The sequence below is a fragment of the Paractinoplanes rishiriensis genome (assembly GCF_016862375.1).
Lineage (GTDB): Bacteria > Actinomycetota > Actinomycetes > Mycobacteriales > Micromonosporaceae > Actinoplanes > Actinoplanes rishiriensis.
In genome coordinates this window covers 224763-337667 of sequence record NZ_BOMV01000007.1, presented here as the reverse complement: position 1 = coordinate 337667, position 112905 = coordinate 224763, and the positions used below count along the sequence as shown (strand labels likewise).

Sequence of the window (112905 nt, the reverse complement as noted above, 5' to 3'; positions counted from 1 at the left end):
GGATTCCTTGACGTGGGGGATTCCTTGCCGCGGATGGGTCCCCCGCCGCGGGAGGATCCCTTGCCGTGATCGCTCGATCCTCGTGCTGGGTGGCCGTTCCTTCCCCGCCTGGATCTTGTGGATCTGCTTCGGCTGGGGCGCCGGAATTCGACAAGTCTGCTCGGTCTGTCACGGATCTTGTCGATCTGCTGCAACGGGTGAACCGTAAGTCGACAGGTCCGGCGGGCTGGGGAATGCGGCTCCGAATTGGCCCGGCGGCGAGAGAGCCGGCGGCGAGAGAGCCGGCGGCGAGAGAGGAGGCCGCGGGAGAGGAGGCCGCGGGAGAGGAAGCCGCCTCGCCCGGCTGCCAATGGGACTGGCGCCAGGGCTGGGTAACCGACGCCCGCACCTCCGCCTGGGCTGTGTGGCGAGCCGGTGGGGTCGGTGGGCTTGTCGGATCTTGCCGATGTGCTGCGGCTCCTGCGCCGGAACTCTACGAAAACTGCGCGGCGATTTTCGGCGGCTGGGAGCGGCAGGGTGGGCGGCAAGGTATGTAGCTGCCAAGGAACGAAGTGGGAAGCGGAGCGGAGGAGGCTCCGGGGCGTTCCTGGGGGACGGCGCTGGAGGTTTGAGTCAGAAACTGTTGGCCCAGGAGAGGAAGCGTTTGTACATCTCCAGCGGGGTGGGCATGCCGTAAGAGGTCAGGTCGCCCATGGCGTCATACATCTGGGTCGAGAGGTAGATGGTCAGCACCGACGGGAAGTCGTGGAACTCTTCCAGGAGGACCGCCTTCGCTTCGGCGCACGGCCAGGGCTGCTTGCATATTCGGCAATCCCAGCGGGGGCGTTCGTGCAGGTGCTCGGCCGTCGTGGTGGTTATGGTCATCGGTTCCCAATCGGCCGTCGGCGGGGAGTCGGCGGCATCGTCGGTTGAGCACAGTCGCCGGGGACCTGGGCTGCGTCACCAGCGGCTGAGATGGAGATTTCGATAGGCCATCCCGGGCCACCTGGTGGAGTGAACGGTCTGGCCGGTGGGGCCGGCCCCGGCGCTAAGGCCGGGGCCGGCATGAGAGCCGGGGGACGGTCCGGGGCTGGGCCGGTCGGGAGTATCGGCCGTGGCTGCGGAACGGGCCGGCTCGGTGGTGAGACGGGATGACTGTTGGGGTGGCAGCAAGTGAGCCCAGCCGGGAGTGGCGCGCAGCGTGGCGAAACCGCAGTAGAGCGGGAACGCGACCGCCGCTGCCACCACATGGTCGGGGGTGGGCTCGATCTGGCGTGATGGCCTCCTGTCCGCTGTGGAGAGTGCCGATGGTGCGGGTGGGAAAGGGCTTGCTGGCGGGAAGGGGCTTGCTGGCGGGAAGGGGCGTGGGGACGGGGGGACCAGGAGGTCGACGCACGGGGCGGTCAGGCCGCAGGTGCAGCGCTGCCACAACGTGCGCCAATCACGGCGATGCGACGGGCCGGTCGGGACCATCGGGGTGGCCTGGCGACGACTGGTCATGGGGCCAGCATAGATGACTAATGACTAGATGTCTCCTATCAACTTGATGATTGACTAATAGTCTCACGCCTACGGTCGATCATGTGGCAGTGAAACCGATCCGGCTCATGGGCGCGCACGAGATCCGCATCCGACTGGGTGGGGTCAGCCGGCAGCGTGCGTACCAGATCACCAGTCGGGCTGACTTCCCCAAACCGCTCGCCGATCTGGCGCAGGGCAAGGTGTGGCTGGCCGACGACGTCGAGGCGTGGATGAAGGTCCACCGCCGCGACCTGGACGACTCCGAGGACTGACGCGAGCGGGTGGGCCCGGGCCAGGGAGACGCCCGGGTTCACCGGCCCGCACCCGGACGCCGGGACAGCGCGACGCCGCCGTCCCGCCGCTCGACCAGACCGGCCAGTTCCAGCAGGGACAGCCGGCGTAGCACCGTGCGCAGCGGCAGCCGGGACCGCAGCGCCAGCTCGTCGGGGCTGGCCGTGCCGCGCCCCGGCACCGCCTCGAGCACCAGCGCCGACTCCTGGTCCAGCTCGTCGCGCGGATGCGAGTGGCCGCGGGGCGGGTCGGACGCGTACTCGCCGATCCGGCCGACCGCCTCGAGCACCTGCCCCAGGCCGGTGACCAGGATGGCGTCCGGGTGGCTGCGCAGCAGTTCGTGGCAGCCCACCGACATCGCCGACGTCACCGGGCCGGGCACCACCATGGCGACCCGGCGCAGCGCCAGCACCCGGCTCATGGTCTGCGCCGCACCACTGCGTGCCGCCGCCTCCACCACCACCGTGCCGACCGTGGCCGCGGCGATCACCCGGTTGCGGATCAGGAACCGGTGCCGCAGCGGCTCCGACCCGGGCGGCCACTCGCTGATCAGCAGGCCGGCCTCGGCGATCCGTTCGAACATCGCGGAATTGCCGGCCGGATAGGGCCGGTCCACCCCACAGGCAAGGACGGCGATGGTACGCCCGCCGGCCGCGACCGTGGCCCGATGCGCGGCCGCGTCGATCCCGAACGCGCCGCCCGACACCACGGTCCAGTCGTGCTCGGCAAGCCCGTACGCGATATCGCTTGTCACCTGCGTCCCGTACCCGGTGGCCGCCCGCGCCCCGACCACCGCGACCGACCGCGCCAGCGTGTCGGCCAGTGCCCAGGGCCCGCGCGCCCATAGGCAGAGCGGTGGCCGCACGTCCCGGTTGACCTGCCCGGGCGGTTCCGGGTCGAGCAGCGCGAGCGAATCCACCTGCCCGGGCCACTCGTCGTCGGCCGGCACCACGATCCGCGCACCGAGCCGCTCGGCCTTGCGCAGCGCCGCGTCGGCCAGCCGCTGCGGGTCGTGCCCGGCGAGTTTGGCGAGTACGGCGGCCCGCAGCGAAGCATCCGGGATCTCCCCGGCGGCCATCAACTCGACCGCGGCCGGCGCGCCGTGCTCCTGGACGAGGGCCCAGACGGTGCGGTTGCCCGGCTCGGCCAGCCAGGTGAGCACCACCCGGGCCGCGCGATCCTCCGGACTGCCCGGCGAGCCGCTAGCCGGCGTATTCACGGCGGTCTCCCATCCGTAGCTGGAGGGCCTCGTCGACCTCGGCCCGGCCCGGCCGGTCCTTTCCGTCCAGATCGGAGATCGTCCACGCCAGGCGCAGCACGCGATCGAATCCCCGTGCCGACAGCAAGGCGCGGTCCAGGGCCGCGCGCAGGCTCACCGTGTCGGGCGTCGGCAGCCGCCACGGGTAGCGGCGCAGCTGGGAGCCCGGCACCTCGGCGTTGACCGGCCAGCCGTCCGCCGCCCAGCGCGCGGCCGCGGCCGCACGTGCGCCCGCCACCCGGGTCGCCACCTCGGCGGACGGTGTGGCCGGCTCGGACGCGGTCAGCAGTTGGGCCGCGCGTACCGGATGCAGGCTCAGGCGGATGTCGATGCGGTCCAGCAGCGGACCGGAAAGCTTGGCCAGATACCGCCGCCGCACCGCGGGCGGACAGGTGCACGCCTGATCGCCCGCGGGACTCGCGCACGGGCACGGGTTCGCGGCGATGACCAACTGGACCCGGGCCGGATATTCGGTGGTGCCGCGCGCTCGCGCCAGCACCACCCGTCCGGTCTCCAGCGGCTGCCGCAGCGCCTGCAGGGCCGTGCCGGACAACTCCGGTGCCTCGTCCAGGAAGAGCACGCCGCGATGGGCCAGCGACAACGCCCCGGGCCGGGCCAGGCCGCTCCCGCCGCCCACCAGCGCGGCCATGCTGGCGCTGTGGTGCGGGGCCTGGAACGGTGGCCGGCGGACCAGGTGGCCGTCCGGCGGGAGGACGCCGGCGATCGACTGGAGCGCGGTCACCTCGAGGGCCGCGTCGTCGTCGAGTTCCGGCAGGATCGACGGCAGGCGTTCGGCCAGCATCGTCTTGCCGGCGCCGGGTGAGCCGAACATCGCCAGGTGATGGCCGCCGGCCGCGGCCACCTCCAGGCCGTACCGGCCCATCTCCTGGCCGGCCACGTCGGACAGGTCGGGCCCGCCGGCGGGTGGCGGCGGCTCGGCCGGCGGCGGGTCGAGCAGCGGGCCGGCGCCGCGCACGAAGTCGACCAGCCGGCGCAGCGAGTCGACCGCGCGAACCGAGATCCCGGGCACCACGGTGGCCTCCCGGGCGTTGCCGAGCGGCACGATCACGTGGCGCATGCCGGCCCGGGCCGCGGCAGCGACCATCGGCAGCACACCCCGCACCGGGCGCACGGTGCCGTCCAGGCCCAGTTCGCCGAGGACCACCACGCCGTCCAGGGCGGCGCATGGCAGCTCGCCGGAGCCGGCCAGCATCGCGGTGGCGATGGCCAAATCGAAACCGCTGCCCTGTTTCGGCAGCGCGGCGGGCAGCAGGTTGACCGTGATTCGCCGGTTGGGCCAGGGCTGGCCGGAGTTCACGACCGCGGCCCGGACCCGGTCGCGGGCCTCGTGCAGGGCGGTGTCCGGCAGGCCGGTGAGCACCACGGCGGGCAGCCCGGCCGACAGATCTGCCTCCACCTCGACCAGGTGACCGGCCAGCCCGACCAGGCCGACGCAGTGGATGCGGGCGTACCCCATGATTAAAACGCCGCTCGGATGTGGGTGACCAGCGGGGCGCCGCTGCGCTGCGGGAGCACCTCGACCACGTCGAAGCGGAGCTCCCGGGCCCGCAGACCCGAGCCGGCGAGCCAGCGGTTGGCCAATTGCCGGAGTTTGCGGACCTTGCGGGGCCCGATCGACTCGGCGGGCGTGCCGAATCCGGTGCCGCGTCGCGTCTTCACCTCGCAGAACACGATGGCGTCGCCGTCCCGCAGCACGAGGTCCAGCTCGCCGTCGGGGCAGCGCCAGTTCCGGTCGAGGACCACCAGTCCCAGGTCTTGCAGATGCTCGGCGGCGACCCGTTCGCCGTACGCGCCGACCGCGCGTCGTTCCGTCGTCATGCGCCCAACCTGGCCCAGCGGGCGAACGAACGCATCCGCCGGTGTGAACGGAACGCAACTGTGGATATCCGCTTGGTAGCCGATCTGATGTGTTATCGGGCCAGCTGTGGCATTGGCGTCCGTGGTCACCTACCGTGCGAGATCGTGGAAGGACACCGCTACGCCGACGACGAGCCGAGCTGGTACCCGGGCAAGAGCCAGTACGCCCGGTCCACCGATCCGGACACCTCCGGTTCCCACTCCCTCGGCAACCCGTACGACTCGGGCATCCACGAGCGTCCCAGCGGTGCGTTCCGGCTCCCCGAGCAGCGCCCGGGGGCGGCCAACCCCTACGCGCTCACCGATCCGCTGAACACCGGCAGCCCGGATTACGAGGCCAGAATTCCGGTCCGGGGTACGGAGTATCCGACCGTTCCGCCGTCGGCGGCGCCGCAGATCCCGCCCGCCGCCGCGATCGCGGAGTCGCCGGTGTCCGCCCCGACCAGCATGGTGCCGCCGATCTCGGCCGGCCGCCCCACCCCGGAGAGCGTCTACCAGTCCCGGCGCCCGGTTACGTCGTTCGTGGTGGCGATCGTCATGGTCATCCTGATGATCCCGGTTGTCCGGTTGCTGCTCACCGAGACCTTCACCGGTGACCCCTCGCCCCGCGGCATCGTCCCGGCGGTCCTGCTCACGCTCGGCTTCACGCTGACCGGTATCGGCCTGTTCGCGGTGGCCCGGGGTGGACCGCTGAGCCTGCAGAGCTGGTTGCGCCCGCCGGTCGCGTACCTCCCTGCGGGTTTGCTCCTGCTTTTTGCCGCCGGCCTCGCGGTGGCCTGAAAAAGGCCGCCGTACGGGTTGGCGTATGCTGGTCGACGGCGACCGCCTCGTGCGGTCGACCTCGCGTGCCCTCTGCCGGTCCTACTTTCTGCGAGACCGGCAGCGACGGCCCTCCCTGGTCTCGATCTCCATCGGGTCCGACTGTGGCTGGCGACCGGGCACCAGGACGCCCACCGCCGGTGAGCGTGACAACCAGGGAAACATAGGGAGCCATCCACCATGGCCGTCGTGACCATGCGTCAGCTGCTGGAGAGCGGTGTCCACTTCGGGCACCAGACCCGGCGCTGGAACCCGAAGATGAAGCGCTTCATCTTCACCGAGCGTAACGGCATCTACATCATCGACCTGCGCCAGACTCTCGACTACATCGAGAAGGCGTACAGCTTCGTGCGGGACACCGTCGCCGAGGGTGGCCACATCCTCTTCGTCGGCACCAAGAAGCAGGCGCAGGAGGCGATCGCCGAGCAGGCCACCCGGGTCGGCCAGCCGTACGTGAACCACCGCTGGCTGGGCGGCATGCTCACCAACTTCCAGACCGTGTACAAGCGGCTGCAGCGGATGAAGGAGCTCGAGGCCCTGGGTGACCTGAGCGGCACCGCCGCCGGGCACACCAAGAAGGAGACCCTGCAGCTCTTCCGCGAGAAGACCAAGCTCAGCAAGACCCTCGGCGGTCTCCGGGACATGACCAAGACGCCGTCGGCGATCTGGGTCGTGGACACCAAGAAGGAGCACATCGCCGTCGACGAGGCCCGCAAGCTGGGCATCCCGGTCATCGCGGTGCTCGACACCAACTGCGACCCGGACGAGGTCGACTTCCCGATCCCGGGCAACGACGACGCGATCCGGTCCGCCGAACTGCTGACCAAGGTCATCGCGGCGGCCGTTGCGGACGGCCTGATCGCCCGCTCCGGCCGCGGCCGTGGCGGTGCCGACGAGAAGCCGGAGCCGGGCGCCGTCGCCGCCGGCGAGCCGCTGCCCGAGTGGGAGCGCGACCTGTACGAGGGCGCCGAGAAGAAGGCTGCCGAGCCGGAGGCCGCCCCCGCACCGGAGGCTGCCGCCGCGCCGGAGGCCACCCCCGCGCCGGAGACCACCCCCGCGCCGGAGGCTGCCGCCACGCCGGAGCCCGTCGCCGCGAGCAACGCCGCCGAGTAAGTACGCCGCGCAAACAGACATCGAGAGAGAGTCATGGCTAACTACACCGCCGCGGACGTCAAGAAGCTCCGCGATCTGACCGGTGCCGGCATGATGGACTGCAAGAAGGCGCTCGACGAGGCGGAGGGCGACTTCGACAAGGCCGTCGAGTTCCTGCGCATCAAGGGCGCCAAGGACGTCGGCAAGCGGGCCGGCCGCACCGCCGCCAACGGCATCGTGGCGCACTCCGGCACGGCGCTGCTCGAGCTCAACTGCGAGACCGACTTCGTCGCCAAGACCCCGGACTTCGTCGCGCTGGGTCAGCAACTGGTCGAGTACGGCGAGCAGCACAAGGTCGCCGACGCGGCCGCGCTGACGGTTGCGGTGCTGCCCGACGGCAAGTCCGTCGCGGACACCATCCAGGAGTACTCCGCCAAGATCGGCGAGAAGATCGTCCTGAACCGCTTCGCGGTCCTGGACGGCACCGTCGCGGTCTACCTGCACCGTAAGGCGCAGGACCTGCCGCCGCAGGTGGGCGTTCTGGTGCAGTACACCGGCAAGGACGACGAGACCGGCGACTCGGACGCGCGCGCCATCGGCATGCAGATCGCCGCCATGCGCCCGCGGTACCTGACCCGCGAGGACGTGCCGGCCGAGGTGGTCGAGTCGGAGCGGCGCATCGCCGAGGAGACGGCCAAGGAGGAGGGCAAGCCCGCGCAGGCGCTGCCCAAGATCGTTGAGGGCCGGGTGAACTCCTTCTTCAAGGACTTCGTCCTGCTCGAGCAGGCCTCCGTGGTCGACAACAAGAAGACCGTGAAGGCGATCGCGGACGAGGCCGGGCTGACCATCACCAGGTTCGTCCGGTTCGAGGTCGGCCAGGAGTAAGGCAACGCACGAGGTCCAGGAGGTCGGGAACGCGATTCTGCGCCCGGCCTCCTGGTCACATAAGGTCTCTGCTGAGCGTGCGCATGGAGGGGAAAGGCGGGTCTCATGACGTTGGTGACCGAGCAGGCAGTTCCGGTTGACGATCCGACTTCGCCGGCCTTGCGGCCCCGCCGGGTCGTGCTCAAGCTCTCCGGTGAGGTGTTCGGCGGTGGTGCGGTCGGTGTCGACCCCGACGTCGTGCAGTCCATCGCACGGCAGATCGCCACGGTCATCCGCCGTGGGATCCAGGTCGCCGTGGTGGTCGGCGGCGGCAACTTCTTCCGCGGCGCGGAACTCCAGAAGCGCGGCATGGACCGCAACCGCGCCGACTACATGGGCATGCTCGGCACCGTCATGAACTGCCTGGCCCTGCAGGACTTCCTGGAGAAGGAGGGCATCGAGACGCGGGTGCAGACCGCGATCACGATGGCCCAGGTCGCCGAGCCGTACATCCCTTTGCGCGCCATTCGTCACCTGGAGAAGGGACGCGCCGTCATCTTCGGCGCCGGCGCGGGCATGCCGTACTTCTCCACCGACACGGTGACCGCCCAGCGTGCCCTGGAGATCCACGCCGACATCGTGCTGATGAGCAAGAACGGGGTGGACGGCGTCTATACCGCCGACCCGCGGATCGACCCGGCCGCCGTGAAGCTCGACACCATCACCTTCCAGGAGCTGCTCCAGCGCGGGCTCAAGGTGGCCGACCAGGCCGCGTTCAGCCTCTGCCAGGAGAACAACCTGCCGATGCTGGTCTTCGGCGCCGAGGGGGACGACACCATCGTGCGCGCGGTGAGCGGCGACAAGATCGGCACCCTGATCACCTCCTGACTCGAACCCGTCCAGCACCACCTAATACAGCAAGGAGGCGAGAAGAGCAGGTGATCGACGAAACCCTCTTCGAGGCCGAAGAAAAGATGGAGAGCGCGGTCGAGCACGCCAAGGAGGAGTTCGCCGCGATCCGTACGGGTCGGGCGACACCGGCCATGTTCTCCAAGATCCTGGTGGACTACTACGGCGCGCCCACGCCGGTGACGCAGATGGCCTCGGTCGGCGTCCCGGAGCCGCGCATGGTCATCGTCAAGCCCTACGACGCGAGTCAGCTCGGTCCGATCGAGCGCGCTATCCGCGACTCGGACCTCGGCGTCAACCCCAACAACGAGGGCACCCAGCTGCGTATCCACCTGCCGCAGATGACCGAGGAGCGGCGCCGCGAGATGATCAAGGTGGCCCGCAGCAAGGCGGAGGAGGGCCGGGTCGCGATCCGGAACGTCCGCCGCAAGGCCAAGGAGCAGCTCGACAAGATCGTCAAGGACGGCGAGGCGGGCGAGGACGACGGCCGCCGTGCCGAGAAGGAGCTCGACGACGTGACGCACCGCTACGTCGCGATCGTCGACGAGCTTCTCAAGCACAAGGAAGCCGAGTTGCTCGAGGTCTGATGTCCTACCTCGATCCGCGTGCCGGGCAGACCTCCGGCGACGACACGAGCGTGCCGGCGCCGTACATCCACGGCGCCTGGCAGCCGGACGAGCGACCCGAACACCTCGGGGAGACAACGCCGCCGCCGGCCCGCGGTCCCGGCCGGCGGCGCGCCCCAGAGGAGCCGCCGAAGAGCCGGGCCGGCCGCAACCTGCCGGCCGCCATCGCGGTCGGCCTCGGTCTGGTGCTGGTGGTGCTCGGGTCGTTGGTGATCTGGCCGGAGGCGTTTCTCGGCGTGATCGCGCTGGCCGCCGGCATCGGGGTCTGGGAGATGGCCCGGGCGGTCGGCGCCGCCGGCGCCCGCCCGCCGCTGATCCCGCTGGTCGCCGGCGCCCTGCTGATGACCGGGCTGGCCTGGCGTGGCGGGGTCGACTCGTTGCTGCTCGGCCTGCTGGCCACCGTGCTGGCCGCGGCCATCTGGCGGCTGGCCGACGGCGTCGCAGCGGTCCGCCGCGACCTCACCCCGAGCCTGCTCATCGCGGTGTACGTGCCGTTTCTGCTCAGCTTCGCGGTGCTGCTCCAGCAGCCCGACCCGGCCGAGGACGGCCAGTGGCGGGTGCTGTGCACCATGCTGGCCGTGGCGCTCTCCGACACCGGCGGCTACGCGGTCGGCGTCTTCCTGGGCAAGCACAAGATGGCCCCGAAGATCAGCCCGGGCAAGACCTGGGAGGGCTTCCTGGGCTCGATCGGCGCGGCCGCGATCGGCAGCGCCCTGCTGCTCTACTTCCTGCTCGACGTCCCGGCGCCCTGGGGCCTGCTGTTCGGCGCGGCCATCTCGGTGGTCGCGGTGGTCGGCGACCTGGCCGAGTCGATGTTCAAGCGCGACCTCCGGGTCAAGGACATGAGCAACCTGCTGCCCGGGCACGGCGGCCTGATGGACCGGCTCGATTCGATCCTGTTCGCGGTGCCCACCGCCTACCTCCTGTTCGCCCTCATCGCGGCGAACACGCAGTGAGCGAGGCGTGGGAGACTGGATACGCTATGACGACTCTTCCGGTCATCCCGACCAGCCCCGACCAGCCCGACGCGGTACCCACCCGGCGCCGTCCGGCGATGCCCCCGCGGCATCTCGCCGACCTCGACCTCGCCGGCCGTCAGGCGGCCGTCACCACGCTCGGTGAGCCGGCGTTCCGCGCCAAGCAGCTCTCCACGCACTACTTCGGGCGCCTGGTCCGCGACGTCGACCTGATGACCGACCTGCCCGCGGCGTCCCGCGAGCGGCTCTCCGGCGACCTGCTGCCCACCCTGCTCACCGGAGTCCGCGAGCTGGCCTGCGACGACGGTGCGACCCGCAAGACGCTGTGGCGGCTGCACGACGGCGCCCTGGTCGAGAGCGTGCTGATGGGCTACCCCGATCGGGTGACGGCCTGCATCTCCAGCCAGGCCGGCTGCGGCATGGCCTGCCCGTTCTGCGCCACCGGCCAGCAGGGCCTGACCCGCAATCTCTCGGTCGCCGAGATCGTCGACCAGGCGGTCTATCTGGCTGGCGTGGCCGCCTCGGGCGCGGTCACCGGATCACCCCCGCGGCTGTCCCGGGTGGTATTCATGGGTATGGGTGAGCCCCTGGCCAACTACCCGCGCGTGATCGATGCGGTGCGGCGGCTCACCGCGCCCGCGCCGGAGGGTCTGGGGCTTTCGCAACGGCACATAACCGTCTCCACCGTGGGTCTCGTGCCCGCCATGCGAAGGTTGACCGCGGAAGAGCTGTCTGTGACCCTTGCGCTGTCCCTGCACGCCCCCGATGATGATCTGCGCGATGAGCTAGTGCCCGTCAACCAGCGCTGGAAGGTGGCCGAGGTGCTCGATGCCGCGTTCCACTACGCGGCGCAGACCGGACGCCGGATTTCGATCGAGTACGCCCTGATCAGGGACGTCAACGATCAACCCTGGCGTGCCGACCTGCTGGGCAGGCTGCTGCACGGCAAGCTGGCGCACGTGAATCTCATCCCGCTGAACCCCACCCCGGGCAGCAAGTGGGATGCGAGTCCGAAACCGGTCGAGCGCGAGTTCGTCCGCCGGCTGCGAGACGCCGGCGTGGCGACGACGGTCCGCGACACCCGGGGACGGGAGATCGACGGTGCGTGCGGCCAGCTGGCCGCGGGAGAGCTCACGGAGGCGAGCGCAGGGGGCGCCGCCGGCGCGGAGGTGGCACAGTGACTGGGCGCAGGTCCCAGCGAGCGGAGTGGGAGACGTTGTGACGAGTCAGGGGCAGCGTTTCCGGCGGCGTGCGTTGCGGCGCGGCTACAAGGTCGACGAGGTCGACAGCTTCCTGGACCGTGTCGAGGCCACCCTGGCCGGTGAGCCGGTCGGTCCGCCGGTCGGCGCGCAGGAGGTGCACGACGTCGTCTTCCGGGTCCGCTTCGGTGGATACGACGAGTGGCAGGTCGACCTTCACCTCGACCGGGTCGAGCGGCAGCTGGCCGAGCTCGAGGACCGGGGCGGCCGCCCGCCGGCACCCGATCCGATGCGCGACTCGATGCGCGGCGGCCTCAGCGCCGGTGGCCAGCAGCGCGGCATGAGCGGCATGGGCGCTTCCCCGGCCGGTCGGATGGCGCCGCCCACCGAGCGGCTGCCGGCCCCGATGCGCGAGGAGCGGATGCAGCCGCAGCAGATGCCGCCGCGCGGCATGTCGGCCAACGACCCCTACGGCCGGTACGACGAGCCTTCGCCGTACGGGCAACAGCAGCCCCAGCAGCAACTCCCGCAGCGTCCCGGACCGCCGCCCGGATACGACACCGGTGGGTACGACCCCAGCGGGTTCGACGGTTTCGAAGCGGGCCGGCACGGCAAGACCGACATGACCGCCGAGATCCGCATGCCGCAGCGCGACCCCGACCCCCGCGGCGGCTACGGCGCGCCGATGAGCGCGCCGCCGATGCCGGGCGCGCCGATGAGCGCCCCGCCGATGGGCTACGGCCAGCAGCAGCCCCAGCTGCCGCCGCCGATGGGCGAGCCGGGCGGCGAGCTCTACCGGGTCGACCAGCTGCGCCGCACGTTCCAGCCCCGGCGGTTCGGCAGCGGCTACGACCCCATGCAGGTCGACCGCCTGTTCGAGAGCATCCTCCAGGCGATGACCGGGCGCGGGCCGATGCCCGTACCGGAAAATGAGCTGGACATGTTGCAGTTCGGTCTGGTGCCCGGTGGTTATTTCGAGGCCGAGGTGGACGCCGCCCTGCGCGAGGTGAAAGACATCCTGCTGCGTCGCCGCTGACCCTGCAGAAACGCAAAAGGCCCGCGAAAGCGGGCCTTTCTGCTTGCCGGCCTTACTGGTCGTTGGGCTTGAGCCCGTTACGCCGCAGCACCGCGTCGCCGACCACGACGGCGATCAGGCCGAGCGCGCACACCACGAGCCACACGTTTTCGGTGTTGCCCTGGTGGTTGCCCCAGAAGAACGACAGCATCACGATGGCCGAGCCGAGCGCCCCCCGGCGGGCCCACTTCCGGTTGCCCGGCTTGAGCTGGTCCGGAGCGTAGACCGGATCTTGTTCCGCAGACACGCCGAAGTCCTCCCTCGAAGGCGATCTCAGTCCCGTCAAGTCTCGCACGGCGGCTCCGCACGCAAGCCACCAACCCGCACCCGGTACCTTCGATACGGCTTGGCACACGCCTGAGGGAGGAACAACGGTGCGGATCACGGGCACGGGGCACGCGAGCATGCGGATCGACACGGCCGCCGGCAGCATTCTGTGCGACCCGTGGGTCAACCCGGCCTATTTCGCCTCGTGGTTCCCGTTCCCCGACAACTCGCAGCTCGACTGGGAGACCCTCGGCAACGTCGATTACCTGTACGTCTCGCACCTGCACCGCGACCACTTCGACGCCGAGCACCTCAAGCGCTTCATCAGCAAGAAGGCCACCGTCCTGCTGCCCGAGTACCCGACCAGCCAGCTCGAGGACGAGCTGCGCGAACTGGGCTTCACCAGCTTCCTCAAGACCAGGTCGAACGAGGTGCACGAGCTCGACGGCGGCCTCAAGGTGATGATCCAGGCGCTGATCAGCCCCACCGACGGCCCGATCGGCGACTCGTCGCTCTGGGTGGAGTACGACGGCATCCGGGTGCTCAACCAGAACGACGCCCGCCCCACCGACCTGAGCACGTTCGCGGAGCTGGGCCACGTGCACGCGCACATGCTCCAGTTCTCCGGCGCGATCTGGTACCCGATGGTCTACGAGCTGCCGGACGCGGCCAAGACGGCGTTCGGCAAGCAGAAACGGGACCGCCAGTTCGACCGCACCTGGCGCTACATCGACGACCTCAGGGCCGACCACGTCTTCCCGATCGCCGGGCCGCCCTGCTTCCTCGACGACGAGCTGTGGCAGTTCAACGACATCTTCGGCGACGAGGGCAACATCTTCCCGGACCAGTCGGTTTTCATGGCCGAGTACGCGAAGGCCGGCGGCACCAACGGCATCGTGCTGCTCCCCGGCTCGGCGACCACGCTGACGGCCGCCGGCGAGGCGACGACCACGCACCCCGTACCCGTTGATGATTTTTTTGCCAACAAGCAGGCCCACCTCGAGGAGATGCGCGCCCGCAAGGCCCCGATCATCGCGGCCGAGAAGGCCTCCTGGCGGCACCCCGAGATCGACGTGCTGGGCGAGCTCAAGAAGCGCATCGAGCCGCTGCTCGAGGAGTCCATCTACATGGCCGAGGGCATCGGCGGCCCGGTCCGCTTCGACCTCACGGACACCGACGGCCCGCACGGCGAGATCGTCGAGTCGATCGTGGTCGACTTCCCCGGCAAACAGGTGCGCCCGTACGCCGACGAAAAGGTCCGCTACCGCTTCAAGACCGGCCGCGCCCTGATCGAACACCTGATCCATATCGACGAGGGTGACTGGGTCAACTCGCTGTTCCTGTCCTGCCGCTTCTCCGCGGCCAGGATCGGCCAATACAACGAGTTCGTGTACGCGTTCTTCAAGTGCCTGTCCGAGGAGCGCCTGCAGTACGCCGAGGGCTGGTACGACGAACACGAGAAGGCCGAGGAGTCCGAGGACACCCAGTTCGGCGGCTGGACGGTGCAGCGCCGCTGCCCCCACCTGAAGGCCGACCTGAGCCGCTTCGGCATCGTCGACGGCAACGTCCTGACCTGCCAGCTGCACGGCTGGAAGTTCGACCTGCCAAGCGGCCGCTGCCTGACCAGCGTGGGCCACAAGATCCGAGCCTCGAAAACCCCCGAGCAGTAGCCCCGCCCTGTTCGGGCAGCACCACCCCACCGCGATCTTGTCGAAGCCTCGCCCGCGACCAGCCTGATCTCCCTCAGCGCCCCATGTCCGCCAGGATCCGCCGCGCCACGTTGTGCCCGGCCGCCCCGATCACGCTTCCCGCCGGGTGCGTTCCCGCCGAGCCCGCGTACAGCCCGTCCACCCCCGTGAAGTAGGGCATCCGCTCGTTGAAGGCCACCGTGTTGTCGACGTGGTGGATGTGGCCGCCGGTGATGCCGAAGTGCTCTTCGATGCCCGGGGGCGTCAGCGGCATGGCGTCCGCGACGAGCGAGGACGTGCCCGGAGCGTAGCGGTCGCAGATCTCCAGCAGCCGGTCGACGTAGCCCGGCAGGGCCGCCTCCCACGTGGTCCCCGCGGGCGCGTACGGCACTGACTGCACGAACAGCGCCGACGAGTGGTGTCCTTCGGCATCCTGCAGCGACGGGTCGACGGTGGTGTGCAGGTACCACTCGATGGTCGGCTCCGACGGGAGCAAGCCCGCCTGCACCTCGGCCCACATCGCGCGCAGCGCCGCCATCGGGGAATCGCCGCCGGTTCCGGCCAGCGCCGACGAACCCGGCAGCAGGTGGATGGTGGAGCCGAACGGTGCGGCCGTGCCGGGCGGCAGGCACGAGAAGCGCGGCAGGTCGCGCAGGGCCAGGTTGACCTTCATGGTCGTGCCGGTGCGCTTCACGGCCGACATCCGTGACGTCAGTGCGGGCGGCAGGGCGACCAATTCCATGAGGCGGTACGGGTCACAGCTGCCCAGCACGACCCGGGCCCGCACCGCCCGGCCGTCCGCGAGTTCGACCCCGCTCGCCGCCCCGCCGTCCAGCGTGACCGAAGCCACCTCGGCGTCGGTGAACAGCTGGGCGCCGGCGCGACGGGCCGCGTCCGCGAAAGTCCGCGACACCGTGCCCATCCCGCCCTCGGCGATCATCCAGGTGCCGTCGGCGTCCGGCAGGCGGCACATGTTGTGCACCAGGAAGTTGTGGCCCGTGCCGGGGTCGTCGGGGCCGGCGTTCAGACCGGAGAGGCCGTCGGTGACGGCGTACATGCTCATCAGCAGTTCGCTCTTGAAGCCGAACCGGGCCAGATAGTCGGCGACGGAGCCGCGTACCAGGTCAATGAATGTGCTTTGCAGTTGCGGCCGGATGTGGCGTTCGGCGATGTCCTCGACGCTGCCCGGTTCCTCCAGCCAGGCCGGCGCCAGGTCGGAGCGGAGCGCGCCGATCTCGACCGCCAGTTGCTCCTCGGCGGCTAGGTCGCGGGGCGAGAAGAACTGCGCGAACTGGGCGCGGGTGGCCTCGCGGTCGCGGCCGAAGAGCAGGTACGGCGAGCCGGCCGGACCCGGCGTGGGCAGGAAGTAGTGCGGGTCGCGGCGCAGCACCGGAATGTCCACGTCAAGCGTCCGCAGCAGCTCCGGGGGCATCAGGCCGAGCAGGTACGAGCCGGTGGACTGGCCCAGCCCGGGGACCTTAGCGAACGGCCGCTCGGTGCGGGTGGCGCCGCCCAGCACACCGGCGGCCTCGAGCACGACCACGTCGAGACCGGCGCGGGCCAGCAGAATCGCGGAGACGAGCCCGTTGTGTCCGGCTCCGATGATCACTACGTCGGTCTGGGCGGGGATGGTGGTCATGACGAGCGAGCGTAGCGCTCAGGACCGGCTGGTAGAACTCGTGGCCGCGTACCCGGCCAGAAGGATGACGTGGAACAGGTAGAGCCACAGCCCGACCGCAACCATGCCGCCGATTGCGGTGAAGCCGCCGAACGGCAGGCCCAAATCCAGCGGCAGCGAGCAGAACAGCACGAAGCCGTGCAGGAAGCCGGACAGGTTCGCGGCGGTGAACGAGCCGATCAGGGCGGTCGGGATCCAGTCCGGGCGGCCCGGTGCGACGTACCGGAAAACCCAGATCACCACCGGCGTGAGCACCAGCCAGGCGGCCAGGAAGCTGAGCACCACGCCGAACACCGAGTACCAGCCGCCGCGTAGCCACAGACCGCTGGTGGAGGGCAGCGCCAGCAACATCGCCAGCAGCAGCGCCGGCGCGGCCGCGAGCAGCGGCAGCCAGAGCAGCCGGCCCTTCCAGCCGACCGCGGTGTCCCCGCCGGCGGGTTCGTGCAGCGACAGGAACGCGCGGCGCAGCCCCTCGCCGTAGAAGGTGGCCGGGAGCAGGCTGGCCAGTGCGAGCGCGGGCGTGAGCTGAAGACCGGCCTCGATCAGCGCGGACAGCGCGCGCGGTGCCCCGATGGCGTCCGGCAGGGCCGCGATGGCGTTCCCGGTGAGCCGGCGCACCCGATCGGCTCCGGCCAGCCAGCCGGTGGCCCAGACGGACAGCAGCGCGATCGGCACCACGGCGATCCCGGCATAGAACGTGACCGCGGCGGCCCGCAGCGCCACGTCCCGCCCGCGCAGCGGCCGGAACGCCGCGGCCACCATCCGGCGCAAAGATCGCAACATGGTTTGTGGATACCCATTTATCCACAGGCCGAGCCGATTGGCGCTCGGCAGTACGGCAAGGTCGGCGGCCGGCGTGCCTTTTTCCTGCGCGTCGAATTCCGTAATCGGGTACCGGCGATGGTGCTCCACGAACTGGTGGACAGCGAATATCAGCCGGTGGTTGCCGCCGCGGCAGGTGGGATGTTCCGGATGACCCAGCCCTTCGCCTTCGAGATTGATCCGGCCGGCCCGCTGGACGACGAGGACTGAGCGCGGCCCGCTGGTCCGCGTCCGGGAAGATGGCGGCATGCGCGACCTCGTTCTGCTCGGCTCGACGGGCTCCATCGGCACCCAGGCCATCGACATCGTGCGCCGCAACCCCGACCGGTTCCGGGTGGTGGCGCTCGGTGCCGGCGGCGGCAACGTCGAACTGCTCGCCGCGCAGGCGCTGGCCCTCGAGGTGGACGTGGTCGGGGTGGCCCGGGCCACCGCCGTGCAGGACCTGCAGCTCGCCTTCTACGCCGAGGCGCAGCAGCGCGGGTACGCCACCGGCGACTTCAAGATCCCCAAGATCGTGGCCGGCCCGGACGCCATGACCGAGCTGGCCCGCTGGCCGGCCGACGTGGTGCTCAACGGGGTGGTGGGCAGTCTCGGGCTGGCGCCCACGCTGGCCGCGCTGGAGGCGGGGCGGGTGCTGGCGCTGGCCAACAAGGAGTCGCTGGTGGCCGGCGGGCCGCTGGTGCGCCGGCTGGCCAAACCGGGGCAGATCGTGCCGGTCGACTCGGAGCACTCGGCGCTGGCCCAGTGCCTGCGCGGCGGCTCGGCGGGCGAGGTGACGAAACTCATCCTCACCGCGAGCGGGGGTGCCTTCCGCGGCCGGCGGCGCGAGGAACTGGCCGGGGTCACCCCGGAGGAGGCGCTCAAGCATCCCACCTGGGACATGGGGCCGGTGGTCACGATCAACTCGGCCACCATGGTCAACAAGGCGCTCGAGGTGATCGAGGCGCACGAGCTTTTCGGGATCGCGTACGACGACATCGAGGTGATGGTGCACCCGCAGTCGGTGCTGCACTCGATGGTGGAGTTCGCCGACGGGTCGACGCTGGCGCAGGCCAGCCCGCCGGACATGCGGCTGCCGATCGCGCTGGCGCTGGCCTGGCCGGAGCGGGTGCCTGGTGCGGCCGCCGCGGTGAACTGGCGGGAGGCGCACAACTGGGAACTGCGGCCGCTCGACGAGGAGGCCTTCCCGGCGGTCCAGCTGGCCAAGGAGGCGGGCCGGGCCGGGCACTGCCGGCCGGCCATCTTCAACGCCGCGAACGAGGAGTGTGTGGCCGCCTTCGTGTCCGGTCGGCTACCTTTTCTGGGCATCGTCGACACGCTGGCACGCGTGCTGGCCGCGGCACCGGACTTTCCCGAGCCGAGTACCGTCGAGGAAGTGCTTGCCGCCGAGGCGTGGGCGCGCGCCCAAGCACAGCGGATGATCTCAACTGAGGGCGAAGGAGCCTGATGCTGTACTGGGTGGGAGTGGCGGCGTTCGCGCTGTGCATCCTGATCTCGGTGAGCCTGCACGAGCTGGGCCACATGATCACCGCGAAGCGTTTCGGGATGAAGGTCACCCGGTACTTCGTCGGCTTCGGTCCGACGATCTTCTCGTTCCAGCGCGGCGAGACCGAGTACGGCCTCAAGGCGATCCCGCTCGGCGGCTTTTGCAAGATCGTCGGGATGACCCCGCAGGACGACGACGTCCGCCCGGAGGACCAGCACCGCGCCATGTGGCGGTTCCCGGTCTGGAAGCGGACCGTGGTGATGTCCGCGGGCTCGATCACGCACTTCATGCTGGCGCTGGCCGCCGCCTGGGTGGCGGCGATGACCATCGGCCTGCCGAACACCAACTACCCGACGACCGACGAGGCCGTGCTGCGGGAGCGGGCGCACGTCTCGGCGTCCGAGTGCACCTGGATCACGATCCCGGCCGACGGCCACGCCTGCCAGCCCGGCGAGGCCGGCTCGGTGCCCGGTCCGGCGTACGCGGCAGGCCTGCGCGACGGTGACCTGATCACCAAGATCGCCGGCGCCCCGGTCGGCACCTACGGCCAGCTCACCGACACGATCCGGGCGCGACAGCCCGGCCCGGTCGACATCGAGTATGTGCGGGACGGCGTCACCACCACCGCCCAGGTCGACCTGATCGCCGCGAACCGCAAGCCGATCACCGACGAGAACGGCGCCACGGCTCAGGTCGCGGTGCTCGGCGTCGGCTGGGACGTGACCAGCGTGCCGGGCAACCTGAAATACAACGTGCTCGAGGCGTTCCCGGCCACCGCCGACTACGGCTGGTTCCTGGTGGAAAACACGTTCAAGGCGCTCGGCCGCATCCCGGAGAAGGTGCCGGCCCTGTGGAACTCGCTGACCGGCGCCGAGCGTGACCCGGACACCCCGATCAGCGTGGTGGGTGCCAGCCGGCTCGGTGGCGAGGCTCTCGAGCACGGCGTACCCGAACTGTTCCTCAACATCTTCATCTCGCTGAACGTGTTCATCGGCATCTTCAACCTGCTGCCGCTGCTGCCGGTCGACGGCGGGCACATCGCGATCGCCTGGTTCGAACGGGTGAGATCGTGGCTCTACGCGTGGTTGAAGAAGCCCGATCCGGGCCGCGTCGACTACTACAAGCTGATGCCGGTCACGTACGCGGTCATCCTGATTGGTGGCGCGTTCACCCTGCTGACCGTCACCGCCGACATCATCAACCCGATCACGATCTTCAGCAGGTGAGGCGAAAGTGACCGCTGTCAGTCTCGGTATGCCGGCCGTACCCCCGCCGCCGCTGGCCCCCCGCCGGCAGAGCCGGCAGATCATGGTGGGTTCGGTGCCGGTCGGTGGCGGCGCGCCGGTCAGCGTGCAGTCGATGACCACCACGCTGACCGCCGACGTGAACGCCACGCTCCAGCAGATCGCCGAGCTCACCGCGTCCGGCTGCCAGATCGTCCGGGTCGCGGTCCCGTCACAGGACGACGTCGAGGCGCTGCCGGCCATCGCCAAGAAGTCGCAGATTCCGGTGATCGCCGACATCCACTTCCAGCCCAGGTACGTGTTCGCGGCGATCGACGCGGGCTGCGCGGCGGTCCGGGTCAACCCGGGCAACATCCGCCAGTTCGACGACAAGGTCAAGGAGATCGCCCGGGCCGCGAGCGACGCCGGCGTGCCGATCCGGATCGGGGTCAACGCCGGCAGCCTCGACAAGCGCCTGCTGGAGAAGTACGGCAAGGCCACCGCCGAGGCGCTGGTCGAGTCGGCGCTGTGGGAGTGCTCGCTGTTCGAGGAGCACGGCTTCCGGGACATCAAGATCTCGGTGAAGCACAACGACCCGGTCGTGATGATCCGCGCCTACCGCCAGCTGGCCGCCCAGTGCGACTACCCGCTGCACCTGGGCGTCACCGAGGCCGGCCCGGCGTTCCAGGGCACGATCAAGAGCGCGGTGGCGTTCGGCGCGCTGCTGGCCGAGGGCGTCGGTGACACCATCCGGGTGTCGCTGTCCGCTCCGCCGGTCGAGGAGATCAAGGTCGGCCAGGCCATCCTGGAGTCGCTCGGCCTGCGCGAGCGCGGCCTGGAGATCGTCTCCTGCCCGTCCTGCGGCCGCGCCCAGGTCGACGTCTACACGCTGGCCGAGCAGGTCACGGCGGCGCTCGAGGGCTTCCCGGTGCCGCTGCGAGTGGCGGTGATGGGCTGCGTGGTGAACGGTCCGGGCGAGGCCCGCGAGGCCGACCTGGGTGTCGCCTCCGGCAACGGCAAGGGCCAGATCTTCGTGAAGGGCAAGGTCATCAAGACGGTGCCCGAGTCGATCATCGTGGAGACCCTGGTCGAGGAGGCGCTACGCCTCGCCGACGAGATGGGCGCCGACCTGCCCGACGAGCTCCGCGAGCTGCTGCCCGGCCCGCAGGTGACGGTGCACTAGAACAGCACCGTCGCGAAGGAACCCGCCGACACGAAACCGCACCGTGCGTACACGTGCCGGGCCGCCAGGTTGTAGTCGTTCACATAGAGCGACACGGACGGCGACACCCGGCGTAGCGCATCGTGCACCACCGCGGCCATGGCCGGCGCCGCCAGACCTTGGCCGCGGTATTCCGGGTCGACCCACACGCCCTGCACCTGCGCGGTCCGCCGGGTGACGATCGCCAGTTCGGCCTTGAAGATCACCCGGTCACCGGCGAAGCGGGCGTACGCGCGCTTGCCCTTGACCAGCTCGGCGATGCGCCGGCGGTAGCCCCGCCCGCCGTCGTCAAGAAGCGGCGAGACGCCGACCTCCTCGGTGTACATCGACACCGCGGCCGGAAAGAGCTTATCGACCTCGCTGGGCCGCACCAGGCGCACGGCTGGGTCGGGCGCCACCGCCGGGTCGCGGTCGGCGATCAGCAGCGGCTGGTTGGGCCGGACGTCGCGGGCGCGTCCCCAGTAGCCGCCGAGGCGGTCCCAGAGGTCGAGCACCGCCTCCGAGCGGCCGATGATCGACGAGCAGATGCGCGCCTCGGCGCCGAGCATGTCGGCGAACGCCGCGGTGGCCGCCTGCGTGGCGCAGACCGGCACCAGATGCGCGCCGGACCAGATGATCGACTCGACCCGCCGACCGGGACCGTAACCGAAGATCCGCCCGTCGGACCGCCACCAGTTCAGCCCGTGCGCGGCCACACGCTCGGCGATCTGTGCGCCCGCATAGGGGTCGCGGTCGAGAACCTTCTCGACCGCGGCGCGCTCGGACTCACCGAGCTGCCGAATGGGCACCGTCAGCACAGGTATCACATTGCCAGATCCGGTGCCTTCAACACGTGTCGCAACCCTCTCTCACTAAGAAACCTTGTCGGCGACACGTCGCCGATATATCGTCGTACTATCGACGACAGTTTGGAGATAGTCATGAGGTTCCACTCGGAAGCACATCGTGGACACGGCCACCGCATGCGTGGCTTCGGGTTCGGCGGCGGATTCCCGTTCGACTTCGGCCCCGGCGGTCCATTCGGCCCCGGCGGCCCCCGAGGGCAACGCCGCGGCGGACGCGGCCGTCTTAACGTCCGCCCCGCGGTTCTGGCGCTGCTGCTCGAGCGCCCCATGCACGGCTACGAGATCATCCAGGAGCTCGACTCCCGCACCAACGGCATCTGGCGCCCCAGCCCCGGCTCGGTCTATCCCACCCTCCAGATGCTCGAGGACGAGGGCCTGATCGAGGCCGAGGCCGACGGTGGCCGCAAGCGTTACCACCTCACCTCGGACGGCCGCCCCGAGGCCGAGTCCGCCGCGGAGAACCCGCCGTGGTCCCGCATCGGCGACGACACCATGAACCAGGTGCAGGACTTCCGCGACGCCGCGGTCGGCATCATGGCCGCGCTCAAGCAGGTCGGCTTCTCGGGCACCGACGAACAGCGCCAGAAGGCACTTGAGGTGCTCAACGAGACAAAACGGAAGCTTTACGCGATCCTCGCCGACGGCGAGTAGCCGATCTCACCGGCTGTGGGAGGCGCACTCTGCGAGGGGCGCCTTCCGCTTTTTTGGGAGGTACGCGTCGGGGCCGCGCACCTACCGGCAGCGGCCGTCCCGCCTCGGCGGCCACGCCGCCTGCAACACCGGGCCGTTCCCGGCTTCCGGCCCGGCGGCCCGGCGGCCCAGCGGCCCGGCGCTCAACGGCCCGGCGGGTCAGCGGCCCGGCGGCCCAGCGCTCATCGGCCCGGCGGGTCAGCGGCCCGGCGGCCCGGCTCAACGGCCCGGCGGCCCGGCGCTCATCGGCCCGGCGGGTCAGCGGCCCAGCGCCCGGACCGTCTCCAGCAACGCGGCGGGACCGCCCCCGGTGAGGGCCGGCGTCGGCAGCAGGGCCATGACCGGCACGGTGATGCCGGCCGCCGCGTACGACTCGACCCGCGTCCGACAGTCTGCCGCCGAGCCGTGCACGATCAGGTCGTCGACAACCTCGTCCGGGATGGCGGTCAGCGCCGCTTTACGGTCGCCGGAGGACCAGGCCTCCCACATCGGGGACAACACATCCGTGCGGCCCAGCCAGCGGTGGAAGGCCGCGTAGGCCGGCACCGTCAGGTACGCGGCGATCAGGCGGCGACCCACGTTGCGGGCGTAATCCCGGTCGTCGGTGGGGCAGACGAAGATCCGGGCGGCCACCTCGAAGTCGGGGCCGGCCGCCTTGGTCTCGGCCAGGGCGGTGCCCACGTCGGTGGGGGAGAGCCAGTTCAGGATCACGCCGTCGGCCTCGGCGGCGGCCAGGTGCAGCATGCCGGGGCGCAGGGCGGCCAGCAGGATCTGGGGCGGGGTGGCCGGCGGGCGCTCCAGGCGGAAGCGGCGCAGGGCGAACGTCTCGTACTCGTGGTCGACCAGGTCGCCGGCCAGCGCGCTCTTCAGGAATCGCAGGGTGTCGCGGCTGCGGGCGTACGGCTCCTCGAAAGGCACCGCGTTCCAGTCGCCGACGACCACCGGTGACGACGCGCCGATGCCCAGCTGGAAGCGGCCCGGTGCGGTCTCGGCCAGCGCCGCGGCGGTCATCGCCAGCAGGCCCGGACCGCGGGTGAAGACCGGGGCGATGGCCGTGCCCAGGCGCAACCGGGGCTGCCAGGCCGCGGCCAGCGCCAGCGGCGTGAACGCGTCGGCGCCGTTCACCTCGGAGGACCACACGTCGGTGAAGCCGGCGTCGGCCAGCGCGGCATAGACCGCGGCGTGGTCGGCCAGCGGGACGCCGGCCAGTGGAACGGTCATGCCCCATCGCATCGACATGGCCTCGATCCTGCCTGCCGGAGGGTGAGCCGCACCACGACCTGTGGGATTGTCCATCACCGGTCAGGCGACCGGTGAGCTTTGCCGGGGTGCGGTGCCGGTGGGGCGGTCGGCGTCGTCGTCGGGCGTGAGGGTGCCGCCCAGCTCGACGATCCGCCGGTGCGCCACGGCCAGGCGATCCTCCAGCGTGACGATGCGGCAGGCGGCGTTGAGCAGGATGCCCTCGTCCAGCAACTGCCGCACGCGCACCGCCAGTTGCAGCTGGTGGCGCGAGTAACGGCGGTGTCCGCCGTCCGAGCGCTCCGGCTCGATCAGGCCCGCGGAGCCCAGGCTCCGCAGGAAGGCCGGCGTCACTCCGATCATCTCGGCGGCACGGCCCATCGTGTACGCCGGGTAGTCGGCGTCGTCGAACGTCGTGCTCATCAAACCTTCCGGGGGTCAGCGCGGGGGTGTGCGCCTGAAGGACAGTCCAAGGCCCCGGCGGGTAACCGGGGCCCTGGCTTTTCAATTCTTGAGTGCCGACCGTCGTCGGCTCAGTCGGACGTCCGGCTGCGTGCCGCTAGCGGACGACCTGAGTGATGGGCATCGGCTGCGATCACCTCTTGTCGGGTCGGGGACGTTGTGATTACGCGTTGCTGCGGTATCTCGTCCTCCTTAGCCAACTCGGGGTTGTGCCAGTTGCTAGTCGGCTGTGCGTGGCCGACGAAGAAATGTTATGCCGGTCACGGCGCGATTTCTAGTACCGCCGCAGGAGATTTTTCGGGCAAATCGTAGAGTGCGGCGGTGCGGGGCGGGCGCGGGCGCGGCGATGCCGCGTGAGAGAGAGGTGACCGCGCCCCGCACCGCCGCGGGGACCGGGGGCGGGATGACAGCCCCCTGGTGCGCGAAGCCTGCCGAGGGCTCGCGTGCTGATCCGGGGTTTCCGGTTGCCCCGTTGTGTCTATGAGTGTGCGGGTACTGCCGAGGTCCGGGCAACGCAATTAACGCTGGTCATTGACGCGCGTAACAAGTCGGCGCGATCATCACGGCACGCGGTGGCCCAGGTCACAGCAACCCCTCGGTCAAGGGAGTCGCAGATGAGCGTCAACCCAGCACCCAGCACCGACGAAGAACGCCTCGCCCAGCTCGGCTACCAGCAGGAACTGCATCGCCGGCTCTCTGGCTTCTCGAACTTCGCGGTCTCCTTCTCGATCATCTCCATCCTCGCCGGCGCGATCACCTCGTACGGCATCGCGATGGCCGCCGGTGGCCCGATGGTCATCACCCTCGGCTGGCTGTTCGTCGGCATCATGGTCACCGTGGTGGCCCTGGCCATGGCCGAGGTGTGCTCGGCCTATCCGACCGCCGGCGCCCTCTACTGGTGGGCCGCGGCGCTCGCCAAACGCAACAAGGCCGCCTGGGCCTGGTTCGTGGGCTGGTTCAACTTCCTCGGCGAGGTCGCGGTCACGGCAGCCATCGACTTCGGCGCGGCGATCACCACGTCGGCGTTCCTGAGCCTGGCCTTCGACATGGAGGTCACGGCCGGCCGGACGTTCCTGATCTTCCTGGTCATCATCGTGGTGCACGGCCTGCTGAACACGTTCGGCGTGAACCTGGTGCGGGTGCTCTCGGACGTGAGCGCTTGGTGGCACCTGATCGGCGTCGCGGTCATCGTGGTGCTGCTCGCCGTGCTGCCCGACCAGCACAAGCCGATCTCCGAGGTCTTCACCGAAGTGCACAACGCGACCGGGTTCACGTTCGCCGGCGCGGGCGTCTACGCGGTGCTCATCGGTCTGCTGATGGCGCAGTACACGTACACCGGGTACGACGCCTCGGCGCACGTGGCCGAGGAGACCCACGACGCCGCCCGGGCCGCACCGCGCGGCATCGTGATGTCCGTGGTGGTGTCGGTGATCGCCGGCTTCGTGCTGCTGTTCGCGATCACCTGGTCGATCCAGGACTACGACGCGCAGCGCACCACCGCACTGGGACTGCCGCCCGCACAGATCTTCATCGACGCGGTGGGCCACAACACCGGCACGTTCCTGCTGTTCATCTGCATGGTGGCGCAGTGGTTCTGCGGCATGGCCTCGGTCACGGCAAATTCCAGGATGTCGTACGCGTTCGCGCGGGACGGCGCGCTGCCGGGCTCGCGGCTGTGGAAGCAGGTCAACCCGCGCACCGGCACGCCGACGAACTCGATCTGGCTGTGCGTCTCGCTGTCCACGCTGCTGGTGCTGCCCTCGCTGTGGAACACCACCGCCTACCTGGCGGCCACCTCGATCGCGGTGATCGGCCTCTACATCGCGTACGTGGCTCCGGTGTTCCTGCGTCGGCGCAACGCGGAGTTCGAGGACGGGCCGTGGACGCTCGGCAAGTGGAGCGCGCCGATCGGCTGGATCGCGATCGTCTGGGTCGGGATCATCTGCGTGCTCTTCGTGCTGCCGACCGCCGGGCCGATCACGGCGAGCAACTTCAACTACACGATCGTCGCCGTGGCGGTCGTGGTCGGCATCGCGACGGTCTGGTGGTTCGCGGGTGCCCGCAAGTGGTTCACCGGCCCGCGGCAGAACGTCATCGAAAAAGCCGCGCACGGCGAGCAGACCATGCCCAACCAGTGATCCACTGAACGGACGAGGGCCGGGCTTTCGGGTCCGGCCCTCATTTCTGTCGGACCCCTGCGATAGGACTTCTGCCATGGACCTCGAGGAGCTCGACGTCGCCGTCGACAACGGCAGCATCGACACCGTGCTGCTGGCCCTGACCGACATGCAGGGCCGGTTGCAGGGCAAACGCCTGCACGGCCGCTACTTCATGAACGAGGTGGTGGACGGCGGCAGCGAGGGGTGCAACTACCTGCTCGCGGTCGACGTCGACATGAACACCGTGGACGGCTACGAGATGTCCTCCTGGTCCTCGGGCTACGGCGACTTCGTGATGAAGCCCGATTTCCGCACCCTGCGGCGGGTGCCGTGGCAGCCGGCCACGGCCATGGTCCTGGCTGACCTCGAGACGACCGATGGCGAGCCGGTGCCGGCCTCACCCCGGCAGATCCTGCAGCGTCAGCTGGCCCGGCTGGCCGAGCACGGCCTCACCGCGTACGCCGGCACCGAATTGGAATTTGTGCTCTATCGGGACAGCTACGAGGAGGCCTTCGACAAGGGCTACCGCGACCTCATCCCGGCAAACCAATACAACGTGGACTATTCGCTGCTCGGCACCGCCCGGGTCGAGCCGCTGCTGCGCCGCATCCGCAACGACATGTACGGCGCCGGCCTGCTGCCGGAGAGCGCCAAGGGCGAGTGCAACTTCGGCCAGCACGAGATCGCCTTCCGCTACGCCGACGCGCTGACCTCGGCCGACCAGCACGTGATCTACAAGAACGGCGCCAAGGAGATCGCTGCCCAGGAGGGCATGGCGCTCACCTTCATGGCCAAGCCGAACGCGCGCGAGGGCAACTCGTGCCACATCCACTTCTCGCTGCGCAACGCCGACGACCGCTCGGCCATGCTCGGCGACGGCCCCGGCCACCTCAGCGTCACCGGCCAGCGCGCGGTAGCCGGCCTGCTGGCCACCATGCGCGAGTTCAGTCTCCTGTTCGCCCCCAACATCAACTCCTACAAGCGCTACCAGCCGGGTTCGTTCGCACCCACCGCCCTCCGCTGGGGCGTCGACAACCGCACCTGCGCCCTCCGCATGGCCGGCCACGGCCAGGGCATGCGGGTCGAAAACCGGGTCCCCGGCGGCGACGTGAACCCCTACCTGGCCATCGCCGCGCTGGTGGCCGGCGCGGTGCACGGCATCGAGCAGCAGCTCGACCTCGAGCCGGAGGTCACCGGCAACGCCTACGACGACGCGACCGCCGGCCGGGTGCCCAGCACGCTCCGCGAGGCGCACGACCTGTGGGCCGCCAGCGCGGTGGCCGAGCAGGCGTTCGGCGCCGGCGTGGTGGCCCACTACGCCAACATGGCCGCGGTCGAGCTGGCCGCGTTCGACGCGGCCGTCACCGACTGGGAGCTGCGCCGCGGATTCGAGCGCATGTGATCCTCGCCCCGGGCATGCCGCGGCGGGGCCCGGCCAAAGAGGGGACTGCGGGCCGCTGCTCGTGTCACGATCGCGACCGGGAGGGAAAGTGGGCACAACTGAAGTGATCAATCCGGCTACCGGGCGGGTGCTGACTACGGTGCCTTCGCTGGGGGTGGCGGAGACCGACGCGGCCATCGAACGGGCGCAGCGGGCGTTCGTGGAGTGGCGGCGGGTGGCGCCGGGAGACCGGGCCCGGCTGTTGCGGCAGTTCGCGGCGACGGTGGACGAGCACCTGGAGGAGCTGGCCGCGCTCGAGGTCAGCAACGCCGGGCATACCTCGGGGAACGCCCGGTGGGAGGCGGGCAACGTCCGGGACGTGCTCGACTACTACGCGGGGGCGCCGGAGCGGTTGTCGGGGCGGCAGATACCGGTGCCGGGTGGGTTGGACGTGACGTTTCACGAGCCGCTCGGGGTGGTCGGGATCATCGTGCCGTGGAACTTTCCGATGCCGATCGCCGGGTGGGGGTTCGCGCCCGCGCTGGCGGCCGGTAACACGGTGGTGCTCAAGCCGGCCGAGCTGACGCCGCTCACCGCGATCCGGCTCGGGGAACTGGCGCTCGAGGCCGGGCTGCCGGCGGACGTGTTCCAGGTCGTGCCGGGCAAGGGGTCGGTGGTCGGGCAGCGGTTCGTCACGCATCCGGCGGTGCGCAAGGTCTGTTTCACCGGGTCCACCGACGTGGGTAAGGCGATCATGGCGGGGTGCGCCGACCAGGTGAAGCGGGTGACCCTCGAGCTGGGCGGCAAGAGCGCCAACATCGTCTTCGCGGACGCCGATCTGGAGAAGGCCGCGGCCGCCGCGCCCTCCTCGGTCTTCGACAACGCCGGGCAGGACTGCTGCGCGCGGTCCCGGCTGCTGGTCGAGCAGTCCGTGTTCGACAAGTTCCTCGCGCTGCTGGAGCCCGCGGTCAAGGCGTTCCGGGTGTCCGACCCGGCGCTGGACACCGCCGAGATGGGACCGCTGATCTCGGCGGGACACCGGGCGACCGTGGCGTCCTACCTGGACGGCGCCGACGTGGCGTTCACCGGCAGCGCGCCGGACGGCGACGGCTGGTGGTTCCCGCCGACCGTGCTGCTGGCCCGCTCGACCGGTGACCGGCACTGGCGCGAGGAGGTCTTCGGGCCGGTGCTGTCGGTGCTGCCGTTCCGCGACGAGGAGGAAGCCGTCCGGCTGGCCAACGACACCGCATACGGGTTGTCCGGCTCGCTCTGGACCCGTGACCTGGGCCGGGCGCTGCGGGTGTCGCGGGCCGTGGAGACCGGGGCGCTCAGCGTCAACAGCCACTCCTCGGTGCGCTACTGGACCCCGTTCGGCGGTATGAAGCAGTCCGGGCTCGGTCGTGAGCTGGGGCCGGATGCGCTGCTGTCGTTCACCGACGTCAAGAACGTCTTCCTCGCCGATTCCTGAAAGGCTTCACATGGAACGTTTGCACGACCGGGTCGCGGTGATCACCGGGGCCGGCAGCGGGATCGGGCTGGCCACCGCGCGGCGGTTCGCGGCCGAGGGGGCCCGGGTGATCGCGGTGGACGTCTCGCCCGAGGCCGGGCAGAAGGCGGCCGACGAGGTGGGCGGCGAGTTCGTGGCCTGCGACGTCAGCGACGAGGAGCAGGTGCGGCAGCTGTTCGACGGGGTGGCCGAGCGGCACGGGCGGGTGGACATCGCGTTCAACAACGCCGGCATCTCGCCGCCCGACGACGACTCCATCCTGGTCACCGGCCTGGACGCGTGGGAGCGGGTGCTCAAGGTCAACACCACCTCGGTGTTCTTCTGCTGCAAGTACGCGATCCCGCACATGCAGCGGCAGCGCAAGGGCTCGATCATCAACACCGCGTCCTTCGTGGCCCTGCTCGGCGCCGCCACCTCGCAGATCGCCTACACCGCGAGCAAGGGCGGGGTGCTCGCGATGACCCGGGAGCTGGGCGTGCAGTTCGCCCGCGAGGGCATCCGGATCAACGCGCTGTGCCCGGGCCCGGTGGCGACACCGCTGCTGATGGAGTTGTTCGCCAAGGATCCGGAGCGGGCCGCGCGCCGGTTGGTGCACGTGCCGATGGGCCGGTTCGCCGAGCCCGCGGAGATCGCCGCCGCGGTCGCGTTCCTGGCCAGTGACGACGCGTCGTTCATGACCGCATCACAGTTCGTGGTCGACGGTGGCATCACCGGGGCGTACGTGACTCCACTGTGAGTGGTTTAGACCTGCGACAGCTGGGGAAGCTGTGACATACGTCCAGCTCAACGGGCGTAGGGGTCGAATCCCCGCTGGCACAGGTTCAGGTCCCTGTGTAGGTGGGACAGATGGGCCCGGGCGCGGCGCCGCCTACGGTAGGTGACGCCGCGCACCCAACCTTCCCAGCTTCCCCGATCGCGGGTGACAGTTCGGCCGTCCGGTCGACTTGATCCGGAACACGACGTGATTACGGTGGAGCGATGCGTCCGATCATCGGCATAACCGGCTATGTCATGCCTGCTACCTGGGGTGTCTGGCACGACCTGCCGACGGCGCTGATCCCGCACGACTACCCGGCCGCCGTGCAGTCGGCCGGTGGGCGGGCGGTCGTCCTGCCGCCCGACGACGAGGACACCGACGTGCTGCGCGTCCTGGACGGACTGGTGCTGGCCGGCGGCCCCGACCTCGACCCGGCGCTGTACGGCGCCGAACCCGAGCCGCTCACCGAGAGCCAGCCCGAGCGGGACCGCGCCGAGATCGCCCTGGTCCGCCGGGCCCTCGAGCTCGACCTTCCGGTGCTCGGCGTGTGCCGCGGCATGCAACTGCTCACCGTCGCCGCCGGCGGCCGGCTGCACCAGCATCTGCCGGACGTGCTGGGTCACGAGAAGCACCGGCCCGCACCGGGCGTGTACGGCGAGCACGAGGCCCGGTTCACCCCGGGCAGCCGGATCGCCGCGCTGATGGGCGACGACCTGGGCATTCACTGCTACCACCACCAGGGAGTGGCCGACGCCGGCTCGCTCACCGTCACCGGCCGGGCCGAAGACGGTCTGGCCGAGACGGTGGAGGACCCGGACCGCCGGTTCGTGCTGGGCGTCCAGTGGCACCCGGAATACCTGCGGGACCGCCGGCTGTTCGGGGCGTTGGTGGCGGCGTCGACCGGCTAAGTGCCGGCGGCGGTCCGCCGAAGATCACAGAGTGAGCGACGAAGGAGGAACGCACGGCATGCGCAGGCCCCTGATCGGCTTGACCGCGTACGCCCAGCAGGTGCAGTACGGCAACAACGATCTCCTGGCGGGGATGCTCCCCATGACGTACGTGAAGGCCGTGCACGCGACCGGTGGCCGGGCCGTACTGATCACGCCGGACGACCCGGGTACCGACGTCCTCGACTCGCTGGACGGCATCGTCTTCAGCGGCGGCGGTGACATCGACCCGGCGCTGTGGGGGGCCGAGCCGCATCCGGAGACCGACGTCGACCCGGTGCGGGACGCGTCCGAGCTGCTGCTGATGCGCGCCGCGCTCGACCTCGACCTGCCGATCCTCGGGGTGTGCCGGGGCCTGCAGGTGATGGCGGTGGCGAGCGGCGGCTCACTGCACCAGCACCTGCCCGACGTGATCGGCCACGACCGGCACCGGGCGTCGTCCGGCACCGACCCGCTGGCCGCGGACGCCTCCGCGTACGGCCGGCATGACGTCGTGGTGCGGCCGGGCTCGCGGGCGCACGCGCTGCTCGGCGGGTCGATGACCGTCAACTCGTTCCACCACCAGGCGATCGACGACCCGGGCACGTTCACGCCGGTGGGCTGGTGCCCCGACGACCGGGTGATCGAGATTGTGGAGGACCCGGAGCGCTCGTTCGCGCTGGGCGTCCAATGGCATCCGGAGCGCACCGCTGACCTGCGGGTCTTCGCCGCGCTGGCGCAGGCCGCCGCGGTCCGGGCGGGGCTGTCCCACGTGTCGGTCGCGGCGTGACCCGGCGCTGACCCGGCGGCCCGGTGCGGCCGGATGGGCCACCCGGCCGGCCGCTGCGGCGGGTGCTGCCGTTGCCGGTGGTCGACGGTGTGGTCGCGTACCGGCAAAGGGGTTTCTTGCGGTGTTACCGTGCAGAACCACAAGCGGTGAACCGGTTTCGAAGATGTGCGGGAGGGCCGATGGGCGCTGCGAACGGGAGCGCCCGGAACGGCAGCAACGAAATCGACGTGCTGCCCCGGCGGTTGCGGACGGCGCTCGAACGCGGTGGCGAGATGGGCCGCCGGATCCTGGAGCTGGACTGGTCGGACAGCCCGCTCGGACCGCCGCACGAGTGGCCCGACGAGCTCGCTCACGCGGTCGCCACCATGCTCGCCTCCCGGGCTCAGATCATCATCTTCTTCGGGCCGGAGTACTGCGTGCTCTACAACGACGGGTACATCCCGGTCGTGGGCGGCAAGCACCCGGACTACCTGGGCCGGCCCGGTCGGCAGTTGTGGGCCGAGGCCTGGTCGGTGCTGCAGGAGCTGTTCGACGGGGTGCGCACGAGCGACACCGCGTTCTTCGCCGGCGACCACCCCTTTCTGCTGGAGCGGCACGGGTTCCTGGAGGAGACCTACTTCGACATCTCCTACGACCCGATCCGGAACGCGACCGACGAGGTCACCGGGGTGTTCTGCATCGTCAACGAGACCACGGTGCGGGTGCTCGGCGAGCGGCGGGTGGGCACGCTGAGCGCGCTGGGGTCGCGGCTGGCCGACTCGCCGGACGAGGCCGCCCTGGTCGCCGAGGCGGCCGCGGTGTTCGCCGAGAACCACGCCGACGTCCCGTATGCGCGGCTGCTGCTCGACCCGGCCGGCATGACCGAGCAGGTGCGCGCCGTGGTGAGCGGCGGGCGGTCCGGCACGGCGCGGCTGCGCGGGATCACCGACGACCCGCCGCCGACGGCCGCGGACGAGGCGCTGGTGCTGCCGGTCGGCACCGGAGTCACGGTGGACGGTGCGCTGGTGGTGGGGGTGAGCCGGTTCCTGGCCCTGGACCAGGGTTACCGCGATTTTCTCCAGCTGGCGGTGGCGCAGATCTCCCGGGCGGTGACCAACCTGCGGGCGTACGAGCAGGAGCGGGCCCGGGCCGCGGCGCTCGCCGCGCTGGACCAGGCCAAGACCAACTTCTTCTCGAACGTGAGCCACGAGTTCCGCACTCCGCTCACCCTGATCCTGGGCCCGATCGACGACCTGCTCGACGACCCGGCCCTGGCGCCCGCGCACCGGGAGCGGCTGCTGCCCATGCAGCGCAACGGGCTGCGTCTGCTCAAGCTGGTCAACACGGTGCTGGACTTCTCGCGGCTGGAGTCGGGCCGGCTGCGCGCGGCGTACCGGCCGACCGACCTGGCCGCCTACACCGTGCGGCTGGCCAGCACGTTCCGCTCGGCCGCCGAACGCGCCGGGCTGGAGCTCGAGGTCGACCCGACGCCGCTGCCCGAGCCGGTCGTGATCGACCGGGACATGTGGGAGAAGATCGTCCTCAACCTGCTCTCCAACGCGGTCAAGTTCACCCCGGCCGGCCGGATCACGGTGCGGCTCACCGCCGAGGACGGTGACGCGGTGCTGTCCGTGCGGGACACCGGCGTGGGCGTGCCGGCCGCCGAGCAGGAGCGGCTGTTCGACCGCTTCCACCGGGTGACCGGCGCCTGGTCCCGCAGCCACGAGGGCACCGGGATCGGGCTCGCGCTGGTGCGCGAGCTGGCCGAGCTGCACGGCGGGTCGGTGGGCGCGGCCAGCGAGATAGGGCAGGGCAGCCTTTTCACCGTACGCATTCCGTTCGGCACCCGGCACCTGCCGCCGGACCGGATCGGCGAGGACGAGGCGCTGGTCGTCTCGGACGAGGCGTCCCGGCCGTTCCTGGCCGAGGCGTCGTCCTGGCTGCGCGACGAGGTCGTGCCGGAGCCGGTCGCCGAGACCCGGCCGGGCCGGATTCTGCTGGTCGACGACAACGCCGACCTGCGCGACCACGTCGCCCGGCTGCTGCGCCCGCACTGGGAGGTGAGCACCGCCGAGGACGGCCGGGCCGCGCTGGAACTGGCCGGCCGGCAGTCCTTCGACCTGGTGCTCACCGACATGATGATGCCCCGGCTGGACGGCTTCGGGCTGATCGCGGCGCTGCGGGCCGACGAGCGCACCCGGCAGGTGCCGATCGTGGTGCTCTCGGCCCGGGCCGGCGAGGAGGCCTCCGGCGAGGGTCTGGCCGCCGGCGCCGACGACTACCTGGTCAAGCCGTTCTCGGCCCGCGACCTGACCGCCCGGGTACGGGCCAACCTCGACCTCGGCCAGGCCCGCCGGCAGGTGATCAGCCGGCTGCGCGGCCTGGTCGACGCGGCCGCCGCGGTCAGCACCGTGCGTACCACGGCCGAGGTGCTCGACGTGGCGGCCCGGCACGTGCTGGCGATGACCGGGGCCGGCCGGGTGGTGGTCACCGCGCCCGGCGGCCGGGCCGAGGTGGACGGCGGCGCCGAACCGGCCGCGCCCGCCGACGTGCTGCTGGCCCTGCCGGACACGTCCGGCGCGACGGTGGGCGAGCTGCGGGTCTGGTCCGGATCGGAGGGTCCGCCGGAGCCGGCCGTGCTCACCCAGCTGGCCCGGCTCATCGGGCTGCGGCTGGAGAACGCCCGGCTCTACGAGGCCGAACACCGGATCGCCACCACGCTGCAGCACAGCATGCTGCCGCAGTCGCTGCCCCGGGTGCCGGGCGCCCAGGTGGCCAGCCGGTACCTGCCGGGCAGCAGCGAGGCCGAGGTCGGCGGTGACTGGTACGACGTGATCGTCGCCGCCAATTCTCCCGGGTCTTCCGCGCCGGGAGGCGCTGGTAGCGACACAGCCGGGTTGTTCCTGGTGATCGGTGACGTGGTGGGCAAGGGGGTGCAGGCGGCGGCCGGGATGGGGCAGCTGCGCAACGCCCTGCGCGCGTACATCCTCGAGGGTTTCGACTGCGGCGAGGCGCTGACCCGGCTGAACCGGCTGGTCGACAACCTGGGCCGGCGGCAGTTCGCCACCGTGGTGTGCGCCCGCTTCGACCCGGTGAGCCGCCGGCTGCACTACTCGTCGGCCGGGCACCCGCCGCCGGTGCTGGTGCGGCCCGGGTCGGCCGGGGAGTTCCTCTACCACACCGCGCTGGGCCCGCCGATCGGCGCGCTCGGCGATGTCAGCTACCCGACGTTCGCGACCGAACTCGAACCGGGCAGCCGGCTGCTGCTCTACACCGACGGCCTGGTCGAGGACCGCCGCACCGGCATCGACGCCGGTCTCGCCGAGCTGGTCGAGGACACCGCCAAGCCGGCCGACCACGTCGAGGACCTGCTCGAGACGCTGCTGGCCAAGGCGGCCCGGCGCACCCGGCGGGACGACATCGCGCTGATCGCGCTGCAGTCCACCGAGGCCCGCGAGTTCGTCCTGCGGCTGCCGTCGGACGCGACCAAGCTGAGCGTGCTGCGCCGCCGGCTGGAGGATTTCCTGGTCGGGCACGGTGTGCCCGAGGAGGACATCTTCGACCTGACGGTGGCGGTCTCGGAGGCCGCGGCCAACGCCATCGAGCACCCGATCGACCCGGCCGAGCCGATGATCACGGTGGAGGCGGCGATCGAGGACGACGACGCCGCCGTCGTGGTGATCGTGCGGGACACCGGGCACTGGCGGACCGCATCGTCGGGCGGGTTCCGCGGGCGGGGGCTGGCGCTGATCGGGGCGCTGACCGAGCTGGCGGTGTCGCGGGCGGACGGCGGGACGTCGGTGACCCTGCGGCGGCCCTTTACTCGCTGAGCAGCCAGGGCTGAGTCGACAGGCCGGAGATTTCCAGTACGCGGCGGACCTGGGCGGACGGGTGCACCCGCAGCCCGGCGCCGTAGCGTTCGGCCAGCCGGAGCAGGGCGTGGATGGCGGCCGAGTCGAAGAAGGTGACGGCGCGCAGGTCGAGCGTGGCCTGTGCGGTGGCCGGGTCGTCGGTGGCGGCGCGGAACATGGCGTCGGCGGTCGACATGTCGACCTCGCCGGTCACGGTCACCACGACCTGGTCGCCGGTCACCGCCGCGGTCGCGGTGAAGTCGGGGTCCACCCCCTCTTGATCCACGAAGACACGATTTCACAGGGGTCGGGGGCCAGCAAGAACCGGGCCAATAAGGTCAACCGACCTGTTACCGTGCCGCGGCCGCCCGGCTCCTCGCCGACGGCCCCGGCGATAGGCTGGGGCTATGACCGTTCGCGCTCCACTGGTGCCGGGAAAGCAGTCGCCCTGGCGGGCGGTCCCGGCCCCGATCGTCCGACCCGAGTACGTGGGCAAGAAGCGCCCGAAAGAGTGGCGCGGCTCGCACGTGCAGACACCCGAGACCATCGACCGGATGCGGGTCGCGGGACGGATCGCGGCGCAGGCGACGCAGCTCGCCGGCGAACACTGCAAGCCGGGCGTCACCACCGACGAGATCGACCGGGTGGTGCACGAGTTCATCCTCGACCACGGTGCCTACCCGTCCACCCTGGGCTACAAGGGCTTCCCGAAATCGTGCTGCACGTCGCTCAATGAGGTGATCTGCCACGGCATCCCGGACTCGACGGTGCTCGAGGACGGCGACATCATCAACGTCGACGTGACCGCGTACCTCGACGGCGTGCACGGCGACACCGACGCGACGTTTCTGGTCGGCGACGTGAGCGAGGAGGCGCGCCTGCTGGTCGAGCGCACCCACGAGGCGATGATGCGCGGCATCCGCGCGGTCGCCCCGGGCCGCCCGATCAACGCGATCGGCCGCGTCATCGAGGCGTACGCGCGCCGCTTCGGCTACGGGGTGGTCCGCGACTTCACCGGCCACGGCATCGGCGAGACGTTCCACTCCGGCCTCTACATCCCGCACTACGACAACCCGCGCCTCGACACGGTCATGGAACCCGGGATGACCTTCACCATCGAGCCGATGATCACGCTGGGCACCCACGAGTACGAGATATGGTCCGACGGCTGGACGGTCGTCACCAAGGACCGCAGGTGGACCGCGCAGTTCGAGCACACCCTGGTGGTCACCGAGGACGGCTACGAGATCCTCACCCTGCCGTGACCGCGGTCGCCGACCATCACCACGCCGACGTCTCCGGCGGCTGGCTGCGCGCCGCCACCTTCGGCGCGATGGACGGCCTGGTCACCAACATCGCCCTGATCGCCGGGGTGGGCGGCGGCGGGGCGGGCCACCGCACGCTGGTCCTCACCGGGGTGGCGGGCCTGGTGGCGGGCGCGATCTCGATGGGCATCGGCGAATACACCAGCGTCCGTACGCAGAACGAGCAGGTCGCCGCCGAACTCGCCAAGGAACGGCACGAACTCGCGGTCAACCCGGACGGCGAGGCGGACGAGCTGGTCGCGATGTGGACGGCGCGCGGCCTGCCGGCGGAGCTGGCCCGGCAGGTGGCCGAGACCCTGAAGGCCGATCCGGAGCAGGCGCTGCGGGTGCACGCCCAGGAGGAGTTGGGCGTGGTGCCGGACGAACTGCCCAGCCCGTGGGTGGCGGCGGTGTCCTCGTTCGGGTGTTTCTCGGTGGGTGCGCTGGTGCCGTTGCTGCCGTACCTGGTGGGAGTGGACCGGCTCTGGGTGGCGCTGGCGGCCGGGGGAGCGGGGCTGTTCGCGGCGGGCGTGGTGGTGGCGCGATTCACGGCGCGGCCGTGGTGGCGGAGCGGGTTGCGGCAGTTGGTGCTGGGCGCGCTGGCGGCGGCGGTGACGTACGGGATCGGCGCCTGGATCGGTGTGGGGGTCGCCTGAGGCTCCGCGGGGTCAGGCGAACAGGTCGGCCAGCGGGCCGTCGACCGGGCGGCCCCGGGCGGTCAGCTCCTCGGACTGCTCCTTCAGGACCGCGCTCAGCTGCTGCATGTCGGCGCCGGCCACCCCGGTGCGCTTGACCGCGTCGGCGGCGTTCCGGAAATACGTGCGGGTCAGCAGGCCGGTGACCAGGGCCGCGTGCAGCCGGGCCTCGGCGATCATCACGAGCGCGGCGTCCGTCTCGTACCACTCGGCGAGGCGCACGGCACGGGTGTGTGCGGCCGAGGCCAGGGCCCAGTTGTGCCGGGCCAGCGAGGTGAACTCGGCCGGGCGGGTTTCGGCGAGCCGGGCCAGGTGGGCATCGCGCAGCTTGCCGAACCAGCCGCGCGGGTCGTGCAGCGCGCGGGTGGTCACGTAGCGGTCGGCGTCCAGCGGCCAGCGGGAGGTCAGCTCGCGGGCCCGGCGCAGGCCCTCGTCGCCGGCGACCACCTCCAGGTCGACCAGGGTGCCGTCCACCTTGCGCAGTGCGGGCCGCGGGCCGGCCCCGGGGCGGTAGGTGACCACCAGCAGGTTGACGTCGCTGCCGTCGTGGTCGTCGCCGTGCGCCAGCGAACCGTGCACACCGATCGCCTGCACCTCCGCCGACCAGCGCCGTTCGATCACGTCCCGCAGGCGCGTGGCCAGCATCCCGCGGGGCGAGGTTGGGTCGATCTCGTCGAGCACGCCGTCATTCTCGGTCATCCATGTTTCTACGGAAGGTAGTCAACACCGAGCGGGAAAACGGACAGTTCTCCTCAGCCGGGCCGGCCGGGGAATGCCAGCGTCACGGGGCTCACCTCGGCCAGCCGGCGCCACTTGGTGGCGCGGATCGCCGCGTCGGTGAGAGCGGCCAGCGCGGTGCTCCGGTCGGCCGCCGTGGTGACCGGCAGCACCGGCCGCCAAGCCTGGCACACACCGTCCTCGACCTGGATCGCGAGCTTCAGCGCGGCGGCCCGGTCGGTCACCGGGAACGGCAGTTCGTAGCCGGCCGGCGAGGGTGCCGCGCTGGCCTTCAGCTGGTCGAGCCGGCCGACCAGGTAGTCCCGCCGCGAGCGGTGCGCCTGCTCGGCCGCGCGCGCCGCCGACTCCTCGCCCTCCTCGGCCAGCCGCACGCCGACCACGCCGTACGCGTAGATCGCCGCCTCCTCGGCCGCCAGCGCCGCGGCCAGTTGCGGGCTCATCGCAGCGCCTCGGCGTGGGTCGCCCGGCAGGCCGCTATCGAGCCGACCAGGGCGGCCCGATCGGCGGGCGCGGTCCGGCAGGCGGTCACCGCGTTCCTCTGCGCGGCCTGCTCGAGGGCCCGCAGGTCGGCGATGAGGTCCGCGGCGCCGGCGCTGGGCACCGGTCCGGCGGCCGACGGTGCCGGGGTGTCGATGATCCGGGCCAGTTCGGCGGCGTGTGCGCGGTGGTCCTCGGCGAGCGGGGTGAGGCGGCCGGCCAGGCCGGGCTGGGCCACGACCGCGCGGTCGTACGCGGCCGCCAGGGCGAGCGCCTCGGTCAGCACCGGCAGTAGCGGGTCGGGCGGCGGGGGCGGGGCCTCCTCCTGGTCGCAGCCGGCCAGGGAAGTGAGGCCGAGGGCCGTCGCTGTCAGCACCGTCCGTCGCGTGGGTCCCGTCCTGCTCATCCGCACCGGGTAAGTGAACACCACGGGGCACGGGCGGTGAGCTGCGGATGGCGCGGAATCGGAGCGGCGGCGAACCGGGCTGTTGCCGTGCGCGTTACGCTCTGCGTCAGCCGCGGGGCTTTGCGCCCGGCGGCATAAGGTGCTTTCCTTCTACAAATCAGCGAAAGGTCGAGCCGATGACGCAGCGTGGTCGCGCCGGCGCCCGGCCTGGCAGCCGTCCCGGGGCCCGGCGGTCGCGGGACGAGGCGGAGCAGCGGGTTCCCGCGGCTCCGCGCATCGACCTGGTGGCCGCCAAGGCCCGGGTCCGGCAGGTGATCGAGCCCGTGCTGACCGCGGCCGGTTACGACCTCGAGGATCTGGTGATCAGCCGGGCCGGCCGGCGGCATCTGGTGCGGGTCCTGGTGGACACCGACGGGGGAATCAATCTGGACGACGTCGCGGTGGTCTCGCGGGAGATCTCGGCGGCCCTGGACGAGGCCGAGGAACGTGGCGGTGAGGTGCTGGCCGGCGAGTATCAGCTCGAGGTCGGCTCGCCGGGCGTGGACCGGCCGCTCACCCTGCCACGGCACTGGCGGCGCAACCGCGGCCGGCTGGTCGCGGTCAACGGCCTCACCGGCCGGGTGGTCGACACCGACGACGCGGGCATCGTGCTCGACGTCGACGGGGTCCCGCGTTCTCTCACCTTTGCCGAACTTGGCCCGGGCCGGGTACAGATCGAGTTCAAGCGCCTGGACGAGGCCGACTTCGGCGACGCAGACGATGACGACGACATTGACGAAGACGACGAGGGGGAGGGCGAGGAGTGAACATCGACCTCGCGGCGCTGCGCGCACTGGAGCGCGAGCGGGAGATCCCGTTCGACACGATCCTCGCGGCCATCGAGACCGCGCTGCTGACCGCGTACCGGCACACCGAGGGTGCGCAGAGCCACGCCCGGGTGGAGATCGACCGCAAGTCCGGGGTCGCCACGGTGCTCGCCCAGGAGACCGACGCGGACGGCACGGTGGTGCGCGAGTGGGACGACACCCCGCACGACTTCGGCCGGATCGCCGCCATGACCGCCAAGCAGGTGATCCTCCAGCGGCTCCGGGAGGCCACCGACGAGCAGCACTTCGGTGAGTACGCGGGCCGCGACGGCGACCTGATCACCGGGATCGTGCAGGCCGACGCGGCACGGGCCGAGAAGGGCATCGTGACCGTCGACCTGGGCAAGATCGAGGCGGTCCTGCCGCAGTCCGAGCAGGTGCCCGGCGAGACGTACGAGCACGGGTCCCGGATCCGGGCCATCGTGGTGCACGTCGCCAAGGGCTTCCGCGGCCCGCAGGTCACCCTGTCCCGGTCGCACCCCGCGCTGGTCAAGAAGCTGTTCGCGCTCGAGGTGCCGGAGATCGCCGACGGCACCGTGGAGATCTCCGCGATCGCCCGTGAGGCAGGTCACCGTACCAAGATCGCGGTGCATTCGACGGTGTCCGGCGTCAATGCCAAGGGCGCCTGCATCGGCCCGATGGGCCAGCGGGTCCGGGCCGTGATGAGCGAGCTGCACGGTGAGAAGATCGACATCATCGACTGGTCGGAGGATCCGGCCCAGTTCGTCGGCAATGCCCTCTCGCCGGCGAAAGCCCTGCGTGTCGAGGTGGTGGACGCCGCCAGCCGGACCGCCCGGGTGACCGTTCCGGACTTCCAGCTGTCGCTCGCGATCGGCCGGGAGGGACAGAACGCCAGGCTGGCCGCGCGCCTGACCGGATGGCGGATCGACATCCGGCCGGACAACGAGCCAGCCCCGCCACCAGACCGGCCGGCACCGACGGATCGTGATGCGGCCGAGGCGGGAAGCTGACCGCATACGCGCCCGGGACGCGCGAGAGGTAGACTTTGCAATGGTCGGCCCGATACGCACCTGTGTCGGTTGCCGCGAACGCGCGCCGACCTTCGAGTTGATTCGGTTCGTCGCGGCCGGTAACGGGGTTGACCTCCGTCTCCAGCCCGATCCGAGCCGCCGACTGCCGGGCCGGGGAGCGCATCTGCATCCTGATCCGGCCTGCTTCGCGCTGGCAGAGCGGCGTCGCGCCTTCGGGCGAGCGCTGCGGCTCACCGGTGTTGCTGACACCGGGTTGCTGGCCGAGCACATCCGTACGGTCTCCATGCCGTATGGAACGACCGATGATCCGGCCCCGGTGGCCGGGTCACGACCCAGCAAGGTAGGACGACCCAGATGAGCACACGATGAAGTCCCTGAAATGAACAGGCTTCTAGTGCACGAGTGAGGTCGCTGCGGGTGCGCTCGCACGACCTCGAAGTGAGGAGTGCAGTGCCAGGCAAGGCCCGCGTACACGAGCTCGCGAAGGAGCTCGGGGTCGACAGCAAGACCGTTCTCGCCAAGCTCAAAGAGATGGGCGAGTTCGTCAAATCCGCGTCCAGCACGGTCGAGGCCCCGGTGGCCCGGCGGTTGCGTGGTGCCCTCGAGGAAGGCTCCGCTCCGGCGGCCTCCCCCTCGGCGGCATCCAGCGCCCCCGCTCCCGCCGCCGCTCGTCCGGCACCGCCCAGCGCGCGGCCGCAGCCGCCGCGCCGGCCCGCCGCCCCGGCCGGGGGTGCGCCCAGCGCGCCCACGTCCCCGGCGCCGGCACCCGGCCCGTTCGCGCGCCCCAAGCCGCCCGCCGGCCGGCCAGGTCCCACGCCGGGACCGGTCGCCAAGCCGGCGAGCGCGCACGACATCGAGGTCGCGGCCGCCGAGGCGCGTGCCTCGGCGCTCAAGGCCGAGCAGGAGGCCGCCGTCAAGGCTGCCCAGGCTGCTCAGGCCGCCCGCACGCGCGACGCCGAGCGTCGCGCCCAGCAGCCGCCGTCCGAGGGTGGCTCACGTCCGCGTCCGGGTCCCGGCGCGGTCCCACCGCGGCCCGGTTCCCCGGCCGCCGGTCGTCCGGGTGCGCCCGGCGCCCCCGGTGGTCCGCGGCCCGGTCCGGCCGGTGGCGCACCGCGTCCCCCGGCTCGCGGTCCCGGTAACAACCCGTTCGGCGTCTCCGGTGGGGCCTCGCGGCCCTCGCCCTCGGCGATGCCGCGTCCCAACCAGGCGGGCATGCCGCCGCGGCCCAGCCCGGCGTCGATGCCGCCGCGGCCGAGCCCCGCGTCCATGCCCTCGCAGCGTCCCGGCCGTCCCGCCGGTCCCGGTGGCGGTGGCGCCGGTCGTCCCGGCGGTCCCGGTGGCGGTCGTGGCGGTCCCGGTGGCGGTGGCGGCGGCGGCGGTTTCCGTCCCGGTGGCGGCGGTGGCGGCGGCGGTGGCGGTGGCTTCCGCGGCGGTCCCGGCGGCGGTGGCGGCGGCGGCGGCGGTGGCGGTTTCCGTCCCGGCGGCGGTGGCGGCGGTGGCGGTGGCTTCCGCGGCGGTCCCGGCGGTGGCGGTGGCGGTGCTCCGGCTGGTGCCGGCGCTCCGGGCCGTCCCGGTGGCGGCGGTCGTGGTCGCGGCGGCGGTGCGGCGGGTGCCTTCGGGCGTCCCGGCGGCCGGCCGACCCGTGGCCGCAAGTCCAAGAAGCAGCGGCGTCAAGAGTTCGACAACCTGTCGGCGCCGCAGATGAGCTCGGGCGCGCCCCGGGGTAACGGCCAGGAGATCCGGCTGTCCCGCGGTGCGTCGCTCTCGGACTTCGCCGACAAGATCAACGCGAACCCCGGTTCGCTGGTCCAGGAGATGTTCAACCTGGGCGAGATGGTGACGGCGACCCAGTCGTGTTCCGACGACACGCTGCTGCTGCTCGGCGAGCACCTGGGCTTCGACGTGCAGATCGTCAGCCCCGAGGACGAGGACCGCGCGCTGCTGGCGCAGTTCAACATCGACCTCGACGCCGCGGTGGACGAGGACCGGCTGGTCACCCGGCCGCCGGTGGTGACCGTCATGGGTCACGTCGACCACGGTAAGACGAAGCTGCTCGACGCGATCCGCAAGACCAACGTGGTCGCCGGCGAGGCGGGTGGCATCACCCAGCACATCGGCGCCTACCAGGTCCACTACGAGCACGCCGGGGTCGACCGGGCGATCACGTTCCTGGACACCCCGGGTCACGAGGCGTTCACCGCCATGCGTGCCCGTGGTGCCCAGGTGACCGACATCGTCATTCTGGTGGTCGCGGCGGACGACGGCGTGATGCCGCAGACGGTCGAGGCGTTGAACCACGCCAAGGCCGCCGAGGTGCCGATCGTCGTGGCGGTCAACAAGGTCGACAAGCCGGACGCCAACCCGGACAAGGTGCGTCAGCAGCTGACCGACTACGGCCTGCTCGCCGAGGAATACGGCGGCGAGACCATGTTCGTCAACGTGGCGGCCAAGCCCGGCATCGGCATCGACGAACTGCTCGAGGCCGTCCTGCTGACCGCCGACGCGTCGCTGGAGCTGACCGCTCCGACCGACGGGCCGGCGCAGGGTGTCGTGGTCGAGTCGCACCTGGACAAGGGCCGCGGTGCGGTCGCCACCGTCCTGGTGCAGAAGGGCACGCTGCGGGCCGGCGACTCGATCGTGGCGGGCGGCGCGCACGGCCGCGTCCGCGCCATGCTCGACGAGAACGGCAAGTCCGTGGCCGCGGCCGAGCCGGCGCGTCCGGTCCTGGTGCTGGGTCTCACCTCGGTGCCGGGTGCGGGCGACACGTTCCTCGCGGCCGAGGACGACCGAACCGTGCGGCAGATCGCCGAGCAGCGGCAGGCTCGCCGCCGCGCGGCGAGCTTCGCCAACTCGCGGACCCGGGCGACCCTCGAGACGCTCATGGAGCAGCTCAAGGAGGGCGAGAAGACCTCGCTCACCCTGGTCATCAAGGGCGACTCGTCCGGTTCGGTCGAGGCCCTCGAGGATGCGCTGTTCAAGATCGAGATTCCGGACGAGATCCAGCTCAAGGTCATCCACCGCGGTGTCGGTGCGATCACCGAGAGCGATGTGAACCTGGCGAGCGCGTCCTCGGACTCGACCGCCACGATCATCGGTTTCAACGTCCGGGCCTCGAACAAGGTCAAGGACATGGCCGACCGGGCGAACGTGGAGATCCGCTACTACAGCGTGATCTACCAGGCCATCGAGGAGATCGAGGCCGCGCTCAAGGGCCTGCTCAAGCCGGAGTACGAGGAGGTCGAGCTGGGCACCGCGGAGATCCGCGAGGTCTTCCGCTCGTCCAAGATCGGTCTCATCGCCGGCTGTATGGTCCGCACCGGTCTGCTCCGCCGCAACGCCAAGGCTCGCGTCCTGCGGGACGGCGTCGTGGTGGGCGAGAACGTCACGATCAGCTCGCTGCGCCGGTTCAAGGACGACGCCACCGAGGTCCGTGAGGGCTTCGAGTGTGGTCTGACGCTGAGCGGGTTCGGCACGCCGCAGATCGGCGACGTGATCGAGACCTTCGAGATGCGCGAGAAGCCGCGGGCGTAACCGCTCACGGCGAGGCCCCCGGCACCTTGGTGCCGGGGGCCTTCTCGCAAAATGGCACCCATGTCCCGGTACGCTCTGCTGCTAGCTCCCTCCGCCAACCGCGTCTACGCCGACCAGGCCGCGCGCCTGGCCATCGCCGAGGTGGCCGCCTTCGCCGCCACCGGCCGTCCCGACATCTCGGAAATATCCGTGGATATCATCGGCGGCGTCGAGTATCTCGTCTTCACCGGCGATCTCAGCGAGCGCGACATTTCGTACCTGTCTAATTTGTCGTCGGGGTTTGCGCTCTTCGAACGGGTGGATGACCTCCTCCGGCCGCTCGTCCTCGACCCGCTGGCCCGCTACGACAGCGACCTGATCACCATCCCGAAGTACGCCGGCAAGACCAACGAGCAGTTCACCAAGCTCGTGCTCAACCTGACCCTGCTGGCCTCGGCGGCACGCGACCGGATGCTCGACGGCCCGGTCACCGTCCTCGACCCGCTGTGCGGCCGCGGCACCACCCTCAACCAGGCATTGATGTACGGATACGACGCGGTGGGCGTGGAGATCGACGGGAAGGACGTCGAGGCGTACAAGCTCTTTCTCCAGACCTGGCTCAAACGCAAGCGGCTCAAGCACACCGCCGACCTGGTCCCGGTACGCCGGCAGGGCCGTCGCGCCGCCCGCCGGCTCGAGGTGACGATGGCGGCCAGCAAGGACGACCACCGGGCCGGCGCGGTGCAGAAGGTGACCGTGCTGCACGCCGACACCACCCAGCTGGACGGGCTGCTGCGCGGCGGGGTGGCGGACGTGCTGGTCACCGATCTGCCGTACGGGGTGGCGCACGGCAGTTACGACGACGGGGGCGGTCTGTCCCGCAGCCCGCTCGACCTGCTGGAGCGGGCCGTGCCGCAGTGGCTGCCGTTGCTGCGTCCCGGTGCGGCCCTCGGGCTGTCCTGGAACCTCAAGGTGGCCAAGCGCGAACTGGCCGAGGACATCCTGCGGGCGAACGGGTTGGCGATCGTCGAGCAGCAGCCGCTGGCCCACCGGGTCGACCAGGGCATCGAGCGCGACGTGCTGGTAGCTCGGAAACCCGGCTGAAACTCCCGGCCGACGGCGATACCCTGCTGGCTGATGTTTACCGAAACCGCAGTGTTCGACCTCCTCCTGCCCGGCGACTCCCGGTCGCTCAAGCAGAAGCGTTCCTACCTCCGTCCCATCGTGGCCATGCTGAAGAAGTACGACGTCAGCGTCGCCGAGGTGGGCCTGCACGAGTTGCACGGCCGGGCCCAGATCGGGGTGGCCGTGGTGGCCGGCGAGCTGGCCCAGGCCCGTGCCGTGATCGACACCTGCGAAAACCAGGTGGCCGGCCGCCCCGAGATCGAACTGTTGTCGGTGCGCCGGCGGGTCCACGGCGACGACGACTGACCGGGCCTGCGGGACGTTCAGTCGCAGCATGTCGTGGGTAGGCTTCAGCAGTTGGGCGGGGTTGTCGACCCGCGGGTATCACAGTCGGAGGTGGGCGATATGTCAGACCCGGCCAAGACGCGCCGTCATGCGGAGCGCGTCAGGGAACTGGTGGCGTCGCTGGTACGTGAGATCAAGGACCCCCGGCTCGGCATGGTGACGATCACGGACGCCCGGATCACCGGCGATCTGCGCGAGGCGACCGTCTACTACACGGTTCTGGGTGACGTCACCGAGCAGGCAGCGACCCAGGCCGCCCTGGAGAGCGCCAAGGGCATGCTGCGCAGCCGCGTCGGCCACGCCCTCGGCCTGCGGCACTCGCCCAGCCTGGCCTTCGTGCTGGACAACGTGCTGGACCAGGCCAAGGAGATCGACGATCTGCTGGCCGAGGCCCGCCTGCGCGACCAGGAGGTTCAGCGGCTGGCCGCCGGCAAGCAGTACGCGGGCGACCCCGACCCGTACAAGTCCGAGGACGAGGACGAGGACGACGAGGACGCCGAACGGGTCGGCGCACGCGAGGACCTCGGGTGACGGCTTCCTCGGGCACGCCCGGGGCAGTCACCGCAGCGGAGTGGTCCGCGGCCGTCTCGGCGGTCCGCGGGCTTGCTCCCGGTGACGACGTCCAGCTCATCTGCCACGTGAACCCGGACGGGGACGCGCTCGGCAGCATGCTGGGCTTCGGCTTGGCGCTGCGCAGGCTCGGCGTGACCCGCCTGCGCGCGACGTTTCCGGGCGAGTTCGAGGTGCCCACCCCGTACCAGGCCCTCCCCGGTTTTGATCTTTTGACCCCGGAGAGCGGCGCCTTCGGAGCGCCGGCGCTGGTGATGACCTTCGACGTGGCGGCGGAGTCCCGCCTCGGTGACCTCGAGGCCCTGGTGACGGCCGCGCCCTGCTCGATCGTGGTCGACCACCACGCGTCGAACACCGGCTTCGGCCGGATCAACCTGGTGGACCCGCGCGCGGCCGCGACGTCGGTGGTGGTCGACGGCCTGATCGAGCGCCTGGCCGTGCCGCTCGACCGGGACATCGCGGAAAACCTGTACGTGGCGCTGGCCACCGACACCGGCTCGTTCAAGTTCGACATGACGACGCCCGAGGTGCATCGGCTGGCGGCCCGCCTGATCGCGACCGGCATCAGCCCCGGCGAGATCTCCCGCCGCACGTTCGACAACCGCCCGTTCGGCGCCATGAAGATCGCCGGCGAGGTGCTGGGCCGGGCCACGCTCGAGCCGTCGGCCGCGGGCGGTCTCGGCATGGTGTGGACGTGGGCGACCCAGGAGGATCTGGCGAGGTACGCGCAGCGCCCGTACGTCCTGGACACCCTGATCGACCCGATCCGGAGCGTCGCCGAGGCGGACGTGGCCGTGGTGGTCAAGGAGATCACGGCGGCCGCGTGGGCGGTGTCGCTGCGCAGCAAGGGCGCGGTCGACGTGGGCCGGGTGGCGGTGGCGCTCGGCGGCGGCGGGCATCGGCTGGCGGCCGGATTCACCGGGCGGGGCACGCCGGAGGACGTGGTGGCCGCGGTCCGCTCCGAACTGGACAACCACCTGCTCTGAGGCTCCGCTCACCGCCGGCGGGGCCACGCGGTGTCCCGGCGCTCCGTCGTAACCGGCTTTGGCTGCCGTTCGCCTCGCCCGGCCTGTGCTGCCGCCCGCCACGGATCTTGGAGCTGCACACGCTCGGCCGTCGCGATGTTCACTTCTGCGCGGTTGAGCTGATGACGAAAGCTTGCGAGCGTGACCGCCTGGCGTTCGTCGCTCGGGTCACAATCTTGAGGACAACTGACGCGGCGTTATGGCCGCAACGCGGCTTTTGGTCCGGCCGAACAGGCCGGCACGTGGACTGATCGTCCACTTCGCAGGATGGCGGCCGCCATGCGGGATCGGGTCTCGGCCCTGCGGGCGCAGTGTCCATTCGTTGGAAGCGCAGCGCGGGTCGGGGATCACCATGCCCGCTCTCGCCGAGGTGGCGCTGACGCCGCTCTCGCCGGCACCGGGACGGACGCGTCGGGCGGGTGTCGCCTCGGGTGCAAACTGGCAAATCAGTCAAATCATCAACGCGGTAGTTGGGCGGTGGTGCGGCGGGTGGTTGGCGGGGACGCGGGACGCGGTTGTGCGGCGGGGTTGGCGGTTGTGCGGCGGGGTTGGCGGTTGTGGGGCGGGGTTGGCGGTTGTGCGGCGGGGTTGGCGGTTGTGCGGCGGGTTGGCGGTTGTCCGGCAGGGTGGTCGGCGGCCTGGTGTGAGGGCTTCGGGTGGGTGGAATCCGGGGCATGGGTGGTCGGAGGGTTGATTTTGGGACGGCGCGGTGGAGTGGCGGTGCGTTTTTGCAGTTGGTGAAGGGATTGGAGGGGCGGCGGGGTATTTCTGGGGGCCGCTCGTTCGTCTCGATGGGTGGGAACTACCGGAACAGGGGCGGAACTGAACGATAGTTTGGTCCTTAACGGTGATTTGGTTTTGCGTGGCGGGACCACCGCTCGTCGTGAGACCTCGAGCCACCCGGGTTTACCGACTCGGGCTGCGTCACTTTCGCCAAGCGTCCGGCGATCCCGGACCGGCACCGTGACGCCCCGCTCGACCATTGCTTCGGGCCGTGCCGCTGTGCCGCGCCCGCCCACCGTGGAAGGACCACGACCATGGCTGCCAAGCCCAAGCCGCAGAACACCGACGAAGCCCGCGAGCAGGCGCGCCGCGCCCTGCAGACCTCGCTGGACACCCGCCAGTAGTTGGCCGGCACCGCATTTGGTAAGCACCTAGCTCGATTGCACTCCTTACGGCCGGGCGGGCATCATGGATACCCATGAGCCCGTCTGCCCGGCCATCCCGCACAACGCCGCCGGTTTCTGACGCCGGGGCGCGGCGAATCGCGCAACTTGCGCTGCCGGCCCTGGTCGTGCTGGCGGCCGAACCTCTCTACGTCCTGGTCGACACCGCCGTCGTGGGGCACCTCGGTCCCGTTCCGCTGGCCGCGGTCGCGGTGGGTGGGACCGTCATGTCGCTGGCGGTCTGGATCGGGACGCTCATGGCGTACGGGACCACCGGCCGGGCGGCACGCCGGTTCGGGGCCGGGGACCGGGCCGCGGCGGTGGCCGAAGGGGTCCAGGCGTCGTGGCTCGCGCTCGGGGCGGGCGTACTCATGGCACTCGGCGCCCAGGCCGGCGCCGGACCGCTCGCGCACCTGCTCGCCGGGGATCCGATTGCGGCCGAAGCGGCGGCGGGCTGGCTGCGGATCGCCGCTCTCGGCGCGCCCGGGCTGCTGCTGGCCGCGGCCGGCAACGGGTGGATGCGCGGCGTCCAGGAGGTCCGGCGGCCGCTGCTCATCGTGCTCGGGGCGAACGTGCTGTCCGCGATCCTGTGTCCGGTCCTGGTCTATCCGCTCGGCTGGGGACTGACCGGCTCGGCGGTGGCCAACGTGGTGGCGCAGACCGTCGCCGGTGGATTCTTCCTGCTGGCCCTGGTGCGGGCGGCGCGGGCGCTGCGACCCCGGCCGCAGATCATGGTGCAGCAGTTGACCGTGGGGCGGGACCTGCTGATCCGGGGGGCCGCCTTCCAGGCGTGCTTCCTGTCGGCCACCGCGGTGGCGGCCCGGTTCGGGGTGGCCGCGGTCGGTGCCCATCAGATCGCGCTGCAACTCTGGTTCTTCTGCGCGCTCGCCCTGGACGCGGTGGCGATCGCGGCGCAGTCCCTGGTCGGGGCGGCGCTCGGTGCGGGGGACGCGGACGCGGCCCGGGACGTGGCCCGCCGGGTGACCGTGGCCGGTGGGGTGGCGGGCGCCGGGTTCGCGGTGCTCGCGGCCGCCGGGGCGGAGGTGGTGCCGGGCTGGTTCACCTCGGACGCCGGGGTGCACGCCCAAGCCGCCATCGTGTGGCCCTGGTTCGTGGGGCTGCTGCCGTTCGCCGGTGTCGTCTACGCCCTGGACGGGGTGCTGATCGGGGCCGGCGACGTCGGCTACCTGCGCAACGTCACGCTCGCCTCGGCGCTGCTCGGGTTCCTGCCGGCGATCTGGCTGGCGCACGCGTTCGGCTGGGGGCTGGGCGGCGTGTGGGCGGGGCTCGGGCTGTTCACGTTCGTGCGGTTCGGCGCCATGGTCTGGCGGTGGCGATCGGCCCGCTGGGCGGTGGTGGGCGTGGGCCGATGAGGGCGGCGTCGCGGGCGCGGTGCGGGGTGGGCCGCTGAGCTCGGGCGGGCGCACCTAAGGTGGGCGGGTGAGTGTGGACGGGCTGATCGTGGTGGACAAGCCGGCGGGGATGACCTCGCACGACGTGGTGGCGCGCATCCGGCGGCTGGCGAAGACGCGGCGGGTGGGGCACGGCGGCACGCTCGACCCGATGGCGACCGGGGTGTTGATCGTCGGGGTAAACCGGGCGACCCGGCTGCTCACGTACGTGATCGGTTCTGAGAAAAGCTATGCGGCGACCATCCGCCTCGGGCAGGCGACGGTCACCGACGACGCCGAGGGGGACGTGACCTCGACCGTCTCGGCCGCCCACGTCACCGACGCGGACGTGCACCAGGGACTGGCCGCGCAGCGCGGCGAGATCGACCAGGTGCCGAGCGCGGTGAGCGCCATCAAGATCAACGGCGAGCGGGCCTACAAGCGGGTGCGTGACGGTGAAACCGTCGAGTTGGCGGCCCGCCGGGTCACCGTCTCGCGGCTCGACGTGCTCGCGATCCGGCGCGGACCGGACACCGTGGACGTGGACGTCGAGGTGGACTGCTCGTCGGGCACCTACATCCGGGCCATCGCGCGAGACCTGGGTGCAGCACTCCGGGTGGGTGGGCATTTAACGGCATTGCGCCGTACGGCGGTGGGCGCGATCACGCTGGCCGAAGCCGTCACGCTCGAACAGTTGGAGGAACGGGCGCCGGACGTGGTCGGGCTGCCGCTCAGTGAGGCGGCCCGGCAGGCCTTCCCGCAGCGCACGGCCAGCGCCGACGAGGCCCGGGTGCTCAGCCACGGCGGGCCGCTCGAGCCGGTGGGCATCGAGGGGCCGTACGCCGTCTTCGGGCCGACCGGCGACGTGCTGGCGATCGTCTCCGAGCGGGCCGGCCGGGCGCGGGCCGAGATCGTGCTGGCGCCCGCCTAGGCCCGGCTCGCTAGGACAGGTGGCGCGCGACCGTCTCGACCAGGTCGGCGGCCGCGTACGGCTTGTCCAGGAAACCGTCGCACCCCGCCTCGATCGCGGCCGCCCGGTCCTGTGGCAGCACGCTGGCGGTCACCGCCACCACCACCGGCTTGCTCCGGCCGGCCGGCATGCCCTGGGTGGCCAGTTCGCGGGCCAGGGTCAGGCCGTTGCCGTCGGGCAGGTTCATGTCCAGCAGGATCAGGTCGACGTCCTCCTGGCCGAGCCGCTCCCGGGCGGCCGCCAGGCTGGTCGCGTCGAGCACCTCGGCGTCGCGCACCGCGGCCACCTCGGCCCGGGCCAGCACGGCCCGGACCAGGGTGCGGTTCAGTTCCTCGTCTTCGACCAGCAGGATGCGGCTCACGGTTCGTCCTTCTCGGTTGGCGGTGCCTCGGCGGTGGGCCGGGTGGACAGCAGCGGCGCCAGGTTTTCCCAGCCGGGGCCGCCGGACATGGCTTCGGCCACCACGCCGCCGGCCATCGCGGTGGCCACCAGCGGGGCGGGGTCGCCGTCGGCGAGGGCCGCGGCGCTCAGGCCCAGCACCGGGGTCTGCCGGGTGGTCGGGTCCTGTTCCAGGGCGGCCAGCAGGCTGAACCCGTCCACCTCGGGGGACTGCATGTCGCAGACGATCAGGTCGAACTCGCCGGAGCGGCTCAGCGCCAGGCCCTCCCGGCCGTCGGCGCAGGCCACCACGTCCGCGCCGCCGGCCCGCAGGCCTTCCTCGATGGCCTGGCGCACCGCGTCGTCATGGTCGACCACCAGCACCCGCGGTGCCGGGCGGGCGGCGATGGCGTTGGTCAGCGCGCTCAGCAGCCGGGGCTGGTCGACCGGTTTCACGAAGTAGTCGTTGGCGCCCAGGGCCAGCCCGGCCTGCGGGTCGTCGACGATGGTGGCGAAGAACACCGGGATGCCGGCCAGCCGGGCGTCCGCCTTGATCCGGCGGATCACCTCCCAGCCGTCGATGTCCGGCAGGAACACGTCCAGGACGATCGCGTCGGGCGGGGACGTCGCGGCGAACGCCAGCCCGGTCTCGCCGTCGCCGGCGACGTCCACCCGGTAGCCGGCGTTGCCCAGCTGGGTGCGCATCAGCTCGGCCGAGTGCGGGTCGTCCTCGATGAGCAGCACGTGCGGGCGGTTCCCCTCGGTGGGCTCGGCCCGGGACACCGGCGCGGCCGGCAGGCGTACGGTGAACTCGGAACCCGCGCCCAGCTCCGAGCGCAAGGTGATCTCCCCACCGTGCGCCTCGGTCAGCCGCTTGGTCAGCGCCAGCCCCAGGCCGGTGCCGGCCCGCTGCCGGTCCGGGTCACCGACCTGCTGGAACTCCTCGAAGACCCGGTCCAAGTCGTCCGGCGCGATGCCCACGCCGGTGTCCGCCACCGACACGAATGCGTGGTCGCCGTCGGCCCGGACGGTGACCGTGACCGAGCCGTCCTCCTCGGTGAACTTGATCGCGTTGGACAGCAGGTTCTCCGCGATCTGCCGGAACCGCACCCGGTCGGCCAGCGCGGTGACCGGCGGCAACGTGGTGTGCACCGTGAGCCGCTTGGTGCCGAACAGCGGGGCCAGGCCGGTGAGCAGCTCGGACACCGCGGTGTCCACCCGCAGCGGGGCGACCCGCAGGTCGAGCCGGCCGGCCTCGACCTTGGCCAGGTCGAGGATGTCGTTGATCAGGCCGAGGAGATGCCGGCCGCTGGTGTGGATGTGCTCGACCCACTCGGCCGGCACCCGGCGGCGGTCGCCGTCCGGCTCCTCCATCCGCATCAGGTCGCTGAACCCGATGATCGCGTTGAGCGGGGTGCGCAGCTCGTGGCTCATGTTGGCGAGGAACGCGCTCTTGGCCCGGTTGGCCTGGGTGAGCGCGTCGACCGAGGCGCTCAGCTCGTCGGCCAGCCGGCGCTGTGCCGCGGCCACCGCCTGACGCTCGGCCAGGATGCCGGCCTGGCCGCCGAGCGCCGCGAACAGTCGCAGATCGTCGTCCCGGAACAGGGTGCGGTGCCGGTTGAACAGCAGCACGGCGCCCTCGACGTCCGGCGGGACCGGCATGCTCAGCACCGTGACGAAGTCGTCGCGCAGGTCGTCGCCGTAGTGCGCGACCAGCGCGGGCGCGCCCTCGCGCAGCCGGGCCGGGCGGCCGGCCCGGATCAGCGCGGTGAGGTCGGCGGCACCCAGTTCGGCCGGGGTGGGCAGGTGCGGACCGGCGAACGCGGCCGGCGCGAGCTGGCCGTCGGCCCGCGGCATCAGCACCGACACCGCGTCCGCGCCGGTCTCCTCCCGCATGATGTCGGCGTAGATCTGCCAGGTCTCCTCCGGCGACTCGGCCGGTGCGCGCAGCAGCCGCTCGGTGATCCGCTGCGCCGCGGTGGCCGAGAACATCCGCCGCAGCCAGCGCGGCGGCAGGAAGGCGACCAGGTACGCGAGGCCGCTGGCCAGGGCGAGCACCCGGCTGGTGGCGGTGAGGACCGGGTTGGCGTTGATCGCGCCGAAGCCGATGAACACGATCATGCCGGCGAACGCGAGGGTGGCGCCGACCGCGGTCATCAGCCGGGCCCGGTTGGCGCCGGTGCGGGTGCGGGCCTTGCCGTACAGCAGGGCCGCGGCGACCACCTCGCTGAGCGCGAAGCCGAGCATCAGCGCGGTCAGCGCGTGCTCGCTCAGCGGGCGCGGGGCCAGCAGGATCGGGATGGCCAGGCCCAGGTAACCGCCCAGCATGATCCGGTCGAGCCAGCGCGGCACCGAGCGCAGCCGGGCGGCCAGCCGGACGGTGAGATACGGCTGCGCCAGCAGCACGGTGGTGGCCGCGATGCCGACCCAGGTGGGCAGGCCGCCGCTGGCCCGGCGGGCGATGTCGACGCCGAACAGCACCGCGCACGGCAGGAAGACCAGGGTGACGCTGCCCTGGAGCGAGTCGCGGCGGATCAGGTAGCCGATGAGGGCGCGCAGGAACAACACGGCGAAGGTGAACTCCGCCGCGAGCAGGACGAGAGCACTCCACTCCCTGTGCATATCGGTGCTAATCGTAGCGTTTCGGGCGCTTGGTAAGACCGATACGCTGTGCCCCGACGGCCGGAACGCGGAGGGGCGCGAGATGCAGCGGTGGCGGGGGTACGAATCGGTGCCCGGCGGGTGGGGCCGGTCGGTGGTCACGATCGGCGTCTTCGACGGCGTGCACCGGGGCCACCAGGCGATCATCGGGCACGCCGTGAAACGCGCCCGCGACCTGGGCATGCAGTCGGTGGTGATGACCTTCGACCCGCATCCGGCCGAGGTGGTGCGGCCCGGTTCGCACCCCGCGGTGCTGACCGAGCCGGTGCGCAAGGCCGAACTGATCGAGCAACTCGGCGTGGACGCGCTCTGCGTGGTGCCGTTCACCCCGGGGTTCTCCCAGCTCACGCCCGAGGCGTTCGTGCACGACGTGCTGGTCGAGGCGCTGCACGCGGCGAACGTGGTGGTCGGCGACAACTTCCGGTTCGGGCATCGCGCGGCCGGGGACGTGGCGCTGCTGGAGCGGCTGGGCCGGCAGTTCGGCTTCACCGTCGAGGAGGCGCCGCTCGTCTCGGAGAACGGTCTGGTCTTCTCCTCCACGTACATCCGCAGTTGCGTGGACGCCGGGGATGTCCGGGCCGCCGCCGCGGCACTCGGCCGGCCGCACCGCCTGGCCGGCGTCGTGGTACGCGGTGACCAGCGCGGCCGCGAGATCGGCTTCCCGACCGCCAACCTCATGACGCACCGGTACGCAGCGGTACCGGCCGACGGCGTGTACGCGGCCTGGCTGATCCGCGGCGGCGAGCACGCCGGACGGCTGCCGGCCAGCGTGTCGATCGGCACCAATCCCACCTTCTCCGGCCGGGAGCGCCGGGTCGAGGCGTACGTGCTCGACTTCGCGGGCGATCTCTACGGCGAGAAACTGAGCCTCGATTTCGTCGCTCACCTGCGCGAACAGCGGGTGTACGAGGGCATCGAGCCGCTCGTGGCGCAGATCCGCGAGGACGTCGAAGAGACCCGCGCGTTGCTGCACTGACCCCCTGATAAGGTGGTAATTACCGTTGGCTGACCAACGAGTGGTCCCGCGTGCCTGCCCGACGCCGCGGGTGCGGGATTGATCACACGGCAACACAGAATTTCGGAGAACATGGCGCTCGATCAAGAGACCAAGCACAAGATCATCGACGAGTACAAGGCGCAGGACGGCGACACCGGTTCGCCCGAGGTCCAGGTCGCGATGCTCACCAAGCGGATCGCCGACCTGACCGAGCATCTCAAGGTGCACAAGCACGACCACCACAGCCGGCGTGGCCTGCTGCTGCTGGTCGGCCGCCGGCGCCGGCTGCTCAACTACGTGCAGAAGAAGGACATCCAGCGTTACCGGTCGCTCATCGAGCGGCTCGGCCTGCGCCGATGACCTGACGGGGGAGTGGCCCGCCCGGGCCGCTCCCCCGCGCTTTACCAGCCCCACGGACCCGCGCGGCTCACGCCGTCAGCACCGGTCCTCGGTAGTGGTTCCCGAGGCCTAGATCTCGGGCACTTCGATCGAAGACCGGCTCACCTGAACCGCGCTGCAGACCGCCGGGTCCTCGACGAAGGAGTACCGCAACAAATGACAGAGCAGACTGCTCTCGGCACTGACTCCCGTACCGCGATCATCGACAACGGATCGTTCGGCACCCGGGAAATCACCTTCTCTGCCGGTCGGCTCGCCCAGCAGGCCGCCGGCTCGGTTGTCGTCCGGCTCGGCGACACCGTCGTCCTCTCCGCCACCACGGCCAGCAAGCAGCCGAAGGAGCACTTCGACTTCTTCCCGCTGACCGTCGACGTCGAGGAGCGGATGTACGCGGCCGGCCGGATCCCCGGCTCGTTCTTCCGCCGCGAGGGCCGCCCCAGCGAGGACGCCATCCTCACCTGCCGCCTGATCGACCGGCCGCTGCGCCCGTCGTTCACCAAGGGCCTGCGCAACGAGGTCCAGGTCGTCGAGACCGTGCTGGCCCTCGACCCGGCCCACCCGTACGACGTGGTCGCCATGAACGCGGCCTCGATGTCGACCAAGCTGTCCGGCCTGCCGTTCTCCGGCCCGATCGGGTCGACCCGAGTGGCCCGGATCGACGACCAGTGGGTCGCCTTCCCGACGCTCGAGGAGCTGGAGCGGGCCACCTTCGACATGGTGGTGGCCGGCCGAGTCGTCGGAGACGGCCCCAGCGCCGATGTGGCCATCATGATGGTCGAGGCCGAGGCCACCCCGAACGCGATCAAGCTGATCGCCGGCGGCGCGACCGCGCCCACCGAGGAGATCGTGGCCGGCGGCCTGGAGGCCGCCAAGCCCGCGATCCGTGAGCTGTGCCGGGCGCAGAGCGAGCTGGCCGCGATCGCCGCGAAGCCGGCCGTCGAGTTCCCGGTCTTCCTCGACTACCAGGACGACGTCTACTCCGCGGTCGCCGAGTCGGTCCGGGAGGAGGTCGCCGAGGCTCTCAAGATCGCTGCCAAGCAGGAGCGCGAGGAGGCCCTCGACCTGGTCAAGGCCAAGGCGCACGAGCAGCTCGACGAGCGCTTCGAGGGCCGGGAGAAGGAGATCTCCGCGGCCTTCCGGTCGGTCACCAAGAACGAGGTGCGCCAGCGGGTGCTGCGCGAGCAGGTCCGCATCGACGGCCGCGGCCCGCGCGACATCCGGCCGCTGAGCGCCCAGGTGGGCATCCTGCCGCGGGTGCACGGCTCGGCGCTGTTCGAGCGCGGCGAGACCCAGATCATGGGCGTGAGCACGCTCAACATGCTGCGCATGGAGCAGGCGCTGGACACCCTGGCGCCGGAGAAGTCCAAGCGCTACATGCACAACTACAACTTCCCGCCGTACTCGACCGGTGAGACCGGCCGGGTGGGCTCGCCGAAGCGCCGCGAGATCGGTCACGGCGCGCTGGCCGAGCGGGCGCTGGTGCCGGTGCTGCCGGCGCGCGAGGAGTTCCCGTACGCGATCCGCCAGGTCTCCGAGGCGCTGAGCTCGAACGGCTCCACCTCGATGGGCTCGGTCTGCGCCTCGACGCTGTCGCTGCTCGCGGCCGGTGTGCCGCTGAAGGCGCCGGTGGCCGGCATCGCGATGGGCCTGATCTCGGACGAGGTCGACGGCAAGACGCAGTACGTGGCGCTGACCGACATCCTCGGCGCCGAGGACGCGTTCGGCGACATGGACTTCAAGGTCGCCGGTACCAGCGAGTTCGTGACCGCGCTGCAGCTCGACACCAAGCTCGACGGCATCCCGTCGGACGTGCTGGCCGCCGCGCTGCAGCAGGCGCACGACGCCCGCGCGACCATCCTCGGCGTGATGGAGGCGGCGATCAACGCGCCGGCCGAGATGAGCGACCACGCCCCGCGGGTCACCACCGTCAAGATCCCGGTCGACAAGATCGGCATGGTGATCGGCCCCAAGGGCCAGACGATCAACGCGATCCAGGACGAGACCGGCGCCGACATCTCCATCGAGGACGACGGCACGATCTACGTCGGCGCGACCAACGGCCCGTCGGCCGAGGCCGCGGTCGAGCGGATCAACGCGATCGCCAACCCGACGCTGCCCAAGGTCGGCGACAAGTTCCTCGGCACGGTGGTCAAGACGGCCGCGTTCGGCGCGTTCATCTCGCTGCTGCCCGGCCGCGACGGCCTGCTGCACATCTCCAAGGTGGGCGACGGCAAGCGGGTGGACAAGGTCGAGGACTTCCTGAACGTCGGCGACAAGGTCGAGGTGTCCATTGCGGACATCGACGCCCGCGGCAAGATCTACCTCGACAAGGTCCGCCCCGAGGGCGAGGAGGCCCCGGCCGCGGCGGCCGGCGGCGAGGGACGCGAGTCCCGCCCGCCCCGCGAGGACCGTGGCCCGCGCGGTGGTGGCGGCGGCGACGCTGACGGCCCGCGCCGGCGCCGGAGCCGTTCCGGTGGCGACCGCGGTGGCGACCGCGGCGCGCCTCGCGAGTAATCACAGGTGACAACCAGTTCGCGCGGGCCGGCCGGAAGGCCGGCCCGCGCGCTCTCCAAATCCCTCGGCGACGGCGCCCGGCGCACCACCCTGCCCAGCGGCCTGCGTATCGTCACCGAGTCGATCCCCAGTACCCGCAGCGCCTCACTCGGCATCTGGGTGGGTATCGGCTCCCGGGACGAGACGTCGGCCATGTCCGGTGCCTCGCATTTCCTCGAGCACCTGCTGTTCAAGGGCACCCACAAGCGGACCGCGCTGCAGATCTCGGCCGAGATCGAGGCGGTCGGCGGCGAGACCAACGCCTTCACCACGAAGGAATACACCTGCTACTACGCGCGGGTGCTGGACGCCGACCTGCCGCTCGCGGTGGACGTGCTGGTGGACGCGGTGGCCGACTCGATCATCGACCCGGCCGACGTGGAGACCGAGCGCGGCGTCATCCTCGAAGAGATCGCCATGCACGAGGACGAGCCGGGCGACGAGGTGCACGACGTCTTCACCGAGGCGATCTTCGGGGACCACCCGCTCGGGCGGCTCATCTCGGGCACCGAGGAGTCGGTCACCCCGATGACCCGCGGCCAGATCCACGGCTTCTACCGGCGCCGCTACACCGCTCCGGTGATCGTGATCGCGGCGGCCGGCAACCTGGAGCACGCCACCGTGGTCCGGCTGGTGCGCAAGGCGCTGGCCGGCACCGCGCTCGACTCCGGGCCGGCCGAGCCGGCCGCTCCGCGTACCGGGAACAAGCGGGTCCGCACCCAGAAACCGCACACCGTGGTGCGCAACCGGGACACCGAGCAGGCGCACGTGGTGCTCGGCGGGGTCGGCATCGGCCGCCTCGACGACCGCAGGTTCGCCCTCGGCGTGCTCAACAACGTGCTCGGCGGCGGCATGTCGAGCCGGCTGTTCCAGGAGATCCGGGAGAAGCGCGGCCTGGCCTACTCGGTCTACTCGTACGCGTCGCAGTACGCCGACGCCGGCCTGTTCGGCGTCTACGCCGGCTGCGCGCCCGGCAAGGTGGACGAGGTGCTCGACCTGACCCGCGCCGAACTCGCCCGGGTGGCGGCCGCCGGGGTGACCGACGAGGAGATCTCCCGCGGCAAGGGCATGGTGAAGGGCTCGTACGTGCTCGGCCTCGAGGACACCGGCTCGCGGATGAGCCGGCTGGCCAAGTCCGAGTTGCTGTACGGCGAACTGATGGCGGTCGACGAGTTGCTCGGCCGGGTCGACGCGGTGACCGCCGACGAGGTCAACGCGATCGCCGCCGACCTGCTCGCCCAGCCGATGTCGCTGGCCGTGGTCGGACCGTTCGACGAGGCCGCCTTCGCGGGCCGATAGTGCCGCCCGGTTAACCTAGGACCCCGTGACGACGCTGGACACCCCACCCGAGACCCCGGCCACACCGGCCACCCCGGACAGGCGGCGACGCCGGATCGCCGGCATGGCGATCTGGACCGCCGCCTTCGCCGTCTTCATCGTGTTCGTCGGGGTGCCCACCAGCGACCCGCTGATCGCGTTCGGCTGGCTGTGGCTGGCCACCATCGCCTGGCGCAACTACGCGCCGTGGCGCACCCACCTGGTGTTCCTGCGCGACTGGCTGCCGCTCGCCCTGCTGCTGGTCATCTACAACGTCTCGCGCGGCGCCGCCGACCGGTTCTTCGACCCGCACGTCACCGAGCTGATCGACGCGGACGTCTGGATGTTCGGCTGGCTCACCGGTGACCAGATCCCCACGGTCTGGCTGCAGCAGCATCTCTACGAGCGGGGGGTGGTGCACTGGTGGGAGATCGCGGTGGCGCTCGTGTACACCTCGCACTTTCTCACCGTGCCCGCGGTCGGCGCCGTGCTCTGGATGCGCAACCGCGGGCTGTCGTACCGCTACATGCGCCGCTGGATCGCCCTGAGCCTGGCCGGCCTGGTCACCTATTTCCTCTATCCGGCCGCTCCGCCGTGGTGGGCGTGGCGAGAGGGCTACCTGCCCGAGGAGGTCGTGCGGATCTCCTCGAACGGGTTCGACGCGATCGGCCTGCACGGCGCCGGCAACATGCTCAACGCGCTGCAGGTGCACCAGTCCAACCCGGTGGCCGCGATGCCGTCGCTGCACACCGCGTACGCGATGATGGCGGTCGCGTTCTTCCTGCCGCTGGTCCGCCGGCGCTGGTGGCCGCTGCTGCTGGCGTACCCGCTGGCGATGACGTTCACCCTGGTCTACACCGGTGAGCACTACGTGATCGACGTGCTGGTCGGGTGGCTGTACGTGGGCGCCACGTTCCTGTTCGTGGGGCTGGCCGAGCGCTGGTGGACCGGCCGGCGGGGTGCGTTAGGTTATCCCGGTGACAGACCAGCCTGAACCCGTACGTGTCGGCGTCCTCGGAGCCCGGGGCCGGATGGGCCTCGAGGTCTGCAAGGCGGTCGACGCCGCCGACGACCTGGAACTCGTCGCCATGATCGATCAGGGTGACTGGCTCAACGGCGCGGCCGACGCCGGTGCTCAGGTGCTGGTCGACTTCACCACCCCCGACGTGGTCATGGACAACCTGCAGTGGGCCGTCGACCAGGGCATCAGCGTGGTGGTCGGCACCTCCGGGTTCAGCGAGCAGCGGCTCGAGCGGGTGCGCGGCTGGCTCGCCCACAAGCCCGGGGTGGGCGTGCTGATCGCGCCGAACTTCGGGCTCGGCGCCGTGCTGATGATGCAGTTCGCGGCCCGCGCCGCCCGCTACTTCGAATCCGTCGAGATCATCGAGCAGCACCACCCGCGCAAGCTGGACGCACCGAGCGGCACGGCGGCACACACCGCCCGGCTGATCGCGGCGGCGCGGGCCGAGGCGGGGTGCGAGCCGATGCCCGACGCGACCAAGGAGGAGCAGGCCGGAGCGCGGGGCGCCGACGTCGAGGGCGTACGCGTGCACTCGGTCCGCGCCTCCGGGCTGGTGGCCCACCAGGAGGTGCTGTTCGGCAGCGCCGGCGAGACGCTGACCATCCGGCACGATTCCCTCGACCGGGTGTCGTTCATGCCCGGGGTGCTGCTCGCGGTCCGCAACGTCCGCAGCCGTCCGGGCCTGACCATCGGGCTCGACTCACTGCTCGACTGAGAGGCCGGCCGGTAGACCGGTCAGGGCGGTGCCGTCGAAACTCACCGGGTGGCCGGCGATCCGCAGGCCGGTCACCGCCGGGGCGCCGGGCAGCGGCCGCAGGCGCACCACGCCGGCCGGCACGTCGGGTTCCAGGCCCAGCCAGGCCCGTACGATCAGCACGGCCGCGGCGGCCGACCAGGCCTGCGGCTCACAGGCTCCGGGGTAGGGGATCGGCCGGGTCAGGGCGTACCCGGCGTACAGCTCAGGAAGCCGGAAGCCGAACGCCTGGCCGGCACCCAGCAGGCCCTCGATCAGCGTCAGCGCCTCGGCGGCAAAGCCGCCTCGCGCCAGCCCGGCGGCCACGATGGCGGTGTCGTGCGGCCAGATCGAGCCGCAGTGGTACGAGAGCGGGTCGTAGGCGGGGTCGGCGGCCGACAGCGTGCGCAGGCCGGGACCGCCGGACATGCCGTCGCCGGCCAGCGCGGCGGCGACCCGGGACTCCTCGGCCCGGGTCAGCAGACCGGTGCCCAGCAGGTGACCGATGTTGCTGGTCAGGGCGTCGACCGGGCGGCCGTGACGGTCGAGGGCCAGGGCCGGATGGGCGCCGGCCCAGAATCGCTCGCGGAACCGGCCGGCCAGGGCGTCCGCGTACCCGCGCCAGTGGTCTCCGCCCGGGCGGCCGAACGCGTCCAGCAGGGCGGCGGCGTCGCGGGCCGCGCGGTAGGCGTAGCCCTGCACCTCGGCCAGGGCGATCGGCGGCTCGGCCATCCGGACCGCCTCGGCGGAGTCCTTCCAGCCCTGGTTGGACAGGCCACGGCCGGAGGCGTCGTGGTAGGTCAGGAAGCCGTCGTGGCCGGCCAGCCAGCCGAGCGCGGCCTCGAGGCGGGGCAGCAGGGCGGCTATCTCGGCAGGGTCGTGTCCCCAGCGCCAGGCGTCGTGCAGCAGGCTGATCCAGAGCGGGGTGGCGTCGATGGTGCCGTAGTACACCGGGGGCAGGCGCAGGTCGTCGATAGCGGGATCGGGGCGGCGCAACTCGTGCATGATCTTGCCGGGCGCCTCGCCGGTGACCGGGTCGTCGCGGGTGCCCTGGCGGCGGGCGAGCACGCGCAAGGTGCTCACGGCCAGGCCGGTGCCGAGCGGCAGCAGCATCCGGGCGGCCCACAGGCTGTCCCGGCCGAAGAGGGTGAGATACCAGGGCGCTCCGGCGGCCAGGAACGTGTCGCCGTCGTCGTGCGGGGTGCTGAGCCGCAGCGAGGCCAGGTCGTCCAGGGAGCGGTCGAGCAGGCCGGCGAGGCGGAGGTCGGTGGTGGCGGGCCGGGACCAGGTGGCGTCGCCGGGGACGAGGATCGCGTCGGGGTCGTGGAACGTTGCCGTCCAGTGCAGCCGGGCGGTCTCGCCGGGGCTCAGGGTGAGCGGCCAGGTCAGGTTCCCGGGAAGGTCGACGGTGACCGCGCGGCGTCCGGTGTCGCCGCCGGTGCGGACGACCTCGATCGGGGTCTGGTCGGGGTGGGCTTCGACGGTGACCGTGGTGGTGACCTGCCTTGTCGCGGTCACCTCGATCGCCTCGTCGACGGCGCCGGGGCGTACCCGCCTGGTGCGGATGACCCGGATCTTTCCGCTGATGGCGATGAATCGGGTGGCGCTGGCTCCGGCGGGGGCGTGGCCGACCGGGTCCGGTTCGCGGCCGTCGAGGCGGAGCAGTACGGCCTTCAGCACCCGGGTGTCGGCGTGGTAGACGCCCTGCGCGCCGCCCGGCCGGATCTGACCGTCCGGACCGCTCAGCGCCATGGTCGGTGCGGCCAGCGTGGGCACCAGGTCCTGCATCTCGGCTCCTCCCCGGCAGGTGGACCGCAACCGGTAGGTTGTCGTCCGATGAGTGAGCTATCCGTGCGCGGCCGGTGGACCAGGGTGGTCGCCACCGTGCTCTGCGGTGGGCTGCTGCTGGCCGGCACGCTCTACGGCCAGGACGACGACTTCCCGTTCGGCCCGTTCCGGATGTACTCCACCGGCCCCGACCCCAACGGCGACGCCCGGGACACCCGGGTCGAGGGCACCGACGACCAGGGCCGGACGGTGCCGATCACTGAGGGCAACAGCGGCATCCGCCGCGCCGAGATCGAGGGACAACAGCAGGCGTACGTGGACACGCCGTCGCGCCTGGCCGAGGTCGCGGCCGCCTATCAGGAGCACTCGCCGGCCGCGGCCCCGCTGCGCTCGGTGCGCATCGTGATCCGTTGGCATGGTATCGAGGAGGCTCGCCCCACCGGCACCTTCCGCGATCAGGTCATCGCCGAGTGGACCCGGCCATGAGCTGGCTGTTCGCGCCGGTGCCGCGCGCCCGGATCGCCGCCTTCCGCACACTGGTCTACCTCTTCGTGGCGGCCGACCTGGTCATCTTCACGCCGTGGGTGCGCTCGCACGCGAACACCCCCGCCGAGCTGTACGAGCCGCTGCTGATCGGCCGCCTGCTGCCGCTGCCCACGCCGACGCCGCTGCTGGTGCACGGCGTGTTCGGGGTCCTGCTGGCCCTGTCGCTGGCGGCCGCCACCGGCCGGGCGCCGCGAGCCCTGGGCTGGCCGGTCTTCCTGCTCTACTTCGAGTGGATGATCATCGCGATGAGCTACGGCAAGGTCGACCACGACCGCGTCGGCCTGCTCGTGGCGCTCGCGGTCCTGCCCACGGTCGGCCGGGCCCGGCACGGCGACCGGTCACTCACGGAGGCGGGCGGCTGGGCGCTGCGGGTCACCCAGATCGCGGTGGTCTGCACATACTTCCTGGCCGCGTGGGCCAAGCTGCGCTTCGGCGGCCTGGACTGGGTGACCAGCGCGGTCCTGGCCCAGGCCATCATCCGCCGCGGCACCTGGCTGGCCGACGAGGTGGCCGCGGTCCCCGGCCTGCTGATCGTGGCCCAGTGCAGCATCATGGCGTTCGAGCTGCTGAGCCCCTTGATCTTCGTGGTCCCGGAACGGTGGCGGTGGGCGGTGGTCGCCTTCTTCTACTCGTTCCACGCAATGACGTTCGCAATGATCACGATCTCCTTCGCGCCTCATCTGGTCGCGATGACGAGCTTCCTGCACCTGGAAAAGGTCCGCCCGATCGTCTGGACCCGCCGCTTGCTGGGCCGCGCTCCCACTCCCCACCCGCCAGACCCGGTCCCCGCGGCGTCCCCCTGACGTCCGCCCCGGCCTGCCCGCCCCGGCCTGCTCTGGCCGGCCTGCCCCGCCCCGGCCGGCCCGGCCACGCCGGGGCCTCGCGCTCCCCGGTGGTGCTTTTGCGGCAAATATCCGGCCCCGGTCCTCTGTGACGCCATGCTGTCGATCTGCTGTACGGCCGGGTGAACTTTCGATCATGTGGAGTACCGGTTCGGGCGGAGTGGGGACTCGACAAGATCTGCGGGCGGCGGGTGGAAGGGTGGTGTGCGCGGGGTGAGGGTCGGGACAGCCCGGTCGTGCGCGCGGAGAAGGAGTTGCAGCTAGGGTGGCGTGCCTCCGGGGACTGGGCGCCGCCCGTACCTTCTAAAGGTTTCTCTGGGCCTGGGGCAGTGAGCAGGCCGCGGTGCCGCCGGGCAGCAGATGGCGGTGTTCGGCGATCCAGCGGTAGGCGGGCCAGGCCGCCGCCCGGACGGGGGAGAACGCCAGGGCGGACGCCGGCACCTGCCACAAGCGGCCGGCGTCGTGCAGCAGGGCGGCTATCGCGTCGGGGCCCGCGGCAACCGTGCCGTCGGGGGACACCCACTGGACCGCCTCCTCGCACTGGTCCGTGGTCAGGCCCAGGGCGTCCAGGTCGGCGAACTGCCAGGGGACCACTCGGGCCCTGGTGGGGATGCGGCGCTCGATGAACTGGGCGCAGGTGGTGCAGAACGAGCAGTCGCCGTCGTAGACGAAGGTGGGTGTCGCGGTCACCTGATCATTCTGCGGCATCAGATGGTCGCCAGGGACGCATGCAGGCGGAGTTGGGGGACCAGCATGTCGTCGACGTCCAGGGCGCGGCCGGCTCCGTCCGGCTCCCAGCCGGCCGAGGACAGGAACTTCTGCATTGCCTGGTCCTGTTCGTAAGCCCAGGCCACGGCGTGCGTGAAGCCGTCCTCGCGCCACAGGTCCACCGCGGCGGAGAGCAGTCGGGAGCCGTGGCCGCGGCGGCCCCAGCGTGGTTCGACCAGCAGATCGGTCACGGCGGCGTGGCCGGGCGGCAGCGGCGGCTCCTCGGGGGCCAGGGCCTGCTCGTCGGCGGGGCCGGCGGCCGCGAAACCGACCACCTGGGTGGCGCTCTCGCCCTGCTCGACCGCGATCAGCACGCGGTGTTTCGGGGTCGGCGGGGCCTGGATCGCCTCGTCCCAGCCGCGTGCCAGGTAGGCCTCGTCCAGGTTGGCCAGGATGTGTGCGGGAAACATCCGGCGGTACGCGGTGCGCCAGGTCTCCAATTGAATGCGGGCGATGTCGGTTGCGTCCTCCGGACGCGCGGGGCGGACGAAGCCGAGTGCCATGCGCCGAGCCTACAGAGGGGTCGCGTAGCGCATTTCAGGCAGCTCCACCGGGCTGTCCCGCGGGGTCCAGGACTGCTCAACGCCGTCCGGTGCCAAACCCAACCGCTCATAAAAACGCCGGGCCCGTACGTTCGCGGTCAGCACCCACAGCCGCAGGTCGGGGAAGCCGTCGGCGGTCAGTCCGGCCTTCGCGGCCAGGAAGAGTTCGCGGCCGATCCCCCGGCCCCAGCGGTCGGGGTGGACGTAGATGGCGTACAGGTGGCCCATGCCCTCGTCGAAGCCGCCGTCGTCGCGGAGGTACGGGCCGAAGTTGGCGAATCCGACAATCTTCCCGTCCGCCTCGGCCACCAGCAGGTGCTGGTCGGGGCGCATCGGGTAGTTGCGGCGGCGTTCGGCGTTGCGGACCGGGTCGAGGCCGGCCAGGTACTCGGCCGGGACGATGCCGGCGTAGCCCGCCTGCCAGCTGCGCACGCTGACCTCGCCCACGCCCTCGAAGTCGGCGTCGGTGTGCGGACGGATGACGGTCATCCCGCGATTTTGTCGTACCCCTCCTCTAGCGTGCACATCGATGGCCCTTCCCGAATCGCTCTCCGTCGCGCAGGCCCGCCGCATCACGCTGGCCGCGCAGGGGTTCACCGACCCCAGGCCCGGTGGCGCCACCGACATGCGCCACCTGCGCCGCGTGCTGCGCCGGCTGCACCTGATCCAGATGGACTCGGTAAACGTGCTGCAGCGCGCCCACTTCATGCCGCTCTACAGCCGCCTCGGCCCCTACCCGGTCGAGCTGCTCGAGCGGGCGGCCTACCGCAAGCCCCGCGAGCTGTTCGAGTTCTGGGGGCACGAGGCCTCGCTGATCACCACCGACCTCCAGCCGCTGTTCCGCTGGCGGATGGCCCGGGCGCACGAGTATGCGTGGGGCAACATGCGGCGGATCGTGGCCGAGCAGCCCGAGCTGGTGGCCTGGGTGCTCGACGAGGTCCGCGAGCGCGGGCCGATCACGGCGGCCGAGATCGAGCATGACGCGCCCCGCCGCACCGACCACTGGGGGTGGAACTGGTCGGTGGTCAAGCAGGCGCTGGAGTGGCTTTTCTTCACCGGTCAGGTGACCGCGGCCGAGCGCACCACCTCGTTCGCCCGCCGGTACGACCTGACCGAGCGGGTGCTGCCGCGATCGGTGCTCGACGTGGCCACGCCAGCCGTGCCGGACGCGTTCCGGGCCCTGGTCGGGCTGTCCGCGCGGGCGCTGGGCGTGGCGGCCGAGGGTGAGCTGCGCGACTATTTCCGGCTCCCGGTCGAGGGCTTCAAGCAGGCCGTCGCCGAACTGGTCGAGGACCGGGTGCTGATCCCGGTGACGGTGGCCGGCTGGAAGGGCCCGGTCTACCTGCATCACGAGGCGCGGCTGCCGCGCTGGGTGCGGGCGGCCACTCTGGTCAGCCCGTTCGACCCGCTGATCTGGGAGCGGGCGCGCACCCAGCGGCTGTTCGACCTGAACTACCGGATCGAGATCTACGTGCCGGCGCCGCAGCGGCTGTACGGCTACTACGTCCTGCCGTTCCTGCTCGGCGACCGGTTCGCGGCCCGGGTCGACCTCAAGGCCGACCGCAAGACCGGGGTGCTGCAGATTCCGGCCGCCTGGCTCGAGCCCGGCGCCGACCCGGACGAGACCGCGGTGGCCCTGGCCGCCGAGCTGCACCAGCTGGCCGGCTGGCTCGGGCTGCACACGGTGGCCGCGCCCGACCGGGGCGACTTCGCGGGGGCGCTGGCCGCGGGCCTCGCGGGTGTAGCGTGACGGCCATGAGTGCGGCGACCACCGACTATCCCTGGCTGGCCGACGAGCCGGTGCAGGGGCCGCCGGTCCCGCCCGAGTGGCTCGGCTACTACCCGGCACCCGAGCCCGACCGGGTGACCCGGTTCGTCCAGCGGGTGTGGACCAGGTCACCGATCTGGGCCGCGCCGGCCGCGCTGCTGGTCTGCATGGCCGGCGCGGTGGGCTACACGCTGGCCACCAACCCGACCGTGGCCGGTGCCGGCGACGCACCCACCTGCCTGCTGAAATACACCACCGGGTTCGTCTGCCCGGGCTGCGGCGGCACCCGCGCCGCATGGTATCTGCTGCACGCCGACCTGCCGGCCGCCGCCCGGCACCACGCGATCTTCGTCTTCGCGGTGCCGTTCCTGCTGTACATGTACCTGGCCTGGACCGGAAAGCGGCTGTTCAACTGGCGGCTGCCGCAGTTGACCATCTCGCCGGCCGTCATGATCGCGTTCGTGGCGGTCTGGGGCGTCTGGAGTGTGCTGCGTAACCTGCCCTGGGCCCCGTTCACCGCTTTCTACGTCTGACCCGGTCGTCCGATAGGTTGTGGGTATGACGCACGACCCGCGACCCTTCGGACGGCTGCTGACCGCCATGGTCACCCCGTTCACCACCGACGGCACCCTCGACGTCGAGGGCGCGGCGAAACTGGCCACCTACCTGATCGACGAGCAGGGCAACGACGCGCTCGTGATCAGCGGCACCACGGGCGAGTCACCGACCACCACCGACGCGGAAAAGGACACCCTCCTGCGCGCGGTGGTCGAGGCGGTCGGCGACCGGGCCCGGGTGGTGGCGGGCGTGGGCACCAACAACACCGCACACACCATCGAGCTGGCCCACACTGCCGAAAAGGCCGGCGCCCACGGCCTGCTGGTCGTCACCCCCTACTACAACAAGCCGCCGCAGGCCGGCGTGGCCAAGCACTTCCTGACCGTCGCCGACGCGGTCGGGCTGCCCGTCATGGTCTACGACATCCCGCACCGGGCCGGCACGGCGATCGCCACCGAGACCATGTGCCGGATCGCCGAGCACGACCGGATCGTCGCGGTCAAGGACGCCAAGGGCGACTTCGTCGCGTCCTCGTGGGTGACCAGCCGCACCGATCTGGCCTACTACTCCGGCGACGACGCGGCGACGCTGCCGCTGCTCGCCATCGGCGGGGTCGGTCTGGTGGGCACCTCGACCCACTTCACCGGCCGGATCGCGAAGGACCTGATCGAGGCCTTCGAGCGGGGTGACGCGGCCGCCGCGCTGGCCCTGCACCGGCAGGGGATGCCGCTGTTCACCGGCATCTTCCGGCAGCCGGGCACCATGCTGGTAAAGGCCGGCCTGCGCGCCCGGGGACTGCCCGCGGGCCCGGTCCGGTCGCCGCTGGTGGACGCCGGCGACGACGAGTTGAACCAACTGCGCCAGGACGCCGCCGCGGCGGGCATCGTCCTCTGAGAAAGATAGAAAGACGCGAATGACTCAAGCTCACGCGGAGCTGGATCCGCCGCCGCCGCTGCCGGAGGGCGCCCTGCGCGTCATCCCGTTCGGCGGGCTCGGGGCCATCGGCCGCAACATGACCGTCCTCGAGTTCGACGGGAGACTGCTCGTCATCGACTGCGGGGTGCTCTTTCCCGACGTCGAGCAGCCCGGCGTCGACCTGATCCTGCCCGACTTCAGCCCCATCCTCGACCGCCTGGACGACATCCAGGCGATCGTGCTCACGCACGGCCACGAGGACCACATCGGCGCCGTGCCCTACCTGCTGGCGCACAAGGCGGACATCCCGCTGGTCGGCTCCGAGTTCACGCTCGCGCTGGTCGAGGCCAAGCTGGCCGAGCGCCGGCTCGACCCGTACACGCTGACCGTGCGCGAGGGGCAGACCGAGCGGCTCGGCCCGTTCGAGTGCGAGTTCTTCGCGGTCAACCACTCGATCCCGGATGCGCTGGCGGTCGCCGTGCGCACGCCGGCCGGCCTGGTCCTGCACACCGGCGACTTCAAGATGGATCAGGTGCCGCTGGACGGCCGGATCACCGACCTGGCCGGATTCGCCCGGCTCGGCGCCGAGGGTGTCGACCTGCTGCTGTCCGATTCGACCAACGCCGAGGTGCCCGGCTTCGTGGCCCCCGAGCGGGACATCGGCCCGGTGCTCAGCTCGATCTTCGGCAAGGCCCGCGGCCGGATCATCGTGGCCAGCTTCGCCTCGCACGTGCACCGGGTGCAGCAGGTGATGGACGCCGCCTGGGAGTACGAACGCAAGGTCGCCCTGATCGGCCGCTCGATGGTGCGCAACATGGGCATCGCCCGCGACCTGGGCCTGCTGAACATCCCGGACGGCCTGCTGGTCAGCCTGGACGAGGCCACCAACATGCCGGCCGACGAGATCGTCTTCATGTCGACCGGGTCGCAGGGCGAGCCGATGAGCGCCCTGGGCCGGATGGCCACCGGCGACCACCGGCACATCACGATCGCGCCCGGCGACACCGTGGTGCTGGCCAGTTCGCTGGTGCCCGGCAACGAGACCTCGGTCTACCGGGTGATCAACCGGCTGTCCCGGGCCGGCGCCACGGTGGTGCACAAGGAGACGGCCAAGGTGCACGTCTCCGGGCACGCCCCGGCCGGCGAGCTGCTCTATCTGCTCAACGTGGTGCGGCCGAGCAACCTGATGCCGGTGCACGGCGAGTGGCGGCACCTGCGGGCGCACGCCCAGCTCGGCATCGAGTCCGGGGTGGCAGCCGACCGGGTGGTCCTCTGTGAGGACGGCGACGTGGTCGACCTGGTCGAGGGGCACGCCCGGCACGTGGGGCGGGTCAAGAACCAGTACGTGTACGTGGACGGCCTCGCGGTCGGCGACGTCAGCGATTCGCTGCTCACCGAACGGCGGATTCTCGGCGACGGCGGGTTCATCGCGGCCACCGTGGTGATCGACTCGGTGACCGGCAAGGTGGTCGGCGAGCCGAGCGTCTCGGCCAAGGGCTTCAGCGAGGACCCGGAGGCATTCAATCCGGTGATTCCGCTGCTCACCGCGGCACTGGACCGGTCGGCCGAGGACGGCATCACCGATCCTCATCAGTTGCAGCAGGTGGTGCGCCGGACGGTGGGCCGCTGGGTCAACGACGCCTATCGGCGGCGGCCGATGATCGTGCCAACCGTTGTCGAAGTCTGATCCGTTCAACCATCCGGGCCCGACGTCCGTACCTCTTGTCACGGTGCCGCCCCCACGGCACCCGTGGCGAGGGGAGTTCCTCATATGCAGCGCAGCAGGATCGCCGTGGCGGCGGCGGTCGTGGTGGCAGCCGGTGCGGCCGTAGCGTTCACACTGCCGTCCATGGCAGGCACTACGGACGAGTCCGGCAAGGTCGTCTCCACCAAGTCCGGCGTGGCCCCGCAGATTCTCGCGGCCATGAAGCGGGACATGGGCCTGGATGCCGACCAGGCGACCGCCCGTCTTCAACGCGCACTGTGGGCGAGCGGCGTGTCCGCCAAGCTCTCCGCGCAGACCGGCAGCGATTTCGGTGGCGCCTGGCTGGCCGCCGACGGCACGACGCTGAAGATCGCGGTCACCGACGCGGCCGCGGCCGATGCGGTGCGCGAGGCTGGTGCGGTGCCGGTGCGGGTCAAGCGCAGCGAGCAGGCGCTGATCGCGGCCAAGGAGTCGCTCGACGGGCAGCGCGCCGACGCGGACGGCCTGACCGGCTGGTACGTGGACGTCGCGACCAACAAGCTGGTCGTGGTGGCCAAGCCCGGCCAGACCGGCGCTGCCGAGGAGTTCGCCGACGACGCCGGTGTGGACGCTGACGCGGTCACCGTCAAGGTGAGCTCGGCCCAGCCGAAGCCGCTGTTCGACGTGCGCGGCGCCGACCCGTACTTCATCGCGGTGGGTGGCGGGCAGGCCCGCTGCTCGATCGGCTTCTCGGTGACGGTCGGCTTCGTGACCGCCGGTCACTGCGGCCAGGTCGGCGACACCACCACGGGCTTCAACCAGGAGGCGCAGGGCGAGGTCGGCGGTTCGGTCTTCCCGGGCACCGCGGACATGGGCTTCGTCGAGGTCAACGGCGACTGGGACCCGCGCCCGGTGGTCAACGACTTCGAGGGCAACGAGCTTCCGGTGGCCGGCAACGCCGAGGCCCCGGTGGGCGCCGCGATCTGCCGGTCCGGCTCGACCACCGGCACGTTCTGCGGCACGGTCCTCGCCAAGAACCAGACCGTCGTCTACCCGGAGGGCGCGGTCAGCGGCCTCACCCGGACCGACGTCTGCGCCGAGGGCGGCGACTCCGGCGGCCCGTGGCTGTCCGGCGACCAGGCCCAGGGTGTCACCTCCGGTGGCTCCGGCGACTGCACGGTGGGTGGCGAGACCTTCTTCCAGCCGCTCAACGAGATCCTCGCGGTCAACAACCTCACGCTGGTGACCACCGGCGGCGGTGCGGGCGAGGAGGCCCCGCCGGCCGAGGAGGCCCCGCCGGCCGAGGAAGCTCCGCCGGCTGAGGAAGCCCCGCCGGCCGAGGAGGCCGGTTGTGCCGACCAGGCCGTGCAGCGGCAGGGTGAGCTGCGGAACGGCCGCGCGCAGGCGACGCCGGGCAACGGCGCCTTCCGGGCCTCGGCCGGCACCCAGACCGCCTGCCTGGACGCCCCCGACGGTGCCGACTTCGACCTGGTGCTCCAGCGGCAGACCCGCAACGGGTTCCGCACGGTCGCCCAGGCCACCGGCGAGGGTGACAAGACGCTGAGCGCGAACCTGCGCTCCGGCACCTACCGGTACGTCGTGGTTGCTTCCTCCGGCAGCGGCGCGTACACCCTGGGGTTCTCGACCCCGTAGCGGATACGGCGGGTACCGCCCCACCTGCCGAGGGTGGTGCCCGCCGTACCGTGAACGAGTGAGTTTCTACGAAGCCGTCGCGCATGTCGCCGTGGGCCTGCACTTCGCGTTCCTGGCCCTGGGACTGCTCGGCGGCTTCGTCGCGTGGCGGTGGCCGCGGCTGCTCTGGTTCCAGGTGGCCGCGGCGGCCTGGCTGGTCCTCGTGGTGGCCGCGAGCCTGCCCTGCCCGCTCACCTGGGTGGAGGACCGGGCCCGGGCCGGGGCCGGGCTGCCCGCGCACGTCGGCGGGTTCCTCGACAACCACGTGGCCGGCGTGTTCTATCCGGTCGGGCACGAGCGGGCCGCGCAACTGGTGGCGGCGCTGCTGGTGCTCAGCTCGTGGGCCGGCCTTGCCGTAGTCCGGCGACGGCGTCGGCGAGCTGACAGCCCGTCGCGATCCCGCAGATCAGCACCTGATCCAGCTGCTCGGGAGTGACGCCCTTCTCCCAGTCGGCCAGCACCTCGCCGATCACGTTGACCGTGCCGTCGTCCTGGACGTGCACGTACGCCTTGGGCCAGAGCCGGTCGTGATTCCACGCGTTGCAGAACTCGTAGAGCTGGACCACGTCGTCCATGCCGAAGACGTGCTGCACCATGGCGCGCACCTGAAGCATCTCGCGGTTGTCGCCGAGTTGGAAGAAGTAGATGAGGTTGCCCTGGAAGTTGCCGACCACGTCGCCGTCCTCGTCGACCGCGTACGCGTAACCGCGCGCGTCGAGCACCGACTTGATCATCTCGTGAGTCAAAGCCTGCACCGGACGATCCTAGGCCGTCGAAAGCGAAGATTGGTCGCGGTGCGCCTTCCGGACGCCTGAGCCTCCCGACGCTACGGTGTAGACCATGGCGGGCCGAACTCCTCCGGCGAGCCGGGGTCGTGCCACGTCCACGTCGCGCGGCGCCGCGACCAGCCGTGCCCGGCAACCGGCCCGGCAGCCCGCGCGCCGCCCGGCGAAACGCCGGCCGGCCAGCCGCGCCCGGCCGTCGATGGGTGCCGCCCTGGCCACCGGCGTGGGCCGCGGCCTCGGCGCGCTCTGGATGGGCGTGGCACACAGCGTCGGCTGGTTGGCCCGCGGCGTCGGCAAGCAGGCCGCCACCACCAAGGAGATCGATCCGGCGCACCGCCGCGACGGCGCCGGCCTGTTGCTGCTCGGCCTCGCCATCCTGATCGGCGTCGCGGTCTGGGCCGGCAGCGCCGGCCCGGTCGGCACCTGGCTGGCCGACGCCACCCGGCTGTTCCTCGGCGGGCTGGCCGTGCTGCTCCCGCTGCTGCTGCTGTACGGCGCCGTCCGGCTGATGCGCCGGCCGGCCGACCCGGAGCACCGCGGGCGCACCCTGGTCGGCTGGACCGCGATCGTGATGTCCACCGCGGCACTGCTGCACGTCGCCCAGGAGCCGCGCGCCGAACTCGACGTGGACCGGGCCGGCGGCCTGCTCGGCTACGGCATCGGCGGGCTGCTCGAGCGGGCCGTGACCGCGTGGGTCGCCGTACCGCTGCTGGTTCTGCTCTTCGTCTTCGGCCTTCTGGTGATCACCGCAACCCCGATCAACCGGATTCCGGAACGGCTGATGCTGCTGGTCGACGTGCTGCTCGGCCGGTCGACCAGGCGGGCCCCGCTGCCCGAACCGGACCTCGACCTCGACCTGGACGCCGAGAACGAGCCGGTCAAGCCGCGGCGCCCGTCCCGCCGCCGACAGGGTTCGCTGTCCGACATCGGGCTGGCCCCGGACGACCCGGCCGACGAGGACGACCAGATCCTGCACGACGTGGTCGCGGTGCCCAAGGTCCCGGCCAGTCGCAAGAGGCCGGTGCCGGAGCCGCCCGAGCACTCGCCGCTGCCCACCCGCGCCGAGCAGCTGGAGATCTCATCGGTGCCCGGCGACTACCGGCTGCCGCCGCCGTCGCTGCTCGGCAAGGGCGCGCCGGCGAAGTCCCGCAGCCGCGCCAACGACGAGGTGATGGCCGCGCTCACCGGCGTGTTCGACCAGTTCAACGTCGACGCGGTGGTCACCGGCTTCACCCGCGGCCCGACGGTGACCCGGTACGAGGTCGAGGTCGGACCGGGCGTCAAGGTCGAGCGGATCACCCAGCTCTCCCGCAACATCGCGTACTCGGTGAAGTCGCCGGACGTGCGCATCCTGAGCCCGATCCCGGGCAAGAGCGCGGTCGGCGTGGAGATCCCCAACACCGACCCGGAGAACGTGTCGCTCGGCGACGTGCTGCGCTCGCGGGCGGCCACCGCCGATCACCACCCGATGGTGGTGGCGCTCGGCAAGGACATCGAGGGCGGCTTCGTGGTGGCCAACCTGGCCAAGATGCCGCACATCCTGATCGCCGGTGCCACCGGCGCGGGCAAGAGCTCCTGCCTCAACTCGCTGCTGGTCTCGCTGCTCACGAGGGCCACCCCTGACGAGGTACGCCTGCTGCTGGTCGACCCCAAGCGGGTGGAGATGACCGCGTACGAGGGCATCCCGCACCTGGTGTCGCCGATCATCACGAACCCCAAGAAGGCGGCCGACGCGCTGGAGTGGGTCGTCCGCGAGATGGACATGCGGTACGACGACCTGGCCGCCAACGGGGTGCGGCACATCGACGACTTCAACCGCAAGGTGCGCAACGGCGAGATCACCGCGCCGCCCGGCAGCGAGCGGGTGATGAAGCCGTATCCGTACCTGCTGGTGATCATCGACGAGCTGGCCGACCTGATGATGGTGGCGCCGCGCGACGTGGAGGACTCGGTCGTCCGGATCACCCAGCTGGCCCGGGCCGCCGGCATCCACCTGGTGCTGGCCACCCAGCGGCCGTCGGTGGACGTGGTGACCGGTCTGATCAAGGCGAACGTGCCGTCGCGGCTGGCGTTCGCGACCTCGTCGCTGGCCGACAGCCGGGTCATCCTCGACCAGCCCGGCGCGGAGAAGCTGCTGGGCCGCGGTGACGGCCTGTTCCTGCCGATGGGTGCGTCCAAGCCGGTGCGCATCCAGGGCGCCTGGGTCGACGAGAAAGAGATCGCCTCGGTCGTCAAGTTCTGCAAGGACCAGCGTGAGCCGGAGTTCCGCCAGGACGTCACCGAGGCGCCGCCCAGCAAGAAGAAGCAGATCGACGAGGAGGTCGGCGACGACCTCGAGCTACTGGTCCAGGCGATCGAACTGGTCGTCTCCAGCCAGTTCGGCTCGACCTCGATGCTGCAGCGCAAGCTGCGGGTCGGTTTCGCCAAGGCGGGCCGGCTCATGGACCTCATGGAGACCCGCGGCATCGTGGGGCCGTCCGAGGGCAGCAAGGCCCGTGACGTGCTGGTCAAACCGGACGAGCTGGAGGAGTCGCTGGCCTCGCTGCGGGTCGACTAGTAGCGCGTGCCCGACGATCAGCACGGCGGCCAGCATCATCGCGGCCGGGAGGGTCATCGACTCGCTCCGCTCGAAGAGGTACGGGCGGTAGGCCAGCAGCGAGGCGGCCTGCACCAGCAACGGCACGGGCCAGAGCCGGGGGCGGTGCACGGCCAGTACCACGGTCAGCACGTCGGCCAGGAAGAAGTAGCGCTCGTGCATGCCGGGCAGCAGGAACGGCAGCAGCAGGGCGAACAGCGCGGCCGCGGTGACCACCCGGACCCGGTTCAGCTGCACCGCGCGGGCCACCAGGACCCAGCAGATGCCCAGCACGACCGCGGCGGTGAGGACGTAGCCGAGGAGCCGGACGGTGTCGTCGCGCGGCCCGGTGGGCGGAACGAACGCGTACAGCGACGGGGCCCGCAGCGAGAGCGCCGGCACGTGCTGCGCCTGCCGGCCCAGGTCGTAGATGGTGAGCAGGTCGATCGGGTCGCGCCCGAAGAGGACGGCGGGCAGGGCCAGCACGGCCATCGCGGCGGGCGCGGCCAGCAGGGTCCGCCAGGGCAGCCGGCCGGCCAGCGCGAGCAGCAGCAGGACCGGGAAGACGAAGATGCCCTGCGGCTTGACCGCGAGCGCCACCCCGCACAGCGCCACCCCGGGCCAGGGACGGTCGCGCAGCAGGTAGTAGACGCCGCCGAGGGCGGGCGCGGCCCACATGGCGTCCATCTGGCCGTAGAACGAGGCGTTGATCACCACGGTCGGCAGCAGCGCGACGACCAGCGCGGCGGCGACCGCGGTCCGGCCGGGCCGGTGCAGGGCCACCACCCGGTACGTGAAGAAGGCGAGCAGCACGTCGAAGACGACGAAGACCGCCTTCATCTTCAGGATCAGCGGCCCGGGCAGGTGAACCACGAGGGCCAGCAGGTACACGAACGGGGCGTTGTAGTTGCCGGCCTCGGCGCCGATCCCGCGCCAGCCACCGGCCGCGCGCACCTGGTGGTACCACTGGAAGAAGATGTTCATGTCGTTGGTCTTCTCGCGCCAGCCGGCCCAGCGGGCCAGCACGGCGAGCAGGATCAACGCCGCGACGAGGGCGAATTCGGGCTTCCGGTTCCTAGGCATGGCATCCGGGGGTACGCGGCGAAGGTGTCCGTGGGCTTACCGGAGGGTTACCGTCCGCATGGGGGAACGGCCGGAAACCGCCGCCCGGTAACCTTGGCGGAGTGTCGGTAACCCCTTCCCCCCGCCGTGTCGCCCTGCTCACCCTCGGTTGCGCCCGTAACGAGGTCGACTCGGAGGAGCTCGCCGCCCGGCTGGATGCCGGTGGCTGGCAGGTCAGCACCGACGCCGAGGGCGCCGACGTGGTGGTGGTCAACACCTGCGGCTTCGTGGAAAAGGCGAAACAGGACTCGATCGAGACGCTGCTGGCCGCCGCCGACACCGGCGCCAAGGTGGTGGCCGCCGGCTGCATGGCCGAGCGGTACGGCCGGGAGCTGGCCGAAAGCCTGCCCGAGGCGGCCGCGGTGCTCAGCTTCGACGACTACACCGACATCGCCGGCCGCCTGGACGGTGTGCTGACCGGCGAGCAGTTCACGGCGCACACCCCGCGCGACCGCCGCGAGCTGCTGCCGATCACCCCGGTGCAGCGCCGGTCCGCCGACGTGGTGGTGCCCGGGCACGCGACGGTCGACAAGCACACCCCGGCCCACCTGCGTCAGGTGCTGCGCCGCCGGCTCGACGCCGGCCCGGTGGCCAGCCTCAAGCTGGCCAGCGGGTGCGACCGGCGCTGCTCGTTCTGCGCGATCCCGTCGTTCCGCGGCGCCTTTGTCTCGCGCGACCCGCAGGAGCTGCTCGCCGAGGCCGAGTGGCTGGCCAAGAGCGGGGTCCGCGAGCTCGTGCTGGTCAGTGAGAACAGCACCTCGTACGGCAAAGACCTGGGTGACCCCCGCCTGCTCGACAAACTGCTGCCCCAGCTGGCCGCGGTGCCCGGCATCGTGCGGGTGCGGGCCAGCTATCTCCAGCCCGCCGAGACCCGGCCCGGCCTGGTCGAGGTGATCGCCGGCACGCCCGGCGTCGCGGCCTACTACGACCTCTCCTTCCAGCACTCGAGCGAGCCGGTGCTGCGCCGGATGCGCCGGTTCGGCTCCACCGAGCGTTTCCTCGAGCTGCTCGACTCGGCTCGCCGGCTGGCGCCCGAGGCCGGCGCCCGGAGCAACTTCATCGTGGGCTTCCCGGGCGAGACCCGGGCCGACGTCGACGAGCTGGTCCGGTTCCTGACCGAGGCCCGGTTGGACGCGATCGGCGTCTTCGACTACAGCGACGAGGACGGCACCGAGGCGGCCGGCCTGCCCGGCAAGGTCCGCGAGGACACCGTCAAGCGCCGGTACGACCGGGTGGTGTCGCTGGCCGACGAACTGTGCGCGCAGCGCGCCGAGGAACGCCTGGACAGCACGGTCGAGGTGCTGGTCGACAGCGTGGCCGGCGGCGAGATCGAGGGCCGGGCCGCACACCAGGCGCCCGAGGTGGACGGCTCGACCACGCTGGTGGCCGGCGAGGCGGGCGTCGACCTGGCCGCGCTGCGTCCCGGCGACCTGGTGCGGGCCCGGGTCAGCGGCACCGAGGGCGTCGACCTCATCGCCGTGCCGGTTGAAATGATCGACGCGGTACCGCGGTGACGGACGAGCCGGGAGTCGCCGCCCCGCGGGTGGTGTCGCTCTACAACCCGGCGAACGTCCTCACCGTGGTCCGGATCGTGCTGGTGCCGGTCTTCCTCGCGCTGGTGGTCTCGTCCGGCCTGGCCGGCAACGGCGCGCGGATCGCCGCCTGCCTGGTCTTCTGCCTGGCCTCGGCGACCGACTACGTGGACGGCTGGATCGCCCGGCGGTGGTCGCTGGTCACGTCGTTCGGCAAGGTGGCCGACCCGATCGCGGACAAGGCTCTCACCGGCACCGCGCTGGTGGTGCTCTCCGCCTATGACCGGCTGCCGTGGTGGGTCACCGTGGTCATCCTGGTCCGCGAGTGGGGGGTGACCGCGCTGCGCTTCTGGGTGATCCGGTACGGGATCATCCCGGCCAGCCGCGGCGGCAAGCTCAAGACCGTCCTCCAGATCGCCGCGATCGCCTGGTATCTGTGGCCGGTGCCGGAGCCGGTCGACGTGGTGGGCCCCTGGCTGATGGGCGCCGCGCTGCTGGTCACCGTGGTGACCGGGGTGGACTACCTGATCCAGGCGATGCGGCTGCGGCGGACTGACTAAAATCTGACCGGTGGAGGAGTTCTCGACGACCGCGACGGCTGCGGCGGCCGCGGTGCACCGGCTGGTCGACCGTGGCGAGACGCTGGCCACCGCCGAGTCGCTGACCGGCGGCCTGGTGGCGGCGACGATCGTGGAGATCCCCGGGGTGAGCGCGGTGTTCCGCGGCGGCCTGGTGGTGTATTCGACCGATCTCAAGCACGACCTGGCCGGGGTGCCGGCCGGCCTGCTGGCCGAGCGCGGCCCGGTCGACCCGGACGTCGCGCTGGCCCTCGCGGCCGGCGCCCGGGAGCGCTGCGGCGCCGACTGGGGGCTGGCCACCACCGGGGTGGCCGGTCCGGAGCCGCAGGACGGCAAGCCGGTGGGCCTGGTCTATGTGGCGGTGGCCGGCCCGGGCGGGGCCACCGTCCGGGAACTGAAACTGGATGGAAACCGCGCGGTCATCCGCACCGAAAGTGTGACGGGTGTGCTGAGACTGCTCTCAGAGAGCTTGCAAGAGGCGTCGGCACCGGCCTGAGCTGGGGAATGTTCCAGTGATCACGGTTGTTGGACCGGGTCCCCGCTTGCGGTCGTCCCGGATTTCGGCGGGGCGGGATGTCGGTCTCGCCGGCAACGGGTACGGTTGCGGGAAGCCTCCGGCGATTGGCCGGCGGCCCGCCGCAGGAGGAGGTGCCATGGTCCTGCTACGCCGGGTTATCGGTGACGCACTTCGGGCGCGCCGGCAGGGACAGCACCGCACGCTGCGCGAGGTGTCCACCGCCGCGAATGTCAGCCTGGGGTATCTGTCCGAGATCGAGCGCGGTCAGAAGGAAGCGTCCAGCGAGTTGCTAGCGGCCATCTGCGAGGCGCTCGGCGCACGGCTCTCCGAGGTACTGGGCGAGGTCAGCGACACGCTGTTGCTCGCCGAGGAAATGGAGAACGTGCTGGTGCCGGTGGAGGAAAAGCAGCACAAGGTGGCCCGCGAGGGGGATGTCTCCGTCTCGGTGCGCCAGGAGTCGCCGCTCAAGGCGACGCTGCACGCCACCCGCAAGCCGCCGCAGCGCGAAGTGGTGTACGCCGCCTAGTTTGTTCCGATTGTCCGGCCGGGCCGGGTTGCCCGCGGGCAGCCCGGCCCGGTGCGCACTACGGGATCGACCCTGACCCTTTTCCCGGCGTAGCCTCGAAGCCTGGGGGAGACCCTGAGATCCCCCGGAGGTCACGTGACGTTGGTGGCGCCGAGCTGACACGATGGGACTCACGCGCCATCCGGAAACTGCGTCGTGGCGCCGCAGACTGAGCGACATTGAGGGGATACCGCGAGATGGCGAACCCGTTCGTCAAGGGCTGGCGTTACATGATGGCGCTCTTCGGTGCGAAGATCGACGAGTACGCCGACCCGAAGGTTCAGATCCAGCAGGCCATCGAGGATGCACAGCGGCAGCACCAGGCCCTGGTGCAGCAGGCCGCGGCGGTCATCGGCAACCAGCGTCAGCTGGAGATGAAGCTGTCCCGCCAGATGTCCGAGGTCGAGAAGCATCAGGGCATGGCCCGCCAGGCGCTGGTGCTGGCCGACAAGGCCCGCGCCGACGGCAACGAGTCCGAGGCCCAGAAATACGAGTCGACCGCGCAGACGATCGCCACCCAGCTGGTCGCCGGCGAGCAGTCGATGGAAGACCTCAAGACCCTGCACGACCAGGCCCTCGCCGCGGCCGGCCAGGCCCGCAAGGCGGTGGAGAACAACGCGATGGTGCTCCAGCAGCGCATCGCCGAGCGCTCCCGGCTGCTCAGCCAGCTCGAGCAGGCCAAGATGCAGGAGACCGTGGCCAAGTCCCTCGAGTCGATGTCGTCGCTGGCCGCGCCCGGCAACACGCCGTCCCTCGACGAGGTCCGCGACAAGATCGAGCAGCGGTACGCGAACGCCATGGGCCGCGCCGAGCTCGCGTCGAACTCGATCGAGGGCCGCATGCTCGAGGTGCAGAAGTCGAGCCTCGACCTGGCCGGTGCCTCCCGGCTCGAGCAGATCCGGGCCAGCATGGCCGGCGAGAAGCTGGGCGCCGCGCCGGCCCAGCCCGCGGTCGAGCAGGCCCCGCCCGCGGCCGACCCGGCCAGCGTGGCGCGCCTCGACGAGATCCGGGCCAGCATGAACCAGAAGCGGGGCGACACGACCGCGGCCGGTTGAGCCGGTTCACCAAGCAAGCGGAGGGACGGACGGTGGACGAGCGGACCAGGTACTTCCGGCGCCTCAGGAAGCTGCGCAACTCGGCGCGCCGGTGGAGCGTGCTCGGTGGCGGGCTGGCCGCGGCCACCGTCGTCCTCACCCCGTACGCGGGGATCGGCGCCGCCGACGCGGTCTGGGCCGGTGCGGCCGGTGCCTCGATCGCGCTGGCCTGGTGGCGCCACGGCGACCACCGCGAGCTGGCGGCCACCCCGGCGCCGCCCGCGCCGCCCCCGCTGATGCCCGGCCGGCGGCTGACCGCGGCGATCGAGCGCTTCCCGACCGGCCGGACGATCATGCACGAGGTCCGTCGCCACAAGAACCGCTACGCCCTGCGCGGCTCGGTCATCACCGAGGCCTGGGACCGGCTGGAACGGGCGTCGGCCACCATGACGGCGCTGGCCGGCCGGCTCACCGGGCCCGGCGAGCCCGCCGTGCTCGAGGCGGCCACCGCCGAGCAGTGGTTGCGCGACCTGGGTCAGCGGGTGGCGACCGTGGAGCGGGCCATCCCGCTCAGCCCGCCGGCCAGCCGGGCCGGCCTCGAGGAGTCGCACGCCGGGCTGACCGAGCAGTTCACCGAGGGCGTGACGGCGTACGAGCGGCTGGTGGCCGCGGCCGCCAGCTTCGTGGCCGAGGACGCGCACCCGCTCGCCGACTCCCAGCACCCGGCCCTGTCCGGGCTGATCGACGCCACCGACCGGCTGCACGGCTTCGCCGAGGGCCTGGCCGAGCTCAAGCGTCCTCAGGCTGGCAGCGCGGGCACCAGTAGGTGACCCGTTCGGCCTGCTCGGCCTTGCGGATCGCGGTGCCGCAGCGGCGGCAGGGCTGGCTGCGCCGCCCGTACACGTAACTGGTCTCGCCGCGCCGCAGCGAGCCGGTCGTGGTCTGGGTCCACCGGCCCCGGTTCGAGGCGACCAGGCGCTGCGCCAGGGCCACCGTGCCGGCCAGGTCGCGCACCCGGCCCACCGGCGTCCACGGCCACAGCCCGCGCAGAAACAGCGTCTCGGCCTTGTAGAGGTTGCCCACCCCGGCCAGGTTGCGCTGGTCCAGCAGGGCCTCCGCGATGCTCACGTCCGGCTTGGTGGCGATCCGCCGTTCCGCCTCGGCGGGGTCCCAGTCGGCGCCCAGCAGGTCGGGGCCCAGGTGGCCGAGCAGGGTGTCCTCCTCGGCGGAGGGCAGCAACGCGACCTCGTGCAGGTGATAGCCCACCGCCACCGAGCGCTCGGTGCGCAGCACCACCCGGATCAGGTGCGCCGGCCGGCCGGTCCAGCGCTCGCCCGGGGCGTACGCCCGCCAGGCCCCCTCCATCCGCAGGTGCGAGTGCAGGGTGAGGGGTTTCTCGCCGTCCCGGGTCAGCCGCAGCAGCAGGTGCTTGCCGCGGCTCGCCGACTCGGCCACGTGCCAGCCGGTCAGGTCGGTGGTGGCCAGCCGGGGCACCCGGAAGTCGGAGCCGGTCAGGTCGTCGCCGACCAGGGCCCGCTCGAGCACCCGGGCGGTGTTCCAGACGGTGTCACCCTCGGGCATGTCAGCGTTCGGCGACCCGGATGAGGTCGCCCGGTTGCACCGAGAGCACCACCACGGCCCGGCCGTTGTTGACGGCGACCGCCACCTGGCCGGCCGAGTCCTCGTAGACGAGCAGGTCACCCGGGCCGACGTCGGCGAACGTGGTGCCGCGGCGGGCGGTCACGGTGCCGTTGAGCATCAGGTCGGAGCCGAGCCCGGCCAGCACCTCGCCGGTGGCGGCCAGCTGGATGTTGCCGAACCGGTCGATGGTCAGCACCTCGGCCTCGATCCAGCCGTTGCCGACCGTGACCACCGGGTCGGGCAGCCGCACCAGTCCGGCCGGGTCGACCGCCGGGCCGGCATCCGAGGCCGGGGCGCCGAGCGCGAGGTGGGCGGCGGCCGGCGCGAAGACGTCCCGGCCGTGGAAGGTGCGCGACACGTCGCCGAGCAGCCAGTCCTTGTTGGCCAGCTCGTACCCGCTTTCGATGCCGCCGAGGGCCTCGGCCGCCCAGATGAGCAGGCCGTTGTCCGGGCCGACCAGCAGTCCGTGCGGGGTGCCGAGCACCAGCCCGCGACGGGCCGTGCCCACGCCCGGGTCGACCACCGCCACGTGCACCGCGGCCGGAAGGTGCGGCGCGGTCTGCGCGAGAACGGCGGCGCCGCGGGACACGTCGGCGGGCGGGACGTGGTGGGTCACGTCGATGACGCGTACCGCCGGAGCGATGCGCGCGATCGTCCCGTGGCACGCCGCCACGAACCCGTCGAACGTCCCGTAGTCGGTAGTGAGGCTGATCCATCCATAGCCGGCCATGGTGGCAAACGTTACTGCCCCGGCACAGATCGTGTGCGACAGGCATACCGTTTGATTCATGCGTCTTGTGATCTTCACCGAGCCCCAGCAGGGGGCCACCCACGACGACCTGCTCCGGGTCGCGCAGACCGCCGAGGCGAGCGGCTACGACGGGTTCTTCCGCTCCGACCACTTCGTAGCGATGGGCAAGCCGGGTGAGCCGGGTCCCACCGACTCCTGGGTGACGCTCGGCGCGCTGGCCGTGCAGACCTCCCGGATCCGGCTCGGCACGCTGGTCACGTCGGCCACGTTCCGGCTGCCCGGTCCGCTGGCCATCGCGGTCGCCCAGGTCGACGCGATGAGCGGCGGCCGGGTCGAACTCGGCCTCGGCGGCGGCTGGTTCGAGCGCGAGCACACCGCGTACGGCATCCCGTTCCCGCCGGTCGGCGAGCGCTTCGACCGCCTCGAGGAGCAACTCGAGATCATCACCGGCCTGTGGACCACCCCGGCCGGGCAGGGCTACGACTTCCACGGCAAGCACTACCAGCTGATCGACTCGCCGGCGCTGCCCAAGCCGGTCCAGTCGCCGCGGCCGCCGATCATCGTGGGCGGCCACGGCAAGCGGCGGACGCCGGCGCTGGCGGCCCGCTTCGCCGACGAGTTCAACGCGCCGTTCGCCAAGGTCGAGGACGTCGCGGCCACGTTCGAGCGGGTGCGGGCGGCCAGCGAGGCGATCGGCCGCCCGGCGCCGCCGTCGTTCTCCGCGGCGGCGGTCCTCTGCGTGGGCGCGACCGACGCGGAGGTGCGGCGCCGGGCCGCGGCCATCGGCCGCGAGGCCGGCGAGATGCGGGACAACGGCGGCGTGGTGGGCACGCCCGGCGAGGCGTCCGAGATCATTCAGCGGTACGCCGAGGCCGGCGCGACCCGCCTGTTCCTGCAGGTGCTGGACCTCGCCGACCTCGACCACGTCGAACTGGCGGCGTCCCTGTAGGGCCTATTTCGGTACGGTCCACGCCTTCGCGGTAACGCCGAGGACACTCGCCGAATTGTCCAGGCTGATCGAGTCGACGGTGATGAAGACCAGCTTCTGCGGGATGCCGCGCTCGGCCGCCTGGTCCTGCGAGGTGACGAGGCAGAGGGTCATGCCGCGAACGGGTGCGACGGGCGACCTACCGGGGTTGGTGCGGATCGTCTCGAGACAGTCCGCGGGCGTCGCACCCGGGCCGGCCACCTGCGCGAACGGCAGATCGATCGAGATCTTGCCGGGCTCGCACTGGGCGTAGCCGAGTTCGGTGCTCTCGACGGCCTCGCCGATCACGCGGGGCTCGTCCAGGTCGACGTAGGTGTTGTTGGTGTAGTCGCAGGAGTGCGAACGGATCCGGAGCTTCTCCTCCTCGTAGAAGACGTTGAACTGGGCGGACGGGCTGATCGGCTCGGGTGTCGCGGAGACGCCGGGGTCGGTCTGGCCGGCCGGGTCCGTGGCGGGGCCGGTGGTGGGATCGGTCGCCGGTGCGGCCGTCGGGGCCGCGATCGCGGGCTGGGCGGCCGCCGGGGCGGGGCGGGGCGGTCGTGTGCGGCCTGCGCCAGGGTGGTGGCCTCGTCGCTGCGGCCCAGGGCCAGCGCGGAGAGGGCGACGCCGGCGAGGCCGATCACCAGGCCGAGGACGGCCACCACGAGCGTCACGGCCGTGAGGGTGCCGCGGGTGCGGGGCGGCGTGGTTGGCGCGCTCGGCGGCGGTCCGGTGGGATCCGCCCGGAGGCCGCCGATGATTGCCGGCTGCGGCGTTCCAGCCTGCGACAGCGGTCCGGTGTGCGGTGGCGTTGCGGCCGGGGCGGGCGGGCCGGTGTGCGGTGGCGTTGCGGCCGGGGCCGGCGGGCCGGCCGGTGGTGGCGGGCCGGGGTGCGGCGGGCTCGTCGGCATCGCGGCTCGGCGCGGCAGATCTGATCCCGCGCCCGCTATGTTTCCGCCGGCATTCGGGCGTGGCGGGCCTATGCGGTCGGCTCCCGGGCGTGATGGCAATGGCACCTGCGAATTGTTCATGTTCCCGCTCCCCGTAGCACCTAAGAGTGAATTAGTGTCGCGTTTCCGATGGTGACTTCGCTGTCCGGGAATTGGCACGTCAGCTGGAGTCGCATTTTCTGCCTGCCGGCCAGTGGGACATTCAGCCGGGCGGGGTGGTTTCTGGTGACGGTTACCGTGGTGGCCACCAATCCGTCGGCGAGGATTTTGATCTGGGCCGGGGATTCGCCGTCGCGGGCCCTGGTCACGGTCAGGGCGGCCTCGGCGGTCGCATAGCGGCCGAACAGGTCGTACTCGACGGTCCGCTGCCGGTCGGTGGTCTGGCCGGTAGCGCACGGCAGGACCAGGTCGTTGCCGCTGCGCCGGAGGTTGGTGCCGCCGAGGGTGGGTTCGAGCGAGGCGAGCTTCTTCGTGGCCGGCTTCTTCGTGATCGGCTTCTTCGTGGCCGGCTCGCCGGAACCCCTGGCGGCGGTCGTGCCGGTCGGTGTGCCGTTGCCGGCTTCGCCGGCCCTCCGGCCGGTGTCGCCGGCGGCTGCCCCGGCGCCCGGCTCGTGCGGTTGCACCCAGGCGAAGTAGGCGATCACCGCGGCCACCAGGGCGATCGTCACGCTCATCCCGCCGAACGCCACCTGGAGCCAGGTCGACGCCGCCTGCTCCGGGCGCTGCTGGTCCGGCGGGGCCGCGCTGCGCTGTCGCATGGTCAGATGTGCCGGACGATCGAGTTCGCCATCCGGTCGTGCAGGGTCTGCTGCCGGTCGCCGAGGACCATGAGGGAGTCGACCCAGAAGTAGATGCCGAAGCTGACCACGTTGAGCAGCCAGCCGAGCACGCCCTTGATGCAGAACTCGCGAAGTGCCATCCGGGCCCAGTCGAACGGCTCGCCGGTCTGCGCGTCGGCGACCACGTGGCCGAGCATCTGCTTGCCGGGAGTCTGGCCGTTCTGCCAGGTGAACAGCGACCAGATCAGCCAGCCGATCCACAGTGTGACCAGCATCAACAGGGCGTCCAGCAGGACCGCGCCGAGCCGGCCGCCGGCCGAGACCGGGGCGGGCGTCGCCGCGTACGGCATCGGTGTTTGTTGTTGGTGCACCTGGATGGCGCCGCGCTGCGGCGGTGACGGAAACGCATAGGCCTGCGTCGGCTGATACGGAGTGCGTTCGCTTCCGTATCCGGCCGGATATTCGTTCATGGGACCGCGACCCTTCGGAAACTGCCCGGCCCTGATTCCGGCCGGTTACGAATGCAAAGGCTCGTCGAGTCCCGGCCCTTCAGCAATCCGTCGCGTGGCCGCTCAATTCGGACTTTCGGTGGAATTCACGTGCCAATTCCGAATCGAATTCAATTCACTTTCAGGGCCGAGGTGAGCTTTTCCAGAGCGCCGTTCCAGCCGGCGCCGACCCCGGCGGCCACCTCCGGCATCGCGGCGGCCAGGTCGTCGAGGCGCTCGTGCCGCAGGATCAGGTGGGTGCCGCCGTCCGCGGTGTCCTCGAGGGTGACGGTGAGCAGCGAGTCGAAGCCGCCGGCCGAGCGGTCCGGCCCGACGAAGCCCCAGCGCCACGCGATGCGCCGGTCCGGCGCGAGGTCCAGGATCTCGGCCTCGAAGCCGCCGGCCGGCTCGCCGCCGGTGCTGTGCCAGATCCGGAAGTGGCCGCCGACCCGCTCGTCCACCTCGGCGCGGACGCACTCGTAGGGGCCCGGCGCGAGCCATTGCCGCAGCACGTCGGGCGTGAGCCAGGCGCGGTAGACCGGGTGGGCGGCGGCGGGCAGGATCATTTCGCGGTGTACGGCCGGAAGGGTCCGCAGCGCGGGCAGGCGGGCGTCCCGGAACTCCTCGTAGAACAGCAGCCAGGCGGTGGCCTCGGACAGCGGGCGCGGCTCGAGCCGGCAGACGTGCCGGCGGCCGTCGACCGTGCGGCCCACCAGGCCGGCCAGTTCCAGGACCTTGACGTGTTTCGACGCCGCCGCGAGCGACATCTGGAGCGGCTCGGCCAACTCGCCGATGGTGAGCTCGCCGGTGGCCAGCCGCCGCAACATGCTGCGCCGCACCTGATGGGCCAGGGCGTGGAACACGGCATCTAGCTCAACCATGTGGTTGGACATAGCCGGTACAACCTGGGTCGCCTATATTGCGAGGTCCACGGGGTGTAACGGGAGGCACGTTGGCTGGGTCGCGGCTGTATGTCGCGCGGGACGACAAGGTCACCGCGGTCTCCCGCGGCCGGCTGCGGATGTCCGGCGCCACCGTGGTACGGCGGGACTGGAACGCGCTGGTCGAGTTGACCGCCCCGGTCCTGGACCCGAAGCCGCGCCACTCGCTGTCCGACACCGCGCTGGTGGTCCTGCCGCCGGTGCTGGCCGGCTCGCTGACCGCGGCGTTCGCCCCGGTCGAGGCCGCCATCGCGGTCGGCGGCGCGGTCTTCTTCGCGGCGTCCTACCTCTCCCCGGTGCTGCGCCGCCGCTTCGACCGGGCCGGCCCCCGCACCCGGCGTGCCGACGTGTTCCTGCTCACCGGCGAGTCGGAACGGCAGTCCTTCCAGCAGGCCGTCGCGGTGGCCGACCGGGTGAGCGAGACGTGGCCCGCCCTGGGTGCCCTGATCGACGCGAACGAGGCCGAGGACATGCTGGCCGAGGCGCTGTGGGAGATCGCCGGCGCGCTGTCCCGCCGTCAGGAGCTGACCGGCGTGCTGACCGAACTGAGCCGCCCCGATTTCGCCGCCGTGCCGGCCGCCGACCAGACCGCCCGCGAGCTGACCGCCCAGCTGCACGCCACCCGGGCCGCCCTCTCCCAGGTGGGCGCCGACCTGGCCCGTCGCGAGGCCAGCCTGCGCCGGACCGAACTGGCCGGCCGCAACTTCATCCGGGAACAGGACATGCGCCGGGCCATCCGCGCCGCCGAGGACTCCCTGCGGGCCGCCCCACCGCCCGGCCTGTCGGCCGAGCCGGTGGACGCGGCCGCCGAACTGGCCGAGCACACCCAGTCGGTCCTCGCGGCCTATCGCGAGCTGACCGCCGGCCTGCACCTGAACCCGCCCCTGCGCTGAGGGCTCGGGTCAGCCACGGAGACGCAACCCCCTCGGGGTGGCGCGGAAGCCGGCCGTCGTCAGGGCGTCGCGCAAGGGCGAGGCGTGGACTGACTCGCCGTCGGCTCGTTCGACGGACATCGGGCCCAGGGCGCCGGAGCGGACCGCGCCGGCCAAGGCGTGGCCGGCGGCGGTGAGGGACTCCGGGGTGTCGACGAACGAGAGCAGCGTGCGGCCGCCGCGTTCGACGTAGAGCACCAGGTCGCCGGAGACCAGGATGACCAGGGCACCGGCCTTGCGTCCGGGGCGGTGGCCGGCGGTCTTGGTGGCTTCGCCGTCGCCGCTGTCGAGGATGCGGTCGGGCCAGGGGAGGGCCGCGCCGTAGGGGTTTGCCGGGTCGGTGGCGGCCAGCACCTGGGCCGTGGAGCCGGTGCGTTTGGCCAACTCGGCCGGTTCGGCCAGGGCGCGCAGGCGGTCGACGGCGCCGGGGACGGCGAACTGGGCGGCGCCCAGGCCCTCGACGAAGTAGCCGCGGCGGGCGGCGCCGCGTTCCTCCAGGGCGCCCAGCACCGGGTAGACCGCGGCGAAGCCGCCCGTGACGCCCTCGGCCAGCACCGCGCCCCGGGTGACTACGCCGTGGCGTTCGAGCAGGAGGTCGGCCAGGGCGGCGGCGCGGCGGGTCGGGTCGAGGTCGCGGTCGGGCAGGCGGGACCAGCGGCCGGCCATGCTGGGTGGGCCGCCGCGGGCCGGCATGGTGGGGCGGCCGGGGCGGCGGTAGCGGGTGCGGGCCGGTGCCGCCTTGGCCCGGTGGGCGCCGCTGCCGCCGAGCAGGGCGCGCAGCGGGGCGAGCGTGTCGTTGGTGAGGTGGCCGGACCAGACCAGGTCCCATACCGCGGCGCTCAGGGCCGCGTCGTCGGTGGCGCCGATCCGGTCGGAGAGCGACCGGAAGAACAGCGCCTGCCCGTCGGCCAGCGCCTTCAGGACCGACTGGTGCAGCGGGCTCAGCGCGACCTCGGTGTCGGGCGGGGGCAGCAGCAGCGGTGCGCTGTCGGCCCAGGCCAGGGTGACCCAGCCGTCGTTGCCGCCGATCGCGCCGGAGCCGGCCCACAGCACGTCGCCGCCGCCGCACAGCTCGTCGAGCATCGGCGGGGCGTAATCGGTGACCCGGGCCGGCAGTACCAGCCGCTCCCAGGCCGAGGCCGGCACCGCGATGCCCTGGAGCTGCTCGATCGCGGCGGCCAGGCCGTCGACGCCGCGGACGTTGCCGCCGATCTGGTGCCAGCGCGGCAGGAACGCGGCCAGCACCCGGGGCGGCACCGGTTCGATCTCGCGGCGCAGGGCGGCCAGCGACCGGCGGCGCAGCATGCGGAGCACCTCGGCGTCGCACCACTCGGAACCGGCGCCGCCGGGTGAGAACTCGCCGGAGGCGACCCGGCCGGTCGCGCCGAGCCGCTTGAGCGCCTGCTCGACCACGAACACGCCGAGGCCGAACCGGGCCGCACAGGTGGCCGCCGCGAACGGGCCGTGCGTGCGGGCGTACCGGGCCACCAGGTCGCCGAGTGGGTCGGCCACCGGTTCGAGGTACGCCTCGGGGAGCCCGACCGGCAGCGCCGCGCCCAGCGCGTCCCGGTAGCGGGCGGCGTCGTCCACGCCGATCCAGCGTTCCTCGCCGGCCACCCGGATGCTGATCGCCCGGCGGGCGGCGGCCAGCTGCTCGGCCCAGGCCGGCTCGACCCCGCGCAGCGCCAGTTCGGCCGGTGCCAGGTCGCCCAGCAGGCGCAGCAGCTCGGCCACGTCCTCGGCGTCGCGGGGCGCTCGGGTGCTGGTCAGCCACTGGAGCTGGGTCTCGGTCTCGAGGACCACCGCGGGGTCGAGCAGCTCGCGCAGATCGACCCGGCCGAGCAGCTCGCCGAGCAGCGTCGCGTCCAGGGTGAGGGCCGCGGCCCGCCGCTCGGCCAGCGGGGCGTCGCCCTCGTAGAGGAACGCGCCCACGTAGCCGAACAGCAGCGACCGGGCGAACGGCGACGGCCGTGGCGTCTCGACCTCGACCAGGCGCACCTTGCGGCCGGCGATCTCGCGCATCAGCCCGACCAGGCCGGGCACGTCGAACACGTCCTGCAGGCACTCCCGGGCCGCCTCGAGGGTGACCGGGAAGTCGGCAAACTCGCGGGCCACGTCGAGCAGCTGGGCCGAGCGCTGGCGCTGCTGCCACAGCGGCTGGCGGCGGCGCGGGTCGCGGCGGGGCAGCAGCAGCGACCGGGCCGCGCACTCCCGGAACCGGCTGGCGAACAGCGCCGACGTGCCGACCGACTCCTCGACGATCTGGGCGATCTCGTCGGCGTCGAAGGACACCAGGTCGGCGCCGGGCGGGTCCTCGGCGGTGTCCGGCAGGCGCACCACGATGCCGTCGTCGGACGGCATGACCTGGCCGTCCACGCCGTATCGCTCCGTCAGCCGGCGGGCGATGGCCAGCGCCCACGGCGCGTTGACCCGGGCGCCGAGCACGCAGTGCACCGTCATCCGCCAGTCGCCCAGCTCGTCGCGGAACCGCTCGACCAGCACCGTGCGGTCGTCGGGCAGGTGGCGGGTGGCCTCGCGCTGCTCGCTCAGGTAGGCGATCAGGTTGCCGGCGGCCCACTCGTCGAGCCCGGACTCGCGCAGCGTGGCGGTGGCCCGCTCGTCGCCGGCCCGGACCAGCGAACGCAGCTGGGCACCGATGGCCCGGCCCAGCTCGACCGGGCGGCCCAGGGTGTCGCCCTTCCAGAACGGCATCCGGGCCGGCGCGCCCGGCGCCGGCGAGACCAGGACCCGGTCGGGGGTGATGTCCTCGATCCGCCACGACGTCGAGCCCAGCAGGAACACGTCGCCGACGCGGGATTCGTACACCATTTCCTCGTCGAGCTCGCCGACCCGGGACGCCCGCTCGGACCCGGCCAGGAAGACGCCGAACATGCCCCGGTCGGGGATGGTGCCGCCGCTGGTCACCGCGAGCCGCTGGGCGCCGGGGCGGCCGGTCAGCTGGTCGGTGGCGCGGTCCCAGACCAGCCGCGGGCGCAGCTCGGCGAACGCGGTCGACGGGTAGCGGCCGGAGAGCATGTCGAGCACCGCGTGCAGCGCCGACTCGGGCAGCTCGGCGAACGGCGCGGCCCGGCGCACCAGGGCGGCCAGCTCGTCGACCGCCCAGGCGTCCAGCGCCACCATCGCCACGATCTGCTGGGCCAGGACGTCGAGCGGGTTGCGCGGATAGCGCAGTTCCTCGATGGCGCCGGCCGTCATCCGGTCGGAGACCACGGCGCAGGACAGCAGGTCGCCGCGGTGTTTGGGGAAGACCACGCCGCGCGAGACAGCGCCCACCTGGTGCCCGGCCCGGCCGATGCGCTGCAGGCCGGCCGCGACCGAGGGCGGCGCCTCGATCTGCACCACCAGGTCGACCGCGCCCATGTCGATGCCGAGTTCGAGGCTCGAGGTGGCCACCACGGCCGGCAACTGGCCGGATTTCAGCGCCTCCTCGATCTGCTTGCGCTCCTCGCGGGAGACGCTGCCGTGGTGCGCCCGGGCGATCACCGGCGGCGCACCGCCGGCCATCCCGGCCTGGGCCATCACCTCGGCGGGCGGCCGGGCCGGCACCGGCAGGGTCTCGCCGGCGCGCTCGGCGGCCAGCTCGTTGATGCGGGCGCAGAGCCGCTCCGAGCTGCGCCGCGAGTTGGTGAAGACGATCGTGGACCGGTGCGCCTGGATGAGGTCGAGCACCCGTTCCTCGACGGCCGGCCAGATCGACGGGGTGCGGCGGTTGCCGTCTGGGTCATCAAGGTCGTTGTCGGGCAGCTCGTCGAGGCGGGTCATGTCTTCCACCGGGACCTCGACCGAGACCTCGATGGTCTTGGCGGCCGGCGGCTGGACGATCTCGACGTCGCGCGCGCCGCCCAGGAACCGGGCCGTCTCGTCGATCGGCCGGACCGTGGCGGACAGGCCGATGCGCTGTGCGGGTGTGCCGAGCAGCGCGTCCAGCCGTTCGAGCGAGAGCGCCAGGTGGGCGCCGCGCTTGGTGGCGGCGACCGCGTGCACCTCGTCGACGATTACCGTCTCGACGCCGCGCAGCGAGTCTCGGGCCGCGGACGTGAGCAGCAGGAACAACGACTCGGGCGTGGTGATCAGGATGTCCGGCGGGGTGCGGGCGAACAGCCGCCGCTCGTCGGCCGGGGTGTCGCCGGTGCGCATGCCCACGGTGATGTCGGGCGGGGGCAGCCCGAGCCGGCCCGCGGCCTGCCGGATGCCGGTCAGCGGCGCCCGCAGGTTGCGTTCGACGTCGACCGCGAGCGCCTTGAGCGGGCTCACGTAGAGGACCCGGCAGCGGCGCCGGGCGTCGTCCGGGGCCGGCTCGCGGGCCAGCCGGTCGAGGGACCAGAGGAACGCGGCCAGGGTCTTGCCGGAGCCGGTCGGTGCGACCACCAGTGCGTTGCGACCGGCGCCGACCGCCCGCCACGCCCCGGTCTGAGCGGTGGTGGGCGCGGCGAACGCTGCCCGGAACCACTCGCGGGTCGCCGGGCCGAACTCTGCCAGCACGTCTTGCACCAGCCCATCCTCCCTCGGGGGTACGACAAAAATCCGGAACGGGCGTACCGGAAAGACAGCCGTCTATCGGTCAGGTGGGTACCAGCGGGGCGACCAACCAGCGAAGTTTCTTGGCACGGCGGACCATGGTGCGGTTGAGTGACGGAGGCATATACAGATGGACACCAATTCGAGGCCCCGTCCCGCAAGGAGGCACCGTGATCATCAGCGCATCACCCGTACGGCGCCTCGGCGCCGCCGTGGCGATCGCCGCGCTCGCGGCCGTCGCCCTGGCGTCCCCCGCCCGCGCGGCCGGCGAAGGCTACGTCCGGCTCGCCCATCTCTCGCCGGACACCCCGGCCGTCGACGTCTATCTCCGGGCGACGTCCGGCAAGTCCGCACCACAGACCTTCAAGGCGGTCGGGTACGGCGACATGTCCGCCTACCTGCGCCTGCCGAGCGGCAACTACCAGGTCGCGATGCGCAAGGCCGGCGCGCCCGCGACCACCCAGCCGGTGATCTCCACCGCGGTCGGGGTCGAGACCGGCAAGGCGTACACGGTGGCCGGCGTGGGCCGCTTCGCCGACCTGGGCCTGCGCGTGCTCGACGACGACCTGCGCCTGCCCGACCCCGGCAAGTCCAAGGTGCGGATCATCCAGGCCTCGGTCAAGGCGCCGGTGCTCAACGTGGCCGGCGCCAACGGCAACAAGATCGCGGACGGCGTCGAGTTCGCCACCACGACCCAGTACCGCGAGGTCAACCCCGGCAAGTGGAGCGTCCGGGTGACGCCCACCGGCGGTGGCCGGACCAGCGTTCTGCCCTGCACGATGGGTGCCGGCAGCGTCTACTCTTTGGTCGTGCTCGACGACCAGGGTGGCGGCCTGAAACCGGAGTTGCACGTGGACGCGGAACGGCAGGGCACGGTGCCACTCGGCGGCATCGCCACCGGTGACGGCGGCACCCAGCCGGGTTCGCCGCTGCCCATGGCGCTGCTGCTGGCCGGTGTGGCCGGCGTGCTGACGGCCGGCCTGGTGGTGGTGCTCCGTCGCCGGCTGCGGGCTGCCTGAGCGATGTCCGGCAAGCGGAAGGGCAGCGCGTTGATCAGGAGCGGGTTGATCAGCCGCCGGGGGGTCGCCCGCGGGACCGCCACGGTCGGCCCCGAGTCGACGCCGGCCGCGCAGGGCAAGGCGCCGGTGCCGGGCGCGCTGTCGGTGCCCCGGCCGAAACCTTCGGTCTTCCGGACCGCCGCGCCGCCGACGACCGTGTTCGAGGGCCGCCAGCGCGAGACGGCCGGGGTGCGGCCGCCGGTGCCGGGCGAGCCGAAAACCGCGATCGCCACTGCCGTCGATGCGCCGCCTGGTCGCGTACGGCAAAAGAAATCTCTCGCACGGCGAGCCGCGCTGCCGGCCGCGAGTGCCATCCTGGCCGCGTTTGTCGTTGCCACCACCTACCTGGCGCTCACCGACTACGCCGCGCAAGACCCTGACCTCGGTCGATGGGCGGCGTCCGGCCCGCCCGCGGTGGCCGAGGCCAAACAGGGCGCCGGCAACGCGGGACGGCCGCCCGGCGATCCGTTCGGCAGCGTGGCGCCCGCACCCAGCGGCCCGCCCACCCAGGTGCGGGTGCCGGCGATCGGCCTGAACAGCCCGCTCGAGATGCTGGAGCTCGGCAAGGACGGCGAGTTGGTGCCGCCGCGGAGATTCGAACGCGCGGGCTGGTATGCGGGCGGCACCGCACCCGGCGACGTCGGACCGGCCGTCCTCGCCGGACACGTCGACTCGAAAGCCGGACCGGCGGTGTTCTACCGGCTCCGCGAGCTCACCGTGGGCGACCGGATCGAGGTGGTTCGCGGCGGCAAAGTGGTGCGCTTCACGGTCACCAGGACGGCGTGGTACCCCAAGAACAAGTTCCCCACAGATGAGGTGTACGCGCCGACGCCCGACCGCCAGCTGCGGCTGATCACCTGCGGCGGGGTTTTCGATCACCGCCTCCGGTCATATAAGGACAACCTCGTGGTCTACGCGGTGGCCGGGTGATCGTCATTCCGCCGGGCAGGGCCGCTTGACTATCCTTGCTACGAGTCGACGCGTGGGGGCGGGATGGCGGTCAGACGCATGCTCATCGCCGGCCGATACCGCCTGATCGAACCGGTCGGGTCCGGCGGCATGGGCCGGGTCTGGCTGTCCCGCGACGAGATGCTCGACCGCGACGTGGCGGTCAAGGAGTTCGTCCCGCCGGACTGGATGACCGACGAGGAGCAGACCCGGCTGCGCGACCGCACCCTGCGTGAGGCCCGCAGCGCCGGCCGGCTCAACCATCCGCACGTGGTCCGGGTCTACGACGTCGTGCACGCCGAGGATCTGCCGTGGATCGTGATGGAGTACGTGCCGTCCCGCTCCCTGCACCAGGTGATCAACGACGACGGCCCGTACTCACCGGCCGCCGCGGCCCGGATCGGCCTGGCGGTGCTGGACGCGCTGACCGCCGCCCACCGCGCCGGCGTGCTGCACCGCGACGTGAAGCCGCACAACGTCCTGATCGGCACGGACGGCCGGGTGGTGCTGACGGATTTCGGCCTGGCGACGTTCGTCGACGACGGCGCGGTGACGGGTCCGGGCCTGGTGGTGGGCTCGCCGCAGTACGTGTCGCCGGAGCGGGCCCGGGACGGCGCGTCCACGGTCGAGTCGGACATGTGGTCGCTGGGGGCGACGCTGTACACGGCGGTGGAGGGCCGGTCGCCGTACGCCCGGGACACCGCGATGGCGACGCTGATGGCGCTGGCCACCGAGCCGCCGGATCCGCCGGAGCGGGCGGGGGCGCTGGCGCCGGTGCTGCTCGGGTTGCTGCGGCACGAGCCGGACAAGAGGCTGACGGGCAGCGAGGTGGACCGGCGGCTGCGGCTGGTGGCGGCTTCGGGGAGTGGGGTGCCGTCGCCGCGGCGGGGGACGGTGGTGGCTTCGGTCCCGGTGCCGCCTGCCGGTCCCGCGGTGGTCCCGGGCGACAAATCGGCCATGTCCGGCGGAGGCGATGGAGCTCCCTCGACCGCCGAGCCCACCCCTGACGGCGCCGACCGCGACCGCCGTTCGGGCGCCGCCTCTCTCGCGGGCTCCAGCCGGAAACCTGCCTCCCGCGCGGGATCAGGCTCCCACTCCCACCCGGGCGACAAATCCGATATATCCCGTGATGACCCGGCGAAAGCCCGCTCCCGATCCATCCTTCCCACCCGGCGCCGTCCCTCCCGCCAAGGCGCCGCCCGACCCCCCTCCCGCCCGACCCTGATCGCTGCCGCGGTAGCCGTAGCAGCGGCCCTCCTGGGCGGTGGCGGCATCGTGGCGAGCTACATCATGCAGCGCGGCGGCGACCCGCCCGCTACCGCTGCGCCGTCGACGGCCCCGCCGCGTACCCCTCAATTGGTCAGCTTTTCGCCTGCCGGCTGCGCCGGACCCGCGCCCAGCGCGGCCACCCGCCTGCCGCAACGCAACGCGACCCGGGGCGTGCAGGGCTGGACGCTGCCTCGCGGCTGGGCCTACTTCGCCGACGGCACCGGCGTGCACATCGCGGTGCCGGACGGCTGGAGCGTGCAGAAGGCCGGCACCATGTACTGCTTCCGCGACCGGGCCGGCGACCGCGTGCTCAGCCTCGACACCGGGCGCAACCCCGCGGGCGATCCGGTTGCCGCGTGCCGGGCCGAGGCCGCGCGGCTGGTGCGCGAGGGTGCGCTGCGCGGCTACCAGGAGCTTTCCATCGAGGCGCGTCCGCTGCTCAACAAGGCCGCCGACTGGGAATACCGCTATCAGGAGGCGGACGGCACCGAACTGCACGCGCGGACCCGGTGGCTCGCCAGCAACGGGCGCGGTTTCGCGATCAGCTGGTCCAGTCGCGAGATCGACTGGACCGGTGACCTGGCAAAGATCAACATGGTGCTGAGCACGTTCTACGTCGACCGCGCGTGACCGTTGCTCACAGCTAGTACACAGGCGGCGTTGTTACCGTCTGGTCCCATGATCGGCAGTACCAGGCCGGGCTCGGCCCGGCTATGTGTTTTCCGACCCGCGCAGCCATGCTGATCGTTCTGGGTCTCGCGCTGGTTCTCGTGGTCACCGCCGTCACCGGCTATTTCGTGGCCCAGGAGTTCGGCTATGTCACCGCCGATCGCGGCCGCCTCCGGCAGCAGGCCGAGCAGGGTGACCGGGCCGCCGAACGCGCCCTCAAGGTCACCGAGCAATTGTCGTTCGTCCTCTCCGGCGCCCAACTCGGCATCACCGTCACCGCCCTGCTGGTCGGCTACGTCGCCGAACCGTTCCTCGGCGCGGGCCTGGCCGACCTGCTCGGCGTGGCCGGCGTGCCGGCGGCGATCTCGCTGCCGCTGTCGGTCGTGCTCGCGCTGGTGATCGCGACCGTGGTGCAGATGGTGCTCGGCGAGCTGGCGCCCAAGAACCTCGCGATCGCCCGCCCCGAGACGGTGGCCGCCCGCCTGAGCCGTTCCACTTTGCTCTATCTGGCCGTCTTCGGCCCGGTCATCCGCCTGTTCGACGGGGCGGCCGCCGGCCTGCTGCGGCGCCTCGGCATCGAGCCGATCGGGGAACTGCCCGAGGGCGCCACCTCGGAGGATCTCGAGCAGATCATCGCGGCGGCCCGCTCGTCCGGTCAGCTCGACGACGAGTTGTCCGCCCTGCTCGACCGGGGCCTCGACTTCCGCGCCCGCACCGTGGCCGAGGTGATGGTGCCGCGCGTCCACGTGGTGTTCGTACCGGCCACGGCCGTCGCGTCCGAGGTGGTTGCGCTGCTGGATTCCGGTCACTCTCGTTTTCCGGTACGCGGGGAGTCCGTCGACGAGGTGGTCGGCGTGATCGGCATCAACGACGTCCTCGCCGTCCCGGCCCGCCTGCGCCCGGTCACGCCGGTGGCCGCGCTGATGAGCACGCCGCTGCTGGTGCCGTCGTCGCTGCGGCTGCCGGCGGTGCTGGAACGCCTGCGCACCGGCCGCCGCCAGCTGGCCTGCGTGGTCGACGAGTTCGGCGGTGTCGCCGGCATCGTGACCCTGGAGGACATCGCCGAGGAGCTGGTCGGCCCGATCCGCGACGAGGACGATCCGCCCGAGCCCGCTCCGGTCCGCCAGGACGACGGCTCGTGGCTGGTGCCCGGGCGCTGGCGGCTCGACGAGATCACCGACGCGACGGGTGTCGACCTGCCGGTCGGCCACGCCTACGACACCATGTCCGGCCTCGTGCTGGCGCGCCTGGGGCGGGTGGCTGAGGCAGGCGATTCGCTCACTCTCGACAATCTTTCGGTACGGGTGGAAAGCGTCGAACGGCGGGTGCCGCGCACGGTGAGGCTGTCCCGATGACGATCGTGTACGCCGCACTGCTGCTGGTGGGGAACGCGTTCTTCGTGGCGGCCGAGTTCGCCCTGGTCGCCAGCCGCCGGCACCGGCTCGAACTGGCACTGGCCGACCGCCCGGCCCGGGCCGTCGCCGCCGCGCTCGCCGGCACCCGGGAACTGCCGGTCATGCTGGCCGGCGCCCAACTCGGCATCACGCTCTGCTCGCTGGGCCTCGGTGCCCTCGCCGAGCCGGCCATCGCGCACGGGATCGAGCCGATCCTGCACCGGTTGGGCCTGCCCGGACTGGCCGGCCACGCGATCGCCTTCGTGGTCGCGCTGGCCGTGGTCACCTTCCTGCACCTGGTGATCGGCGAGATGATGCCGAAGTCCTGGGCGATCACCCATCCGGAGCGGTCGGCGACCCTGCTGGCCCTGCCGTTCCGGGCGTTCACCCGGGTCGCCGGTCCCGCCTTGCGGTCGCTGAACGCCCTGGCCAACCTGCTGCTGCGGCCGTTCCGGGTGCAGCCGCCGGACGAGTTGGCGCAGCGGCACAGCCCCGCCGAGATGCAGATGCTGTTCGACCGGTCCCGGGCCGAGGGCCTGCTGGAGGCCGAGCAGAGCGAGTTGCTCAGCAGCGTGCTGGGCCTCGGCTCGCTGCGGGTGCACGAGGTCGCGTTCCCGGCCTCCGGCCTGGTCACCGTGCCCGGCACGGCCGGCGCCGCGGACATCGAGCTCGCCTCGATCACCGGCGGCCGTTCCCGCCTCGGCGTGACCGGCCCGGACGGTGCGCTGGCCGGCGTCGTGCACGTCCGCGAGGCGCTGCGCGCGACCACCGCCGGCCGCCCGGCCACCGCGGCCGACCTGATGGACCCGGTGTTCACCCTGGCCCCGGACGACCGCGTGGTGGACGCCGTGGCCGCGATGCGGGCCGGCCGGGCGCACCTCGCCATGGTTGTCGACGGGGACCGGCGGGTCGGCTTCGTCGCACTGGAAGACCTGCTGGAACAGGTGATCGGCCGGTTCGACGACGAAACCGACCCGGTGCCTGTGCTGTCCTGATCCGCCACCCCATTTGTTGATTCGCCACCCTGTCTCTTCAAGGAGGAATGACCCGGTGGTTTTCAAGAAGATGATGCGCGCCTTCGGCGTCGGCGGCCCATCCGTCGACACTGTGCTGGCGAACCCGAACACCCGACCCGGCCTGACCCTGGACGGTCAGGTCAAAATCACCGGCGGCGACCACGACGTCACCATCGAACAGGTGGTGCTCGGCCTGGTCACCCGCGTCGAATCCGAGCACGGCGACGGTTTCGTGGAGTTCCACCGGGTCCCGGTGGCCGGCGGTTTCCAGCTGCGGAAGGGGGAGCAGCGCGACCTGCCGTTCTCGTTCCCGGTGCCGTGGGAGACCCCGATCACCCACGTCTACGGCCAGCGCCTGCACGGCATGACCATGGGCCTGCGCACCGAACTGGCGGTCGCGAAGGCCGTCGACAAGGGCGACCTGGACGAGGTGGCGGTGCACCCGCTGCCCGCACAGGAGCGCATCCTGGACGCGTTCGCCCAGCTGGGCTTCCGCTTCAAGAACGCCGACCTGGAACACGGCGGCATCTACGGCGTACGCCAGCAGCTGCCCTTCTACCAGGAGATCGAGTTTTTCCCGCCCCCGCAGTACGCGGGCGGCATCAACGAGGTAGAGGTGACTTTCATCGCCGACCCGTCCGGGGTAGAGGTGATCCTCGAGTTCGACAAGCGCGGCGGCTTCCTGACCGCCGGTCATGACGCCTACGGCCGCTTCCGCGTCTCCCACGCCGAGGCCGACACCGCAAACTGGACCTCGGTAGTGGAGTCGTGGGTGAGCGAGGCCGCGGGCCGCTACCAGGGCTTGCGCAGCGGCCACGGCGGCTTCCCGGGCGGGCATGGCGGCCACGGCGGCTATGGCGCTTTCGGCGGCGGCCACGGCCACCACGGCCACGTTCGCCGCGGCCACGGCATGGGCATGGGCGGGATGGCCGCGGGCGTAGCCGGCGGCATCGTCGGCGGCATGGTCCTCGGAGAGGTAGCCGAGGAGGTCTTCGAAGACGACGGCGGCGACTTCGAGGAGTAGCCCTCGGTCCCGGCGCGAGCCGGACCAAGGACACGGCCGGGCCGGCCTCGCCGGCCCGGCCGTTCCACCAGCTCCACCCGCCGCCAGCCCCTCCCTACGTTTTCGCCAGCGCTGCCGAGCCACCCGCCGCCAGCCGCTCCCGCAGCCGCTCCGCCGCGGCCGGCCACTCGTCGGCCGTCATCGCATAGAGCACCGAGTCGCGCCACGAGCCGTCCGGCCGCAGCCGGTGCCGGCGGATCAGACCGTCGCGACTCGCGCCGAGCCGGGCGATCGCCTGCTGCGAGCGCCAGTTGCGGATGTCGGTGTACCAGAAGACCGTCTCGGCACCGAGCACCTCGAACGCGTGCTCCAGCAGCATCAGCTTGGCCTCGGTGTTGACCCCGCTGCGCCACCACGGGCGGCCCACCACGGTGTGACCGATGCCGAGCGAGCGGCGTACCGGATCGATGTCGTGATAGCTCGTCATGCCGATCACCCGGCCGGTCGCCGGCTCGACCTGTGCCCACGCCGCCCGCTCGCCCAGCCAGGTCTGCTCCAGGGCGCTCGTCACGTGCACGGCCATCTCGTCGCGGGTCTGCGGGCGCACGCTCGGCAGGTATTCCCAGACCTCGTCGTCGGCCAGCGCCTCGAACAGGCCGTCCACGTGCCCGGGCGTGATCGGTTCGAGCCGGACGTGCCGGCCGGTCAGCGTGACCGGCGTGACCCACTGCGGCTCGCGGCCGGGCAGATAGCCGGGCGGCGCCCCGGTCACCCCCTCGTCGGTCACCGGCGCGTCGGCCACCCGCCGCAGCGGCAGCACGCCCGCCCAGTGCGGAAGATCGAGGTCGCGCTCGTCGTCACGCACGCCGCCGCTGCGGGTGCGCGCCGAGACCTCGTCGAGCGCGAGCGCCAGCACGCTGGTCTGGGCCAGTTCCTGTCTGGTCGGTGGCCGGCTGTCCGCGGCGCGGCCCGCGCCCACCCGGTCGACGAGGGCAGTCATGGCCGTCAGCTTTTCCGCCGGGTCGACCACCTGCCGCGCGACGCCGTGCGCCACGACCGAGCGGTAGTTGGCGCTGTGGTGAAACTGGGACCGCCCATAGACCAGGCCGTCGAGCAGCGTGACACTCACGCAGACCCGGACCCCGTCGCCGCGGGCCGCCAGACCGAGCCGGGCGCCGCTCGACCCGTGCAGATAAAGAGTGTCACCGACGCGCACATGCAGCGTGGGCAGCACGCGGGGCTCGCCGTCGACCACGAAGGCAACGGAACAGTCATACCCCTCGTCGAGGATGGCGTGTGCGGTGTCGCGTTCGTAGCCCATCCGGTCGCGCATGCGGGTGGCGGTGGTGCGCTCCGTCGCCGCATATGGCTCGGACATCGGCCCCTCCTCTTGCATGGTGCGCTGTACTAGTACAGAATCAATCTTGTGTCAGCACAGTACCAGGTGAGCGGCGACAGCGCCGCATCGATTTCGGCGAGCATCGAGACGGGTGTTCGCAAGGGCACCATCGACTGGGGCGTGCCGCTGCCGCCGATCCGCCTCCTGGCCGCCGATCTCCAGGTCAGTCCCGCCACCGTGGCCAAGGCCTATCAGGACCTGCGGCAACGCGGCGTGATCGAGTCCGACGGCCGCCGCGGCACCCGGGTCCGCTCCCGCCCGCCGATCAGCGGTGACCGGGTGGCGCTGCGCCTGCCCGTGCCCGAGGGTGTGCTCGACCTCTCCTCCGGCGAGCCCGACCTGCGCCTGCTCCCGCCGCTCGGCCACGGGCTGCACGCGGTCGCCGAGTCGAACGGCCCGCCGCAGGGCTACGCGTCCGCGGTCGCCATGCCCGAGCTGATCGACCTGGCCCGCCCCCGTCTCGAGGCCGACGGCGTGCCGATGGGCGACGCCACGATCACCGCCACCTCGGGCACTCTCGACGCCATCGAGCGCCTGCTCACCGCTCATCTGCGCCCCGGTGACGCGGTCGCGGTCGAGGATCCCGGCTGGGCCAACGTGCTCGATCTGGTCGCCGCACTGGGCCTGCGGCCGGTGCCGATCACCGTCAACGACCAGGGTCCCGATCCCGAGTCGCTGTCCGAGGCCCTGCGCTCCGGCGTCCGCGCGGTGCTCATCACGGTCCGCGCCCAAAATCCGACCGGTGCCGCCGTCACCGCGACCCGGGCCGCCGCACTGCGCGACATCCTGATCGATCACCCGTCCGTGCTGCTCATCGAGGACGACCACGCCGCCGAGCTGGCCGGCGCCACCCTGCACTGCCTCGGCCCGGTCACCGGTTCGTGGGCGTTCATCCGGTCCGCGTCCAAGCCGTTCGGCCCCGACCTGCGCATCGCCGTGGTCGCCGGCGACCAGACCACGATCGCCCGGGTGGTCGGCCGCATGCGGGTCGGCGCCGGCTGGGTCTCCACCGTCCTTCAGCGACTCTTGCTGCGCCTCTGGCTCGACGACGAGGTGACCGCGCAGGTGTCCGCGGCCGCCGCTGATTACACGCGCCGCCGCAACGCCCTGTGTCACGCCCTCCGGCAACGCGGTCTGCCGGCCCACGGCACGACCGGCATCAACGCCTGGGTCCACGTCCCCGACGAGACCCGCACCGTCGGCCTGCTGCGCGACGCCGGTTATGCCGTCGCCCCCGGCTCGCTCTTCCGCATCAACACGCCACCCGGCATCAGGATCACGGTCAGCCCGCTCGACGACGACGCCATTCCCGCCCTGGCCGACGCCGTCTCGTCCGCCGCTCACCCGGCCCACCTGCCCACCCCGGCACGGTGATTTTCCTTCGGAGGTACGCGACGGCACCGTCACCGCCGGTCCGGTCAGCCCCCGCCGAGCAGCGCGGCCAGGTGCAACACCGGGCCGCAGGGCGCGTTCGCGTGTCGCGGTGGTCCCGCTGTACCGCGACGGGGTCCCGCCATGCCTAGCCGCACCCCGTTCGGGTACAACGGTGGGATGCCAAGGACCGAGGCGCCGGTCGGCGCGCAGGAGTGGGTGCCGCCGCACCCGCGGAGCATCGAGGAGCTCAAGTCTGCCGCCGCCGGCTGCCGGGGCTGCGAACTGTATGCGGATGCCACCCAGACCGTCTTCGGCCGCGGCGCCCCACACGCCAAAATCGTGTTCGTCGGCGAGCAGCCCGGCGACGTGGAGGACCAGCACGGCCTGCCCTTCGTGGGCCCCGCCGGCCGCCTGCTGCGCGACGCGGTCGACGACGCCGGCATCGACCCCAGCGACCTCTACATCACCAACGCCGTCAAGCACTTCCGCTTCGAGCTGCGCGGCAAGCGCCGCATCCACCAGACCCCCGGCCCCGCCCACATCACCGCGTGCCGCCCGTGGCTGGTCGCCGAATTCGCCCAGCTCAAGCCCGACCTCGTCGTCATCCTCGGCGCCACTGCCGCCAAGGCCCTGCTGGGCCCGTCCTTCCGCATCACCCGCTCCCGGGGCCAACTCATGCCGTGGCCCGCCTCCGCCCAGCACCCCGAAGACTTCCCGGTAGCCGAAATCCAGGCCCTAGCCACCATCCACCCCTCCGCAGTCCTGAGAGCCGACAACCGCGAAGTCGCCTACACCGGCCTGGTAGACGACCTGAAGGTAGCCGCCTCCACCCTCTGACCCGTTGCGCCTGCGCCTGCGCCTGCGCCTCCGCCTCCGGGGCGGCCTCCGCCCCGCGCCCTCTGAGGCTTCGCCCAGGTCCCAGCCCTCCTCGCCTCCGCCCCCGGTCCCTCCTCGCCCCCGGTCCCTCCTCGCCGGCCCTCGACCCTCGTCTCGGCCGGCGCTGTATCTCGGCGGGTTTGTTGGTTCTGGGGTCCTCGGCGGGCGTGAGTAGGCTCGTGGGGTGCGGTTGACGGATTTCTGGACGCGGCTCGAGCAGGCATTCGGGGCCGGCTATGCGCGCAGCATTGCGGCCGACCATTCGTTTGGGGCACTCGGGGACCGGACGATCGATCAGGCAATTGCCGACGGTATTGATACCACTACTATCTGGCGTGCCGTGGTGGCCGCGTACCCCGATCGGGTGCCTGCTCGCCTGCATTGATGCGGTTTTCGTACGCTTGTTCTGGCGTGTCGCTCGATCTAGAACAAGTGTTCGGCTATTGTCCACAGCGGCCTGGTCATCCACAGCTCAGGGCGGGGCGGCGAATTTTTGTCATACCCACCCCCTACCTTGTTCCCGTGGTGAACAGAGGCTCGGCGAAGACGCCCGCGAAATCGAGTACAGGGGTGGCGGACATGGTGGCAGGACCTGACCGGGACAAAGCGCTCGATCTGGCGTTGGCACAGATTGACAAGCAGTTCGGTAAGGGCTCGGTGATGCGGCTGGGTGAGCGGCCGGTCGTGCAGACCGCGGTGATCCCGACCGGATCCATCGCGCTGGATGTGGCGCTCGGCGTCGGTGGCCTGCCGCGCGGCCGGGTGATCGAGGTCTACGGGCCGGAGTCCAGCGGTAAGACGACGGTGGCCCTGCATGCCGTGGCCAGCGCGCAGCGGTCCGGTGGCATCGCGGCGTTCATCGACGCGGAGCACGCGCTCGACCCGGAATATGCGAAGGCGCTCGGGGTCGACACCGACGCGCTGCTGGTGTCCCAGCCCGACACCGGTGAGCAGGCGCTGGAGATCGCGGACATGCTGATCCGCTCCGGTGCGCTCGACATCATCGTGATCGACTCGGTGGCGGCGCTGGTGCCGCGTGCCGAGATCGAGGGTGAGATGGGTGACAGCCACGTCGGTCTGCAGGCGCGGCTGATGAGCCAGGCGCTGCGCAAGATCACCGGCATCCTGAACACGTCCGGCACCACCGCGATCTTCATCAACCAGCTGCGCGAAAAGATCGGTGTCATGTTCGGCTCACCCGAGACGACGACCGGTGGCCGGGCGCTGAAGTTCTACGCGTCGGTGCGTCTCGACGTGCGCCGCATCGAGAGCCTCAAGGACGGCACCGACGTGGTCGGCAACCGCACCCGGGTCAAGGTCGTCAAGAACAAGGTGGCGGCCCCGTTCAAGCAGGCCGAGTTCGACATCATGTACGGCAAGGGCATCTCCCGCGAGGGCTCGCTGATCGACGTCGGTGTCGAGCAGAGCATCATCCGCAAGTCCGGCGCCTGGTACACGTACGACGGTGACCAGTTGGGCCAGGGCAAGGAGAAGGCGCGGGAGTTCCTCAAGGAGAACCCCGACGTGGCGGCCGAGATCGAGAAGAAGATCCTGGAGAAGCTCGGCGTGGGACAGACAACCGGTGATGCCGCCGGCGGGCCGGAACTGCCGCCGGTGGACTTCTAGATCGAGGTAAGGCCAGATGGCCGGACGACGCGGTGCACGGTCCGGGCGTGGGTGGGATGCCGCCCCGCCCCGGGCCGCTCGCCGGACTTCCGATGAGCAACCGCCCGGCGAGTCTGTCGGCGACGGGACGGAACGCGGCAACGTCCCGCACCGCCGCCGGCGTGGCTCGCCGGGCGGAATCCCCGCGACCCCACAGCAGAGCGAGCCGGAACGCGCCCGGGAGATCTGCCTGCGCCAGCTCGCGGGGCGGCCGCGCACCCGGGCCGAACTCGCCAAGGCGCTCGCCGCCAAGGGCATCTCGGCCGAGGTGATCGCCGAGGTGCTCGACCGCTACGACGAGGTCGGCATCATCGACGACGCCGCGTTCGCGCGTGCCTGGGTGTCCAGCCGGCACCAGGGGCGCGGGCTCGCCCGCCGGGCGCTGGCCAACGAGTTGCGGCAGCGCGGGGTCGACGCCGAGGTGGCCGGGGAGGCGCTGGAAACCCTCGACGACGACGAGGAGGCCGCGACCGCGCGCGTCCTGGTCGACCGCAAACTGCGCACCGCCACCGGCACGCCCGAGGCGGTGTTCCGGCGGCTCGTCGGGATGCTGGCGCGCAAGGGCTACCCGGCCGGCGTGGCGATCCGAACCGTGAAGGACGCGCTGGCCGCCCGCGACGCCGAGGCGGCCGAGTTCGCCGACCAGATCGACGCCGACGCGTTGGCCGACGAGGCGTCACCCTGAGTGTGTACTTAGGTCTGACGGCCTGAGCTGGCATAGAGATACGTCTGCCCAGCCCAGGGCGTGTTTAGGCCAATCGAGGATGGCACGTTGCGATGTCCTTGAGGGACATTGATCATTGCCGCTCGGTGATAATCTGGGCTGTCGTGACCGAGGACTCGGAGAAACCTGACCGGGGCTACGCCCCCTTCCAGGAAGCTGCCGAGCCGACCGAGCAGATCGCCGCGCCCCGCGCGAGCGAGCCGTCGGCTCCGCTTTACGTCCCGGCCCAGCGCCGCCCAGCCGGCGAAAACCCAGCTGCCCCAACCCCAGCCGCCCCAACCCCAGCTGTGGAAACCTCGGGCATCGAAAACTCGGCCGCCGAAGCCTCGGCCGCCGCCGGTGGTGGCATGTTCACCGGGGCGTTCGCCTTTCCGATCACGTCCGCGCAGCAGACGGGCGGGGAGGCGGCGCCTTACGACGAGGGACGTTCGGGGCAGCAGTGGAGCAGCGGACCACCGGCCGGATTCGAGTCGGCCGAGGTGCGGCCCGCATCGCCCGCCGCGGGACCGCCGACGGGCGATGCCTACTGGGCGCCCAGCCCTGGGACGGCGGCGCGGCCACCCGCGGCGCCGGGTGCCGGGGATGCGAGCTGGAATGCGGGCGCTCCGCGATCGGCGGGCGCCGGCCGCTACGCCGACCTGGTCCGGCAGCCGGATCTGGACGCCGCCCGCACCGGCGGACCGGTGCGGGACAGGAGTGCGGGACCGGCCACCGGCGATCCGGGCCGGGCTTCCGCGGCGCAGCGGCCGGGCTGGCGCCGAGAGCGGGGTGCCGAGCCTTCCCTGGAGTCGGCCTGGGATCCGGAGCCCACGTCGAGCGGCCCGGCCTGGGCGCCTGCCGAACCGGCATCGGGCGGCCGGCCGCCGAATTCCGCGACTTCGGTGTCGAGCGGCCAGCCCTGGAATGCTGCAAATCCAGCGTCGAGTGGTCCGGGCCGGGTTCCCGCGGAGCCGGCGGCTGGCGGCCCCGGCTGGGGTCCGGGGGAGCCCGCGCCCAGCAGCCCCGCCTGGAGCCCCGCCGAAGCCGCGCCGAGCGCCGACCCCTTCGGCCTCCCCATGTCCGGGCGTCGCATCGAGCCCACCCCGCCGCCCCGCCCCACCCGCCTTTTCGCCGGCATCGCCATCGGCCTCATCGTCGGGTTGCTGGTTTTCGGGGCGGCTGGCTGGTTCGTCGGGCGGTCGACCGCGCCGGACGCAACCGCCGCTGTCACGCCCAAGGCTGCCGGGCCTCCCGCGCTGGGTGTCTTTGAGCGCAGCCAGGTTGACGTCAACCGGCCCGACTTTGCCGGCACCGGGCTGGGGCCGGTCGTCGAGGGCTTTCTGCCGTACCTCTCCAGTTGTGCGCGCAGCGGGCAGCCCAACGGGCCGGCTCTCAACCGCGGGGAGAAGGTTCGGGTTCGCTGCACGCTGGACGGGATGAGCGCGATCTTCGTGGAGTACACGTCGACGGCGGAGCGGGACCGGGCGCGGCAGCGGATGCTCGACCCCGGTCAGGATGCCCGGGAGGAGACGCCGGGGATCGGGCCGGCGGTGCAGCGGGCCGCGCCGTCGGGGCGGACCGAGGGCAACTACGTTGAGTATGCGTACCGTCTCACCGAGGAGGGGCGGACCCGCACGGTCAGCGGTCTGTGGTGGGACGATGCTCAGACGCCCATAGCGGGATACTTGCTGGCGTTCTGGAAGGAAGGGATCGGAGAGAGCTGGGAACCGATGCGCGATCTCTGGTCCCGGTACGCCTGAATTGCCCGGCAGTGTCGTGAGCTGGGGGTAAGCGGGTCTGTGCCCTAAGTCCTATCCGCTGCCGAATCATTGTTCCTTGACCGAAGTGGCACTCGCGACCTAGCCTCGCGTTACACAAGGTGTGTTCGACCATCGCATGCAACACGCACAACATAGATCGCATTACATTACGGCATCACTTGTGACCACCCGGGTCACCGGAAGGTGCCTTCCCGAGGCCGCCGACCGCGTCGCCGAGGGCTTGACATAAAGGCGGTCAGACCCCGACGTGTCATACCAGGCGCACGTCGCGGTTTGGCACAGCCTGCGGTCAATCAGCCTTGGTCGGGCATCCCGCAACGGGCTCGCGCGCGCACAACGCGCCGGGCGGCGAAGGGAGACGCGGCGAGATGACCGCCCTGGACTGGGTGCTGGTGGTGGCGATCGTCGTCCTCGGCGCGCTGGTGGTTGCCGGCCTGCTGCTGGGCGCACGTGCCCTGCGTCAGTTCCAGGCGGAACGCGCCGACGCCCAGGAACGCCAGGACCAAGCGGTCGGAGCGGCCCAGGCCAAGGTCGCCGATGCCAATGCCAAAGCTGCGTCCGTACGCGCCGAGGCCGCCGCCGCCAAGGCCGAAGCGTCCGCCGCCCGGGCCGAGGCCCGCCGCGTCCTCGAGGCCGCGCACAGCGAGGCCGACACCATCCTCGAACACGCCCACCGCCAGGCCGAGGCCGACGCCGAGCAGGTCCGCGTCGCCGCCCGCCGCTCCGGCGAGCGCGAGGTGGCCCTGCTCAACGCGACCGCCAAGGAGCAGGCCGCCGAGGTCGAGCGCCGCGCCGCCCGGATCGACGAGCGCGAGCGCCTGCACGCCGACGAGGTGGAGCGCCTGCTGGAGCGGGAGCGCCGGCTCGCGACCATGGACGCCGACCTGACCACCCGGGAGACCGCGCTCAGCACCCGCGAGTCCGAACTGGCCGGGTTCGCCGAGGAGAAGCGCCGCGAACTCGAACGGATCGCCAACCTGACCGCCGACTCGGCCCGCACCGAACTGGTCGAGAGCATCGAGGTCCAGGCCAAGCGGGAAGCCGCGATCATGGTGCGGGACGTCGAGAACGACGCCAAGAACACCGCGGACACCCGGGCCCGGCGGATCGTCGTCGACGCCATCCAGCGGATCGCCAGCGAGCAGACCGCGGAGAGCGTGGTCAGCGTGCTGCACCTGCCCAGCGACGAGATGAAGGGCCGGATCATCGGTCGCGAGGGCCGCAACATCCGGGCGTTCGAGTCGGTTACCGGCGTCAACCTGATCATCGATGACACGCCTGAGGCCGTACTCCTCTCGTGTTTTGATCCGGTTCGTCGCGAGGTCGGCCGGCTCACCCTGGAAAAGCTGGTCCTGGACGGCCGGATCCACCCGCACCGGATCGAGGAGGTGTTCGACAGCGCCAAGAACGAGGTCGAGCGGCTCTGCGACCGGGCCGCCGAGGAAGCGCTGGTCGACGTCGGCATCACCGACATCCACCCGGAACTGGCCAAGCTGCTGGGCCGGCTGCGGTACCGCACCAGCTACGGGCAGAACGTGCTCAAGCACCTGGTCGAGACCGCGCACATCGCCGGCATCATGGCGGCCGAGCTGGGCCTGGACGTTCCGTCAATGAAACGTTGTGCATTTCTGCACGACATCGGCAAGGCGCTCACCCACGAGGTGGAGGGCAGCCACGCGCTGATCGGCGCCGACCTGGCCCGCAAGTACGGCGAGTCCGAGGACGTGGTGCACGCGATCGAGGCGCACCACAACGAGGTGCCGCCGCAGACCATCGAGGCCGTGCTCACCCAGGCCTCGGACGCGTGTTCCGGTGGGCGGCCCGGTGCCCGGCGGGAGAGCCTGGAGGCGTACGTCAAACGCCTGGAGCGGATCGAAGAGATCGCGGCCGGCAAGGTCGGTGTGGAGAAGGTCTTCGCCATGCAGGCCGGCCGGGAGATCCGGGTGATGGTGCGGCCGGACGACATCGACGACATCGGCGCCGCGGTGCTGGCCCGGGACGTGGCCAAGCAGATCGAGGAGGAACTGACCTACCCCGGTCAGATCCGGGTCACGGTGGTCCGCGAGTCGAGGGTCACCGAACTGGCCCGCTGAGTTACCGGCAGGGTCGCCTCGACCAGGAAGCCGCCCGCGGTGGGTTCGGCCCGCATCTCGCCGCCGACCGTGGCCACCCGTTCGCGCAGGCCCAGCAGCCCGTGTCCGGTGGAGTGCACGGCCTGCGCGCCGGGCCCGGTGTCCTCGACGGCGAGCCGCAGCGACGACGGGTGCCAGTTGATCCGGACCGTCGCGTGGGCCCGCTCGCCGGCGTGCTTCCGGGTGTTCGTCAGCGCCTCCTGCACCAGGCGGTAGGCGGTGAGGCTGACGCTCGGGTCGAGGCGCCCCGGTTCGCCGTCGACCAGCATCTCGACCCGCAGACCGACGGCCCGGGACTGCTCGACCAGCGCTGCGATGCTCTCGAAACCGGGCTGACGGGTGTCCCGGTCGGCGTCGTCGTCTGCGGCCCGGAGCAGGTGCAGCAGCCGGCGCAGTTCGTCCATCGACTGCGCGCCGACGTCCTGGATCACCTCGAGCGGCCGCGCGACCCGCTGCGGATCGGTGTCCAGCACGGCCCGCGCACCGGCCGCCTGCAACATCATGACGCCCACCGAGTGCGAGACGATGTCGTGCAGTTCCCGGGCGATGACCAGACGCTCGTCCTGCAGCGCCCGGCTGATCAGGGCACGTTCCCGGCGCCCCGCATGCCGCGGCTGGTAATAGGCGAAGGCGCCCAGCATGCCGGCCAGGGCGGTGAACATCGCCGTGCCGAACGCCGCATTCGACCAGCCGCCGTCCGGTGGGAAGCCATACTGCGGCTGGACGGCGAAGAGCGCGCTGACCAGCAGACACCCGCCCAGCGCACCGAACAGCCAGGCCAGCGAGCGTCGCCCGGCGACTTCGACCAGGGCCAACGCCAGCGCGAACACCGGCACGCTCCAGTCGACCAGGGTCACGGCCGCGCACGACCACACGACCTGGACAACGAACACCGTGCCGGGCCATCGCCGGCGAAGCGCGAGGACGGCGGTGGGCGCAACGCCGAGCGCGGTAACCACCCAGGCGGGCACCAGCCCGTCGCTCTGCGGGCCCCAACCATCGTCCGGGACGAGGTTCATCCACGCGATGAAGGGCAGAAAGCACAGGTCAAGAAACCACGGCCGCACCCACCGCCGGGTGGGTGCGGCCTGGAGATTCGGCTCGTTCACGGCGCTGCGCAGAATACCGGCATATCGGCGTAAATGCCTCATGCCAGGATTGTGCCTCAGGCGACGCCTCCGCCTCCGCCCATACCGGGGTCGGTGGCACCCATGATGACGGTGCGGCCGTTCGCCCGGGGTGCGCGCCCGCTGCGCCGGGTGCGCCGGCTCAGCCAGCCGGCCACCGAGGTCAGCACCGAGTTCACCACGATGTAGATCGCGGCGGCCACGATTGCGGCCTGCACCACGTTGCCGAAGTTCGCCGACAGGTTGTTGACGCCCAGCTGGAGCAGCTCGCTGTAGGAGATGATGTAGCCGAGCGCGGTGTCCTTGACCAGCACCACCAGCTGGCTGACGATCACCGGCAGCATGGCCCGGGCCGCCTGCGGGATGAGGACCTGGCCCATCACCTGGCCCTTGCGCATGCCGATCGCGTACGCGGCCTCGCTCTGCCCCCGCGGCACCGCGTGCACGCCGGCCCGGAACGCCTCGGCCAGCACCGATCCGTTGTAGAGGGTCAGGCCGGCCACGACCGCCCAGAAGATCGACATCGGTTGCTGGGTGAGGAACGGCACGCCGAAGAAGATGAAGAACATCATCAGGAGCAGTGGTACGGCGCGGAAGAACTCGACCACGGCACCGGCCGGAACGCGTACCCACCAATGGTCGGAAAGCCGGCCGACCGCGAACACGACGCCGAAGACCAGCGACAGCACCATGGCGACCGCGGCCGCCTGGATGGTGTGCCACAGGCCGGGCAGGATGTAGTCGGTCCAGGTGCTCGACTCGGTGAACGGCTTCCAGAGCGCGGCCGCCCACTGGCCCTTCTCGTCGAACTTGGCGTAGACCCAGTACAGCAGCGCCAGCAGCAGCACGCCGAAGACGACGGTGAGGATCCGGTAACGCGCCTTCGCCCGGGGCCCGGGGTGGTCGTAGATAACGGCCTCGGTACTCACCGCTTCACCGCCATACGGTTGGCCAGCCAGCCGAAGGCGTAGCCGGTGGGGATCAGGACCGCGGCGAACGTGCCGGCGAAGACCAGGAAGATCGGGATGACCGCGTCGCCGTTCGCGTTGATCAGCTCTTTCATCGCGTTGGAGGACTCGGCCAGGCCGATCGTCCCGACGATGGTCGAGTTTTTGCAGAGCGCGATGAAGATGCTGCCCAGCGGCGCGATCACGGCGCGGCCGGCCTGCGGCAGGATGATCATCGTGAGGGTCTGGCGGAAGCTCATGCCGATGGCCCGCGCGGCCTCGGCCTGCCCGGCCGGGACCGTGTTGATGCCGGACCGGATCGCCTCGCAGACGAACGCCGCGGTGTAGACCGACAGGCCGATCACGCCGAGCCAGTAGTTGTTGAGCTCGAGGCTGTCCTCCGAGGCGGTGAAGCCCAGCGTGGAGAAGAGGCCGAAGTAGCAGAAGAAGATGATCAGGGTGAGCGGGGTGTTCCGGAAGATGTTGACCCAGCCCGTGCCGAACGCCCGCAGGACCGGCACGGGCGAGACCCGCATGGCCGCCAGTAGCGTGCCGACCACCAGCGCTCCGGCGGCCGACGCCAGGGTGAGCTTCAGGATCCACAGGAACCCGGTCACGTAAACGTCGACGTTGTCGGGATCGGAGA

General features: G+C 71.7%; 102 protein-coding genes and 1 pseudogene (1 of these 103 cut by a window edge). 70 read left to right on the top strand and 33 right to left on the bottom strand.

The window, feature by feature from the left end; translation table 11 throughout:
- Positions 1–612: 612 nt before the first annotated feature.
- Positions 613–864, bottom strand: a complete 252-nt coding sequence (locus Ari01nite_RS05430) for a hypothetical protein (RefSeq protein WP_203779912.1) — start codon at positions 862–864, stop codon at positions 613–615.
- Positions 865–1586: 722 nt separating this feature from the next.
- Here Ari01nite_RS05430 and Ari01nite_RS05425 point away from each other — a divergent pair.
- Positions 1587–1772, top strand: a complete 186-nt coding sequence (locus Ari01nite_RS05425) for a DNA-binding protein (RefSeq protein ID WP_203780320.1) — start codon at positions 1587–1589, stop codon at positions 1770–1772.
- 38 nt (positions 1773–1810) lie between these two features.
- Here the strand turns inward: Ari01nite_RS05425 and dprA are convergent, their stop codons facing one another.
- Genes dprA through Ari01nite_RS05410 form a run of 3 tightly spaced genes read right to left on the bottom strand, consistent with a single transcriptional unit; the run spans position 1811 to position 4888 of the window.
- Positions 1811–3010 carry a DNA-processing protein DprA gene (dprA, locus tag Ari01nite_RS05420; protein WP_203779910.1) on the bottom strand — a complete coding sequence of 400 codons (1200 nt, stop codon included), beginning with the start codon at positions 3008–3010 and terminating at the stop codon, positions 1811–1813.
- Complete coding sequence (locus tag Ari01nite_RS05415; protein WP_203779908.1) at positions 2994–4526, bottom strand: YifB family Mg chelatase-like AAA ATPase; 1533 nt, start codon at positions 4524–4526, stop codon at positions 2994–2996. Before Ari01nite_RS05415 ends, dprA begins: the two co-directional genes overlap by 17 nt.
- Before the next feature lie 2 nt (positions 4527–4528).
- Positions 4529–4888 (bottom strand): YraN family protein, encoded by a 360-nt coding sequence (locus Ari01nite_RS05410; RefSeq protein ID WP_203779906.1) that lies wholly within the window; start codon positions 4886–4888, stop codon positions 4529–4531.
- Positions 4889–5032: 144 nt separating this feature from the next.
- On the opposite strand from Ari01nite_RS05410, the gene Ari01nite_RS05405 reads away from it, so the two are divergent.
- The 8 genes from Ari01nite_RS05405 (at position 5033) to Ari01nite_RS05370 (ending at position 12449) form a co-directional block, all read left to right on the top strand.
- On the top strand, positions 5033–5707 hold the full coding sequence (locus tag Ari01nite_RS05405) for a hypothetical protein (RefSeq protein WP_203779904.1): 675 nt from the start codon (positions 5033–5035) through the stop codon (positions 5705–5707).
- Between the two features lie 219 nt (positions 5708–5926).
- Positions 5927–6859 (top strand): 30S ribosomal protein S2, encoded by a 933-nt coding sequence (gene rpsB, locus Ari01nite_RS05400; protein ID WP_203779902.1) that lies wholly within the window; start codon positions 5927–5929, stop codon positions 6857–6859.
- A gap of 33 nt (positions 6860–6892) precedes the next feature.
- A complete protein-coding gene (gene tsf, locus Ari01nite_RS05395) occupies positions 6893–7723 on the top strand; it encodes a translation elongation factor Ts (protein WP_203779900.1) in 831 nt (276 codons plus the stop codon).
- Positions 7724–7828: 105 nt separating this feature from the next.
- A complete protein-coding gene (pyrH, locus tag Ari01nite_RS05390; protein ID WP_203779898.1) occupies positions 7829–8590 on the top strand; it encodes a UMP kinase in 762 nt (253 codons plus the stop codon).
- Between the two features lie 50 nt (positions 8591–8640).
- Positions 8641–9198, top strand: coding sequence for a ribosome recycling factor (gene frr, locus Ari01nite_RS05385; RefSeq protein WP_203779896.1), 558 nt, complete (start codon positions 8641–8643; stop codon positions 9196–9198).
- Positions 9198–10193: a phosphatidate cytidylyltransferase gene (locus Ari01nite_RS05380; protein ID WP_203779894.1), complete on the top strand. Its 996-nt coding sequence runs from the start codon at positions 9198–9200 to the stop codon at positions 10191–10193. The genes frr and Ari01nite_RS05380 overlap by 1 nt, the downstream gene beginning before the upstream one ends.
- Positions 10194–10219: 26 nt before the next feature.
- Positions 10220–11395 (top strand): dual-specificity RNA methyltransferase RlmN, encoded by a 1176-nt coding sequence (gene rlmN / locus Ari01nite_RS05375; RefSeq protein WP_203779892.1) that lies wholly within the window; start codon positions 10220–10222, stop codon positions 11393–11395.
- A gap of 37 nt (positions 11396–11432) precedes the next feature.
- Positions 11433–12449, top strand: coding sequence for a DivIVA domain-containing protein (locus tag Ari01nite_RS05370; RefSeq protein WP_203779890.1), 1017 nt, complete (start codon positions 11433–11435; stop codon positions 12447–12449).
- Between the two features lie 52 nt (positions 12450–12501).
- On the opposite strand, the gene Ari01nite_RS49610 is transcribed toward Ari01nite_RS05370, so the two are convergent.
- Entirely contained in the window at positions 12502–12735 is a 234-nt protein-coding gene (locus Ari01nite_RS49610; RefSeq protein WP_239162491.1) for a DUF2631 domain-containing protein, read from the bottom strand.
- A 127-nt stretch (positions 12736–12862) separates the two neighbouring features.
- Between Ari01nite_RS49610 and Ari01nite_RS05360 the strand changes: the two genes are divergently transcribed.
- Entirely contained in the window at positions 12863–14425 is a 1563-nt protein-coding gene (locus Ari01nite_RS05360; RefSeq protein WP_203779888.1) for a Rieske 2Fe-2S domain-containing protein, read from the top strand.
- A 73-nt stretch (positions 14426–14498) separates the two neighbouring features.
- Here the strand turns inward: Ari01nite_RS05360 and Ari01nite_RS05355 are convergent, their stop codons facing one another.
- Together Ari01nite_RS05355 and Ari01nite_RS05350 are read right to left on the bottom strand one after the other, a co-directional pair.
- The gene (locus tag Ari01nite_RS05355) at positions 14499–16082 is read right to left on the bottom strand and encodes a phytoene desaturase family protein (protein WP_203779886.1); all 1584 of its coding nucleotides are present in this window, start codon (positions 16080–16082) and stop codon (positions 14499–14501) included.
- An 18-nt stretch (positions 16083–16100) separates the two neighbouring features.
- Positions 16101–16904 carry a YhjD/YihY/BrkB family envelope integrity protein gene (locus tag Ari01nite_RS05350; RefSeq protein ID WP_203779884.1) on the bottom strand — a complete coding sequence of 268 codons (804 nt, stop codon included), beginning with the start codon at positions 16902–16904 and terminating at the stop codon, positions 16101–16103.
- A 3-nt stretch (positions 16905–16907) separates the two neighbouring features.
- Between Ari01nite_RS05350 and Ari01nite_RS05345 the strand changes: the two genes are divergently transcribed.
- The 4 genes from Ari01nite_RS05345 to ispG are packed head-to-tail and all read left to right on the top strand — an operon-like array spanning position 16908 to position 20835.
- Positions 16908–17153 carry a hypothetical protein gene (locus tag Ari01nite_RS05345; RefSeq protein ID WP_203779882.1) on the top strand — a complete coding sequence of 82 codons (246 nt, stop codon included), beginning with the start codon at positions 16908–16910 and terminating at the stop codon, positions 17151–17153.
- A 37-nt stretch (positions 17154–17190) separates the two neighbouring features.
- Complete coding sequence (gene dxr / locus Ari01nite_RS05340; protein WP_203779880.1) at positions 17191–18390, top strand: 1-deoxy-D-xylulose-5-phosphate reductoisomerase; 1200 nt, start codon at positions 17191–17193, stop codon at positions 18388–18390.
- Entirely contained in the window at positions 18390–19655 is a 1266-nt protein-coding gene (locus tag Ari01nite_RS05335) for a M50 family metallopeptidase (RefSeq protein WP_203779878.1), read from the top strand. The genes dxr and Ari01nite_RS05335 overlap by 1 nt, the downstream gene beginning before the upstream one ends.
- Positions 19656–19662: 7 nt before the next feature.
- Positions 19663–20835, top strand: a complete 1173-nt coding sequence (gene ispG, locus Ari01nite_RS05330; protein ID WP_203779876.1) for a flavodoxin-dependent (E)-4-hydroxy-3-methylbut-2-enyl-diphosphate synthase — start codon at positions 19663–19665, stop codon at positions 20833–20835.
- Here the strand turns inward: ispG and Ari01nite_RS05325 are convergent.
- Positions 20832–21671, bottom strand: coding sequence for a GNAT family N-acetyltransferase (locus tag Ari01nite_RS05325; protein ID WP_203779874.1), 840 nt, complete (start codon positions 21669–21671; stop codon positions 20832–20834). The two genes, ispG and Ari01nite_RS05325, sit on opposite strands and share 4 nt — an antisense overlap.
- Before the next feature lie 123 nt (positions 21672–21794).
- Here Ari01nite_RS05325 and Ari01nite_RS05320 point away from each other — a divergent pair, with 123 nt between their 5' ends.
- Complete coding sequence (locus tag Ari01nite_RS05320; protein ID WP_203779872.1) at positions 21795–22370, top strand: PadR family transcriptional regulator; 576 nt, start codon at positions 21795–21797, stop codon at positions 22368–22370.
- A gap of 297 nt (positions 22371–22667) precedes the next feature.
- Here the strand turns inward: Ari01nite_RS05320 and Ari01nite_RS05315 are convergent, their stop codons facing one another.
- The gene (locus tag Ari01nite_RS05315) at positions 22668–23630 is read right to left on the bottom strand and encodes an LLM class F420-dependent oxidoreductase (RefSeq protein ID WP_203780318.1); all 963 of its coding nucleotides are present in this window, start codon (positions 23628–23630) and stop codon (positions 22668–22670) included.
- Between the two features lie 81 nt (positions 23631–23711).
- Entirely contained in the window at positions 23712–24071 is a 360-nt protein-coding gene (locus Ari01nite_RS05310) for a MerR family transcriptional regulator (protein WP_203779870.1), read from the bottom strand.
- Positions 24072–24724: 653 nt separating this feature from the next.
- Here Ari01nite_RS05310 and Ari01nite_RS05305 point away from each other — a divergent pair.
- From Ari01nite_RS05305 to Ari01nite_RS05275, 7 genes are all read left to right on the top strand, one after another.
- Positions 24725–26248: an amino acid permease gene (locus tag Ari01nite_RS05305; RefSeq protein WP_203779868.1), complete on the top strand. Its 1524-nt coding sequence runs from the start codon at positions 24725–24727 to the stop codon at positions 26246–26248.
- Positions 26249–26324: 76 nt separating this feature from the next.
- The gene (locus tag Ari01nite_RS05300; RefSeq protein ID WP_203779867.1) at positions 26325–27671 is read left to right on the top strand and encodes a glutamine synthetase family protein; all 1347 of its coding nucleotides are present in this window, start codon (positions 26325–26327) and stop codon (positions 27669–27671) included.
- Positions 27672–27759: 88 nt separating this feature from the next.
- Complete coding sequence (locus Ari01nite_RS05295; protein ID WP_203779865.1) at positions 27760–29118, top strand: aldehyde dehydrogenase family protein; 1359 nt, start codon at positions 27760–27762, stop codon at positions 29116–29118.
- A gap of 10 nt (positions 29119–29128) precedes the next feature.
- The gene (locus tag Ari01nite_RS05290; protein WP_203779863.1) at positions 29129–29893 is read left to right on the top strand and encodes a 3-oxoacyl-ACP reductase; all 765 of its coding nucleotides are present in this window, start codon (positions 29129–29131) and stop codon (positions 29891–29893) included.
- A 242-nt stretch (positions 29894–30135) separates the two neighbouring features.
- Positions 30136–30822: a gamma-glutamyl-gamma-aminobutyrate hydrolase family protein gene (locus Ari01nite_RS05285; protein ID WP_203779861.1), complete on the top strand. Its 687-nt coding sequence runs from the start codon at positions 30136–30138 to the stop codon at positions 30820–30822.
- A gap of 58 nt (positions 30823–30880) precedes the next feature.
- Positions 30881–31630 (top strand): gamma-glutamyl-gamma-aminobutyrate hydrolase family protein, encoded by a 750-nt coding sequence (locus tag Ari01nite_RS05280; RefSeq protein WP_203779859.1) that lies wholly within the window; start codon positions 30881–30883, stop codon positions 31628–31630.
- Between the two features lie 179 nt (positions 31631–31809).
- Complete coding sequence (locus Ari01nite_RS05275) at positions 31810–35439, top strand: SpoIIE family protein phosphatase (RefSeq protein WP_203779857.1); 3630 nt, start codon at positions 31810–31812, stop codon at positions 35437–35439.
- On the opposite strand, the gene Ari01nite_RS05270 is transcribed toward Ari01nite_RS05275, so the two are convergent.
- Entirely contained in the window at positions 35429–35746 is a 318-nt protein-coding gene (locus Ari01nite_RS05270; RefSeq protein ID WP_203779856.1) for an STAS domain-containing protein, read from the bottom strand. The two genes, Ari01nite_RS05275 and Ari01nite_RS05270, sit on opposite strands and share 11 nt — an antisense overlap.
- A 121-nt stretch (positions 35747–35867) precedes the next feature.
- Here Ari01nite_RS05270 and map point away from each other — a divergent pair, with 121 nt between their 5' ends.
- Positions 35868–36725, top strand: a complete 858-nt coding sequence (map, locus tag Ari01nite_RS05265) for a type I methionyl aminopeptidase (protein ID WP_203779855.1) — start codon at positions 35868–35870, stop codon at positions 36723–36725.
- Positions 36722–37420 carry a VIT1/CCC1 transporter family protein gene (locus Ari01nite_RS05260; RefSeq protein ID WP_239162490.1) on the top strand — a complete coding sequence of 233 codons (699 nt, stop codon included), beginning with the start codon at positions 36722–36724 and terminating at the stop codon, positions 37418–37420. The genes map and Ari01nite_RS05260 overlap by 4 nt, the downstream gene beginning before the upstream one ends.
- Positions 37421–37432: 12 nt before the next feature.
- Here the strand turns inward: Ari01nite_RS05260 and Ari01nite_RS05255 are convergent, their stop codons facing one another.
- Genes Ari01nite_RS05255 through Ari01nite_RS05245 form a run of 3 tightly spaced genes read right to left on the bottom strand, consistent with a single transcriptional unit; the run spans position 37433 to position 39080 of the window.
- A complete protein-coding gene (locus Ari01nite_RS05255) occupies positions 37433–38158 on the bottom strand; it encodes a nucleotidyltransferase domain-containing protein (protein WP_203779853.1) in 726 nt (241 codons plus the stop codon).
- Positions 38159–38211: 53 nt separating this feature from the next.
- Positions 38212–38637, bottom strand: coding sequence for a ferritin-like domain-containing protein (locus tag Ari01nite_RS05250; protein WP_203779852.1), 426 nt, complete (start codon positions 38635–38637; stop codon positions 38212–38214).
- Positions 38634–39080, bottom strand: a complete 447-nt coding sequence (locus Ari01nite_RS05245) for a hypothetical protein (RefSeq protein ID WP_203779851.1) — start codon at positions 39078–39080, stop codon at positions 38634–38636. Before Ari01nite_RS05245 ends, Ari01nite_RS05250 begins: the two co-directional genes overlap by 4 nt.
- 176 nt (positions 39081–39256) lie before the next feature.
- Between Ari01nite_RS05245 and rimP the strand changes: the two genes are divergently transcribed.
- The 10 genes from rimP to truB all read left to right on the top strand — a co-directional run bounded on the left by rimP (position 39257) and on the right by truB (position 51001).
- A complete protein-coding gene (gene rimP, locus Ari01nite_RS05240; RefSeq protein WP_203779850.1) occupies positions 39257–39886 on the top strand; it encodes a ribosome maturation factor RimP in 630 nt (209 codons plus the stop codon).
- The gene (gene nusA, locus Ari01nite_RS05235) at positions 39883–40917 is read left to right on the top strand and encodes a transcription termination factor NusA (protein ID WP_203779848.1); all 1035 of its coding nucleotides are present in this window, start codon (positions 39883–39885) and stop codon (positions 40915–40917) included. Before rimP ends, nusA begins: the two co-directional genes overlap by 4 nt.
- Positions 40895–41296, top strand: coding sequence for a YlxR family protein (locus tag Ari01nite_RS05230; RefSeq protein ID WP_438872145.1), 402 nt, complete (start codon positions 40895–40897; stop codon positions 41294–41296). The genes nusA and Ari01nite_RS05230 overlap by 23 nt, the downstream gene beginning before the upstream one ends.
- A 92-nt stretch (positions 41297–41388) precedes the next feature.
- Positions 41389–44469, top strand: coding sequence for a translation initiation factor IF-2 (infB, locus tag Ari01nite_RS05225; RefSeq protein ID WP_203779845.1), 3081 nt, complete (start codon positions 41389–41391; stop codon positions 44467–44469).
- 60 nt (positions 44470–44529) lie between these two features.
- A complete protein-coding gene (locus Ari01nite_RS05220; RefSeq protein WP_203779843.1) occupies positions 44530–45552 on the top strand; it encodes a TRM11 family SAM-dependent methyltransferase in 1023 nt (340 codons plus the stop codon).
- A 33-nt stretch (positions 45553–45585) separates the two neighbouring features.
- Positions 45586–45879, top strand: coding sequence for a DUF503 domain-containing protein (locus Ari01nite_RS05215; RefSeq protein ID WP_203779841.1), 294 nt, complete (start codon positions 45586–45588; stop codon positions 45877–45879).
- Positions 45880–45978: 99 nt separating this feature from the next.
- Positions 45979–46449, top strand: coding sequence for a 30S ribosome-binding factor RbfA (rbfA, locus tag Ari01nite_RS05210; RefSeq protein ID WP_203779839.1), 471 nt, complete (start codon positions 45979–45981; stop codon positions 46447–46449).
- The gene (locus Ari01nite_RS05205) at positions 46446–47474 is read left to right on the top strand and encodes a DHH family phosphoesterase (RefSeq protein ID WP_203779838.1); all 1029 of its coding nucleotides are present in this window, start codon (positions 46446–46448) and stop codon (positions 47472–47474) included. Before rbfA ends, Ari01nite_RS05205 begins: the two co-directional genes overlap by 4 nt.
- A gap of 1240 nt (positions 47475–48714) precedes the next feature.
- Entirely contained in the window at positions 48715–50052 is a 1338-nt protein-coding gene (locus Ari01nite_RS05200) for an MATE family efflux transporter (protein ID WP_203779836.1), read from the top strand.
- Between the two features lie 67 nt (positions 50053–50119).
- Complete coding sequence (gene truB / locus Ari01nite_RS05195; protein ID WP_203779834.1) at positions 50120–51001, top strand: tRNA pseudouridine(55) synthase TruB; 882 nt, start codon at positions 50120–50122, stop codon at positions 50999–51001.
- Between the two features lie 10 nt (positions 51002–51011).
- Here truB and Ari01nite_RS05190 read toward each other — a convergent pair whose 3' ends face one another.
- Positions 51012–51401 carry a response regulator gene (locus tag Ari01nite_RS05190; protein WP_203779832.1) on the bottom strand — a complete coding sequence of 130 codons (390 nt, stop codon included), beginning with the start codon at positions 51399–51401 and terminating at the stop codon, positions 51012–51014.
- Positions 51398–54040 carry an ATP-binding response regulator gene (locus Ari01nite_RS05185; protein WP_203779830.1) on the bottom strand — a complete coding sequence of 881 codons (2643 nt, stop codon included), beginning with the start codon at positions 54038–54040 and terminating at the stop codon, positions 51398–51400. The genes Ari01nite_RS05190 and Ari01nite_RS05185 overlap by 4 nt, the downstream gene beginning before the upstream one ends.
- An 82-nt stretch (positions 54041–54122) precedes the next feature.
- Between Ari01nite_RS05185 and Ari01nite_RS05180 the strand changes: the two genes are divergently transcribed.
- The 6 genes from Ari01nite_RS05180 (at position 54123) to dapB (ending at position 61081) form a co-directional block, all read left to right on the top strand.
- Positions 54123–55055 (top strand): bifunctional riboflavin kinase/FAD synthetase, encoded by a 933-nt coding sequence (locus Ari01nite_RS05180; RefSeq protein WP_203779828.1) that lies wholly within the window; start codon positions 54123–54125, stop codon positions 55053–55055.
- Between the two features lie 111 nt (positions 55056–55166).
- Positions 55167–55436, top strand: a complete 270-nt coding sequence (gene rpsO / locus Ari01nite_RS05175) for a 30S ribosomal protein S15 (RefSeq protein ID WP_203779826.1) — start codon at positions 55167–55169, stop codon at positions 55434–55436.
- Between the two features lie 195 nt (positions 55437–55631).
- Positions 55632–57989 carry a polyribonucleotide nucleotidyltransferase gene (locus Ari01nite_RS05170; RefSeq protein WP_203779824.1) on the top strand — a complete coding sequence of 786 codons (2358 nt, stop codon included), beginning with the start codon at positions 55632–55634 and terminating at the stop codon, positions 57987–57989.
- Between the two features lie 6 nt (positions 57990–57995).
- Positions 57996–59327, top strand: a complete 1332-nt coding sequence (locus Ari01nite_RS05165) for a M16 family metallopeptidase (protein ID WP_203779822.1) — start codon at positions 57996–57998, stop codon at positions 59325–59327.
- Between the two features lie 25 nt (positions 59328–59352).
- Positions 59353–60339, top strand: coding sequence for a phosphatase PAP2 family protein (locus Ari01nite_RS05160; RefSeq protein ID WP_438872130.1), 987 nt, complete (start codon positions 59353–59355; stop codon positions 60337–60339).
- The gene (gene dapB / locus Ari01nite_RS05155) at positions 60323–61081 is read left to right on the top strand and encodes a 4-hydroxy-tetrahydrodipicolinate reductase (protein WP_203779820.1); all 759 of its coding nucleotides are present in this window, start codon (positions 60323–60325) and stop codon (positions 61079–61081) included. Before Ari01nite_RS05160 ends, dapB begins: the two co-directional genes overlap by 17 nt.
- Here dapB and Ari01nite_RS05150 read toward each other — a convergent pair.
- The gene (locus Ari01nite_RS05150; protein WP_203779819.1) at positions 61067–62887 is read right to left on the bottom strand and encodes a glycogen debranching N-terminal domain-containing protein; all 1821 of its coding nucleotides are present in this window, start codon (positions 62885–62887) and stop codon (positions 61067–61069) included. The two genes, dapB and Ari01nite_RS05150, sit on opposite strands and share 15 nt — an antisense overlap.
- 48 nt (positions 62888–62935) lie before the next feature.
- Between Ari01nite_RS05150 and Ari01nite_RS05145 the strand changes: the two genes are divergently transcribed.
- Positions 62936–63373 carry a hypothetical protein gene (locus Ari01nite_RS05145; protein WP_203779817.1) on the top strand — a complete coding sequence of 146 codons (438 nt, stop codon included), beginning with the start codon at positions 62936–62938 and terminating at the stop codon, positions 63371–63373.
- A complete protein-coding gene (locus tag Ari01nite_RS05140; protein ID WP_203779815.1) occupies positions 63370–64236 on the top strand; it encodes an MFS transporter permease in 867 nt (288 codons plus the stop codon). The genes Ari01nite_RS05145 and Ari01nite_RS05140 overlap by 4 nt, the downstream gene beginning before the upstream one ends.
- A 342-nt stretch (positions 64237–64578) precedes the next feature.
- Here Ari01nite_RS05140 and Ari01nite_RS05135 read toward each other — a convergent pair whose 3' ends face one another.
- From Ari01nite_RS05135 to Ari01nite_RS05125, 3 genes are read right to left on the bottom strand one after another with little or no spacing between them, the layout of a single operon-like run.
- Complete coding sequence (locus tag Ari01nite_RS05135) at positions 64579–64965, bottom strand: thiol-disulfide oxidoreductase DCC family protein (protein WP_239162488.1); 387 nt, start codon at positions 64963–64965, stop codon at positions 64579–64581.
- Positions 64966–64982: 17 nt separating this feature from the next.
- Positions 64983–65546, bottom strand: coding sequence for a GNAT family N-acetyltransferase (locus Ari01nite_RS05130; RefSeq protein ID WP_203779811.1), 564 nt, complete (start codon positions 65544–65546; stop codon positions 64983–64985).
- A 9-nt stretch (positions 65547–65555) separates the two neighbouring features.
- A complete protein-coding gene (locus Ari01nite_RS05125; protein ID WP_203779809.1) occupies positions 65556–66074 on the bottom strand; it encodes a GNAT family N-acetyltransferase in 519 nt (172 codons plus the stop codon).
- A 40-nt stretch (positions 66075–66114) separates the two neighbouring features.
- Here Ari01nite_RS05125 and Ari01nite_RS05120 point away from each other — a divergent pair, with 40 nt between their 5' ends.
- The 6 genes from Ari01nite_RS05120 to Ari01nite_RS05095 all read left to right on the top strand — a co-directional run bounded on the left by Ari01nite_RS05120 (position 66115) and on the right by Ari01nite_RS05095 (position 72638).
- Entirely contained in the window at positions 66115–67335 is a 1221-nt protein-coding gene (locus tag Ari01nite_RS05120) for a winged helix-turn-helix domain-containing protein (RefSeq protein WP_203779807.1), read from the top strand.
- A gap of 5 nt (positions 67336–67340) precedes the next feature.
- Positions 67341–67886 carry a DUF2752 domain-containing protein gene (locus Ari01nite_RS05115; RefSeq protein WP_203779805.1) on the top strand — a complete coding sequence of 182 codons (546 nt, stop codon included), beginning with the start codon at positions 67341–67343 and terminating at the stop codon, positions 67884–67886.
- A 25-nt stretch (positions 67887–67911) separates the two neighbouring features.
- Positions 67912–68805 carry a 4-hydroxy-tetrahydrodipicolinate synthase gene (dapA, locus tag Ari01nite_RS05110; RefSeq protein WP_203779803.1) on the top strand — a complete coding sequence of 298 codons (894 nt, stop codon included), beginning with the start codon at positions 67912–67914 and terminating at the stop codon, positions 68803–68805.
- A gap of 19 nt (positions 68806–68824) precedes the next feature.
- Positions 68825–70513, top strand: coding sequence for a ribonuclease J (locus tag Ari01nite_RS05105; protein ID WP_203779801.1), 1689 nt, complete (start codon positions 68825–68827; stop codon positions 70511–70513).
- Between the two features lie 162 nt (positions 70514–70675).
- Entirely contained in the window at positions 70676–72163 is a 1488-nt protein-coding gene (locus Ari01nite_RS05100; RefSeq protein ID WP_239162487.1) for a S1 family peptidase, read from the top strand.
- A gap of 58 nt (positions 72164–72221) precedes the next feature.
- On the top strand, positions 72222–72638 hold the full coding sequence (locus tag Ari01nite_RS05095; RefSeq protein WP_203779797.1) for a DUF2784 domain-containing protein: 417 nt from the start codon (positions 72222–72224) through the stop codon (positions 72636–72638).
- Here the strand turns inward: Ari01nite_RS05095 and Ari01nite_RS05090 are convergent.
- Positions 72535–72936, bottom strand: coding sequence for a YbjN domain-containing protein (locus Ari01nite_RS05090; protein ID WP_203780316.1), 402 nt, complete (start codon positions 72934–72936; stop codon positions 72535–72537). The two genes, Ari01nite_RS05095 and Ari01nite_RS05090, sit on opposite strands and share 104 nt — an antisense overlap.
- A gap of 106 nt (positions 72937–73042) precedes the next feature.
- Between Ari01nite_RS05090 and Ari01nite_RS05085 the strand changes: the two genes are divergently transcribed.
- Positions 73043–75544 carry a DNA translocase FtsK gene (locus Ari01nite_RS05085; protein WP_203779795.1) on the top strand — a complete coding sequence of 834 codons (2502 nt, stop codon included), beginning with the start codon at positions 73043–73045 and terminating at the stop codon, positions 75542–75544.
- A 231-nt stretch (positions 75545–75775) separates the two neighbouring features.
- On the opposite strand, the pseudogene Ari01nite_RS49605 reads toward Ari01nite_RS05085, so the two are convergent.
- Positions 75776–76546, bottom strand: a pseudogene (locus Ari01nite_RS49605) (glycosyltransferase 87 family protein); the annotation flags it as partial.
- Between the two features lie 200 nt (positions 76547–76746).
- Here Ari01nite_RS49605 and rimO point away from each other — a divergent pair.
- The 6 genes from rimO to pspM all read left to right on the top strand — a co-directional run bounded on the left by rimO (position 76747) and on the right by pspM (position 81740).
- Positions 76747–78198 (top strand): 30S ribosomal protein S12 methylthiotransferase RimO, encoded by a 1452-nt coding sequence (rimO, locus tag Ari01nite_RS05080; RefSeq protein ID WP_203779793.1) that lies wholly within the window; start codon positions 76747–76749, stop codon positions 78196–78198.
- A complete protein-coding gene (gene pgsA / locus Ari01nite_RS05075; protein WP_203779791.1) occupies positions 78195–78776 on the top strand; it encodes a CDP-diacylglycerol--glycerol-3-phosphate 3-phosphatidyltransferase in 582 nt (193 codons plus the stop codon). The genes rimO and pgsA overlap by 4 nt, the downstream gene beginning before the upstream one ends.
- A 10-nt stretch (positions 78777–78786) precedes the next feature.
- Positions 78787–79290 carry a CinA family protein gene (locus Ari01nite_RS05070; protein ID WP_203779789.1) on the top strand — a complete coding sequence of 168 codons (504 nt, stop codon included), beginning with the start codon at positions 78787–78789 and terminating at the stop codon, positions 79288–79290.
- Between the two features lie 157 nt (positions 79291–79447).
- The gene (locus Ari01nite_RS05065; RefSeq protein WP_203779787.1) at positions 79448–79837 is read left to right on the top strand and encodes a helix-turn-helix domain-containing protein; all 390 of its coding nucleotides are present in this window, start codon (positions 79448–79450) and stop codon (positions 79835–79837) included.
- Positions 79838–80073: 236 nt separating this feature from the next.
- Positions 80074–80931, top strand: a complete 858-nt coding sequence (locus Ari01nite_RS05060; protein WP_203779785.1) for a PspA/IM30 family protein — start codon at positions 80074–80076, stop codon at positions 80929–80931.
- A 32-nt stretch (positions 80932–80963) separates the two neighbouring features.
- Positions 80964–81740, top strand: a complete 777-nt coding sequence (gene pspM / locus Ari01nite_RS05055; protein ID WP_203779783.1) for a phage shock envelope stress response protein PspM — start codon at positions 80964–80966, stop codon at positions 81738–81740.
- On the opposite strand, the gene Ari01nite_RS05050 is transcribed toward pspM, so the two are convergent.
- Positions 81700–82491 carry a zinc finger domain-containing protein gene (locus Ari01nite_RS05050; protein ID WP_203779781.1) on the bottom strand — a complete coding sequence of 264 codons (792 nt, stop codon included), beginning with the start codon at positions 82489–82491 and terminating at the stop codon, positions 81700–81702. The genes pspM and Ari01nite_RS05050 overlap by 41 nt on opposite strands.
- Position 82492: 1 nt before the next feature.
- Positions 82493–83281, bottom strand: coding sequence for an SAM hydrolase/SAM-dependent halogenase family protein (locus tag Ari01nite_RS05045; protein ID WP_203779779.1), 789 nt, complete (start codon positions 83279–83281; stop codon positions 82493–82495).
- A 58-nt stretch (positions 83282–83339) separates the two neighbouring features.
- On the opposite strand from Ari01nite_RS05045, the gene Ari01nite_RS05040 reads away from it, so the two are divergent.
- A complete protein-coding gene (locus Ari01nite_RS05040) occupies positions 83340–84251 on the top strand; it encodes an LLM class F420-dependent oxidoreductase (RefSeq protein WP_203779777.1) in 912 nt (303 codons plus the stop codon).
- 3 nt (positions 84252–84254) lie between these two features.
- Here Ari01nite_RS05040 and Ari01nite_RS05035 read toward each other — a convergent pair whose 3' ends face one another.
- From Ari01nite_RS05035 to Ari01nite_RS05020, 4 genes are all read right to left on the bottom strand, one after another.
- Positions 84255–84578 (bottom strand): hypothetical protein, encoded by a 324-nt coding sequence (locus Ari01nite_RS05035; protein ID WP_203779775.1) that lies wholly within the window; start codon positions 84576–84578, stop codon positions 84255–84257.
- Between the two features lie 742 nt (positions 84579–85320).
- A complete protein-coding gene (locus Ari01nite_RS05030; RefSeq protein WP_203779773.1) occupies positions 85321–85977 on the bottom strand; it encodes a hypothetical protein in 657 nt (218 codons plus the stop codon).
- A gap of 2 nt (positions 85978–85979) precedes the next feature.
- A complete protein-coding gene (locus Ari01nite_RS05025; protein WP_203779771.1) occupies positions 85980–86468 on the bottom strand; it encodes an RDD family protein in 489 nt (162 codons plus the stop codon).
- Positions 86469–86617: 149 nt separating this feature from the next.
- A complete protein-coding gene (locus tag Ari01nite_RS05020; RefSeq protein ID WP_203779769.1) occupies positions 86618–87367 on the bottom strand; it encodes a metalloregulator ArsR/SmtB family transcription factor in 750 nt (249 codons plus the stop codon).
- Between the two features lie 71 nt (positions 87368–87438).
- On the opposite strand from Ari01nite_RS05020, the gene Ari01nite_RS05015 reads away from it, so the two are divergent.
- Positions 87439–88320 carry a hypothetical protein gene (locus Ari01nite_RS05015; RefSeq protein ID WP_203779767.1) on the top strand — a complete coding sequence of 294 codons (882 nt, stop codon included), beginning with the start codon at positions 87439–87441 and terminating at the stop codon, positions 88318–88320.
- A gap of 9 nt (positions 88321–88329) precedes the next feature.
- Here the strand turns inward: Ari01nite_RS05015 and Ari01nite_RS05010 are convergent, their stop codons facing one another.
- Complete coding sequence (locus tag Ari01nite_RS05010; protein WP_203780315.1) at positions 88330–92862, bottom strand: ATP-dependent helicase; 4533 nt, start codon at positions 92860–92862, stop codon at positions 88330–88332.
- Positions 92863–93068: 206 nt separating this feature from the next.
- On the opposite strand from Ari01nite_RS05010, the gene Ari01nite_RS05005 reads away from it, so the two are divergent.
- From Ari01nite_RS05005 to Ari01nite_RS04980, 6 genes are all read left to right on the top strand, one after another.
- Complete coding sequence (locus Ari01nite_RS05005) at positions 93069–93917, top strand: DUF4397 domain-containing protein (RefSeq protein ID WP_239162485.1); 849 nt, start codon at positions 93069–93071, stop codon at positions 93915–93917.
- Positions 93918–93920: 3 nt separating this feature from the next.
- Complete coding sequence (locus Ari01nite_RS49600) at positions 93921–94886, top strand: class F sortase (RefSeq protein ID WP_239162484.1); 966 nt, start codon at positions 93921–93923, stop codon at positions 94884–94886.
- A 63-nt stretch (positions 94887–94949) separates the two neighbouring features.
- Positions 94950–96803: a serine/threonine-protein kinase gene (locus tag Ari01nite_RS04995; protein ID WP_203779763.1), complete on the top strand. Its 1854-nt coding sequence runs from the start codon at positions 94950–94952 to the stop codon at positions 96801–96803.
- 107 nt (positions 96804–96910) lie between these two features.
- Entirely contained in the window at positions 96911–98197 is a 1287-nt protein-coding gene (locus Ari01nite_RS04990) for a hemolysin family protein (RefSeq protein WP_203779761.1), read from the top strand.
- On the top strand, positions 98194–99231 hold the full coding sequence (locus tag Ari01nite_RS04985) for a hemolysin family protein (RefSeq protein WP_203779759.1): 1038 nt from the start codon (positions 98194–98196) through the stop codon (positions 99229–99231). The genes Ari01nite_RS04990 and Ari01nite_RS04985 overlap by 4 nt, the downstream gene beginning before the upstream one ends.
- Positions 99232–99286: 55 nt before the next feature.
- Entirely contained in the window at positions 99287–100276 is a 990-nt protein-coding gene (locus Ari01nite_RS04980) for a sporulation protein (protein ID WP_203779757.1), read from the top strand.
- Between the two features lie 94 nt (positions 100277–100370).
- Here the strand turns inward: Ari01nite_RS04980 and Ari01nite_RS04975 are convergent, their stop codons facing one another.
- Positions 100371–101633 (bottom strand): bifunctional pyridoxamine 5'-phosphate oxidase family protein/GNAT family N-acetyltransferase, encoded by a 1263-nt coding sequence (locus Ari01nite_RS04975; protein ID WP_203779755.1) that lies wholly within the window; start codon positions 101631–101633, stop codon positions 100371–100373.
- A 48-nt stretch (positions 101634–101681) separates the two neighbouring features.
- Between Ari01nite_RS04975 and Ari01nite_RS04970 the strand changes: the two genes are divergently transcribed.
- The 7 genes from Ari01nite_RS04970 to rny all read left to right on the top strand — a co-directional run bounded on the left by Ari01nite_RS04970 (position 101682) and on the right by rny (position 110146).
- Complete coding sequence (locus Ari01nite_RS04970) at positions 101682–103028, top strand: aminotransferase class I/II-fold pyridoxal phosphate-dependent enzyme (RefSeq protein WP_203779753.1); 1347 nt, start codon at positions 101682–101684, stop codon at positions 103026–103028.
- 177 nt (positions 103029–103205) lie between these two features.
- Positions 103206–103865: a UdgX family uracil-DNA binding protein gene (locus Ari01nite_RS04965; protein WP_203779751.1), complete on the top strand. Its 660-nt coding sequence runs from the start codon at positions 103206–103208 to the stop codon at positions 103863–103865.
- A 223-nt stretch (positions 103866–104088) separates the two neighbouring features.
- Positions 104089–104289 (top strand): DUF3046 domain-containing protein, encoded by a 201-nt coding sequence (locus Ari01nite_RS04960; protein ID WP_203779749.1) that lies wholly within the window; start codon positions 104089–104091, stop codon positions 104287–104289.
- A 194-nt stretch (positions 104290–104483) separates the two neighbouring features.
- Positions 104484–105530: a recombinase RecA gene (gene recA, locus Ari01nite_RS04955; RefSeq protein WP_203779747.1), complete on the top strand. Its 1047-nt coding sequence runs from the start codon at positions 104484–104486 to the stop codon at positions 105528–105530.
- Positions 105531–105546: 16 nt separating this feature from the next.
- A complete protein-coding gene (locus Ari01nite_RS04950) occupies positions 105547–106254 on the top strand; it encodes a regulatory protein RecX (RefSeq protein WP_203779745.1) in 708 nt (235 codons plus the stop codon).
- A 143-nt stretch (positions 106255–106397) separates the two neighbouring features.
- On the top strand, positions 106398–108032 hold the full coding sequence (locus Ari01nite_RS04945) for a hypothetical protein (protein WP_203779743.1): 1635 nt from the start codon (positions 106398–106400) through the stop codon (positions 108030–108032).
- Positions 108033–108421: 389 nt separating this feature from the next.
- Positions 108422–110146 carry a ribonuclease Y gene (rny, locus tag Ari01nite_RS04940; protein ID WP_203779741.1) on the top strand — a complete coding sequence of 575 codons (1725 nt, stop codon included), beginning with the start codon at positions 108422–108424 and terminating at the stop codon, positions 110144–110146.
- Here the strand turns inward: rny and Ari01nite_RS04935 are convergent.
- The 3 genes in view from Ari01nite_RS04935 to Ari01nite_RS04925 are tightly spaced (at most 14 nt apart) and all read right to left on the bottom strand, a layout consistent with a single transcriptional unit that may run on beyond the window.
- On the bottom strand, positions 110092–111336 hold the full coding sequence (locus Ari01nite_RS04935; RefSeq protein ID WP_203779740.1) for a sensor histidine kinase: 1245 nt from the start codon (positions 111334–111336) through the stop codon (positions 110092–110094). The genes rny and Ari01nite_RS04935 overlap by 55 nt on opposite strands.
- Before the next feature lie 14 nt (positions 111337–111350).
- Positions 111351–112241, bottom strand: coding sequence for an amino acid ABC transporter permease (locus Ari01nite_RS04930; RefSeq protein ID WP_203779739.1), 891 nt, complete (start codon positions 112239–112241; stop codon positions 111351–111353).
- Positions 112238–112905: the 3' portion of an amino acid ABC transporter permease gene (locus Ari01nite_RS04925; protein ID WP_203779738.1), read on the bottom strand. It continues 10 nt past the right edge of the window; 668 of the gene's 678 nt are visible here — the last part of the coding sequence; its start codon lies off the right edge, out of view; it ends in the stop codon at positions 112238–112240. The genes Ari01nite_RS04930 and Ari01nite_RS04925 overlap by 4 nt, the downstream gene beginning before the upstream one ends.

Excerpts from the sequence above, each read along its gene's own strand:
- Ari01nite_RS05255 (WP_203779853.1), bottom strand. The coding sequence starts at position 38,158 with ATGACCGAGAATGACGGCGTGCTCGACGAGATCGACCCAACCTCGCCC.
- Ari01nite_RS05145 (WP_203779817.1), top strand. The coding sequence starts at position 62,936 with ATGAGTGAGCTATCCGTGCGCGGCCGGTGGACCAGGGTGGTCGCCACC.
- Ari01nite_RS05040 (WP_203779777.1), top strand. The coding sequence starts at position 83,340 with ATGCGTCTTGTGATCTTCACCGAGCCCCAGCAGGGGGCCACCCACGAC.
- Ari01nite_RS05130 (WP_203779811.1), bottom strand. The coding sequence starts at position 65,546 with ATGGCACTCGGCTTCGTCCGCCCCGCGCGTCCGGAGGACGCAACCGAC.
- Ari01nite_RS05200 (WP_203779836.1), top strand. The coding sequence starts at position 48,715 with ATGAGCCCGTCTGCCCGGCCATCCCGCACAACGCCGCCGGTTTCTGAC.
- Ari01nite_RS05020 (WP_203779769.1), bottom strand. The coding sequence starts at position 87,367 with ATGGTTGAGCTAGATGCCGTGTTCCACGCCCTGGCCCATCAGGTGCGG.
- rbfA (WP_203779839.1), top strand. The coding sequence starts at position 45,979 with ATGTCAGACCCGGCCAAGACGCGCCGTCATGCGGAGCGCGTCAGGGAA.
- Ari01nite_RS05030 (WP_203779773.1), bottom strand. The coding sequence starts at position 85,977 with ATGCGACAGCGCAGCGCGGCCCCGCCGGACCAGCAGCGCCCGGAGCAG.
- Ari01nite_RS05215 (WP_203779841.1), top strand. The coding sequence starts at position 45,586 with ATGTTTACCGAAACCGCAGTGTTCGACCTCCTCCTGCCCGGCGACTCC.
- dapA (WP_203779803.1), top strand. The coding sequence starts at position 67,912 with ATGACGCACGACCCGCGACCCTTCGGACGGCTGCTGACCGCCATGGTC.
- recA (WP_203779747.1), top strand. The coding sequence starts at position 104,484 with ATGGTGGCAGGACCTGACCGGGACAAAGCGCTCGATCTGGCGTTGGCA.
- Ari01nite_RS05120 (WP_203779807.1), top strand. The coding sequence starts at position 66,115 with ATGGCCCTTCCCGAATCGCTCTCCGTCGCGCAGGCCCGCCGCATCACG.
- rpsO (WP_203779826.1), top strand. The coding sequence starts at position 55,167 with ATGGCGCTCGATCAAGAGACCAAGCACAAGATCATCGACGAGTACAAG.
- Ari01nite_RS04950 (WP_203779745.1), top strand. The coding sequence starts at position 105,547 with ATGGCCGGACGACGCGGTGCACGGTCCGGGCGTGGGTGGGATGCCGCC.
- Ari01nite_RS05320 (WP_203779872.1), top strand. The coding sequence starts at position 21,795 with ATGAGGTTCCACTCGGAAGCACATCGTGGACACGGCCACCGCATGCGT.
- Ari01nite_RS05050 (WP_203779781.1), bottom strand. The coding sequence starts at position 82,491 with ATGCCCGAGGGTGACACCGTCTGGAACACCGCCCGGGTGCTCGAGCGG.
- Ari01nite_RS05305 (WP_203779868.1), top strand. The coding sequence starts at position 24,725 with ATGAGCGTCAACCCAGCACCCAGCACCGACGAAGAACGCCTCGCCCAG.
- Ari01nite_RS05025 (WP_203779771.1), bottom strand. The coding sequence starts at position 86,468 with ATGAACGAATATCCGGCCGGATACGGAAGCGAACGCACTCCGTATCAG.
- Ari01nite_RS05085 (WP_203779795.1), top strand. The coding sequence starts at position 73,043 with ATGGCGGGCCGAACTCCTCCGGCGAGCCGGGGTCGTGCCACGTCCACG.
- rlmN (WP_203779892.1), top strand. The coding sequence starts at position 10,220 with ATGACGACTCTTCCGGTCATCCCGACCAGCCCCGACCAGCCCGACGCG.
- Ari01nite_RS05380 (WP_203779894.1), top strand. The coding sequence starts at position 9,198 with ATGTCCTACCTCGATCCGCGTGCCGGGCAGACCTCCGGCGACGACACG.
- Ari01nite_RS04985 (WP_203779759.1), top strand. The coding sequence starts at position 98,194 with ATGACGATCGTGTACGCCGCACTGCTGCTGGTGGGGAACGCGTTCTTC.
- Ari01nite_RS05100 (WP_239162487.1), top strand. The coding sequence starts at position 70,676 with ATGGCAGGCACTACGGACGAGTCCGGCAAGGTCGTCTCCACCAAGTCC.
- Ari01nite_RS05105 (WP_203779801.1), top strand. The coding sequence starts at position 68,825 with ATGACTCAAGCTCACGCGGAGCTGGATCCGCCGCCGCCGCTGCCGGAG.
- Ari01nite_RS05350 (WP_203779884.1), bottom strand. The coding sequence starts at position 16,904 with ATGTTGCGATCTTTGCGCCGGATGGTGGCCGCGGCGTTCCGGCCGCTG.
- Ari01nite_RS05410 (WP_203779906.1), bottom strand. The coding sequence starts at position 4,888 with ATGACGACGGAACGACGCGCGGTCGGCGCGTACGGCGAACGGGTCGCC.
- Ari01nite_RS05115 (WP_203779805.1), top strand. The coding sequence starts at position 67,341 with ATGAGTGCGGCGACCACCGACTATCCCTGGCTGGCCGACGAGCCGGTG.
- Ari01nite_RS05310 (WP_203779870.1), bottom strand. The coding sequence starts at position 24,071 with ATGAGCACGACGTTCGACGACGCCGACTACCCGGCGTACACGATGGGC.
- Ari01nite_RS05280 (WP_203779859.1), top strand. The coding sequence starts at position 30,881 with ATGCGCAGGCCCCTGATCGGCTTGACCGCGTACGCCCAGCAGGTGCAG.
- Ari01nite_RS05125 (WP_203779809.1), bottom strand. The coding sequence starts at position 66,074 with ATGACCGTCATCCGTCCGCACACCGACGCCGACTTCGAGGGCGTGGGC.
- Ari01nite_RS05285 (WP_203779861.1), top strand. The coding sequence starts at position 30,136 with ATGCGTCCGATCATCGGCATAACCGGCTATGTCATGCCTGCTACCTGG.
- Ari01nite_RS05140 (WP_203779815.1), top strand. The coding sequence starts at position 63,370 with ATGAGCTGGCTGTTCGCGCCGGTGCCGCGCGCCCGGATCGCCGCCTTC.
- Ari01nite_RS04935 (WP_203779740.1), bottom strand. The coding sequence starts at position 111,336 with ATGAGGCATTTACGCCGATATGCCGGTATTCTGCGCAGCGCCGTGAAC.
- Ari01nite_RS05170 (WP_203779824.1), top strand. The coding sequence starts at position 55,632 with ATGACAGAGCAGACTGCTCTCGGCACTGACTCCCGTACCGCGATCATC.
- Ari01nite_RS05250 (WP_203779852.1), bottom strand. The coding sequence starts at position 38,637 with ATGAGCCCGCAACTGGCCGCGGCGCTGGCGGCCGAGGAGGCGGCGATC.
- Ari01nite_RS04975 (WP_203779755.1), bottom strand. The coding sequence starts at position 101,633 with ATGTCCGAGCCATATGCGGCGACGGAGCGCACCACCGCCACCCGCATG.
- Ari01nite_RS05220 (WP_203779843.1), top strand. The coding sequence starts at position 44,530 with ATGTCCCGGTACGCTCTGCTGCTAGCTCCCTCCGCCAACCGCGTCTAC.
- rimP (WP_203779850.1), top strand. The coding sequence starts at position 39,257 with ATGACGCAGCGTGGTCGCGCCGGCGCCCGGCCTGGCAGCCGTCCCGGG.
- Ari01nite_RS04990 (WP_203779761.1), top strand. The coding sequence starts at position 96,911 with ATGCTGATCGTTCTGGGTCTCGCGCTGGTTCTCGTGGTCACCGCCGTC.
- Ari01nite_RS05245 (WP_203779851.1), bottom strand. The coding sequence starts at position 39,080 with ATGAGCAGGACGGGACCCACGCGACGGACGGTGCTGACAGCGACGGCC.
- tsf (WP_203779900.1), top strand. The coding sequence starts at position 6,893 with ATGGCTAACTACACCGCCGCGGACGTCAAGAAGCTCCGCGATCTGACC.
- Ari01nite_RS05335 (WP_203779878.1), top strand. The coding sequence starts at position 18,390 with ATGCTGTACTGGGTGGGAGTGGCGGCGTTCGCGCTGTGCATCCTGATC.
- Ari01nite_RS49600 (WP_239162484.1), top strand. The coding sequence starts at position 93,921 with ATGTCCGGCAAGCGGAAGGGCAGCGCGTTGATCAGGAGCGGGTTGATC.
- Ari01nite_RS05355 (WP_203779886.1), bottom strand. The coding sequence starts at position 16,082 with ATGACCACCATCCCCGCCCAGACCGACGTAGTGATCATCGGAGCCGGA.
- Ari01nite_RS05315 (WP_203780318.1), bottom strand. The coding sequence starts at position 23,630 with ATGACCGTTCCACTGGCCGGCGTCCCGCTGGCCGACCACGCCGCGGTC.
- Ari01nite_RS05430 (WP_203779912.1), bottom strand. The coding sequence starts at position 864 with ATGACCATAACCACCACGACGGCCGAGCACCTGCACGAACGCCCCCGC.
- Ari01nite_RS05290 (WP_203779863.1), top strand. The coding sequence starts at position 29,129 with ATGGAACGTTTGCACGACCGGGTCGCGGTGATCACCGGGGCCGGCAGC.
- Ari01nite_RS05090 (WP_203780316.1), bottom strand. The coding sequence starts at position 72,936 with ATGATCAAGTCGGTGCTCGACGCGCGCGGTTACGCGTACGCGGTCGAC.
- Ari01nite_RS05060 (WP_203779785.1), top strand. The coding sequence starts at position 80,074 with ATGGCGAACCCGTTCGTCAAGGGCTGGCGTTACATGATGGCGCTCTTC.
- Ari01nite_RS05045 (WP_203779779.1), bottom strand. The coding sequence starts at position 83,281 with ATGGCCGGCTATGGATGGATCAGCCTCACTACCGACTACGGGACGTTC.
- Ari01nite_RS05150 (WP_203779819.1), bottom strand. The coding sequence starts at position 62,887 with ATGCAGGACCTGGTGCCCACGCTGGCCGCACCGACCATGGCGCTGAGC.
- Ari01nite_RS05300 (WP_203779867.1), top strand. The coding sequence starts at position 26,325 with ATGGACCTCGAGGAGCTCGACGTCGCCGTCGACAACGGCAGCATCGAC.
- dxr (WP_203779880.1), top strand. The coding sequence starts at position 17,191 with ATGCGCGACCTCGTTCTGCTCGGCTCGACGGGCTCCATCGGCACCCAG.
- Ari01nite_RS05230 (WP_438872145.1), top strand. The coding sequence starts at position 40,895 with ATGCGGCCGAGGCGGGAAGCTGACCGCATACGCGCCCGGGACGCGCGA.
- Ari01nite_RS05425 (WP_203780320.1), top strand. The coding sequence starts at position 1,587 with ATGGGCGCGCACGAGATCCGCATCCGACTGGGTGGGGTCAGCCGGCAG.
- pyrH (WP_203779898.1), top strand. The coding sequence starts at position 7,829 with ATGACGTTGGTGACCGAGCAGGCAGTTCCGGTTGACGATCCGACTTCG.
- Ari01nite_RS05185 (WP_203779830.1), bottom strand. The coding sequence starts at position 54,040 with ATGCACAGGGAGTGGAGTGCTCTCGTCCTGCTCGCGGCGGAGTTCACC.
- Ari01nite_RS05415 (WP_203779908.1), bottom strand. The coding sequence starts at position 4,526 with ATGGGGTACGCCCGCATCCACTGCGTCGGCCTGGTCGGGCTGGCCGGT.
- Ari01nite_RS05275 (WP_203779857.1), top strand. The coding sequence starts at position 31,810 with ATGGGCGCTGCGAACGGGAGCGCCCGGAACGGCAGCAACGAAATCGAC.
- Ari01nite_RS04965 (WP_203779751.1), top strand. The coding sequence starts at position 103,206 with ATGCCAAGGACCGAGGCGCCGGTCGGCGCGCAGGAGTGGGTGCCGCCG.
- rpsB (WP_203779902.1), top strand. The coding sequence starts at position 5,927 with ATGGCCGTCGTGACCATGCGTCAGCTGCTGGAGAGCGGTGTCCACTTC.
- map (WP_203779855.1), top strand. The coding sequence starts at position 35,868 with ATGACCGTTCGCGCTCCACTGGTGCCGGGAAAGCAGTCGCCCTGGCGG.
- Ari01nite_RS05180 (WP_203779828.1), top strand. The coding sequence starts at position 54,123 with ATGCAGCGGTGGCGGGGGTACGAATCGGTGCCCGGCGGGTGGGGCCGG.
- Ari01nite_RS05065 (WP_203779787.1), top strand. The coding sequence starts at position 79,448 with ATGGTCCTGCTACGCCGGGTTATCGGTGACGCACTTCGGGCGCGCCGG.
- rny (WP_203779741.1), top strand. The coding sequence starts at position 108,422 with ATGACCGCCCTGGACTGGGTGCTGGTGGTGGCGATCGTCGTCCTCGGC.
- Ari01nite_RS04995 (WP_203779763.1), top strand. The coding sequence starts at position 94,950 with ATGGCGGTCAGACGCATGCTCATCGCCGGCCGATACCGCCTGATCGAA.